Origin of the sequence: Chloracidobacterium sp. (assembly GCA_016711345.1) — a bacterium.
Lineage (GTDB): Bacteria > Acidobacteriota > Blastocatellia > Pyrinomonadales > Pyrinomonadaceae > OLB17.
In genome coordinates this window covers 1,038,086-1,153,428 of record JADJTD010000001.1, presented here as the reverse complement: position 1 = coordinate 1,153,428, position 115,343 = coordinate 1,038,086, and the positions used below count along the sequence as shown (strand labels likewise).

Annotated in this window: 106 protein-coding genes and 2 tRNA genes (2 of these 108 running past the window's edge); 65 read left to right on the top strand and 43 right to left on the bottom strand. The window is 49.0% G+C overall.

The genetic code is table 11. The features are described from left to right. Both IPL32_04735 and IPL32_04730 read left to right on the top strand, forming a co-directional pair. On the top strand, positions 1-330 hold the 3' end of the coding sequence (locus IPL32_04735) for a helix-turn-helix domain-containing protein (GenBank protein ID MBK8465116.1). Its footprint begins 489 nt before the window's first position; 330 of the gene's 819 nt are visible here — the last part of the coding sequence; its start codon lies off the left edge, out of view; it ends in the stop codon at positions 328-330. A 96-nt stretch (positions 331-426) separates the two neighbouring features. Continuing rightward, entirely contained in the window at positions 427-999 is a 573-nt protein-coding gene (locus IPL32_04730; protein MBK8465115.1) for a DUF4287 domain-containing protein, read from the top strand. Here IPL32_04730 and IPL32_04725 read toward each other — a convergent pair. Continuing rightward, entirely contained in the window at positions 996-1,655 is a 660-nt protein-coding gene (locus IPL32_04725) for a DUF2461 domain-containing protein (protein ID MBK8465114.1), read from the bottom strand. The genes IPL32_04730 and IPL32_04725 overlap by 4 nt on opposite strands. A gap of 38 nt (positions 1,656-1,693) precedes the next feature. On the opposite strand from IPL32_04725, the gene IPL32_04720 reads away from it, so the two are divergent. Beyond that, complete coding sequence (locus tag IPL32_04720) at positions 1,694-2,638, top strand: PD40 domain-containing protein (GenBank protein MBK8465113.1); 945 nt, start codon at positions 1,694-1,696, stop codon at positions 2,636-2,638. A 6-nt stretch (positions 2,639-2,644) separates the two neighbouring features. Here the strand turns inward: IPL32_04720 and IPL32_04715 are convergent, their stop codons facing one another. Then, positions 2,645-3,103, bottom strand: coding sequence for a VOC family protein (locus tag IPL32_04715; GenBank protein ID MBK8465112.1), 459 nt, complete (start codon positions 3,101-3,103; stop codon positions 2,645-2,647). A gap of 137 nt (positions 3,104-3,240) precedes the next feature. Here IPL32_04715 and IPL32_04710 point away from each other — a divergent pair, with 137 nt between their 5' ends. From IPL32_04710 to IPL32_04645, 14 genes are all read left to right on the top strand, one after another. Then, positions 3,241-3,546, top strand: coding sequence for a hypothetical protein (locus IPL32_04710; protein MBK8465111.1), 306 nt, complete (start codon positions 3,241-3,243; stop codon positions 3,544-3,546). Positions 3,547-3,586: 40 nt separating this feature from the next. Next, positions 3,587-4,501 (top strand): hypothetical protein, encoded by a 915-nt coding sequence (locus IPL32_04705; protein MBK8465110.1) that lies wholly within the window; start codon positions 3,587-3,589, stop codon positions 4,499-4,501. A gap of 34 nt (positions 4,502-4,535) precedes the next feature. Continuing rightward, positions 4,536-5,675 carry a nuclear transport factor 2 family protein gene (locus IPL32_04700; GenBank protein ID MBK8465109.1) on the top strand — a complete coding sequence of 380 codons (1,140 nt, stop codon included), beginning with the start codon at positions 4,536-4,538 and terminating at the stop codon, positions 5,673-5,675. Between the two features lie 5 nt (positions 5,676-5,680). After that, entirely contained in the window at positions 5,681-6,721 is a 1,041-nt protein-coding gene (locus IPL32_04695; protein ID MBK8465108.1) for a low specificity L-threonine aldolase, read from the top strand. Between the two features lie 67 nt (positions 6,722-6,788). After that, the gene (locus IPL32_04690; GenBank protein MBK8465107.1) at positions 6,789-7,205 is read left to right on the top strand and encodes a hypothetical protein; all 417 of its coding nucleotides are present in this window, start codon (positions 6,789-6,791) and stop codon (positions 7,203-7,205) included. Then, positions 7,202-7,546, top strand: coding sequence for an MmcQ/YjbR family DNA-binding protein (locus tag IPL32_04685; protein ID MBK8465106.1), 345 nt, complete (start codon positions 7,202-7,204; stop codon positions 7,544-7,546). Before IPL32_04690 ends, IPL32_04685 begins: the two co-directional genes overlap by 4 nt. Before the next feature lie 14 nt (positions 7,547-7,560). Beyond that, positions 7,561-8,238 carry a (d)CMP kinase gene (locus tag IPL32_04680; GenBank protein MBK8465105.1) on the top strand — a complete coding sequence of 226 codons (678 nt, stop codon included), beginning with the start codon at positions 7,561-7,563 and terminating at the stop codon, positions 8,236-8,238. A gap of 51 nt (positions 8,239-8,289) precedes the next feature. Then, positions 8,290-8,366 (top strand) — tRNA-Arg (locus tag IPL32_04675). Between the two features lie 45 nt (positions 8,367-8,411). Beyond that, a tRNA-His gene (locus tag IPL32_04670) sits at positions 8,412-8,487 on the top strand. 327 nt (positions 8,488-8,814) lie between these two features. Further along, on the top strand, positions 8,815-9,783 hold the full coding sequence (locus IPL32_04665) for a VCBS repeat-containing protein (GenBank protein ID MBK8465104.1): 969 nt from the start codon (positions 8,815-8,817) through the stop codon (positions 9,781-9,783). Between the two features lie 98 nt (positions 9,784-9,881). Next, entirely contained in the window at positions 9,882-10,889 is a 1,008-nt protein-coding gene (locus IPL32_04660; protein ID MBK8465103.1) for a hypothetical protein, read from the top strand. 6 nt (positions 10,890-10,895) lie between these two features. Further along, complete coding sequence (locus IPL32_04655) at positions 10,896-11,381, top strand: adenylyltransferase/cytidyltransferase family protein (GenBank protein ID MBK8465102.1); 486 nt, start codon at positions 10,896-10,898, stop codon at positions 11,379-11,381. Positions 11,382-11,383: 2 nt separating this feature from the next. Beyond that, on the top strand, positions 11,384-11,953 hold the full coding sequence (locus tag IPL32_04650; protein ID MBK8465101.1) for a hypothetical protein: 570 nt from the start codon (positions 11,384-11,386) through the stop codon (positions 11,951-11,953). A 1-nt stretch (position 11,954) separates the two neighbouring features. After that, positions 11,955-12,671, top strand: a complete 717-nt coding sequence (locus IPL32_04645; GenBank protein MBK8465100.1) for a 16S rRNA (uracil(1498)-N(3))-methyltransferase — start codon at positions 11,955-11,957, stop codon at positions 12,669-12,671. 7 nt (positions 12,672-12,678) lie between these two features. Here IPL32_04645 and IPL32_04640 read toward each other — a convergent pair whose 3' ends face one another. The 3 genes from IPL32_04640 to IPL32_04630 form a co-directional block, all read right to left on the bottom strand. Further along, positions 12,679-13,215: a hypothetical protein gene (locus tag IPL32_04640; protein MBK8465099.1), complete on the bottom strand. Its 537-nt coding sequence runs from the start codon at positions 13,213-13,215 to the stop codon at positions 12,679-12,681. Between the two features lie 65 nt (positions 13,216-13,280). Further along, a complete protein-coding gene (locus IPL32_04635; GenBank protein ID MBK8465098.1) occupies positions 13,281-14,090 on the bottom strand; it encodes a site-specific DNA-methyltransferase in 810 nt (269 codons plus the stop codon). A gap of 2 nt (positions 14,091-14,092) precedes the next feature. Beyond that, a complete protein-coding gene (locus IPL32_04630; protein MBK8465097.1) occupies positions 14,093-14,944 on the bottom strand; it encodes a ribonuclease H-like domain-containing protein in 852 nt (283 codons plus the stop codon). A 379-nt stretch (positions 14,945-15,323) separates the two neighbouring features. On the opposite strand from IPL32_04630, the gene IPL32_04625 reads away from it, so the two are divergent. Together IPL32_04625 and IPL32_04620 are read left to right on the top strand one after the other, a co-directional pair. Continuing rightward, a complete protein-coding gene (locus IPL32_04625; protein MBK8465096.1) occupies positions 15,324-15,692 on the top strand; it encodes a hypothetical protein in 369 nt (122 codons plus the stop codon). A 270-nt stretch (positions 15,693-15,962) separates the two neighbouring features. After that, positions 15,963-16,391 (top strand): hypothetical protein, encoded by a 429-nt coding sequence (locus tag IPL32_04620; protein ID MBK8465095.1) that lies wholly within the window; start codon positions 15,963-15,965, stop codon positions 16,389-16,391. Between the two features lie 82 nt (positions 16,392-16,473). Here the strand turns inward: IPL32_04620 and IPL32_04615 are convergent, their stop codons facing one another. The 7 genes from IPL32_04615 to IPL32_04585 all read right to left on the bottom strand — a co-directional run bounded on the left by IPL32_04615 (position 16,474) and on the right by IPL32_04585 (position 23,934). Further along, the gene (locus tag IPL32_04615) at positions 16,474-18,255 is read right to left on the bottom strand and encodes an acyl-CoA dehydrogenase family protein (protein MBK8465094.1); all 1,782 of its coding nucleotides are present in this window, start codon (positions 18,253-18,255) and stop codon (positions 16,474-16,476) included. An 80-nt stretch (positions 18,256-18,335) separates the two neighbouring features. Then, entirely contained in the window at positions 18,336-19,517 is a 1,182-nt protein-coding gene (locus tag IPL32_04610) for an acetyl-CoA C-acyltransferase (protein MBK8465093.1), read from the bottom strand. 10 nt (positions 19,518-19,527) lie between these two features. Further along, a complete protein-coding gene (locus IPL32_04605; GenBank protein ID MBK8465092.1) occupies positions 19,528-19,812 on the bottom strand; it encodes a hypothetical protein in 285 nt (94 codons plus the stop codon). Beyond that, positions 19,805-20,281: a Cys-tRNA(Pro) deacylase gene (gene ybaK, locus IPL32_04600; protein ID MBK8465091.1), complete on the bottom strand. Its 477-nt coding sequence runs from the start codon at positions 20,279-20,281 to the stop codon at positions 19,805-19,807. Before ybaK ends, IPL32_04605 begins: the two co-directional genes overlap by 8 nt. A 72-nt stretch (positions 20,282-20,353) precedes the next feature. Next, positions 20,354-20,923, bottom strand: a complete 570-nt coding sequence (locus tag IPL32_04595; GenBank protein MBK8465090.1) for a DNA-3-methyladenine glycosylase I — start codon at positions 20,921-20,923, stop codon at positions 20,354-20,356. Between the two features lie 18 nt (positions 20,924-20,941). Continuing rightward, a complete protein-coding gene (locus tag IPL32_04590) occupies positions 20,942-21,511 on the bottom strand; it encodes a DinB family protein (protein ID MBK8465089.1) in 570 nt (189 codons plus the stop codon). A gap of 17 nt (positions 21,512-21,528) precedes the next feature. Then, the gene (locus IPL32_04585; protein MBK8465088.1) at positions 21,529-23,934 is read right to left on the bottom strand and encodes an enoyl-CoA hydratase/isomerase family protein; all 2,406 of its coding nucleotides are present in this window, start codon (positions 23,932-23,934) and stop codon (positions 21,529-21,531) included. A 217-nt stretch (positions 23,935-24,151) separates the two neighbouring features. Here IPL32_04585 and IPL32_04580 point away from each other — a divergent pair, with 217 nt between their 5' ends. The 3 genes from IPL32_04580 (at position 24,152) to IPL32_04570 (ending at position 27,160) form a co-directional block, all read left to right on the top strand. After that, the gene (locus IPL32_04580) at positions 24,152-24,883 is read left to right on the top strand and encodes a peptidoglycan-binding protein (protein ID MBK8465087.1); all 732 of its coding nucleotides are present in this window, start codon (positions 24,152-24,154) and stop codon (positions 24,881-24,883) included. Between the two features lie 519 nt (positions 24,884-25,402). After that, the gene (locus IPL32_04575; protein MBK8465086.1) at positions 25,403-26,140 is read left to right on the top strand and encodes a Crp/Fnr family transcriptional regulator; all 738 of its coding nucleotides are present in this window, start codon (positions 25,403-25,405) and stop codon (positions 26,138-26,140) included. Between the two features lie 282 nt (positions 26,141-26,422). After that, positions 26,423-27,160 (top strand): Crp/Fnr family transcriptional regulator, encoded by a 738-nt coding sequence (locus IPL32_04570; protein ID MBK8465085.1) that lies wholly within the window; start codon positions 26,423-26,425, stop codon positions 27,158-27,160. Positions 27,161-27,561: 401 nt separating this feature from the next. On the opposite strand, the gene IPL32_04565 is transcribed toward IPL32_04570, so the two are convergent. Together IPL32_04565 and IPL32_04560 are read right to left on the bottom strand one after the other, a co-directional pair. Continuing rightward, a complete protein-coding gene (locus IPL32_04565) occupies positions 27,562-27,885 on the bottom strand; it encodes a DUF1003 domain-containing protein (protein MBK8465084.1) in 324 nt (107 codons plus the stop codon). A gap of 194 nt (positions 27,886-28,079) precedes the next feature. Then, positions 28,080-28,286 carry a hypothetical protein gene (locus tag IPL32_04560; protein MBK8465083.1) on the bottom strand — a complete coding sequence of 69 codons (207 nt, stop codon included), beginning with the start codon at positions 28,284-28,286 and terminating at the stop codon, positions 28,080-28,082. 445 nt (positions 28,287-28,731) lie between these two features. On the opposite strand from IPL32_04560, the gene IPL32_04555 reads away from it, so the two are divergent. Continuing rightward, positions 28,732-29,163, top strand: coding sequence for a DUF3225 domain-containing protein (locus tag IPL32_04555; protein MBK8465082.1), 432 nt, complete (start codon positions 28,732-28,734; stop codon positions 29,161-29,163). A 16-nt stretch (positions 29,164-29,179) separates the two neighbouring features. On the opposite strand, the gene IPL32_04550 is transcribed toward IPL32_04555, so the two are convergent. Together IPL32_04550 and IPL32_04545 are read right to left on the bottom strand one after the other, a co-directional pair. Further along, positions 29,180-31,753 carry an EAL domain-containing protein gene (locus IPL32_04550; GenBank protein MBK8465081.1) on the bottom strand — a complete coding sequence of 858 codons (2,574 nt, stop codon included), beginning with the start codon at positions 31,751-31,753 and terminating at the stop codon, positions 29,180-29,182. A gap of 184 nt (positions 31,754-31,937) precedes the next feature. After that, the gene (locus IPL32_04545; protein MBK8465080.1) at positions 31,938-33,797 is read right to left on the bottom strand and encodes a hypothetical protein; all 1,860 of its coding nucleotides are present in this window, start codon (positions 33,795-33,797) and stop codon (positions 31,938-31,940) included. 150 nt (positions 33,798-33,947) lie between these two features. Here IPL32_04545 and IPL32_04540 point away from each other — a divergent pair, with 150 nt between their 5' ends. Continuing rightward, positions 33,948-34,901, top strand: coding sequence for a hypothetical protein (locus tag IPL32_04540; protein MBK8465079.1), 954 nt, complete (start codon positions 33,948-33,950; stop codon positions 34,899-34,901). Here the strand turns inward: IPL32_04540 and IPL32_04535 are convergent. Continuing rightward, on the bottom strand, positions 34,898-35,596 hold the full coding sequence (locus IPL32_04535) for an LON peptidase substrate-binding domain-containing protein (GenBank protein MBK8465078.1): 699 nt from the start codon (positions 35,594-35,596) through the stop codon (positions 34,898-34,900). The genes IPL32_04540 and IPL32_04535 overlap by 4 nt on opposite strands. Then, positions 35,581-36,876, bottom strand: coding sequence for a DNA repair exonuclease (locus tag IPL32_04530; GenBank protein ID MBK8465077.1), 1,296 nt, complete (start codon positions 36,874-36,876; stop codon positions 35,581-35,583). Before IPL32_04530 ends, IPL32_04535 begins: the two co-directional genes overlap by 16 nt. A 114-nt stretch (positions 36,877-36,990) precedes the next feature. On the opposite strand from IPL32_04530, the gene IPL32_04525 reads away from it, so the two are divergent. Beyond that, positions 36,991-37,800: an SDR family oxidoreductase gene (locus IPL32_04525; GenBank protein ID MBK8465076.1), complete on the top strand. Its 810-nt coding sequence runs from the start codon at positions 36,991-36,993 to the stop codon at positions 37,798-37,800. A 130-nt stretch (positions 37,801-37,930) separates the two neighbouring features. Next, entirely contained in the window at positions 37,931-39,487 is a 1,557-nt protein-coding gene (locus tag IPL32_04520; protein MBK8465075.1) for a radical SAM protein, read from the top strand. Between the two features lie 71 nt (positions 39,488-39,558). Here the strand turns inward: IPL32_04520 and IPL32_04515 are convergent, their stop codons facing one another. Next, positions 39,559-42,216 (bottom strand): leucine--tRNA ligase, encoded by a 2,658-nt coding sequence (locus IPL32_04515; GenBank protein ID MBK8465074.1) that lies wholly within the window; start codon positions 42,214-42,216, stop codon positions 39,559-39,561. Between the two features lie 373 nt (positions 42,217-42,589). Here IPL32_04515 and IPL32_04510 point away from each other — a divergent pair, with 373 nt between their 5' ends. The 10 genes from IPL32_04510 to IPL32_04465 all read left to right on the top strand — a co-directional run bounded on the left by IPL32_04510 (position 42,590) and on the right by IPL32_04465 (position 50,486). Beyond that, entirely contained in the window at positions 42,590-42,814 is a 225-nt protein-coding gene (locus IPL32_04510) for a hypothetical protein (protein MBK8465073.1), read from the top strand. A gap of 6 nt (positions 42,815-42,820) precedes the next feature. Then, positions 42,821-43,756 (top strand): HEAT repeat domain-containing protein, encoded by a 936-nt coding sequence (locus IPL32_04505; GenBank protein MBK8465072.1) that lies wholly within the window; start codon positions 42,821-42,823, stop codon positions 43,754-43,756. Between the two features lie 364 nt (positions 43,757-44,120). Beyond that, complete coding sequence (locus IPL32_04500; protein MBK8465071.1) at positions 44,121-44,336, top strand: type II toxin-antitoxin system ParD family antitoxin; 216 nt, start codon at positions 44,121-44,123, stop codon at positions 44,334-44,336. A gap of 53 nt (positions 44,337-44,389) precedes the next feature. Further along, positions 44,390-45,556: an ergothioneine biosynthesis protein EgtB gene (locus IPL32_04495; protein MBK8465070.1), complete on the top strand. Its 1,167-nt coding sequence runs from the start codon at positions 44,390-44,392 to the stop codon at positions 45,554-45,556. Positions 45,557-45,588: 32 nt separating this feature from the next. Continuing rightward, positions 45,589-46,557, top strand: coding sequence for an L-histidine N(alpha)-methyltransferase (egtD, locus tag IPL32_04490; protein ID MBK8465069.1), 969 nt, complete (start codon positions 45,589-45,591; stop codon positions 46,555-46,557). Beyond that, the gene (locus tag IPL32_04485) at positions 46,557-47,306 is read left to right on the top strand and encodes a biotin--[acetyl-CoA-carboxylase] ligase (GenBank protein ID MBK8465068.1); all 750 of its coding nucleotides are present in this window, start codon (positions 46,557-46,559) and stop codon (positions 47,304-47,306) included. The genes egtD and IPL32_04485 overlap by 1 nt, the downstream gene beginning before the upstream one ends. Next, complete coding sequence (locus IPL32_04480; protein ID MBK8465067.1) at positions 47,303-48,121, top strand: VanW family protein; 819 nt, start codon at positions 47,303-47,305, stop codon at positions 48,119-48,121. Before IPL32_04485 ends, IPL32_04480 begins: the two co-directional genes overlap by 4 nt. A 10-nt stretch (positions 48,122-48,131) precedes the next feature. Continuing rightward, positions 48,132-48,461: a hypothetical protein gene (locus IPL32_04475; protein ID MBK8465066.1), complete on the top strand. Its 330-nt coding sequence runs from the start codon at positions 48,132-48,134 to the stop codon at positions 48,459-48,461. Between the two features lie 7 nt (positions 48,462-48,468). Further along, positions 48,469-49,212: a type III pantothenate kinase gene (locus IPL32_04470; protein ID MBK8465065.1), complete on the top strand. Its 744-nt coding sequence runs from the start codon at positions 48,469-48,471 to the stop codon at positions 49,210-49,212. Then, entirely contained in the window at positions 49,212-50,486 is a 1,275-nt protein-coding gene (locus IPL32_04465) for a hypothetical protein (protein MBK8465064.1), read from the top strand. Before IPL32_04470 ends, IPL32_04465 begins: the two co-directional genes overlap by 1 nt. Position 50,487: 1 nt before the next feature. Here IPL32_04465 and IPL32_04460 read toward each other — a convergent pair whose 3' ends face one another. Continuing rightward, positions 50,488-51,369: a GNAT family N-acetyltransferase gene (locus tag IPL32_04460; GenBank protein MBK8465063.1), complete on the bottom strand. Its 882-nt coding sequence runs from the start codon at positions 51,367-51,369 to the stop codon at positions 50,488-50,490. A 53-nt stretch (positions 51,370-51,422) separates the two neighbouring features. Here IPL32_04460 and ispH point away from each other — a divergent pair, with 53 nt between their 5' ends. Continuing rightward, entirely contained in the window at positions 51,423-52,286 is an 864-nt protein-coding gene (ispH, locus tag IPL32_04455) for a 4-hydroxy-3-methylbut-2-enyl diphosphate reductase (protein MBK8465062.1), read from the top strand. Further along, positions 52,283-52,744 (top strand): hypothetical protein, encoded by a 462-nt coding sequence (locus IPL32_04450; protein MBK8465061.1) that lies wholly within the window; start codon positions 52,283-52,285, stop codon positions 52,742-52,744. Before ispH ends, IPL32_04450 begins: the two co-directional genes overlap by 4 nt. 4 nt (positions 52,745-52,748) lie before the next feature. Here IPL32_04450 and sdhB read toward each other — a convergent pair whose 3' ends face one another. The 3 genes from sdhB to IPL32_04435 are packed head-to-tail and all read right to left on the bottom strand — an operon-like array spanning position 52,749 to position 56,045. Then, complete coding sequence (gene sdhB, locus IPL32_04445; GenBank protein ID MBK8465060.1) at positions 52,749-53,549, bottom strand: succinate dehydrogenase iron-sulfur subunit; 801 nt, start codon at positions 53,547-53,549, stop codon at positions 52,749-52,751. Continuing rightward, on the bottom strand, positions 53,546-55,327 hold the full coding sequence (sdhA, locus tag IPL32_04440) for a succinate dehydrogenase flavoprotein subunit (GenBank protein MBK8465059.1): 1,782 nt from the start codon (positions 55,325-55,327) through the stop codon (positions 53,546-53,548). The genes sdhB and sdhA overlap by 4 nt, the downstream gene beginning before the upstream one ends. Position 55,328: 1 nt before the next feature. Further along, positions 55,329-56,045: a succinate dehydrogenase gene (locus tag IPL32_04435; GenBank protein MBK8465058.1), complete on the bottom strand. Its 717-nt coding sequence runs from the start codon at positions 56,043-56,045 to the stop codon at positions 55,329-55,331. Positions 56,046-56,234: 189 nt separating this feature from the next. Here IPL32_04435 and IPL32_04430 point away from each other — a divergent pair, with 189 nt between their 5' ends. Beyond that, positions 56,235-57,116: a LysR family transcriptional regulator gene (locus tag IPL32_04430; GenBank protein ID MBK8465057.1), complete on the top strand. Its 882-nt coding sequence runs from the start codon at positions 56,235-56,237 to the stop codon at positions 57,114-57,116. Here the strand turns inward: IPL32_04430 and IPL32_04425 are convergent. The 6 genes from IPL32_04425 to IPL32_04400 form a co-directional block, all read right to left on the bottom strand. Continuing rightward, positions 57,106-58,389 carry an HD domain-containing protein gene (locus tag IPL32_04425; protein ID MBK8465056.1) on the bottom strand — a complete coding sequence of 428 codons (1,284 nt, stop codon included), beginning with the start codon at positions 58,387-58,389 and terminating at the stop codon, positions 57,106-57,108. The genes IPL32_04430 and IPL32_04425 overlap by 11 nt on opposite strands. A 16-nt stretch (positions 58,390-58,405) precedes the next feature. Next, entirely contained in the window at positions 58,406-58,726 is a 321-nt protein-coding gene (locus tag IPL32_04420; protein ID MBK8465055.1) for an STAS domain-containing protein, read from the bottom strand. A gap of 183 nt (positions 58,727-58,909) precedes the next feature. Then, positions 58,910-59,764, bottom strand: coding sequence for a 3'(2'),5'-bisphosphate nucleotidase CysQ (locus IPL32_04415; GenBank protein ID MBK8465054.1), 855 nt, complete (start codon positions 59,762-59,764; stop codon positions 58,910-58,912). A 422-nt stretch (positions 59,765-60,186) separates the two neighbouring features. Beyond that, complete coding sequence (locus IPL32_04410) at positions 60,187-60,426, bottom strand: hypothetical protein (GenBank protein MBK8465053.1); 240 nt, start codon at positions 60,424-60,426, stop codon at positions 60,187-60,189. A gap of 59 nt (positions 60,427-60,485) precedes the next feature. After that, positions 60,486-61,667 carry a trypsin-like peptidase domain-containing protein gene (locus IPL32_04405; GenBank protein MBK8465052.1) on the bottom strand — a complete coding sequence of 394 codons (1,182 nt, stop codon included), beginning with the start codon at positions 61,665-61,667 and terminating at the stop codon, positions 60,486-60,488. 143 nt (positions 61,668-61,810) lie between these two features. After that, the gene (locus tag IPL32_04400; GenBank protein ID MBK8465051.1) at positions 61,811-62,176 is read right to left on the bottom strand and encodes a hypothetical protein; all 366 of its coding nucleotides are present in this window, start codon (positions 62,174-62,176) and stop codon (positions 61,811-61,813) included. A 309-nt stretch (positions 62,177-62,485) separates the two neighbouring features. Between IPL32_04400 and IPL32_04395 the strand changes: the two genes are divergently transcribed. After that, positions 62,486-63,205, top strand: a complete 720-nt coding sequence (locus IPL32_04395) for a hypothetical protein (protein MBK8465050.1) — start codon at positions 62,486-62,488, stop codon at positions 63,203-63,205. 87 nt (positions 63,206-63,292) lie between these two features. On the opposite strand, the gene IPL32_04390 is transcribed toward IPL32_04395, so the two are convergent. The 4 genes from IPL32_04390 to IPL32_04375 form a co-directional block, all read right to left on the bottom strand. Then, positions 63,293-63,754, bottom strand: a complete 462-nt coding sequence (locus IPL32_04390) for a type II toxin-antitoxin system VapC family toxin (protein MBK8465049.1) — start codon at positions 63,752-63,754, stop codon at positions 63,293-63,295. A gap of 62 nt (positions 63,755-63,816) precedes the next feature. Then, positions 63,817-65,346 (bottom strand): aspartyl protease family protein, encoded by a 1,530-nt coding sequence (locus tag IPL32_04385; GenBank protein MBK8465048.1) that lies wholly within the window; start codon positions 65,344-65,346, stop codon positions 63,817-63,819. A gap of 80 nt (positions 65,347-65,426) precedes the next feature. Beyond that, the gene (locus tag IPL32_04380) at positions 65,427-66,095 is read right to left on the bottom strand and encodes an N-glycosylase/DNA lyase (GenBank protein MBK8465047.1); all 669 of its coding nucleotides are present in this window, start codon (positions 66,093-66,095) and stop codon (positions 65,427-65,429) included. 208 nt (positions 66,096-66,303) lie between these two features. Then, complete coding sequence (locus IPL32_04375; GenBank protein ID MBK8465046.1) at positions 66,304-71,058, bottom strand: hypothetical protein; 4,755 nt, start codon at positions 71,056-71,058, stop codon at positions 66,304-66,306. 851 nt (positions 71,059-71,909) lie between these two features. Between IPL32_04375 and IPL32_04370 the strand changes: the two genes are divergently transcribed. From IPL32_04370 to IPL32_04360, 3 genes are all read left to right on the top strand, one after another. Continuing rightward, entirely contained in the window at positions 71,910-74,162 is a 2,253-nt protein-coding gene (locus tag IPL32_04370) for an SUMF1/EgtB/PvdO family nonheme iron enzyme (protein MBK8465045.1), read from the top strand. A 22-nt stretch (positions 74,163-74,184) separates the two neighbouring features. Beyond that, a complete protein-coding gene (locus IPL32_04365; protein MBK8465044.1) occupies positions 74,185-75,573 on the top strand; it encodes a tetratricopeptide repeat protein in 1,389 nt (462 codons plus the stop codon). A 124-nt stretch (positions 75,574-75,697) separates the two neighbouring features. Continuing rightward, on the top strand, positions 75,698-77,929 hold the full coding sequence (locus tag IPL32_04360; GenBank protein MBK8465043.1) for a serine/threonine protein kinase: 2,232 nt from the start codon (positions 75,698-75,700) through the stop codon (positions 77,927-77,929). A 36-nt stretch (positions 77,930-77,965) separates the two neighbouring features. Here the strand turns inward: IPL32_04360 and IPL32_04355 are convergent, their stop codons facing one another. Next, the gene (locus IPL32_04355) at positions 77,966-78,166 is read right to left on the bottom strand and encodes a hypothetical protein (GenBank protein MBK8465042.1); all 201 of its coding nucleotides are present in this window, start codon (positions 78,164-78,166) and stop codon (positions 77,966-77,968) included. Positions 78,167-78,210: 44 nt separating this feature from the next. On the opposite strand from IPL32_04355, the gene IPL32_04350 reads away from it, so the two are divergent. The 9 genes from IPL32_04350 (at position 78,211) to IPL32_04310 (ending at position 96,369) form a co-directional block, all read left to right on the top strand. After that, complete coding sequence (locus IPL32_04350; protein MBK8465041.1) at positions 78,211-84,468, top strand: M36 family metallopeptidase; 6,258 nt, start codon at positions 78,211-78,213, stop codon at positions 84,466-84,468. 867 nt (positions 84,469-85,335) lie between these two features. Then, positions 85,336-90,129 (top strand): InlB B-repeat-containing protein, encoded by a 4,794-nt coding sequence (locus tag IPL32_04345; GenBank protein ID MBK8465040.1) that lies wholly within the window; start codon positions 85,336-85,338, stop codon positions 90,127-90,129. 199 nt (positions 90,130-90,328) lie between these two features. Then, on the top strand, positions 90,329-90,961 hold the full coding sequence (locus IPL32_04340; protein ID MBK8465039.1) for an RNA polymerase sigma factor: 633 nt from the start codon (positions 90,329-90,331) through the stop codon (positions 90,959-90,961). Positions 90,962-91,141: 180 nt separating this feature from the next. Further along, a complete protein-coding gene (locus IPL32_04335; GenBank protein ID MBK8465038.1) occupies positions 91,142-91,861 on the top strand; it encodes a zf-HC2 domain-containing protein in 720 nt (239 codons plus the stop codon). Positions 91,862-91,935: 74 nt separating this feature from the next. Further along, entirely contained in the window at positions 91,936-92,628 is a 693-nt protein-coding gene (locus IPL32_04330) for a hypothetical protein (GenBank protein ID MBK8465037.1), read from the top strand. A 70-nt stretch (positions 92,629-92,698) separates the two neighbouring features. Continuing rightward, positions 92,699-93,550: a hypothetical protein gene (locus IPL32_04325; protein ID MBK8465036.1), complete on the top strand. Its 852-nt coding sequence runs from the start codon at positions 92,699-92,701 to the stop codon at positions 93,548-93,550. A gap of 62 nt (positions 93,551-93,612) precedes the next feature. Continuing rightward, on the top strand, positions 93,613-94,206 hold the full coding sequence (locus IPL32_04320; protein ID MBK8465035.1) for a dCTP deaminase: 594 nt from the start codon (positions 93,613-93,615) through the stop codon (positions 94,204-94,206). Continuing rightward, complete coding sequence (locus tag IPL32_04315) at positions 94,207-95,667, top strand: aldehyde dehydrogenase (protein ID MBK8465034.1); 1,461 nt, start codon at positions 94,207-94,209, stop codon at positions 95,665-95,667. A gap of 9 nt (positions 95,668-95,676) precedes the next feature. Then, positions 95,677-96,369 (top strand): cupin domain-containing protein, encoded by a 693-nt coding sequence (locus IPL32_04310; protein ID MBK8465033.1) that lies wholly within the window; start codon positions 95,677-95,679, stop codon positions 96,367-96,369. Positions 96,370-96,377: 8 nt separating this feature from the next. Here the strand turns inward: IPL32_04310 and IPL32_04305 are convergent, their stop codons facing one another. Both IPL32_04305 and IPL32_04300 read right to left on the bottom strand, forming a co-directional pair. Beyond that, positions 96,378-96,761 (bottom strand): cupin, encoded by a 384-nt coding sequence (locus IPL32_04305; protein MBK8465032.1) that lies wholly within the window; start codon positions 96,759-96,761, stop codon positions 96,378-96,380. A 74-nt stretch (positions 96,762-96,835) separates the two neighbouring features. Beyond that, on the bottom strand, positions 96,836-97,141 hold the full coding sequence (locus IPL32_04300) for an MmcQ/YjbR family DNA-binding protein (GenBank protein MBK8465031.1): 306 nt from the start codon (positions 97,139-97,141) through the stop codon (positions 96,836-96,838). An 81-nt stretch (positions 97,142-97,222) separates the two neighbouring features. On the opposite strand from IPL32_04300, the gene pepT reads away from it, so the two are divergent. Further along, a complete protein-coding gene (gene pepT, locus IPL32_04295; GenBank protein ID MBK8465030.1) occupies positions 97,223-98,539 on the top strand; it encodes a peptidase T in 1,317 nt (438 codons plus the stop codon). Between the two features lie 80 nt (positions 98,540-98,619). Here the strand turns inward: pepT and msrA are convergent, their stop codons facing one another. Continuing rightward, positions 98,620-99,291, bottom strand: coding sequence for a peptide-methionine (S)-S-oxide reductase MsrA (msrA, locus tag IPL32_04290; GenBank protein MBK8465029.1), 672 nt, complete (start codon positions 99,289-99,291; stop codon positions 98,620-98,622). Positions 99,292-99,479: 188 nt separating this feature from the next. Between msrA and IPL32_04285 the strand changes: the two genes are divergently transcribed. The 3 genes from IPL32_04285 to IPL32_04275 are packed head-to-tail and all read left to right on the top strand — an operon-like array spanning position 99,480 to position 101,504. Then, the gene (locus tag IPL32_04285) at positions 99,480-99,899 is read left to right on the top strand and encodes a RidA family protein (GenBank protein ID MBK8465028.1); all 420 of its coding nucleotides are present in this window, start codon (positions 99,480-99,482) and stop codon (positions 99,897-99,899) included. Between the two features lie 21 nt (positions 99,900-99,920). Next, positions 99,921-100,973, top strand: coding sequence for an NAD(P)-dependent alcohol dehydrogenase (locus IPL32_04280; GenBank protein ID MBK8465027.1), 1,053 nt, complete (start codon positions 99,921-99,923; stop codon positions 100,971-100,973). Continuing rightward, complete coding sequence (locus IPL32_04275) at positions 100,974-101,504, top strand: DUF1697 domain-containing protein (GenBank protein ID MBK8465026.1); 531 nt, start codon at positions 100,974-100,976, stop codon at positions 101,502-101,504. A 7-nt stretch (positions 101,505-101,511) separates the two neighbouring features. Here IPL32_04275 and IPL32_04270 read toward each other — a convergent pair whose 3' ends face one another. Further along, positions 101,512-102,717: an FAD-binding oxidoreductase gene (locus tag IPL32_04270; protein MBK8465025.1), complete on the bottom strand. Its 1,206-nt coding sequence runs from the start codon at positions 102,715-102,717 to the stop codon at positions 101,512-101,514. 79 nt (positions 102,718-102,796) lie between these two features. On the opposite strand from IPL32_04270, the gene IPL32_04265 reads away from it, so the two are divergent. Next, complete coding sequence (locus tag IPL32_04265; GenBank protein MBK8465024.1) at positions 102,797-103,312, top strand: 3-hydroxyanthranilate 3,4-dioxygenase; 516 nt, start codon at positions 102,797-102,799, stop codon at positions 103,310-103,312. Positions 103,313-103,336: 24 nt separating this feature from the next. Here the strand turns inward: IPL32_04265 and IPL32_04260 are convergent, their stop codons facing one another. Beyond that, complete coding sequence (locus tag IPL32_04260; protein ID MBK8465023.1) at positions 103,337-103,921, bottom strand: hypothetical protein; 585 nt, start codon at positions 103,919-103,921, stop codon at positions 103,337-103,339. Next, positions 103,918-104,415, bottom strand: coding sequence for a sigma-70 family RNA polymerase sigma factor (locus tag IPL32_04255; protein MBK8465022.1), 498 nt, complete (start codon positions 104,413-104,415; stop codon positions 103,918-103,920). The genes IPL32_04260 and IPL32_04255 overlap by 4 nt, the downstream gene beginning before the upstream one ends. A 124-nt stretch (positions 104,416-104,539) precedes the next feature. On the opposite strand from IPL32_04255, the gene IPL32_04250 reads away from it, so the two are divergent. The 8 genes from IPL32_04250 to IPL32_04215 all read left to right on the top strand — a co-directional run bounded on the left by IPL32_04250 (position 104,540) and on the right by IPL32_04215 (position 113,441). After that, the gene (locus IPL32_04250; protein ID MBK8465021.1) at positions 104,540-105,427 is read left to right on the top strand and encodes a TraB/GumN family protein; all 888 of its coding nucleotides are present in this window, start codon (positions 104,540-104,542) and stop codon (positions 105,425-105,427) included. 114 nt (positions 105,428-105,541) lie between these two features. After that, the gene (locus tag IPL32_04245; protein MBK8465020.1) at positions 105,542-106,549 is read left to right on the top strand and encodes an amidohydrolase; all 1,008 of its coding nucleotides are present in this window, start codon (positions 105,542-105,544) and stop codon (positions 106,547-106,549) included. A 37-nt stretch (positions 106,550-106,586) separates the two neighbouring features. Continuing rightward, positions 106,587-106,805 carry a type II toxin-antitoxin system Phd/YefM family antitoxin gene (locus IPL32_04240; GenBank protein ID MBK8465019.1) on the top strand — a complete coding sequence of 73 codons (219 nt, stop codon included), beginning with the start codon at positions 106,587-106,589 and terminating at the stop codon, positions 106,803-106,805. Beyond that, the gene (locus IPL32_04235) at positions 106,802-107,212 is read left to right on the top strand and encodes a type II toxin-antitoxin system VapC family toxin (GenBank protein MBK8465018.1); all 411 of its coding nucleotides are present in this window, start codon (positions 106,802-106,804) and stop codon (positions 107,210-107,212) included. The genes IPL32_04240 and IPL32_04235 overlap by 4 nt, the downstream gene beginning before the upstream one ends. After that, on the top strand, positions 107,202-108,473 hold the full coding sequence (gene kynU, locus IPL32_04230; GenBank protein MBK8465017.1) for a kynureninase: 1,272 nt from the start codon (positions 107,202-107,204) through the stop codon (positions 108,471-108,473). The genes IPL32_04235 and kynU overlap by 11 nt, the downstream gene beginning before the upstream one ends. A 42-nt stretch (positions 108,474-108,515) precedes the next feature. Then, on the top strand, positions 108,516-111,191 hold the full coding sequence (fdhF, locus tag IPL32_04225) for a formate dehydrogenase subunit alpha (protein MBK8465016.1): 2,676 nt from the start codon (positions 108,516-108,518) through the stop codon (positions 111,189-111,191). An 11-nt stretch (positions 111,192-111,202) separates the two neighbouring features. Beyond that, positions 111,203-112,693 (top strand): FAD-dependent monooxygenase, encoded by a 1,491-nt coding sequence (locus IPL32_04220; protein MBK8465015.1) that lies wholly within the window; start codon positions 111,203-111,205, stop codon positions 112,691-112,693. After that, entirely contained in the window at positions 112,686-113,441 is a 756-nt protein-coding gene (locus IPL32_04215; GenBank protein ID MBK8465014.1) for a cyclase family protein, read from the top strand. The genes IPL32_04220 and IPL32_04215 overlap by 8 nt, the downstream gene beginning before the upstream one ends. A gap of 74 nt (positions 113,442-113,515) precedes the next feature. On the opposite strand, the gene IPL32_04210 is transcribed toward IPL32_04215, so the two are convergent. From IPL32_04210 to IPL32_04200, 3 genes are all read right to left on the bottom strand, one after another. After that, positions 113,516-114,409 carry a TIGR01777 family protein gene (locus IPL32_04210; protein ID MBK8465013.1) on the bottom strand — a complete coding sequence of 298 codons (894 nt, stop codon included), beginning with the start codon at positions 114,407-114,409 and terminating at the stop codon, positions 113,516-113,518. Between the two features lie 65 nt (positions 114,410-114,474). Next, positions 114,475-114,831, bottom strand: a complete 357-nt coding sequence (locus IPL32_04205) for a cytochrome c (protein MBK8465012.1) — start codon at positions 114,829-114,831, stop codon at positions 114,475-114,477. Positions 114,832-114,845: 14 nt separating this feature from the next. Beyond that, on the bottom strand, positions 114,846-115,343 hold the 3' portion of the coding sequence (locus tag IPL32_04200) for a long-chain fatty acid--CoA ligase (protein MBK8465011.1). 1,095 nt of this gene lie beyond the right edge of the window; 498 of the gene's 1,593 nt are visible here — the last part of the coding sequence; its start codon lies off the right edge, out of view; the stop codon is at positions 114,846-114,848.

The window sequence follows — 115,343 nt, the reverse complement described above, 5'->3', positions numbered from 1 at the left end:
TTTGCCATCGAAGAAATGACCAAGCGGCCCGACGGCCTTAATATTGCGCGAATGAACGAAAAGATCGGCTATTCACAGAAGCATTTTATCGATATGTTCCGCCGTCAGGTAGGCGTGACCCCGAAGTCATATTTGCGATTGATGCGATTTCAAAAAGCAGTTCAGATCATCGACGATGCTGACAGAGTAGATTGGGGCACGGTCGCTCTCGAATGCGGCTTTTACGATCAGGCGCATTTCATAAATGATTTCAAACATTTTTCGGGATTCACGCCGGAGCAATACGCAAAGATCCACACCAATTATCAGAACTACATTCCGGTAGGTTAGTCAAAGAACTAAGGGTTAATTTTTTCCAATACGCTACGCCGATCGTTGACATACGATTGATGTGATCGGATTTACACTTGGAATTTGGAGATGAAAATGGCACAGAAAACATCGGGCGAATTTGAGAAGGAATTTATGGACGGGCTGGAAGGCTCGACGGGCAGAGATTTGAATACGTGGATGAAGGTTATTGACGCGTTTAACAGCAAGAAACGTAACGAAATGATCGCTTGGCTCAAGGCCGAACATGGTTTCGGCCACATGAACGCCTCTTTGCTTGCCGGCATCCATGCAAACGGCGGCAAGGCTGTTTATGCCAGCACCGACGATCTGCTGGAAAGGCAATTTACAAAAGCCGCTGATATGCGGCCGCTGTTCGATGAATTCGTCGGGTTAATTGCAAAGAACTTTCCTGAGGCGTCAATACTGCCAAAGAAAACGTATGTTTCAGTACTCGCAAATCGCGAATTTGGTGCTGTAAATATTAAGCCGAAAGAACTTCGCATTGGACTGGATCTTGGTGACCGGCCTTTCGATTACAAAGTCGAAAAAGCAAAGCTCACAGGCCCGATGCCGCGGATATCACATATGGTCGTAGTGACCGATCCATGTCAGCTTGATAGTGGTCTGGTGGAATTGCTAAAGCAGTCACATTCGCGTTGTCACTAAGCGAGAGCCTTGCGCAAGAATGTAATGAGCGGGTACATTTCCTTCATCATTTTGACGAGGTTTTTAGGGAACAGGGCGTCGGTCAATGTCTTATCACTTTTGAACTCGGTGAATGCCATGAACTCTTTTAGTTTTAGATATTCAATGGCTTTGTGATCCGCGTCGAAGCCTTTTGGAGCAGACTTGAGGGCATCGCCATGTAGCTCGCCGAACGTATCAAGAAAACTCTTTTTTTTGACGATTTTCAGAAACTCTGCGGTGTTTTTTGCGATCGCATTACGAATCTTAAGCGTCTCGCTCCCGTCAGGAATATGCTTACCGCCAGCTACAAAACTTTTGCCTGGTTCAAGGTGAAAATAATATCCCGGCTGCATAGATTTGCGGCCGCCGGGACTGATGTAAGCTCCAAGGTTTGTTTTGTATGGGCTTTTGTCTTTTGAAAAACGCACATCGCGATAAATGCGAAAAACACAGGATTTTGGATCAATAGAGGCAACGGAGTTGTCGAGTTTGCCGATCTCGCCGATGAGAAATCCCGCAAACGCGGTCATATTATCCTGAGCGGCATCGAATGATCTTTTATTCGCCTGAAACCATTCGCGGTTGTTGTTCTTGCTGAGTTTTTTGAGAAAGTCGAGTGTTTCTTTTGCGATCATATTTTGCAGTATATTAGCACATCAATGGAGTCAATATTTTGAAGATTATCACATTAATATTAGTTTTATTTTGCGGCGGATTTACTGTCGTCAATTCTCAATCACCCCAATTTAAGATCGCATTCAATACGCTCCAAGATCAGAAGGCCGACGATTACGAAGTCTATTTGATGAATATTGACGGCACCTCACGTAGGAACGTTACTAACCATAAGGACGTTGCATGGACGTACTATTCGCTAAAGAACAAACTTCTTTTTGTCAGCGACCGCGATGCGTGCAGACGATGCTATTTTTTGCATATGTCTAATATTGACGGCTCAGATGTGCGGAAAGTCTCTAATTTACAGCTTGAAGATTCGTGGATGGGCAGCGGTTCAAAGCAAAAAGAACTGGTTGTTTCAGGCCGTATTGGAAGTGCTATTCGATATCAGTTATTCCTTGTAAATATCGAAAACGGGCATTTTCGCCAGCTTACAAATGAACCCAACGCCGTATTTCGCGATCCTACATTTTCACCGGACGACAAAAAGATCGCATATGTTTATAAAAAGAATCGCACTGACCGAAACGAGATCGAAGAACTATATGTGATGAATGCGGACGGCACAGACCGGAAGAAGCTCACGACATATCCGGCAAGCGATCCGCTCGCAAAAGATTTCAGTTACAAGGTCGGGCCGCCGCATTGGAACGCAAGATACAAATTCATCACGTATCAGTCCAATCAGGCAGGCAAGCAATCTATATACGCCGTGACACCCGATGGAAAGCGTCAGTGGAAATTAACTGACAGCAAATTGGACGAAGGCTGGCACGATTGGTCGCCGGACGGCGAGTGGCTTGTGTTTGACAGCCGCGATGAGGCAACAGGACGTTACGATCTGTATCTGATGAATTACAAAAATAAAGAGACAAAAAAGATCACGGGCGACAGTCCGATGAAATATCATCAGTCGCCCGTGTTTATTGATACTAAGTAAATTTATTTAGCCGCCATGGGCCGCTTTGGCACGTTCGTTCAGTTCTTCCGGCGAAAGGTCTTCTTTGTGTGTTCCAAAAGCCCAGAGATGTCCGAACGGATCTCTAAAGTGACCGGTGCGGTCGCCGTAGAATTGATCTGATACAGGCTTTAACACTTCCAGGCCTTCGGCGATTGCCTTTTCCGTAAAAGCGTCAACATCTTCGACGTAAATGTAGAGACTCACCGGCGAACCGCCGATCGTTTCCGGGCCAACTGCCATAGGCGGAAATTCATCCGCCATCATAAATACTGCATTGCCGATTTTCATCTCCGCGTGGCCGACAACGCCCGGCCCTCCGCCAATGCGAAAAAGTTCCTCCGCTCCAAAAGCACGCTTGTAAAATTCGATCGCGGCTTCGGCATTCTTGCAGATCAGATACGGCGTGATGCCTTCGTAGCCGTCAGGTATAGCTTTGACTGACATAAACAAATTTCTCCTTAGGTTAGAATTCCTCGAATCTATTGCGAATTACGCCTATTGTCAATGGTTTAATTTCAAAATTTGAGTGTTGCCAGGTTGTGGCGTAAGATTATCGGCAAGCAAATAAGGAGAAATACACAATGGCAACAAGTGCAGAATGGCATGAAGATTACGACAAAATGAGCGAAGCGTCGCGCAATTTTTCACGTGCGATCAAATCGGTTCAGGAGGAACTCGAGGCGGTCGATTGGTATAACCAGCGAGCCGAGCAAACTTCAGACAGGCAATTAAAGAAGATACTCGAACACAACCGCGACGAAGAGATCGAACATGCCGTAATGGCTCTCGAATGGCTTCGTCGGCACAATAAAAAGTTTGACGAGCACATGAAAACATACCTTTTCACCAAAGGCGACATTCTCAAGATCGAAGAGAAGGCAAAGTAGGTCAGAACCGGGAGCGATAGCGACTGGGTTTTTATAGTTTATGAATAGAGCCACACTATTTCCCGAAATGCCGCTCGACGCATGGCGGCCGACCAAGAACACGCTGCATTTATATTTGCAGATCGTCGGTAAGATACGGCTCTGCATTCATCCGCGGGTCAATCATTGGTGGCATGTGCCGTTGTATGTGACTCCGCGAGGGCTTTCGACGCGGACGATACCGTTTGACGGTGGTAATTTTGAGATCGAGTTCGATTTTTGCGAGCACGCGCTCAAGATCAAAATGAGCGATGGCCGTTATGAAGATTTTGCTTTGTACGACGGCCTTAGCGTTGCCGATTTTTACGCTAGCGTTTTTGCAAACCTGGTAAAGCTCGGCATTAAGCCTGAGATCAAGGCCTTACCCTACGAAGCGCCGTCAACAACGCCGTTTGCCGAAGATCACGAGAATAAATCCTACGACAAGGAATACGTCGAGCGTTTTCATAAGATTCTCGTCGCGGTTGATGATATTTTTCAGGAGTTTCGAGGCCGCTTCACAGGCAAATCGACACCTGTACATCTCTTCTGGCACAGCTTCGATCTTGCTCTGACTAGATTTTCAGGCAAGCCCGCTCCGCCGATGCCCGAAGCCAACATGGTGACTCGCGAAGCGTACTCGCACGAAGTAATAAGCTTCGGTTTCTGGTTCGGCGACGATAAAGAAAATAGCGTCGCCGCTCCTGCATTTTATTCATACACCGCTCCAAAACCCGACGGCCTCGAAAACGAGTCGCTGCAACCCGATACCGCATTCTGGACGCCAGATGGAGGCATGGCTTTGCTAATTTATGACGACATTCGAAATCTGAAAGATCCGCGATCGACTGTACTCGAATTTCTCGAGAGTTCTTATCAGGCTGGAGCAAAACAAGCCGGATGGGACGTATCAAGCTTTGTGCTTTCAAGGAGCTAAGAAACTTGCTTTACCATTTCTTCGTTTTAGCATCATGACTATCCAGTTGAAGCCGATATCGTTGATTCTGTTATTTGTCATTTGTTACGGACCTGCATTTGCACAATCGCCAGTCGCTACTCGAGATCTGGATTCGATCCTTAGATCGGCCATCGCTGCGATTGGTTCAGCAAAGGACATCGGAAACCTCCGGAGCATTGAGGCAAGGGCGGACTGCGACGGCCCAAAAGGAAAATACACAACCACAATTTCCTCCTTTCGTGAGAACAAAACCATTTTTGAACAAACGTATTCGTATCGAGACAAACCGTCAAGCACTATTATCAACGGTAGCGTAGCTTGGGAAAAGGCCTCTGACTCCGGACATTATTCTCTCGTGTCGCCATTTCAACGGATGGCAGCACGCTCGCACGAATATCAAAAGATGGCGTTTGATTTTCATAAATTCTTTCGGGATCCTGAGCTTATCGGCGACGAAATTTTTGAGGGACGGCCCAGCACAAAAGTAAAGTCAAAGAACGAGCTTGGTATGACGACGGTTCTCTATTTTGACAAGGAAACGAAACGCTTTTCCGGCTTTATTTTGCAAATACCGAATTCCAGCGAGACGATAGAAAATGTAATTTTAGAATGGCGAAAAGTTGGCAGCCTTACGTTGCCGTCAGTCGTTAAGGCGATCGACAGTCAAGGAGTGTGGACACTTAATTTTCATACGATCAAATTGAACACAGCTAGTGAAAAGCTGCTTGAGATTCCACCGCGGGTAGCGGACACTACAGAGTTGATGCGGCTCCATGAACAGCAAAAGACGGCTCACTTAACCTACAACGCAGAACTTTTCGTCGAGATGTTCGCTGACAATTTGACGCAGCTTCAGCGGGGAAACGCCGTGACTCGCACCAAAGCCGAAAATCTCGAACGTTTTAAGACTTATTTCAGCGGTTACAAATTTCTGGAATGGGAAGATATTGTTCCGCCGGTTATCAAGATCTCAAAAGACGGAACGTTGGCGACAATAATCGTCCAGAAACGCGTTCGCGGTACGTATAAAAACGACAAAGGTGAGGAGGAATCCGACCACACAATCTTTGCATGGCTTGAGGTATGGGAAAAGATCAAGGATAAATGGAAAGTTGTCACCGTTGCGTCCACCGAAAAATACGGTCCCAAATAGCTTTTATGATCGATCTCCGCAGCGATACAGTTACAAAACCGAGCCTAGCGATGCGAACCGCAATGGCCAACTCAGAAGTTGGCGATGACGTGTTTGGCGATGATCCGACAGTCAATCGTTTGCAGGAGCGTGCCTGCGTGGTCTTTGAGAAGCAAGCTGCGTTGTGGATGCCGACCGGCTGTATGGGGAACGAGGTCGCTGTTAAGGTGCATACAAAACCCGGACAGGAGATCATCACCGAAGATCGCGGGCATATTCTAAATTACGAGCTTGGAGCGGCTGCGGTAATTTCGGGTGTGACCATTCAGGCAGTGAAGAGTGTTGACGGTTCGGGGCATATTACTTGGGCCGAGATAAAGCCTGTCTTAAAGATCGATCCTCCCTATTTCCAAGCAGCTACCGGTCTTATTTGCCTCGAAAACACGCATAACTTCGCGGGAGGCAGTGTGATGAATGCGTCACAATGTGCCGACCTGTGCGAAAAGGCTCACGCAATGGATCTGCCTGTTCACATGGACGGAGCGAGAATTTTTAATGCATCTGTAGCATTAAGTGAGTCCGTTGCCGATCTGACGCGGCATTGCGATTCGGTGATGTTCACGCTTTCCAAAGGCCTCGGCGCTCCGGCTGGCTCGATCATTCTAGGCTCAAAAGATTTTATTCAAGAAGCTCGCGTCTGGCGGAAACGGCTCGGCGGCGGTATGCGTCAGATCGGTATTCTTGCCGCCGCCGGCCTGATTGCACTCGAAGAAGGCCCGCAGCGACTGCACGAGGATCACGAAAACGCAAAAGCTCTCGCGATCGGCTTGGCCAACATTTCGGGAATCCAGATCAATCCCGACAAAGTTGTCACGAACATTGTCATCTTTGACATTTCAGAAACGGGCAAGACGCAAGAAGAGATCGTTAACCTGCTTGCACAACGTGGTGTGCTTGCGGTTGGATTTGACGCACAGATACGAATGGTCACGCACCTCGATGTATCTGTAGCAGACGTTCAATTCGCTATAGACGCTATACAGAAGGTTTCGGGTCATGGAGCCTAAAATTGAAATTCGAACTTCGATCTGGAAAGCACTCGTGTCCACTTTGGGCTGCTTGATATTTTTATCGATGTTCATTTTCACTTGGTCAGAAAATTCGGACGCTCTAAGCATCACTGGCATCGTTTTTTTTGGTGGAGCGGCTTTACTATTTTTATGGCAGGCTATTGACCGAAGGTCTCGGATAACTATCGATCACCTAGGCATTTATTACAGAACTCTCCGAATCAAATATCGAATCGATTGGAGTGACATTATCGGTACTAAAATACTGTCCGTTTCAGGTCTTAAGATAATAAGAATAAAAGTCAAAAATCGTGACAAATATTTGAAAAGAATGAACGTAAAAACAAATAAGATACCGAGATCAAAAAAATTAAAGGGAATTGACGAACTTGATTTGAGTTTAGGTCTGGGTCTAATTGATGCTAAGCCGGAAGCGGTTTATGACATTGTTAAAAAGAACCTCGTGAATCACTCGAAGTGAACATCGAACAACTCCGTAAATACTGTTTGTCCTTTCCCGGGGCGACCGAGGACATCAAATGGGGAGCGGATCTTTGTTTTTGTGTTTGCGCGAAGATGTTCTGCGTGACCGGTGTCGATTCGATTGCAGGCGGAATGTCGATCAAATGTACGCCGGAGAAGTTTGATGAATTGATCGAACGCGAAGGCATCGATCCTGCGGCTTATGTCGGGCGATATAAGTGGGTGCGTATCGCCAATCTCAACGCAGTGACGCCGGACGAACTAAAATCACTTATCGGGAAGTCATACAAGCTTGTTTTTGATAAACTACCTCCCAAGGTTAAGAAAACGATCAAATAACACGCTAAAACGACATGATAATCGCCATTGACGGCCCGAGCGGAGCAGGTAAATCCACTTTGGGGAAGATGCTCGCCAAAAAACTAAATCTGCTCTATCTCGACACCGGTGCTATGTATCGTGCTGTCGCTCTTGCGGTTACACGTGCCGGAGTGCCTTTTCGCGACGTTGACCGCATCGCAGATATTGCCGAAAATGCTGAGATCAACCTCATCGGTGAGCCGGACGCGATGAAAGTGATGCTCGATGGCGAGGATGTTTCCGTAGATATCCGCACGCTTGAAGCCGCACAGTCTGCGTCGGTAGTTTCGACGATCTCAGAGGTTCGTCGGATCATGGTCGAACATCAGCGGGTGATAGGCGAATCGGCTCCGACCGGCTGCGTCCTCGAAGGCCGCGATATAGGCAGCGTTGTTTTTCCAAATGCCGACATAAAATTCTTTCTCACCGCAACGCCCGAGGCCCGAGCGCGCCGCCGCCACACCGAAGATCAGTCAAAAGGCCGCATCTCAACATACGAACAGACGCTTGCCGAGATCAACGAACGCGACGAACGCGATGTTTCGCGCGAAGATTCGCCGCTTACTATTGCCGATGACGCCATCGTGATCGACACCAGCGAACTTGATCTGACCGAGGTGTTTGAGCAAATGCTCGAAAAGATCAACGAAACACGCTCTTCGACCGCCTAAAAGTTGACTTAGAGGCGTCTAATAGATAACATCATAAGTTGCTCTTTGTATGCTCCCGTAGCTCAGTTGGATAGAGCGACGGCCTTCTAAGCCGTAGGTCGCACGTTCGAGCCGTGCCGGGGGTACCAAAAATTTGAAATTTCAGATCTCAGATTTGAGATCTGCGAGAAATGGCGGCTATAGTTCAGCGGTTAGAGCGCCTGATTGTGGTTCAGGATGTCGTGGGTTCGAATCCCACTAGCCGCCCCATTTTATTCTAGCGATCACTGTGTGAGGTGATCTGGCAATAGGTTTTCGTAAAGTTCAGATATTTACATAGAAATTTGTCTTTTCGAGATTTCTGTTGGCACTGTTTGTCGTAGAGATGAAAAAAAGGGAATTTGTATTCCAACTTTTTTACATCTAGTAACGTCAAACTTGATAGTTTTGAGCAAATATAAGGGTTTGAGGGGCATTTTGAAGCAGTACCTTTTTATTGCGCCATACCTCTAAAAGTGGTATATTAGTCATATATTAGATCTGCATCAGAGCAACGATCTTCCCTTTACAGCCAGTTTTTTAAAAAAGGAAATAGTGATGAGAAATTTTGTAGCCTATATCGGCCGAATCGGAGTATTCGCCGCATTTGCATTCATTCTGAGCGCCTCAGCTTTTTCGCAAATTAAATTGCGAAAGGCAATGGATTATGATGCCGACGGTAAGGCCGATTTTACGGTTTTTCGTCCTAGCAGTAATGTTTGGTACATTAACCAAAGCGGCGGCGGTTTCACAGGTACGCAGTTTGGACTTGCGGGTGAAGATTTTATGGCGCCGGGTGATTTTGACGGCGACGGCAAAGGCGATATCTCGGTTTGGCGTGATACGACGGGCATGTGGTACAGATTTAACAGCTCGGATGGCACATTTCACGCATTCAACTTCGGAATGGCCGATGATGAGCCGGTCGCCCGTGACTATGACGGCGATGGCAAGACCGATATGGCAGTCGTTCGCCGTACAGGCGGGTTGATGATCTGGTACATCCAGCATTCGGCTGATGTTAATTATTCAGCTATCCAGTGGGGCCTTTCGGGAGACTACACCGCACCTGGCGATTACGACGGCGATGGCAAATTTGACGTTTGTGTTCAGCGACCGGGATCTACACCTACTACTCCTGCTACATTCTATGCTCTGAAGAGCAGCAATAATACTGTTATCGCTCAGCCTTGGGGGCTGTATAACGATCTAGTTGTTCCCGGTGACTATGACGGCGACGGCAAGACGGATTTTGCGGTTGTTCGGGAAGGTTCCACGTCCACATCAAATTTGACTTGGTACATTCTCAGAAGCAGCGATAACGGAGTCATTGCGGAGGTGTTCGGCCTTACCGGCGCAGATGTAAACACACAAAACGATTATGACGGCGATGGCAAGACAGATATTGCCGTTTGGCGTGATACTAACGGAACATTTTATTACAACAGAAGTTCGGATCAGGGTTTTGCGGCCTTTCAATGGGGATCACCCAACGATTACCCAGTCGCTAGCTACGATACACACTAATTTCTTAGACGAGTTCTTAGACATCAGGGCCAGAGGCATAACGCCTTTGGCCATTTTTGTTTATGGAGGCTTTGTAGTAATTTTTCATTATTAGTGCGATGACCGATATTCTAAAAAAAATCCAAAGCGAATTTCCGCAAAAATGTGTTGTTATCGTTGGCGATCTCGTGGCGGACCAGTTTCTTAACGGAACTATCTCACGGGTTTCTCGCGAGGCTCCAGTTTTTATCCTTCGCCACGACCAGACAACTACGCTGCCGGGTGCCGCTGCAAACGCTGCGGCAAATGTCGCGTCGCTTGGCGCTCGGCCGATACTTATCGGCTTTGCGGGACGCGACATGAACGGGGAATTATTACTGAATAGATTGGCGGAAATAGGCGTCGAGGTTGGATCAGTAGTGGCGGATGGAACTCTAACTACTACGACAAAAGTGCGTGTTTTAGCGGGGCAACATTATGCAGCGAGGCAGCAGGTTATTCGCATCGACTACGAAAACTCAAATCCTATATCGGACGAGCTGAAAGAAAGACTTAAAGACATTCTGATCGCGGCCGGCAATGAGGCTGACGCTATTATTATTTCCGATTATAATTGCGGAACCGTTTCACCTGCGCTGTATGAGACGGCAAAAAACATATCGCATGAGCGCGGCATTCCTTTGATCGTCGATTCGCGATACCGTCTGTCTGAGTTTTCTGATGCCTCGACCGGAACACCTAACCGCGAAGAGGTTGAAAAGATACTTGGTGAAAATTTTTCGACCGAAGATTGTATGCGGCTTCGCGAAAAGCTCAATTATGAAGCACTTCTTGTGACAAACGGGAACGAAGGTATGCTTCTTGTCGAAAAAGGCAAACCGCCTGTTAGCAAGGACGCAATTGGGTCAAAAGAACCTGTGGATGTTACCGGAGCAGGAGATACCGTGATCGCTGCATATGCGCTCGGACTTGCGTCCGGCCTTAGTTACTCTGAAGCCGCAAAGGTTGCTAATCACGCCGGCGGTATAGTCGTCATGAAAAAAGGAACGGCTTCTGTAAGTATGAGCGAATTGTGTGACTCCTTGACCGCTGATGCTGACGCACTTGTTTCGCAGCATTCCAATTAACTCATTATGTCCGATAATCTAGCCTCGATACTTGACCGTGCGGGCGTTGTTCGCGAGGCGAATCGTGCACGCGTCGAAGGCTCGACGATAGTTCTGGCAAACGGCTGCTTTGACCTTCTTCATGTTGGACATATCAGATACCTTGCAGCAGCAAAGGCTCTCGGCGATCTGCTTGTCGTTGGTGTGAATTCAGATAAACAAGCGAATGCTCTAAAAGGCGATGGACGACCGTTTGTACCCGAAAATGAGCGTGCCGAGTTGGTTTCTGCACTTCGATGTGTGGATCTTGTAACGATCTTTGACGAGCGGACAGTCGAGGAATTGATTAGAGCTATACGGCCGGACTTTCACGCCAAAGGAACTGACTACACGGCCGAAACTGTACCGGAACGCGATATCGTCAAAGAGTACGGCGGCAAAGTTGCGATCGTCGGAGACCCAAAAGATCATTCGTCAACGGAGATGATCGAGATCGTTCGACGGAAAAATTAGCGATGTGGAAGTCCCGCACAAAGATTGACCTTATCATCGAGGTTTGGGAAAAACTGGACTGCGAAAACGTCGGTGCAGCCGAGATCAAGGCGATCCAAACCGTCGTTGCCGATCAATATGGTACGTCGGCGGTAGATTCGCCGATGGTGATCGCTAGATTGCTTGCTGATGAAGGTGCGCAGCTAAGACACTCTGAGATAATGAACCTTTATCTTGAGCGCGCGTCTGACCGGCCATACGATGCTGCGGTAAGAAATATCATCAAGATCGACGATCTGAAAAGTACTGCTGCCTCGATCCGCAACCTTGAAAATTTGCGGCAAAAATACGCAGGAGAAAATGACAAGGACGGGCTTAGGCTTGTGCGTGAAACCGCCCTTGGAGGAAAACAAGCCGCTGCTAAAAATGTTGAGAAGAAAGGTCTTGATGATGCCGCTCGGCAAATGAATGCCGAGATAGTTCAGTGGTTTACAGTTTGGCTGCAAACGCCCGAAGTTTTTGAAAGCTGGCACGTTCTCAGACAAAGATCGCCCGAATTTATAGACAAATTTGGCGATATTCGTGAATCCTGATATGCGTCGTTTTTATGCTCCAATAGAAAGTTTTATCGATGAAGGCGTTACGCTTGACGCGGATGAGACTCGGCATTTGCGTGATGTGCTGCGGCTTAATGTTGGCGAAGAAGTTTCGGTATTTGACGGGAAAGGACGAGAGTTTCGATGTGCGATCATCGAGATAACCAAAAAGAACTCGTCATTGAATGTGATAGAAGAGATACAGCCTGCGTCTCCTGAATCCGACCTGGAGATAACGATAGCGGCGACAGTTCTCAACGGTGAAAAATACGACCTGATCGTTCAAAAAGCAGTTGAGTTAGGAGTTGTTTCTCTTATTCCGCTACAAACTATTCGTTGTGATGTGAAAGTGAAAGATGCGGCAAAACGCCTCAGCCGATGGCGCCGAATTGCCTTAGAGGCGACGAAACAAACCGGGCGAGCAAAGATAATGCAGATAGCAGAGCCGATGGAGTTCGATTCGCTGATCGCACATTCAAACCAAAATGTTGTTATGTTCTCCGAACGCGACGGCGAGAATTTTTCAACGATAAAAGCTGGCAAAAAAATTACAGCTATCTACGGTCCGAAAGGCGGTTGGGATGACAGTGAATTGGATGCCGCTCGTTCGCGAGGTGTTGCGATAACTACACTTGGAGGCCGCATTTTGCGTGCAGAGACGGCTGCAATAGTAATAACGGCGATCCTACAGCATCGATTTGGTGACTTGAACTGATCACGGCTCAGAAGTCGGATTTTCTTGGCCGATAATAAGCCTGGCCGCGCTGTTTCAATTTCGCTCTTGTTCCCAGGGCATCAATGAACGTAAGCAGCAATTCCTTATCATTAAATTTGAAGTTTGCCGTTCCTTTTGCATCGACATCGGGGTCGTCGAAATTGATGACGAGGTATTTGCTCTCTGTCGATTTCAACCCGGCAAGTCCGGCGCCGGGAAGCGGTAGCCGGCTGATGACATTTCCCGTTTGAGACATATGCTCTTTAACATCTGGGTAAATAACGAGCAGCGAGGCGTAGGGAATTGTAAATAACTCACGATTGTCTTCACGATAAAAAACTACACGCTCATTCGCATCATCAAATTTGAAGTAGCCTTTCTCCTTTCCTGTCGAACCAAAAATGCCGCCGTCGTAACGAGCCTTAAACGATTCGGGCAAGGCTTTTGTTGACTTCGCAGCAGTTTTATCCACCGGCCGCGGCTGGGCATGCATTATCGCTGAAAAGCAAAATAGAGCGAAAATCGCAAAGAATAGTTTTTTCATAGACTATAAACCTACACTTTATGTCGGACGTTACCATTTAGACGTGAATTCGCATCCTAAGGTTGTTATTTTCCCGCTGAAAAGTTCTTTTTATCGGGAATATATTGTGACAATCTTGTTTGGGCGATCTTTACATATTCCTCTGAAATTTCCGACCCGATCCATTGGCGATCTAAGAGCTGTGCGACCTTTGCGGTTGTTCCGCTGCCCATAAAGCAGTCGTAAACAAGATCACCTTCGTTTGTCCATGTCCTGATCTGATCTTCGGCAAGCCGTTCAGGAAAAATAGCAGGATGCCCAAAAGCGATCTTGTCCTTTGATGATGAAGTTCCGACATTGTAAGTAAAGATGTTACTGAGTTTCCTCTCCGACTTGATCTCACGCCCAATGTCTTCGTCAGGAACATTTCCTCTCCCCTTGCCTGTTATGCGAAATGCAGCAATTTTTTGACCGGCTGATTTCGTCGGCTCAGTAATTGGATTGAAAGTTTTCGGCTGGCCCTTGCTGAAACAGAACATATACTCGAACGCTTGTCTGTAACGTTTTCCGCAGTCGCTTGGTATCGGATTGTTCTTAACATAGATCATCGTGTCATGAACTTTGAAACCCGCATCTTGAAATGTGATCGCATGGCGAAAACTCGTTAATGTTTCATTGCCGTTTACCGTCCTGTCGCCAACTACCCAAATTACTACACCGCCCGGTTTCGTCTTTTTGTAAAGAGACGCGGCAATTTCGTCGACAGGGAAGTGATAACCGTTATAATCGCGCAGATCGTCGTATGGCGGACTGGTGATCGTCATGTCAAGAAGATCGTCGGGCATACGACTTAGCGTTTCTATACAGTTTTCGTGATAGATCTTTTCGAATTCCATATTCAAATCGGCCACTTTTCTATGAAGGAGCTTAGAAATGCCTTCTCCGGTTTTTGCATTTCAGTTTCGAGGAACTCTCGAAACGTTTCCTGTTCGAGGATATAATCTTCTTCGCCGAGCAGCCCTGAAAAATATACCAGCCGCAGCCAAACCAAATATGTGTTCAGCGTATCGATCTGATTGTATTCGACGATCTTTGTTATGTTGCGTTCCAGCCAAAGATCAGTGACCTGATCGCCTTTTACATCGATCTTGCCGGGAAAGCCACAAACCTTTGCAAATTCGTCGAGCCTCGGCGTCATCTCGCCGGAGGAAAAAAGCCTGAGAAGATCAAGATGATTTTCGTTGTCCCAGCGGGTGAAGTAGTCGTTCGATTTATCCCATTTGTCTTGCGGCCGGCGGCAAAAGTCGGGAGCAGAAACTTCATTTATCATGCCGCGCTGTATCAAAACCTGTAGGTCGGAAGCAGCAGAGTTGTAGCCAACAAGCTGCGGCCTCCGTTTGCCGACAGCGGTGAGAAATCTCTCTATGATCTCCGCCTCGACCACGTCTTCGCTTTCAAACGGAAGTTCGGGATAAGAGTTGAGCCGAAATTCAAGCGTGGGTGCTCCGTCGCGATATACAAGACGACGTGATAGGAAAGCGATCGACACAACACGCGAGAACATATACTTCAAAAACGGACGCGGATTGTTTTCAGCGTTGTATTTTGGCGAATGTTCCCAAAGCCGCTGCATAGCCTCAAGCTCTGTAGACTCGTCGGGCAGATCAAACAGCCGCTTTGCCCCTGCGGCATCGGGGACCCACTCAAGGTCGAAAAATAGGGCAAGTTCTGGGATCGAATTTTTTAACATTATTATCGGAGAAAGCTGTTAATCGAGATTTTACCATAGCCGCGCATTCCTTAAAATTTCCACGACCTTCACACTAGCGCCATTCGCCGAAAATTGAAATACCAATTTTCCATATACGACGTAACTTTCCAGATATGACATGATTTTCCAGCCTTTAAACATTGATAAGAGCGGCGCGGCCAGAAACCCGTAATTTTTTGATTTGTAACGCACCATACGGTTGGATGATGGCCGATTTCGTATGATGTATTCAACGTGAATCTCTTATTGTGGAGCCGCAAGGCATTGATATTGTTACATTTAGCCTGTTGTGGCATAGTCATTGCACTTGAAAAGGGTGAAATAAAACATCTCTATTGAGATCTACGGGAGAAATAATATGATGAAGAAATACATTACGACATCTTTAATGGCATTAGTGATAGGTATCGGCGTTCCGTTCGTAGCTGAAACTTCGACAACGGCAGCGAGTGCTCAGGTTAGAACCCAGACTAAATACTACCGTGATAGGCGTGGACGCCTAGTAGCGGTCAGGAAACCGGGATTTTATCGACGTCATAGAAAGCTTGTCAACATCGGTGCCGGATCGGCTGCTGGTGCTTTGGTTGGCGGCTTGATCGGTGGTAAGAAAGGAGTGTTAATCGGCGGCCTTGCAGGTGCCGGCGGCGGAGCTTTAGTTACACACAAGCAAAAGTCTAAGAACTATACACGAAGGTGGGTTGTTCGACGTACACCGCGCAATTACTAATCGGTTAGATCGCATTAGATTAGAAGAAGGAGAAGGCCCCAAGCATTATTGAGCTCGGGGCTTTTTCTTTTAGCGAACGCTTTTCTCATTGAACAAGTGTCGCACGATTTACGTCAGGCCATGTCGGATATCGTTTCGCAAGATCTGATCCATTTTTGTTTTGGCAATAAACATTAGTAAATCACAGGAAAAATACCAATGGCACGCATGTTGCAAATTGAAATATTAGCGAGGGTCATCCCTCGAAATAAAAAGGGAGATCCAAACAAAATGAAAAAGATTATTTCCACGATTGTGATGAGTTTGATGGTGGCTGCTGCTATTCCCATGATGTCAATTTCTGCAGACGCACAGACACGTTCTTGCCAAACTAGAAGCCATTATAAAAGCAATGGACACGACAACGGGCTTCACAAGGGTTGGTACAAGAACAAAAAGCGGGGAAACCGTGAATATCGCAGTGCCAATTACTCGGACCGTTATAACGATAACGGCTATTACAACTACAATGACGGGCGTCCTAATGTCTATCAACGCCATCGAAAGGCAATGAATATAGGTATCGGCACAGGTGCCGGAGCTATTCTCGGTGCGTTGATCGGCGGCAAGAAAGGTGCATTGATCGGCGCAGCGGCCGGTGCAGGCGGCGGCTATATTGCCACAAAGATCCAGAAGCCGAAAAATTATCGCAGATACTGATCGGTTTTAGAATGCAGATCATTAGTCCGGAAACTGTCAGCAGTTTCCGGGCATTTTTTTTGGATTGTCAAAGATCAAAAAGCTAGAGAGCGTAAGTGTTGGCCGCGATCAAAACATCGGCGATACGCTGTCGAGCCGCAATAGTATTTATCGGCGAATTGTTTTTGGTAAACCGCTTTAGAGCGACGAGCATTGTGCGGCCTTCGTCGCCCTCGGCCATCGCGGCGATGGTGTTGCGGGCTTTCATATCGATACGTTGGATCGCGTCGTTACAAAATACGCCAGCCATATCAACATAACGTGCGGCAGCTTCTTCGCCGTTGGCTTCAGCGAATTTTTTAGCACGCAGAATTGCCGTTTCCATTTGATATGCGTCCATAATGATGTCGGCGCAGTTGAGCAAGATCTCTTGCTGGTCCGCGAGTGCCATCATGTATTTTTGTGCCGCTGTGCCGAGCACCATTAACGCAATTTTCTTTGCATTTTGAGCGAGTTTTGTTTCGGCTGCGAGGATTCCGGTATCTTCATCGAATGACATTTGAGGGTTAAGTATTTCGTCCTGCAATGCCATCGCCGCGGGAATGATGCCGAGTTTGCCTTTCATCGCCCGCTTCATCAACTGACCGGGAATCAGCATTCGATTGATCTCATTTGTTCCCTCGTAGATTCGATTGATACGAGAATCACGATATGCCTTTTCCGCAGGATAGTCAGCCGAATAACCGTAGCCGCCAAAGATCTGGACCAACTCATCAACCACATAATCGAGAGCTTCGCTGCACGCGACCTTGTTGATCGACGATTCGACCGCATACTCCTCGATCGACTGCATTTTTTTCGCGGTGTCTGCTCCGTCGCCTATAAGAGAATCGATCATGCCGACCGTGCGATAAGTGATCGATTCGGAAACCCAAGTGCGGACCGCCATCTCGGCGAGTTTGTGTTTGATCGCGCCGAATGACGAGATCTTTTTACCAAATTGTTCGCGCTCGTTGGCGTAGCGGACTGCTTCGTGAATTGCGAGCTTTGCTCCACCTGTTACTGATGCACCGAGTTTGAAACGGCCGACGTTCAGGATGTTGAAAGCGATCTTTGCTCCGTCGCCGACGTTGCCTATGAGATTGGTCGCCGGGATCTTGCAGTCAGACAGAATGAGCGCCGTCGTCGAGGATGATTTGATGCCCATTTTGTGCTCTTCATTACCGGGGCGGCAGTTTTCGCTGCGTTCTACGACGAATGCCGAGAACTTTTCCTTCTCGCCGTCCACCTTTGCAAAGACGACAAAGACGTCCGCGAAACTGCCGTTCGAGATCCACATTTTCTCGCCATTGAGAATGTAATGCTGTCCGTCGTCGGTGAGTTTTGCGATCGTCTTGGCACCGAGTGCATCGGAGCCTGAACCACTTTCGGTTAAGCAATATGCAGTAACTAATTCTCCGGAAACGATCTTAGGTATCCACGTGTGTTTTAATTCTTCGGAGCCAAAATATAGGATTGGCAGCACTCCAATAGATGTCTGAGCGCCAAACGTCGTTCCAAATCCGCCCCCACGTCCGATCATTTCAGCGATCACAACGCCCGTTGTTTGATCGAGCCCAAGGCCGCCGTATTCTTCGGGAATAGTTGCTCCGAGAAGGCCGAGTTCGCCAGCTTTTTTTAACAGTTCGCGGGCGATCTCCCATGCGTGCTGCTCCATCGCTGGAAGCTGGGGATGCACTTCGTTATCTACGAATTCTTTCGTTGTGTCGCCGATCATCCGCTGCTCATCGGTCAGATCCTCAGGCGTAAATATCTCGCCCGCCGTCGATTCGGCGATAAGAAATTCGCCGCCTTTCAGATATTCTCGTTCCATTTGTGTTTCCATAAAATCTTTTTGCCACGAATTACACGAATGTCACGAATAAAAATATTTGTGTGATTCGTGTCATTCGTGGCTAAACTCTCCTAATCCAATCTTTCAAAAATACCAGCGGCTCCCATGCCGCCGCCGACGCACATTGTGACCATTCCGTAGCGTGCATTGCGGCGTTTCAATTCCTGTAATAATGTCGCGGTCAATTTCGCACCGGTGCAGCCCAATGGATGTCCGAGAGCGACCGCCCCGCCGTTGACATTTACTTTTGACGGGTCCATTTCGAGAACCTTCATCACAGACAAACCTTGAGCGGCGAATGCTTCGTTCAACTCGATCACGTCTATCTGATCGAGCGTCAATCCAGCCATTTTCAAAGCTTTCGGTATCGCATAAACCGGGCCGATGCCCATTTCTTCGGGCAAGCATCCGGCTGTCGCGAACGAGACAAATCTCGCCAGCGGCTTGATGCCAAGCTCGTTGGCTTTATCCGCCGACATAACGACTACTGCCGCCGCACCGTCAGACATCTGCGAAGAGTTTCCTGCGGTTACTGTTCCATTAACGTGAAATACGGCTCTGAGTTTCGCCAGCCCTTCGATCGAAGTGTCGGCACGAGGTCCTTCGTCCTGGGCGAAGACGATCTCTTTGCGGCGAACACGGCCTTTTTCATCAATCTCATCGACGAAAACATTCATCGGAATGATCTCGTCTGCGAATTTACCTTCGCTGATTGCCGCGAGAGCCTTGCGATGTGAATTATATGAAAATTCGTCAGCCTGCTCGCGCGTGATCTCGTATTTGCGTGCAAGATTTTCGGCAGTCAATCCCATGTTGAGATAATAATCGGGATAACTGTCAGCGATCGATGGATTTGGCCGAAAGACGTTGCCGCCCATTGGTATCATCGACATTGTCTCAAGCCCGCCCGCGACGATCACATCTGCACCGCCGGTCGCAATGCGATCTGCCGCGAGCGCGATCGTCTGCAAACCCGACGAGCAATATCGATTGACGGTCATCGCACTGGTCTCCACAGGCAAACCCGCCGCGATCATCGCGGTTCGTGCGACATTCATCCCCTGCTCAGCCTCAGGAAAAGCGCAGCCCATTATCACGTCTTCGATCTGCATGGGATCGAGACCGGGAACGCGAGCGACCGCTTCCTTTATTGCTGCTGCTCCCAAATCATCAGGCCGCGTATTTTTTAAAGTGCCTTTCGGAGCCTTTCCCACAGCCGTCCGCACGGCTGATACAATTACTGCTTCTTTCATATCAATCTACCTACTTCAAACCAACATCCAACAATAAAAGCTTTTTCGCTACTCCTCGCAACATCTCCGGGTCTCCGCCTGAAAGGCCAATAGTTTCATGTGCGGTTGTGTGCAGAAAGTTGATCAGATCATTTTCCGACCTTGTGCCAATCAAAATTCTAAACACGGGTGCAATATACGAATCATATTCATCGTCGGGTAATTCTTCGTCTGCAATACCTATTGGATCCCAATCCCAAAAGAGTATTTGACGAATCGAATCTTGGATCTCTAATGCCTGTTTTTCTTTACTCAATTCCTACATCCACCTCTTCGGTTTTAACGGCCTCTTTTAGAACATCCGGATTGACCTCGACCAAAAACCCACGCTTGCCGCCGTTGATATAGATGCGTTCCAAATCAACGATCGTTTTCTCGACATAGATCGGCATTTGAGTTTTTAAACCAAACGGCGATGTGCCGCCGACCAGATAGCCGGTCCATTTGTTTGCACGTTCGGGCGTTGCCGGCTCGACGGATTTCACGCCTAAGTGACGTGCGAGATTCTTTGCTGAGACTTGCCGGTCGCCGTGCATCAGGACGATCAAAGGCTTTCGCTCGTTTGTTTCAAATACCAAAGTTTTCACTATCGCGTGTTCGTCAACGCCTAACTGTCTCGCCGATTCCGCTGTGCCGCCTTTTTCAACGTAATCGTATAAATGCGGCACAAAATCAACCTTCTTGTCCCGCAAACATCTGACGGCCGGTGTTATTGGATAGTCCATCTTCAAAGACGGAAACCCGAGTGGTAGCGAGTGTGCGCGATGTTAATTTATGCGTGACGTTGCGCACCCTCCCTACCGGTCGGGTTTCTGCCTAACCTCCTTGTATCGAAAACACGTCACCAAATGATCATTGACCATTCCGGTCGCCTGCATGAACGCATAGATAATGGTCGAGCCGACAAAATTGAATCCGCGTTTTTTCAGATCTTTGCTGATCGCGTCTGAGATCGGCGAAGTCGCCGGAACGTCGCCGCCTTTTAGTTTGTTGACGATCTGCTTATCGCCGACAAATCCCCAGATATATTTATCAAATGAGCCGAACTCTTTTTGCACTTTCAGAAAGGCATTGGCATTTGATACTGCGGAGGCGATCTTCAAACGGTTACGGATGATGCCTTCGTTTGTTAATAATTTTGCGCATTTTGCGTCTGAATATTTCGCAACTTTTGCCGGATCGAAATTGTCGAATGCTTTGCGATAGGCATCACGCTTTTTGAGGATCGTATCCCAACTCAAACCGGCCTGAGCTCCCTCAAGAATCAGAAACTCAAACAGGGTTCGATCATCGTGTACAGGCACACCCCATTCTGCATCGTGGTAAGCGACATTTAATTCGTTCGTTGCCCAACTGCATCGTTTCATAAAAGTTCTACCCAGTCGCTATCGTTCCGATTCTGAAATCGGAAAGCTTTCACTTTCCATTACCCGCTTTGCCTGGCGGATATGTCGTTTTGTATGTTCGACGAGTACGGTAAACGCATCGTCAAGCTTGTACGTAAAAACAAATAGAAACGGTGATGTTACGACCGTCTTTTCGCGGTCGACTCCGGCACAGGACTCGATCTGCTTATTAACCTCGGCCATATGTTCGACAAACTTCTCTACGATATCGCCCGAGACATCGCTCGGCGGCACGATTCGTTGTGAAGGTGCTTTTGCTTTTTTCGAATCTTCCGAAACGGCATTTATCAGAAACCGTCCGGCCCACGATGAGAAAGGCGAGTAATTTTCCCAGAACGAATTCTGCCGTTTTCCCGAAGCCAGCTTTTGAAACTCGGCGTCAAATTCGTGATTAGTCTTGATGACGTGATCCAGACACTGAGCCACGCTCCAGCCTTTTTCCGACGGTTTCCAGTTCAGTTGTTCAGCGGAAAGTCCGCCGAATGACACTCGCGCGTCATCTGCGATTTTTGACATTTCCGACGTAATGTACTGAATTCGTTCGTCCATCCCATTCCTCCAAGTGGCTAATTTCTAAGCGGTTTTCCGGTTTTCAACATCGCAGCAATTCTATCCTGCGTTTTTCGTTCACCACAGAGCGATACAAAAGCCTCGCGTTCGAGGTCGAGTAGGTAACGTTCGCTAACCTGCGTCTTATGATTGATCGTGCCGCCGCTCATAACGTGGGCGAGCTTTTTGCCTATGAGTTGATCGTGATCCGAGATAAAGCCGCCCTGTTTCATCATATGAAGAGCGAGTTTCATCGCAGACTCGCCGGCCTCACCAAGGACCGTGATGTCGGTACGTTCGACCGGCTGAACATAGCCAGAAGCATCGAGATTCAGCACTTCCTGCTTTGCGTCCTGTATCAAGCGGTCGCCGTTCATTGATATCGCGTCGGAATCACGAAGAAATCCGAATGAGCGTCCTTCCTGCGCAGAGGTTGCTACTTTGCCCATTCCGATGGTCTCGAAGGTCTTTTTCATGAACGCGAGCGGATCAGAATCCGGAGCCTTGGCCCAGGCGTCCATCGCACGCATTGTCATTTCTTTTGTTCCGCCGCCGGCCGGAATTACACCGACGCCGACCTCGACAAGGCCGATGTATGTTTCACCCGCCGCGCGAACTTTATCCCCGTGCATCGCGATCTCACAGCCGCCTCCGAGCGTTAAACCATACGGAGCGGTCACAACAGGTTTTGCCGAATAACGCAGCCGCATAATTGTCTTTTGAAGCGTGGCGACCATCATGTTGATGTCGTCCCATTCTTCTTCCTGCGCGGCGAGCAGGAGCATCATAATATTTGCGCCTGCTGAGAAATTGCCGCCTTGATTGCCGACGACGAGGCCTTTGAAATTTCGCTCCACTTCGTCGATAGCGAAGTTCATCATTTGAACAGTATCCCCGCCGATCGAGTTCATCTTTGAGTGAAATTCGAGACACGCAACGCCATCGCCAAGATCGATCAGCGAAGCGCCGGGATTGGTCTTGATCGTTGCGGTGCGTTCTTTGACATCTTTCAGAATGAGAACGCCGGAACGCGGCGGAACGGATTTATATTCGCCATTGACCAGATCGTAGGCTTCGTGCTCACCGCTTTTACTTTTATAAAAGCTCGTAGCTCCGGCCGCAAGCATTTTTTCGACGTTGGCAGGAATAGGCTGACCTTCTTTACGCATCCGTTCTACCGACTCGGGCAAACCAATGGCGTCCCACGTCTCGAAAACGCCGATCTCCCAACCAAAGCCCCACTTGATCGCGTTATCAATTTCGACAATTGTGTCGGCAATTTCAGGAATGCGATTGGCCGCATAACGAAACGTCCTCGACATTGTCTTCCACAAAAATAGACCGACTTTGTCGTCGCCCCAAACGAGCATCTTTATACGCTTTTCCAGATCGTCGGTTTGTTTGGCAGCGTCGAGAGAAGGGAATTTGGTCTTTGTCTGCGGTTTGTATTCAAAGGTTTCAAGATCAAGCTCGAGTATCTGCCGATTGCCTTCTGCGTCTTTGGACTTCTTGAAAAAACCGCCATTCGACTTATCGCCGAGCAACTTTTTCTCAAGCATTTTGTTGATCAGGTCCGGCACAAGAAAGGCATCGCGGTCTTCGTCATCGGGTACGGCAGGGTAGAGATTATTGTTGACGTGGGCGAGAACGTCTAGGCCGACTAGGTCGCTTGTGCGAAACGTTGCCGACTTTGCATGGCCGATCGCCTTGCCTGTGATCTGATCGATCTCGGTCGGCGTAAATCCCATTTCGAGCATTTCGTGGACAGTCGCCATCATCGCAAATGTCCCGATACGGTTGGCGATAAAGTTTGGTTTATCCTTCGCCGGAACGACGCCTTTGCCAAGGCGTTGATCGAGGAAGCCGGAAATTTTACAAGCGATCTCGCCGCTCGTCTGTGTGCCGGGAATCACCTCGACGAGCTTCATGTAGCGCGGCGGATTAAAGAAATGTATGCCGACGAAATGCTGTTTGAAATCGTCCGAAAACGGCTCGGCGATGGACTCGATCGGAATACCGCTTGTGTTCGAGGCGATCACCGAGCCGGGCTTGCGATGCTTTTCAACTTCGGCAAACAGCTTGTGTTTAATATCAAGATTTTCAACAACTGCCTCGATCACGAGATCACAATCCTTGAGCTTTATCAGATCGTCAGTGAAATTGCCCGTCGTAATGAGCTTTGCATTGTCTGCAAGCATGAACGGTGCAGGCTTGAGCTTTTTGGCGGCTTCAAACAGGGAATTGACGATGCGGTTTCGCACCGCAGAAGATTCGAGGGTAAAGCCTTTTTTCTCTTCGTCCGCCGTCAATTCCGCCGGAGCGATATCAAGCAGTAATGTTGGTATTCCTGCATTCGAAAGATGTGCGGCGATGGCCGCTCCCATTGTTCCCGCACCTAAAACGGCAGCTTTTGCAATATTCATAATCGGGTATTAGTCCTGTCGAAAGTATAACTGAATGAAGGCTCATTCAGCAAGTTTTTGTCACCTCCTTTGTGAAAATCTATGACAAAATCCTTGACATGTTATTCAAATAGAATAATACTTTTGAGGATATACAAATAATATTAGAGCGGTTGAGATGAGACAAATTGAGTCTTTTACTAGGTCTTTTCTAATGCCGTAACAATCAGGAGAAAGTATGATTAAGAAAATATTGCTCGTTGTGTCGGTTTGTCTGTTATTTTCGGCAGGAATTTATGCTCAGGACGATTCGGCAGCAGGTAAGGCCGATAAGACCGAAACAAAGGCGTCAACAAGCGACACTCCAAAGGCTACGGCGTTTCGCCCGACCAAAGAACAGATAAGAAAAGGCCAGGAAATTCTTATCGAAAAGAAGCTTTGGGACGGCGAGGCGACGGGAACTTATGGCGAATGCAGACCGGCGATCAAAGCCTATCAGAAAGCAAACGGCCTCGATCAAAATGGCAAATTCGATAAAGCGACGCTTACAAAAATGGGCATCGCTCTGACGGATAAACAGAAAGGCGTTGAACCGGCGTCAGATGCGAAAGCGACATCGACAACTACGAAGACAACGGCATCAACTTCGTCAACAACTTCAACGGCATCCACGTCCGAAGGCCCAAAACGGCCGGCTCCGTTTCAAGCTACTAAAGAACAGATCACCACTCTCCAAACCAAACTAAAAGAAGCGAAATTATTCTCCGGCGAGGCAGACGGTGAGCGTAGTGATGACCTGAAGGAAGCAGTAAAAAAATATCAGGAAGCCCATGACTTGAAAGCCACCGGCGGGATCAACGCAGCAACACTTGAGAAAATGGGCATTGCTTTAACTGACAAACAAAAAGCAAACGTAGCTGCCCAAAAGGCTTACGATGAAGGCAAGGGTAAAGGAAAAGACAAGGACTAGGAGGCCTTTCAATTTTTACTAGGCGGCCGGTGCTTGTTTTGAGCACCGGCTCTTTTTTTGCACTGCAAGCCTCCATATTACTATGTGCGATAGCGCACTGACCACTTATTTTGAAAGCGATATCTTACAAATGGTTTCGAGATATGATTAACTTTTGTTCATTCATTTCTCGGGCCAAGTACAAGGGGAAAACGGCTTAGGCCGTAACTTTAGCAGGTGATGCTGCTATTTGTAGGATGCCTGATGTTTTGGGGAAAACTTAGGCATCCTTATTTTTGCTTTCGGTTCGCGATATTTAGCTCCTGCCCTAGCGATTCTTCTCTATTGTCGTTTTAACTCAACCATATAAATCATCACATCGAGACCTTTTAACAAAAAACGCCATTTTTGCTTTTACTGTGTGTGCTACCGCACGGCGGAGATTATTTTTTTGTTTCATTCTTAGACATTGTTTGTAAATCGCGGTGATTGTTATTTCCATTGCGATTTTTTTTACTCGACAAAAGCAAGGAGATCTCAATGTCTAAAACAGGAAAATCCGTTAGCGGAAAATCAACTAACCGTCTACTCACCTCTTTGCCCGATAAGGACTATCAAAATCTACTCGGAAATTCTGAGCGGATAGAGTTGGTTTTTGGCACTACTCTTTACAAAACAGGAGGTGTCATTCGCCACGTCTATTTTCCTGAGAGCGGAATTGTGTCATTACTTTCCGCGGTCGATGGCGATCAAACGCTGGAAGTCGGCATCGTCGGCAATGAAGGGATGATCGGCATCCCGGCATTTCTTGGTGCAAAAACCTCGAACAACATCGCACTTGTGCAGGGTGCGGGCTTTGCTTTACGAATGACGGCGGCGGACTTTGTCAAAGAGTGCGAAACGAGCAACAAATTGCAGCAAGTTTTGAAACGCTTCGTGCAATCGCTAATGGCCCAAACGGCGCAGTCTGCGGCCTGCAACCGTTTTCACCCGGTCGAATCTCGTATGGCACGTTGGCTGCTCATGACAAACGACCGGATGAAAACAGGCATATTTCAGATCACACAGGAGTTTTTAGCGAATATGGTCGGTGTCCGACGTGAGGCCGTAAATAAAACAGCGAGAAGTTTTGACGAACGTGGTTTTATCAGTTACCACAGGGGTAAATTGTCGATCCTCGATGTAAAAGGCTTGAAGGCCGTGGCCTGTAATTGCTATAAGATCATTTCAAAAAGCGATCCAAATTACGAAGCGGTCGCAAATAAGGCGATCAACTAATTCCATAGTAGAAAGTGTGAACATGAAACGCTGGAGTTTGCCGGTAGTATATTGGCTAACGGCAAAATCATTGCCTAAAAGAGACATCGGACTTTGATCCTCCCCACCTGCCACGTAGTATTTTATTGCCTTGCCTTGCCTTGCCTTGCCTTGCCTTGGGCTTAGTGCGCTATCGCACTAAGGACATTTCTTTTCTCGTTGTTTTGATATATATTCTGTGTGAAGCAATCAATCCCCGTAGATCGCATTCATTCAATTATACTCAGAAAACGGAGAAATGTTATGCTTCCTGTCCCAAACACGAACGCCGCTTTAAAGAATCATTTGCTTGCCGCTCTGCCGGCAGATGAATTCAGCCGCATAACTCCACACCTTAAACCAATATCGCTCAAACTTGGGCAAGTGCTGCACGAAAGCGGCGACAGGATGGATTACGTCTATTTTCCGACGACGGCGATAATGTCGTTGCTCTACATTATGCAGAACGGAGCAACGGCTGAGATCGGCGTGGTTGGCAACGACGGAATACTTGGCATTGAGCTGTTTATGGGCGGTGAGACGACTACCAACCGTGCCATAATCCAAAGTGCAGGCGAGGCCTTTAAAATGGATACAAAGTCAATGAAAGAGGAGTTTACGCTTGGTGGGGTGTTTCAAAAAATACTGCTGCGATACACGCAGGCATTAATGGCTCAGATCTCACAGACGGCCGTTTGCAACCGGCTTCACTCGGTTGACCAACAGCTTTGCCGATGGCTGCTGCTCAGCCATGACCGCTTGGACACGGATAAGCTTGTAATGACGCACGACCTGATCTCAAACATGCTCGGTGTTCGCCGCGAAGGTGTGACACTTGCCGCCCAAAAGTTATCACAGCGAGGATTAATTAAAAATGTTCGCGGATCGATCACCGTACTGGACCGAAAAGGGTTAGAGAAAGCGGTCTGCGAATGTTACGCGGTCGTCAATACCGAATATATCCGACTGCTTGGTCGTGCGGGATCCCGAACAGCTGCATAGCGTACCGAATTGCCAGATAATTTTTTTTCCTAATGTACGATAGCGCACTGAGTGGGCCTTGCCGAACTGTTCTAATCATATTAAGCCCGAGTTGATTAGAACTAAATGAGTGCACTTTCCAAACTCGCATTCTGTAACCAACCAAATGTTATTCGATTCCAATTGACGAAGGCCGTTTTTATTTGACCTTTTATACTGATAGCGAACGCTATGTGGAAGGACGGCTTTTTTAGAACGAGGCCGTCCTTCGTTTTTTTTTGGATAATGTGAGGAATTTATATGAAAGTGTTTTTATTTTCGCTGTACTGGATAAAAGAGGGGTTGATGTCTCTAGTACGATAGAGGCGTGGACGCCATTCGATAGATCTGGTGTCGGACCTCGTGGGTTTATGCCACCCACCTTACGTCTTTTCGCCTAACATCAAGATGATCTTATCCAGTTTTTGAACGTCTATTTTGTGCAGGATGGCCATTAGCTCCTCGATCTCTTTTTTGGCTTCTGTATTGGTTAGATAGTCCGCCGCCGCATGCTCGCGGTCGCGTTCGGACGACCTGTTTTGGCTCATCATAATTATCGGCGCGGCGTAAGCGGCCTGAGTAGAGAAAACGAGATTGAGCAGAATAAATGGATACGCGTCCCAGTGATAGATCAATCCGAACACATTCAAGGCCATCCATATGATAACGATCAGTGATTGAAAGAGTATGAACTTCCAAGAACCCATTCCCAGCGCCACCGAGTCAGCCAGCCGCTCTCCAAAAGTCCTCGTACCCGCATGTTTCTCGTGCCAGTTAATTGTCGTATTGCGACATTCCTTCTTGTATGATCGCTGCCCGGTCAATAGTCGGTTTGATAGCGAACAGATGTATGAAAGTGTGGAGCTAAATGTGGAAAGTGAGGCAGGTTCCTCTTTGGCGATCAGTCCCGCAGCGTTGTGGAGATCCAGGCGGCAAGCAACGCAAAGACGACCAACACTCCGGTAGTCAGCCAACTAAAAGAAAAACTCATCAATGTGGCGGATGCGATCAGAAGTCCGCTTACCGTTCCAATCGCCACCTTGCATATCCATAAAAGGTGCTGCTGATGGAGAGCGTCTTCATTTTTACGGTCGATCTCATAACTCATAAGTTGAATTATTCTATATCGTTTTTATGACATCTGTGCGTAAACACACAGACGAGCTGTTTTCTTTTGCGTATCTTTAGGTTTGACTAGCATAATTTTTGAATCCCAAAAGAATAGACCCCTATGAACATCAAACAAAGGCAAGATACCGCCGCAGGATTAGAATGAAGAAATAGTCGTTATTAGGGCGGTCGAACGCAGAATAAGTGTTAATAAAGAAATGCTCGCTTGGTTTTGACGCCCAGCGAGCATTCTTCGTTGTTGCAGATTGGCGGCGGTGCAGCCCCGTCTCTAGATACTCAACACAAGGCTACTGTTCGCAGTAGTTGGATATTTTGTGAACGTGTGAAATAGCCAGAAAAGGCGGTAACAAAAGAATAAGTAGGAAATATACAACTTTTCTGAAGATGTTTTTCGCGTTATAGTTGTTGCGAACGGAGACTCTATGAAAAATTCTATTTGTTTGATCGTGCTTGTTGTTGCGGCGGCCATTTCGGTTACGGGCCAGGTCGGAAAGCAAGAGGCCGCTATTCGCAAGGTTATGGACGAACAGGCCGCGGCCTGGAATCGAGGTGATCTTGAGGCTTTTATGGAAGGCTACTGGCGTTCAGAAAAGCTGACCTTTATTTCGGGCACTGAGGTTACTCGCGGATGGCAGAAGACGCTTGATAACTACAAAAAGGGGTACGATTCGAAGGCAAAGATGGGAGTTTTGACGTTTTCCGACCTTGAGTTTACGATCCTTTCAAAAGATGCGGCGGTCGTTTTGGGCAGTTGGGCATTAAAACGCGAAAAAGATAATCCTAACGGCAAATTTACGCTCACCTTTCGAAAATTCAAAGAAGGTTGGCGGATCGTGATGGATCACACGAGTTGATGGACAATGCAAATGGCTACGCGTTCAACTCAAGATCGATCACGCGCTGATCTGGTATAACTAACAGTGAGCCGCTGTTTTCATTTATAAATGCCTTTGCCAATTCGGCGTCCATCGGACGAGCGAACAAATAGCCCTGACCAAAGCCGCAGTTTAGTTCGGTGAGCTGATCTAGTTGTTCGGCGGTTTCGATGCCTTCGGCTATGACGTCCATCTTTAAATTCTGAGCCAATCGAACGATCGTCCTGACGATCTCGCTGTGTTCTTCGCTCTCGGACATTTGGCTGACGAACGAACGGTCGATTTTTAGGCTGTTCACCGGCAGTCGATGCAGGTAACTCAAGCTGGAATAACCGGTGCCGAAATCATCGAGGCTTAGTTCGACGCCGATATCGCGAAGCTGATTCATTACTATTACAGCCTTCTCGCTATTTTCGATGAGATAGCTTTCCGTGATCTCGAGTTTTAGACAGCGCGATGGAAGGCCTGAAGATTCGAGAGCTTCAACGACCTGTTCCGCAAGGTCCGTTTGGAGGAATTGCTTGGCTGAGAGATTTACGCTGATCACGAGTGATTCTGCGTGTGGCATGGATTCTTGCCATGTTCGTAACTGACGACAGCTTTCTCGTAGAATCCAACGTCCAAGAGGCAATATCAGGCCGGATTCTTCAGCCGTAGGTATGAATTCCTCAGGAGATATGAAGCCTCGTTCGGGATGCTGCCATCGAACCAAAGCTTCGAAACCTTTGATCGCCTGTGTCTCCAGATTGAGGATCGGCTGGTAGTAGATCTCAAATTCCTTATGTTCGAGGGCGTGACGCAGTTCGGTCTCAAGCTGCAGTCGTGTAGTTGCTTGAATACGCATGGCCTCGGTGAAAACCTGATGTCTCGCACGGCCAGTTGACTTGGCTCGGTACATCGCGATGTCGGCATCTCGCAGCATGTCTTCGGCTGTTCTAAAACCATCGACGCTTAAAGCTATGCCGATGCTTGCCGTTATAAAAAGTTCTCTGCCATTTAGATCGAACGGCTCTTTCAAGTCTTCCTGAATTCGTTCTGCAATCTGCATTGCATCGTCCGGCTCGAGCATTTCGGTTAGCAGGATCACGAATTCATCGCCGCCAAGACGTGCAACCAGATCGCCTGTTCGCGTCCAAAGTTCCAGTCGGCGGGCGATCTGCTTTAACAGCTCATCGCCCTCCGCGTGTCCTAATGAGTCGTTGACGACCTTGAACCGGTCATAGTCAAGAAACAGGACAGCATAATGATTGCTGTGACGGCTCTTACACCTTTCGATCGTCATCCGAAGATGATCCATGAACAGAGCACGATTAGCGAGGCCGGTAAGGCCGTCATGAAAAGCGTCGTGCAACAGCTGTTCCTCCGCACGTTTGCGCTCGGATATGTCCATGAACATTCCAAGCGTACCGGTTACCTCGCCGGCTTCGTTCATCATTGGCGAACCGCTAATTAACACCCACATCATTTCGCCTGATTTTTTTCTGATGCGGGCCTCATATTGACCGGATACGCCCTTTTTTCTTTGTTCGTTCTCTCGTTCGATAATCCTACGGCCTTCGTCGTCAAAAAGCAGGTCAAAAGTGGTCCTGCCGACCATTTCCTCGCGTCTGTAACCGGTCATTTCGCAAAGCCTGGCATTGGCGAATTCGATAACTTCATCATTATCGACCTGAGTCAGGCCTTCGTTCATGCTCGCGATGAGCGTTCGTAGTTTGGCCTCGCTTTTGCGGTAGTTGGCTTCGCTTGCGCGCAATGTATCTTCCGACCACTTACGCTGAATTGCCAACGCAATCTGGCCGGCAGCGGATGAAAGTAATTCAATGTCGCGCTCGGTATAGGCGCCTGGATCCTCGTAATGCTGCACGACAAGCACACCGATTATGCCGGCAGGTGTCCTGAGCGGGATGCCGAGCCAGATTGCCGCAGAAGTTCCGATTGACTCGACTTCGCCCGACTCGCATAGCCTGTCAACGGCTGCCTCGGTCAAAAGTGTCGGAAGGCCGCGATTGAGTGTATATGAGGTCAAGCCTCTGCCCAATATCTGGAACGGAGCTATAGGGTCGTGTTTGTCAACGCAAAACGGAACCTGAAGCAGTTCCGTCTCAGTGTCATAAAGTGCAACATAAAAATTCTCGGCATAAATGGCCTGGCCGATCGACCGCTGCGCCAGTTTGAGTAATTCTTCCAGATTGGACGTAGTCGAAACGCCATGTATGATCTCGAAAATTACTTTCGCCTCGATTTCTGCTCGTTGAAGTTGGGAAATTATATCAGGCTCGTCCGCGATGATCTGATAGCTTTTTTCAAACTCAGGAGGCCTGTCCGTTTGTTCCGCAGGTTCGGCGGAAGTATTTTTCGCCAATAGATTTCTATTGAACGCACTCAAGGTGCCGATCTCAAAAAGGCATTCGACCAGCGCCGCCGCAAAAAGCACGATCAATACGATCGCCCAACTATTCATCGGGAGCTGCCAGATTGTTATGCCCGCGATCACTACCAACACCACGGCGGCGAGTGACGGCAGCAATTGCGGACCAGATTGTGCAGACGGATTAATTAGAGACTTCATAAGCGGGTGCTAATGAAAAGATAACCGGAGCAGATATAAGAACCTTGCCGGACTAAAGCAAATTTTCCGATTGATGACCCAATGAAATGACGCAAATTTAATAGGAAGAAACGAGCTTGGGAGTCGCGTTCCACCTTAAGTCTACATTCATTTAGCAATGTTAACAAGGTTTTTATTGCGTCCGCTATCGAATTATCTCGATGATAAGGGTTTGCGATCCTGATACGATGTATTCGCCTGATGGAAATTCATTTTCTGAGATCACGCTTTGGAGCGTTGGCTTGGTTCCGCCAGTCGTTCGATCATTATTTAAAGTCGCGAGCATCGATGGCGGAATGTTGGGCATTTCGCTCGAGCCAATGACTGCGCCGATAGTATTTCGCGTGATCACTGCGTAAAGGCGGTCAGGGCGTTTGAGGCGGTTGATGGTGGCGATCAGTTCAGCAGCGCTTTTGGGGATGAACTGCGTGATCGAGGAGTTTTGCTGCACGGCATTGCCGTCGCCTACTGTTATGGAGACTGTACCGGGTGCTGTGCCTTTAGGAATCGTTACGGGTAACTTTTGAACGACAACTTTACCCGCTGGCGATCGCTGGAAAACGCTTATCTCAAAAGTCTGACCTGCCTGGACTTGTATCCTATCCGTCGAAATACGATCGAGCAAAGCAGTCTTACTGCCGTCAGTTGCCGCCATATTGAGAGTGATACCGGTAACATTAAGGCCTTCAAACCCGGCGCGAAGCAGGGCGTTTAGAGGGATTGCCGCCGCAGAAGCAGTAAGAGCCGCCGCCTGCGGTCCGACCGAACGGCGGTTCAACTTGATAGACTCTTCGCCCTTCACCGTGATCTCGCCTGAAAGCTCGATCGTCAAATCACCGATGTTACGCTCGTTGGCTTGAAGAGCATTGATTACACCGACATTGACGATCAATGGCGTTAGCAATTGGTCGATAGCAGACTCAAAATTCACTTCTTCGCTGCGGCCTCGACTTGTTTTCAGCCTAATCTTTACAGGTAGCATTCTAGGCGTTACGCCGAGACTGCCGAAAATTCCAGTCGCTCGATCCTGCGTCATCGCACCGACCATGGAATCCGGCACAGCAAGTTTGAAGGAATTATTTGTGTTTGGAACGACGGTCACAACATGTGACTCAGACATCGGCAAGTCCGCAGCGCCGAGGCCAAAGAATGGATGTCCAAATGCGTAGATCTTATCTCCGTCACGAAGTGTCACTGTTCCGGCGGCGGCCAATGAAATATCACCTCGTGATAAATGTACAACAACCGAATCACCTCCGAGCAGTGTTTGTTCGTCTGCCTTTTTCAGGGGGGTAATGGCGGAATTACCGCTAGATGCGGCGACAGGAAGTATGCCTGCTGACAACAGTTGAGGAGCGAGACTATCGATTGTTTTCTGTGAAATCCCCGAAAATGTTACAGGTGTTGTAATTGGTTTGAACGCTTGTCCGGCGATAGCCATGAGCATCGAATCTGGTGAAAAGCCGGATGCGAACGGACTATTAGAAACAGTATGATTCTTAAGATCAGGCAGCCAAGTGTCTGAAAGAAATTCGGCGTATGAAAAGGTTCTTGGCGATGACGACACTGCCGCTGACATCGGCGAAGTTTCGACCAGCGAGAGCATTTGTTCTATCGGTGTTATTCCGCATATCGGTTCTTTTGCAAAAGGGAAACTATAGGAGATCGCTCCGACAAGTTTTCCATCGATATAGACGGGCGAACCGGACATTCCGGCAAATACAAAAGTACGTTCGGCATTTGCCCCGCTGAGACGACCTACGATCATGTCCTGTCTTGGGCCGATCCAGTTCGGCATTACGCCGAGTATCTCAACGTTAAATTCCTCAGATCTATTGCCGCGAAAAACGGTTCGAGCGGTGCCGCGCATGCCTTCGCGAATATCAGAAACCGGGAATATTTGTATTCGCGAATCGTGCTCCGAGGTTGGCTTTGATTGAGCGAGAATATTGAAGGATGAAACAAAAATGGCGAGAAAACAGGTAAAAATCTTTGCTTTTGTCATTTGAAAAACTTCTTCCGTAACAACAGGCGTTTATGGTAACATTTTAAAGGACTAATCCGAAAGCCTAATTTTGTTGGCTTTCATCCTCACCGGTCCGACAATCCGGCATTCCGCCTAATCCTCGTTTTATCTTCTTTAGTTATGACTAAAATGACACGCCTTTTAAAGAGTTTGACACGATTGCTCCTGCCAGCAGTTCTTTTGATAGTGATAGCCGTGATCGGTGGATCCGTATGGCTGATCTATATGACCGCCCGCCCGCTCAACTCCGTTTATCTTCTTGCTCCAGACAAATACGGGCAGCTTAGTTCGCGTGCGGCACAAGTTACCGACGAAACTTGGACCAATCGCGACGGTAGTCAGGCACGCGGATGGCTTCTTCGCGGAGCAGAAAATGCTCCGGCCGTGATCCTGTTTCACAAATTCGGAGCTGACCGCTCTTATGTTCTGAATCTCGGGGTTAAACTCAACGAATCTACCAATTTCACGATTCTCATGCCTGATCAACGGGCACATGGCGAAAATCCGCCCGTGAAAAATGCTTCATTTGGCGGTTGTGAAACAGAAGATTCTCTTTCGGCGATCGAGTTTCTTCGCAATTTGAAAACCCCTAATCAGATCGCTCTTGTAGGCAAGAATCTCGGTGTTTTTGGTGTTGAAATGGGTGCAATAGTAGCCGTCTCAACTGCCGCAACAGACCCAAGTGTCAAAGCCATCGCCATCGATTCGGTTCCGTTTGATTCTGATGGCGTGCTTGAAACATCGGTCGGAAAACGGTTCCCGTTTGCGAGTTTTGTGACTACGAGACTCGCTCAGATCGGCACGCATCTATATTACTTCGACGGCTGCTACAGGCATGACTCTATATGTGAGACGGTCAAAAAGATCGATAACCGAAATATTTTAGTTCTCGCGGGCGTTGACGCGCAGGATTTTCAGGAGTCGAGTTCCAAATTGAGCAAGTGCTTTCCGGTAGGAAACAAGATCGAGACCAAACTCGACCTCAGCCCTTCAGGTTTCGGCATCATAAACGCCTCAATGGAACAATCCGAGGCATATGATCAGAGATTGATCGATTTCTTTAGAAATGCTCTAAGTAATTAAAGGGGAATTTTCTTCTTGCTGTGGCCGTTCGTTCTTGAAACTGTTTGTATATCCGCGCTTTCCTCGATACGGAAGACCGCTTTGTCCAGCACTTCTTTAAGTTTCTTTAGTCTTTCAATCGTCGAAGTCATTTCGAGCATCTGATATTTTTTTTCACTGTCAAAGTTGAAGGCAGCAGTGACAAGAAACGACAAAGCCTCCGGATCGGCTCGCTGAATGTCCGGCAATTGACCGCGATTACCGCTCATTTTAAAAGCCGCCTTTGCCATCCGCTCAAACAGGCCAAAAACTTGATCGGATAATGGGTCAAGCTCTTTTGGATCTTCTTTTTCATCTTCAAAAAACTCAACCTCGGCGATAAGATAAGGTTCACCCGCATCAACATAATCTATTAGTCGGTAACGTATCAGCCCAAATGTCAGGATATTTGAACGGCCGTCAGGCAGCGTCTCGGATTCTCTGATCTCGGCGACACAGCCGACGGATCCCATTGCAGGTCTTTCGTCAAAAGAATCTTGAGGTTCAAATAACGTGACGCCGAAAAGTTTACCTTCGGTCTCAATATCCGTGAGCATTTTCTGATATCGGTCTTCGAAGATATGGAGAGGCAGCAGCTCGTTCGGGAGCAACACGAGCGGCAGCGGAAAGATCGGCAAATGATGAATACCGGCAACTTTGTTTAGGGCGTCTGACATGCTTTTAGTCCGATAAATTCGGCGATCTTTTGCGGCTCATCATCGCTTAGAGCCATTCGTTTAGCGCCGATGACAGCATCTGAAATATCGTGGGCTCGGGCTTTGTAGCGATTGTCACGAATTATGAGATCTTCGATAACGCGCCGTTCGAGCCGTTCGCGGCCTTCATCTTGGGAATCTTCGTTTGCTTCTAGGTAATCCGCAGGAACCGTGTGGTTTTTTATCCGGATGTGAAGGGCGTTTGTGAGTGCCTTTGTTTCGTCACGCATCTTCTGCATCTCAAGCAGGGAATTTGGAAAGCCGAGCTGCCCGCGAAGGGCAATCTCGATGATCGGCTGCGGCTTGTCGGACTCGGCTACGCGGGCTTCCTTGCTTACCTTCTTGAGAACGCCATCAGTTACCGACTTCGCATCCTGAACATCGGTTACGTCAAAAGCCAGTTGCTGAAAGGGACGGTAACGATAGTCCTCGATGTGATGCGCTAAGACAGTATTCTGTTTATTGATCTCGACAACAAAAGCACCGCGCGTCTCGCGAAATTCGCTGATGTTAGTGATCTCGATCGAGCCAGGATTAAATGCCCAATTATCGATCTCATAGTGCTTATGTGTGTGGCCGAGTCCGACGTACTCGACCGCTGTTTTTAGTTCTTTAAGCGCGTCCATCGACAGAGCAGGGATCGGGTGCATTTGGTGGCCTTCGACATCGGTGTGGAGCATTAGGATATGAAATGCTCCGTCGCGGCGCGTTTGTTTTATTGCTTCGGTAAGCATTGGTATAGCCCAATTGCCGGAAGCACCATACCAATCCGAGCCAAAGATCCGCGCCCGACCAATATCGATGTAGCCGCCTTTTTTCGAGGTCTCATTCCAAGGCTCGTATGTAAGAGCTACGCCTTTATGAGTGAGGTCTTTGTTCCGCGTAAACGCGTCACTTTTACTTTCAGGTTCGAGCAGTTTTACAAGGCCCCAACTGGAAAGCGACCGCAGCCAGCTAAAGTCGCTGTCCGTGTGTTTTTGATCGTGATTTCCTTCGATAGTTACAACCGGAATTCCGGCATCACGCATCATCGTCAGACCTTCGACGGCGTAATTCATCGTTTCGGGCGGCACTGAGCGTTTATGAAAAAAATCGCCGCACATAATGACAAAATCTACCTTCTCACCGATCGCATATCGCTTGAGCACATCGACCCACGCGTCAAAAAAATCACGCGGGCTCTCTGCCAACTGATAACGCGTACACCCCAGATGTACGTCGGCGATATGAAGGAACTTCATGAGGAGATTTTACCACAGAGAGCACAGAGAACACTGAGAGAGCAAATCAGAACGATCTGCATTACCTTGCTCTTTTTCTCTGTGCCTCTGTGTGCTCTGTGGTAAATTCTTTCCATGAACAAAGTCGTCCTTATCACCGGAGCTTCGAGCGGCATCGGGCTGCACACAGCGAAACTTTTTCAATCAAAAGATTGGAAAGTGGCTGCGACTATGCGCACACCTGAAAGTGCAACGGAATTACAGAACATTGTCGATGTCGAGTGCTTTCGGCTGGATGTTACAGATGTGGATTCAATAAAGTCTGCGATAGCGGCGACTCTGGAACAATTTGGCCGCATAGATGCCGTTGTGAATAATGCAGGTTTCGCAGTGGTCGGTCCATTTGAAGGCGCGACACAAGAGCAGATCGAACGCCAAATGCAGACGAACGTATATGGAGTAATGAACGTCTGTCGCGAGATCTTACCCTATTTTCGCGAACAAAAACGCGGCATCATCGTGAACGTCGCGTCTATGGGCGGTCGCATTACGTTCCCGCTTTACAGTCTTTACCACGCCTCTAAATGGGCGCTCGAGGGCTTTAGCGAAGGCTTGCAGTACGAAGTGAAAGAGTTTGGAATAAAGATCAAGATCATCGAGCCGGGGCCGATAAAGACCGATTTCTATGACCGGTCACAGAGTATTACCAAGAAAGAAGGCCTAACGGCATACGACAATATTGTCGCACGGGCGATGCCTAATCTGCAAAAGGCAGGCGAGACCGGCCCTGACGGTTCGGTGGTTGCCGAGGTCATTTACACGTCGGTCACGGACGACTCGTGGAAGATGAGATATCCGGTTAATTCTAGGTTGATCTTAACAGCCAGACGGTTGTTGCCTGATTCTCTGTTTTTGCCGATAATAAAAAAAGCTGTTTTAAGATAGCCAAAGTACGGGGAAAGTGAGAAGATGAAACTACGTTTTTTAATAGGCGGCCAATTAAACCTTACATTTTCCCCATTTTTTTGATAAACGAAGTTTAGGTATTCGCTTCAGTTTCAGCTTGTTTTAATCAATGAAAATATTGCTCTACAACCCGGACAACGGCATTACACGGAATTTTATGCCGCACCTCTGGATGTTCCTTTTGCAGTCATTGACGCCAAAGGAGCATGAGGTGATCCTTATCGACGGGAATGCGAAAGCAATGACCCGCTCTGAGCTTGTTCAGTTTTGCAAGGACGAGAACATCGGCCTTATCGGTATCGGATCGATGACGCGAATGGTCGCTCGAGCATATCTGGTCGCTGATGCACTGCGCGAGGCCGGGTTTAAGGTTGTGATGGGCGGGCCGCATGTAACGGAATGTCCATTGGAAGCACTAGGAAAAGACGGTGGACCGCGTCACGCTGATGCGGTAGCGCTCGGCGAAGCTGACGATTATTGGGCACAGATCGTCGAAGACGCTGCAAACGGCGAACTCAAAGAAACATACCAACCCAAAGTTGATGAGAAAGGCAACGATTTTAAGCCGAGTCTCCAGCCCTATCCGCATATCCCTTGGGAAACACTCGATCTCGAACAATTCTCGCTCGTGCCTAAATTTCTTCAGCCTGTGATGTCAAAATTTGGCGAAGGCTGGGGCAAATTCTTCGTCGTTCCTATCGAAACCGGACGAGGCTGTCCGTATGGCTGCGAATTTTGTACGGTGACAGGTTTCTTTGGTGATTCTATTCGCTTTCGTACAAACGAAAGCGTTGTAGAAGAACTCTTAAGATTAAAAGAGCGAGCCAAAAAAGAAAAAGGCCAGATCGCGGTGTTTTTCATTGATGACAATCTGGCGATCAATAAAAAGCGGCTCAAATCTCTTCTCCGCGACATGATCGCGGCCGGTGCGACGCTACCATGGGTCGCCCAGATCAGCGCCAATCTTTTGGGTGACGAAGAATTGGTCGATCTCATCGCCGACGCTGGTGCTCGTTGGATATTCATCGGGATGGAATCAATTGATCCTGCGAATATGGCTGACGTGAACAAGACATTTTCGAAGCCGGCAGATTACAAGGGTGTTCTTGACGGACTCGCCCGCCGAAATATTTACGCGATCACTTCGTTCATCGTCGGGATGGACAATGATACCGTTGGCGTCGCTAACCGAACGGTTGATGAGATAGAGAGTTGGGCTCCCGGACTGCCGGTTTTTGGGCAACTAACCCCGTTTCCCGCTACGCCTCTTTATGACAGGCTCGAAAAGGCAGGCCGTCTCGACAGACCTAAGCACTGGCTTGATTTTGCTCCTTTCGTCATGGCTCATAACCCGCTGAAAATGACCATCGAGGACGCCAAAAAAGAGACCTTCGACGCTTGGTCGCGCTCGTACAGCCCTGAGCGCAATTGGGAGGCGATAAATGCCATCCGCAATGCTCCTATCGACACGCGCATCGGACATCTTGTCGCACGCCTATTTTTCCGCGGCATCTATTTTCCGCAGATGAGCAAGCGAGCTTGGCTCAAGCTTCTTTTCGACAATCGCAAACCCATCCTCAGCCTCACAGGCGAAGGAATACGCACCTGGCGCCAATTCCGCAAACGCCAACGCACCGAAACCCGAGCTATTCAAGCAGCACAGTGAATAACTAAGATTTGACCGGTATATTTTTGTTGAGTGTATCGCCATTACTGGCGTACGGGCTCTTGTTCCGCTCAGCCTTTTACGACTATGTTCACAAGGCGTTTTGGAACGACAACGACCTTGACGATCTCTTTGCCGTCGGTGTGTTCGCGGACCTTTTCGTCGGCGAATGCCATCGCTTCAAGCTGTTCGTTTGAGGCATCGGGCGAAGCCATAACTCGCGAACGCAGCTTGCCGTTGACTTGCACCGGTATCTCGATCTCGTCGGTTTTTGCAAGCTCCTCATTAAATTCGGGAAACCGCGCGTCGTTTGCAACGATGCCGTTCTCATTGCCGATCAGCACCGAGAAAAATTCCTCAGCGGTGTGAGGACAGAACGGCGTCAACATCAGAACTAAACTCGTCAAAGCCTCGCGCACGGCGAAAATTTCTTCGTCGCTAGCATCTTGTGGTTCGACAGAAAAGTCACCGATGGCGTTCGACAATTCCATTAAAGCCGCGACCGGCGTGTTGAATTGCAGGCTTTCAAAATTGTCGGAAACTCGCTTGATAGTCTGATGCGTTTTTTGGCGGAGCTTCTTACCGTTCAGAGTGACGGCTTCAGCCGTTTCTTTGCCTGCATCTTTCACGCCTAAAGGCGTAACTCTTAACGCTTCCCGCCACTTGTAAACCAGCCGCCAAACACGCTGCAAAAATCTGACCGAGCCTTCGATGCCTGCTTCGTTCCAAACTAGTTCATTCTCGATCGGAGCGGCGAACATAACGAACAATCTCGCGGCATCGGCACCGTAGATCTCGACCATTTCGTCTGGATCGACGCCGTTGCCTTTTGACTTGGACATACGCTCGATGCCGTATTTCAATGATCTGCCGTCAGAGGATGTCGCACCTGTGATCTTGCCTTTCGCGTCGCGTGTTACGGTGACAGTATTCGGCATGTGATAGATCTTCTTGCCGGATTCGTCGTCAAAAAACGTCTCGCCAACAACCATTCCCTGCGTTAAAAGTCTTTTGAAAGGCTCGTTGAATTTGACCAGACCGAGATCACGCATCACCTTCGTCCAAAACCGAGCATAGATCAGGTGCATCACCGCATGGTCGTCGCCGCCGATGTATTGATCGACTGGCGTCCAATATGCTGCTGTTTCCGGATCGAATGGCAACACCTCATTTGTCGGATCAGTGTAGCGGAAAAAATACCACGACGAATCGACAAATGTATCCATCGTGTCCGTATCGCGTTTTGCCGGCCCGTCGCAGTTTGGACAGGTCGTCTCGTAAAACTCAGGCACCTTCGCCAGCGGTGATTCACCTGTGCCTGTAAATGGCGCCGTTTCGGGCAACCGCACCGGTAAATTCTCAAATTTTTCGGGCACGACGGCGCACTTATCACAATAAATGATCGGTATCGGCGAACCCCAAAATCTCTGTCGCGAAATACCCCAATCACGCAGACGATACGTCGTAGCAGCTTCGCCAAAGCCGTGTTTGACCGCATATTCTGCCATTTCCTTCTTGGCTTGATCGCTCGTTTTTCCGTTCCAATAGTCGGAATGAACAAGGACGCCATATTCACCCATCGCCTGCTCGAGCGCCAGTGCCTGCATCGTACTGTGCTCGTGAACAAGATGCGGCTCCGAGATAACCTGCCTGATCGGCAAGTCAAATTTCTTCGCAAATTCAAAATCACGCTCATCGTGCGCCGGAACCGACATAACTGCGCCTGTCCCGTATTCCATCATCACGTAGTTGCCAACCCACACAGGCAATTCCTCACCGCTGAAGGGATTGATCGCCTTCAAACCGGTGTCAATGCCGTCTTTTTCGATCTCAACTTCGTGGTCGGTCGGTTTTGCGTTCTCGGCCCTGATCGCGGCTATCTTGGCGACGACGTTTGCGGACATCATCTCGATTTTCGCTTCAACGATCGGATGTTCTGCGGCAACGACCACCGAGTTCGCTCCGTAGATCGTGTCTATTCGCGTCGTAAAGACCTCGATCTTCTCGTCCGATCCCTTTACATTAAATTTGACGAACGCTCCTTCCGAACGCCCGATCCAATCTCTCTGACGTTTCAGCACATTCGAAGGCCAGCCAGCCTCGATCTCGGCCATATCGTCAAGCAGTTGATCGGTGTAAGCAGTCGTTTTCAGGAACCACTGCTCCAGATCTTTCTTCGTCACAGGATTGCCGCAACGCCAGCAAATGCCGCCGCTTGCCTGTTCGTTCGAGAGCGTCGCCTGATCGTGCTCGCACCAATTGACCTGCGTCTTCTTTTTGTACGCGAGGCCTATCTCGTGCATTTTCAGGAAGAACCACTGGTCAAATTTGTAATACTCAGGCGTGTGGGCATACATCTGCCGCCGCCAATCGCAGCTCACCCCGATCCGCTGGAGTTGGCCGCGCATTATTTCAATGTTTGCCTCGGTCCACTCTCTAGGATTCACACCGCGTTTGACCGCTGCGTCCTCCGCAGGCTGCCCAAACGAATCCCAGCCGATCGGATGCAGAACATTAAAGCCTTTCAGGCGCTTATACCATGCAAGTGCATCGCCCGCTGAGTAATTCCGCACATGGCCCATATGCAAATTGCCAGACGGATAAGGCAGCATTTCAAGCTGATAAAATTTGGGCTTTTCCTCGTCGATCTCGGCGTTAAAAGCTCCGCTCTCTGCCCAGATACGCTGCCATTTCTGTTCTATCTTTTTTGCGAAATATTTATCGTCCATGATTGAATTAGTCCAATGCCTTAAGTCTGGAGTCTTAAGTTAAAAGCTGTTCTTAAAGACCTAAGACTCCAGACTTAAGACTCAAGACTCTAAATGTTGAACTTGTGAGTTTACGCCGCGTCGTCAAGGAATTGACGAGCGGCTATCTAAGGGCGAGGCTGGTTTGCCGGAATGTCATACCCAGATTGTAGATAAACGCCCGGCAAATGTCTAATTTTCCTTTGAAAAAATCCTAAATAGTGATATTCTGGCAAAACCCATTAAAGGGAGAGATTTAACACGAACTTAATGATCACTACACAAGTTTTACAGGCGGTCGCGACTTGATGCTTTAGTGCGGTTCGACCGTCTGCCCAAAAAAGGAGGCAAGACAATGGTCAACCGAATCAACGAGAATACGGGGCGCAATCGCGACGAACTAACACGGCAGGATGCAGCTGCGATCAATTATATTTCCGACAATCTTACCTCTTCACGCTCTCAACCAAAACATATCGACGACCTGATCCTATCGTTAGCAAATGCTCACGAAAACCGCCGCGCCTGCCAAGTGACCGAATGGGAACATATGCGAAGGCATAATGTTCAGTCTGCATAGTAGATAATGCGAACCATTCATCATCGATCTTTCTCGGTTCTTCCTTGCGGCCTCTGCGACTTTGCGGGACACCGTCTCCCCCCAAACTGCAAAGGCCGCAGAGTTCTTTTAACAATTGCAGCCATCTTTCTCGCTGCCGCTCACGCCTTTGCCCAATCCAACTTAGACGACCTTAGAAACAAGATCGCCAACGGCTCAGTCGAAGATAAACGCAATGCTCTTCTCGAGGTCCGAAACCTTAGTGCCGAAGATGCCTCGCGGATAGCCATTCCGGCATTGAATGACCGTGACGAACTTGTCCGCGCAGCCGCACCTTCAGCCGTCGCGTTCCTTCCAAAACCGGAAGCGGCACGTCTAATATTGCCGCTTTTGAATGACAAGGCTGAATTTGTTCGAAGCGAGGCCGCATTTGCACTCGGCGAGGTCGGTGACAGTTCGGCTGTGCAGCCTCTTCTTCAAAGGCTACAAAAAGACAGCGGCGCGGTTAGGTCGGTCGCTGCGGCGGCTCTCGGCAAGATCGGTGATGTCTCGGCGGTTGGTGCACTCAACGCCCTACTCAAAAGAAAACCGAATGAAGATGACGAGAACCTCCGCCGCTCAGCGGCACGTTCGATAGGCCAGATCGCACGGTTCGTTCGCACAGGAAAGAGGCGTGTCGAGACGCCGCAGAATTTTTTGCCCACAAAATACAAAGATAGTTACTCTGCAACAGAATCAGTGGTTCACTCGTTTCCTGTTTTTCGTAGTTCGGTAACGATACTCACGATTGTCCTATCGAACAAAAAAGAGGCGGATGATGTCCGCCGCGAAGCCGCTTTTGCTCTTGGAGCAATAGGCGATATTTCGGTAAGACAAATCCTATCAGACCATCTAAATTCCTCTGACATTTATCTCGCCGAGATCTGCACGGAAGCCCTGCTCAATTTGTCTCAATTTGAATAAATAGTGGGTGAAGATCTACTTATTGCTTAAATTTGCAATCAGTAATGTTTCATGCATAAAAATCTTGACAACCAATGCAAATATTGCTAGGATTTGGTCATTCGAAATGGAAAGTAGAAATGTGGCAATTTTTTTTGTAAAAATGACCGGACACGCTAAAAATATAACTGTAACATCAACAATATCAACAATTATGGTGTCCGCACACAGCTCCGGACACCAGCCGGACAGACCGGACAACGCTTTGGTCTGCGTGAAACGCATAAACACAATGTTTGTAGATATTTACAGATGCAAATAAGCTAAATTGATATGACATTTTGCCGCATTTTGTGACACAGGCTAATTTTTGAGGAGGATATTTATGGCTAGATCAACGATACACATTTCAGTGCCAGAGAAGTGGCTGGATTTTGTAGAAATTAGGGTTTCCGAAGAGGGCTTTGGCTCGGTGAGCGAATATTTTCGAGAGCTTTTGCGTCAGGACCGACAACGGCGGATCAACCGTATCAATAACGCGAACCGTCCACATCCGGCCTCGTTACTGCCTAGCCCGATAAGGAACGTATTTAAACCTTAACCTTAGGAGCAGAATTTGTTTTAATGAAGTAAATGAAAGCAGGACTTCAAACAATGGGCCAAAAAGGCCTCGCAGAGCTTTATCTCGAAGTGCGTTCTCAAACGGAACGGCTATGTGAACCGCTTGAGATCGAAGATTATATTCCGCAGCCTGTGGTTGATGTATCGCCGCCAAAATGGAACATCGCTCACACAACGTGGTTCTTTGAGGAAATGATCCTCAAAAAGTATGCAGCCGATTACAAAATTTTTGACGAAAGTTTTGGCTTTCTCTTTAACAGTTATTACAACTCTATCGGAAAACGTACCGCACGCGATCATCGCGGAGCGTTGAGCCGTCCGACTGTGAAGCAGGTCTTTGCATATCGCAAATATGTAGATGAACAAATGGGTGATCTTTTATCGGGCGATGTTTCCGATGATTTACGAGAGTTGGTAATCCTTGGCCTAAACCACGAACAGCAGCATCAGGAACTATTCCTGACTGATCTTAAATACACCTTCAGCGTCAACCCGCTTTTCCCCGTCTATCGCGAAGACTATGCACCGGAGGAACAGTCAGAACCACCTGCTGTAGCGGGTGGTTGGTTCGACATCGCAGGCGGCATCTATGAGATCGGCCACGATGGCCAGGAATTTTGCTTTGACAACGAGCTTAACCGACACAAAGTTTATCTCGACGATTTTGCCATCAGCGACCGGCTCATAACCAACGCCGAATTTAACGAGTTTATCGAAGCCGGCGGCTATTCCGATTTCAGGCTGTGGTATTCCGAAGGCTGGGATTGGGTCAATCAAAACGAGATCGGATCACCGCTCTATTGGCATAAGCACGCGGGTGGATGGCAGCACTACACGTTTGCCGGTTTGAGAGATCTGCCGCCCGACGCTCCGGTCTGCCACGTTTCATATTACGAAGCCGCCGCTTTCGCCGAGTGGAAAGGTATGAGGCTCCCGACCGAATTCGAATGGGAAGCAGCAAACTCAAAATTCGACTGGGGCAAGCGTTGGGAATGGACAAACAGCGCATATCTGCCGTATCCCGGTTTCAAAAAAGCCGCCGGTGCGGTTGGAGAATACAATGGCAAATTTATGATCAATCAGATGGTCTTACGAGGTGCTTCGGCTGTAACACCGGACGGCCACAGTCGTCCATCATACAGAAACTTTTTTCATCCGCATTTAAGATGGCAGTTTACAGGAATAAGACTGGTAAAGTGAGGTATTCTGCGTTCATCTGCGGTTAATTTATTATGCAAAGCTCGACCACACCCGAACTAACGACATTCGCCGAAGATGTCCTTCACGGCTTATCTTCGACACCAAAATCACTCTCATCAAAGTATTTTTACGACGACGAAGGCTCGCGGCTGTTTCAGGAGATAATGAAGCTGCCCGAATATTACCTGACGGGCTGTGAGCACGAAATATTTTCGACACAGACCGATGCGATCTTTCGCGCATTCGCGCACGGCGGCGGCGGATTTGACCTGATCGAACTCGGCGCCGGTGACGGCACAAAAACGGCAGTGCTGGTCGATCATTTTCTCAAGCATAATGCCGACATTTCCTATGCGCCGATCGATATTTCTCAGGAAGCCCTAGATGCACTTTCAACCAAATTCTCCATTGCATTCCCATCGCTTAAGATCGAAACGCGAACCGGCGACTACTTCCGCATACTCGAGTCGCTCAAACAGGGATCGGACAAGCGAAAGATATTGCTTTTCTTAGGCTCCAATATTGGCAATTTCAGCCCGGATCAGGCACTCGGATTTTTCCGCGATCTCCGTAAAGTAATGAATCCGGACGATCTGCTGTTTATCGGTTTTGACATCCAAAAAGATCCGCGTGTGATCGTCAGAGCGTATGACGACACCGCGGGCGTTACCGCTGCGTTCAATCTTAATTTGCTCAAGCGCATCAACCGCGAACTCGGCGCCGATTTCGACCTCGACAAATTTTCGCATTACGCCGTCTATCGCCCGGTCGAATGTGCCGCACGTTCGTTTCTGATCAGCCGTGAAAAACAGAGCGTGCAGATCGGAGCACTAGGCCGCACATTCGAGTTCGACCAGTGGGAAGCGATCTTTATGGAGATCTCACAGAAATATAGTCTTAAAATGATCGACGAAATAGCTCATGAAAGCGGCTTTGAGGTAAAGCAGAATTTCTTTGACAGTCGCAACTATTATTGTGACTCGCTGTGGCGGCCGATCTAATGAACTTCACCATTCTCCGATTCGACACAATTGATTCAACCAACACCGAGGCCGCCAAACAAGCCAAGCTCGGTGCCGACGAAGGGTTGTGCGTCATTGCCCAACAGCAAACCAGCGGACGCGGTCGGCACGGACGCACGTGGATCTCTGAAAAGGATTCGGGATTGTATTTTAGTATTGTACTGCGCCCGAAAATTGATATGCGTTTTCTGCCGCTCATCACATTGATGACGGGAGTTGCAGTATATGACGCTCTGGCGGAATTTGGCTTGAAGCCGGATATTAAGTGGGTCAATGACATTCTAATTGGCGACAAAAAGGTCTGCGGCATTCTAGCAGAAACGGTCGAAACACCTATAGGCTTGGCAGTGATCGTCGGTATAGGCATAAACGTTACATCGCAAAATTTCCCGGACGAGATTGCTGACACCGCAACTTCCATCGAAGCAGAGTCTCTTTCGGGAGTAATAGCTGTTGCGGAAATTGAAACTACGCTGACCAAGTACCTAAGCTACTGGTACGCGATCCTTTACGGCGAGAATGGACACATCAATATCATCGGTGAGTGGCAGCGGCGCTCGTCATATTTCAGCGGAAAGAGCGTCCGTGTAACACTCGAAAACGAGGTTTTCCATGGCATTACCGACGGTCTCGAAGAAAATGGGGCACTAAGAGTGAAGACCAGCGGCGGCTCGGTTATGATAGTCCAGGCCGGCGACGTTGAACGCCTACGACCCAACAACGAATGAAACGACGTTTGTCAGAAATTCACCCGATCTTTTATCACACGCGCATCTGGCAGAAACGCGCTTTCCGCCGCGTTGCCGACCTGCCTCTCGCCGGCCGCTTTGCGTTTGAGATCGAGACCGAGAATTTGCCTTTCACCTGCAATAAACACCAATCGCTGCTCCGTCGGCGTATGGGAAACTCGGATCCGCAATTGCAGGAAAACAAGATCAAGAATCTCAATATCGCGTGCCCGACGATCGATAGAATATTGATAAAACCCGGACAAATATTCTCATTTTGGCGGCAGGTCGGCGAAGCGACCACCGAAAAGGGATATGTCGAAGGCATGCAGTTGTCGCAAGGCGAAGTGGTCCGCGGCGTCGGCGGTGGATTGTGCCAGCTTTCAAATTTGCTCTATTGGATGACTCTCCACACACCGCTAAAGATCGTCGAGCGACACCATCACAGCTTTGATCCATTTCCCGATGACAATCGCGTTCTGCCATTCGGCAGCGGTTGTGGAGTTTTTTACAACTACATTGATCTGCGATTTTTTAATCCGACCGATCTCACTTTTCAGATCAGGCTGTGGTTGACTAGCGAACATTTGAAAGGGGCGATCTATTCTGATCGCGAAACACCGCATTCGTATCACGTATTTGAGAAAAACCATCGTTTCCTTCACGAAAACGGGAAGAATTTTCGTGAGAACGAGATCTGGCGGGACATCGTCGACCGGAGAACAGGAAATCGCGTCGCGGAAGAGATGATCGTTAAAAATTTTGCGGAGGTGAAGTACGAATTGAACTTTATAGCTGGAAAGTGTAGTTTGTAGATACGCCATTATGAGCAATGAATTTGATTTTGACGCCGATTTTGACCTCGGAGACGAGTTTGACGAGGATCTTGCCGAATTTGACGAGTTTGACGACGAACTCGGCGAGATCGAAATGCGCACGGCAGTAATGCAGAAAAACGATATGATCGCGCTGCTCTGTATCAAGACCGCTTCCGAGGGCGCCGCCATTTGCCGCGTCGATCCGCGTGAAGATCGTCCGGCTGTCCAGATCTACGACGACGCCGATGCCGCGATCGAGTGGTTTACAAAAAGTCTGAGAACCAGCCGCCGCAATGGATGGAATGTCATTTATGACGGCCTGCCTTTGCAAGGTTAAACCCCTCATGTTTCTCGCCGTTGACATCGGAAACACTTCAACCAAGTTTGGCATTTTCAACGGCGAACATCTTACATCAAAATTCTCGATCCCGACCGACAAAGAATGTACTGCGAGCGATCTGAGGTCGCTGATCGGTAGTGAACAAGCGATCTCAAATGCTGCTGTTTGCTCTGTAGTGCCTGAAAGAGGGACATTGCTCACCAATGCAATACGCGACGCTTTCGGTATCCGCACACTTTCTATCACAAACGATCTCGCCTTTGGTTTGAAGATCAACTATCAACCGCTCTCAACTCTTGGCACAGATCGTTTGGTGAATTCGTTTGCCGCTGCAGAGAAATATGGAATGCCGTGCATTGTGTGCAGCATTGGCACGGCAACAACGTTTGATGTCGTTAGTGAGATGCGTGAACTACTAGGCGGTATGATCGCTCCCGGAATGAAGACAATGGCAAAAGCTCTGCATCTGTACACTGCAAAGCTGCCGGAGGTCGAGATCAAGAGGCCGGAAAGCGTCCTCGGCAACACCACTGTCGAATCAATTCGATCCGGTGTTTACTATGGCCACGTTGCGATGATCGAAGGAGTGATACAAAAAATAAAAAACGAAATAAACGGCGTTCCAAAAGTCGTCGCCACCGGTGGATTCGCATCAATGGTTGCCGAAAACACATCGCTTATCGATATTGTCGATGAAAATCTGCTGCTCGATGGCCTGCGATTATTTCACGAACGCTTTAATAAGTAATGGATCAGGTTAGAGCCGAAATTTCACCGTCAAAATTGATCACCGCTCTGCGCGGCTTTAACCTGCTGCCCGCGATCGTTTTTTTGCCGACGCGGCGACGCTGCGACGAGGCTGCGTCAGAAGTTGCAGCAGACAAATCGCAGCGGAGCGATCCGGAACGGCAAAAAATACGGCAGGATATATTCGACAATTTTGCGGCCGAGTTTCCCGAGGTTCTTGATCACAAACACGCCAGGGTTATCGTCCACGCAGGTGTCGCGGCCCACCATGCAGGCCATATTCCTTCATGGAAACTGTTGATCGAAAGGATGATGTCGGCAGGACTTTTGAACGCTCTCTTTGCGACATCGACAGTTGCGGCAGGGGTCGATTTTCCCGCAAGAACCGTCGTCATCAGCAATGCAGACACACGCGGCAACGACGGATGGCGTCCGCTTACCGCGAGTGAACTGCAGCAAATGACAGGCCGCGCAGGACGACGCGGCCGTGACAATGTGGGCTTCGTTGTACTTGCTCCCGGACAGTTTCAAAATCCAAAAAAGATCGCCGAACTTCTAAAGGCTCCGCCCGACGCTCTCGTCAGCCGCTTTCGCTCGACATATACGAGCCTGCTAAATCTGCTCGACGCCTTCGGCAATTTTGAGCAAATACAAGAGATCGCTGAAAAGAGCTTTTCCACGTTTCGCTCTCAGAATTCCGAGCGTCTCAGTCAAGAGATATGGGCGCCGTTTGATCGCCGCGCAAAAGTGCTCGATCATTTTGGCTATCTCGATTACAAAAATGAAATAGTCACCGAAAGCGGCAAGTGGTTAGCCGATCTTCGCATTGACCGGCCGCTGCTGGTCGGCGAGGGACTTCGCCAGGGTATATTCGATGACCTAAAAATTTCGGAAGCCGCGGGATTGATGGCCTCAGTCGCATCCGACGCCGACCGCAGCTACGGAGAAATGCGAGCAACGCGACGGATGACCGATATTCTCGCAGACTTTGAAGATATTGTGGTGACGGTTTCAAATGTCGAATGGAAAATCGGCGTCGAACCATCTGAGGAAATAAATTACTCAGCCGCCGCTGCCGCCGAAAGATGGACCGCCGGAATGGAGTGGGATGAACTCGTCGACCGCACACGAGCCGAAGAAGGCGATCTTGTACGATTGCTCTCACGTACCGGCGAAGCCCTTCGTCAGCTTTCAAATCTTCGCACTTCAAATCCAGCCGCTGCCGCGATCGCACAAACCGCTGCCGATGCGATCCTGCGCGAGCCTGTGCGATAGATCACATCTCCATTTTCATTTCGTATTGGCCGACATTCTCGTAAAAACCTCGATTTTTGAAGTAATCCATGGCGGTGCTAAGCGATTTGTCGATATTAATGATCTGCAATGGAAAGCCTTCCGCCGTCGCGGCCTGCATCGCCAGCATAAGAGCCGTTCCGATACCGCGATTGCGATGATCTTTCTCAACAGCGATCTGTGCGACGCGCCCGAATACAGAAGAAAAAATTATATAGCCAACACATTTACCTCCTGAAAATGCGCCGATAATGCGCTTCATTTTACGGCTACGCTCGATAGCAGCAACCGAATTCTGCCAGGACGTTCTGCCATCCCAAAAGGTTGTCCGCAGGCTCCAATCGGGATCATCTATATCGCGTATTTCGATATTTTGAGGCATCTCCGATAATGCGGCCATGTGCCCGTCAAATTGAAGAACAGCGAGTTCGCGGACCGAATTAAAACCTAGTTTTCCATAGAGACTAAGGGCCGCATTGTTCGTCGTAATTACCTCAAGCAGCCACTGCTGAATACCTTCCGCCTTAAATTTCGGGATCATCATTTCGAACATAGCCTCGCTGATGCCCCGACGCCTAAAGCCGGGATTCACACCGGTTCCAGCGTCATATACGGTTTGCCTTCCTTCCCACTCGCCAAAGCCGTTTAACGAAAACCCAATAAGCCGATCGTCCTCAAAACATCCGACCGTTCGCTCAAGTTCGACGCCATTCAGATTAATATGATTGCGAAACTGCGTGTCGGTTAGGGCAAAAGGTATAACATAATCGGAAAATGCTTCGATAAAAGCCTCGTAAAGCTTTTGGAAATAGTCTTCGTTCAAAAACTTGTAGGATCGTGAAAGAGTTTCGTTTCTGTTCGCCATTTGTTAGAATTATATCGGAATTTACGCAATTTAATGCGTAATGGTTACAAAAAATGAAGGTACTGCTGGCAGATGAATACGGTTTTTGTTTTGGCGTCGAACGCGCCGTCGAGATGGTCGAAGACGCTCTCGCCGATGGCGAAACGGTTCGAAGCCTAGGCCCGCTGATCCACAACAAACAGGAAATGCAGCGGCTCGCCCACGAAGGCGTAACCGCCATCAGCGAGCCTGTCCAGATCGGACGAGGCGAAACTGCAGTCATTCGTGCTCACGGCGTTACTCCGCAAATCCAAAAGGAGCTGGAAGAAAAAGCGACAAAGGTCGTGGATGCGACTTGCCCTTTTGTCACACGAGTTCAAAAGCTAGCTGCCCGCGCCGCCGAACAGGATCGCCACGTTATCATCGTCGGCAGTCCCGATCATCCCGAAATGATCGGCGTCAAAGGTTACGCACCCGATCATGCTTTTGTAATTCGAGATGAGACCGAAGTTGCCGGCCTGCCGTGGCTGCGTAATCCGTTGGTGGTCTCGCAAACAACGATCAAGGCCAAAACATTCTTCGACACCGCCGAAGCGATCAAGCAAAAGACCGACGACGAAGTGCAGATCGTCAACACCATCTGCTCTGCCACTAAGGACCGACAGGAAGCCGCTCGAGCACTCGCCGGAATGGTTGACGTTTTCTACATCATCGGTGGCCGCCACTCGTCAAACAGCGTCAAACTACTCGCCGTCTGCAAGGAGCAATGCGAAAAGAGCTACTTAATAGAAACTGAAGAAGAGATCAATGATGCTGATCTTGTGGGAGCAGAAAAGGTTGGCGTCACCGCCGGAGCTTCAACCCCAAACTGGCTTATCGAAAAGATCGTCAAGCACCTCGAAGCGATCGGACATGAACAACTAGCTTTGCAAGCATGATTGGAAGAATCATCTTTTTCACGACATCACTAGTCCTCTTTCATGTCTGCATTGTTTCTGCTCAAACAAAGGCTCAGACCGTCATACTAGCAGACATCATAGGAGCGAATGACAGCGGCGAACTGACTTCCGCGCTTCTTGATCGTCTCGCTTTGACGGCGAAAGAAACAGGAGCTCGAATCTTCGTGATTTCTCGGGGAGGTCTTAATGATAAAGATAGCGTCGTTCAGGCGAGACTGGCATTTGTAAAATCATATCGTGCGGGAGGGCTTGCTCAGCCACAAAATCTCTTCGCTGTTGGAGAACGTGTCGCTGGCGAAGGACGAATAGAGTTTTACGTAGGCAGCGACCTTCGCCTAGTTGTGCTCGCCAAACCCAATCGAATACCGAATCTAACGTGTTGCGACGACTTTGTGCCTCCAACGAAAAAATCGACAAAGAAGCGCTCAAAGGGCTAACAAACTATTTCTTCAACCAACCAAAGATAGCGTTCACAGTAATATCGCGATTAGTTTCGTAGATAGCTTTTGTTAGCGGAAGGTTCATTGGGCAAACCTTTATACAATTCTGCGCGTTGCCACAGTTGGTAATTCCGTCCTCGCCCATCAGACCGTTTAGGCGTTCGTCCATCTCGATCTTGCCGACAGGATGCATATTGAAGAGCCGCGCCTGTGCGATGGCTTGCGGGCCGATGTAATTGTCATCGCCATATTGCGGACAGGCTTCGAGACAGCAACCGCAAGTCATGCATCGCGATAAAGAGTACCGCTCCTGTGCGACCTCATTTGGAATATGCGGCCCTGGACCGAGATCGTATGTGCCATCAAGCTCGATCCAAGCGTTGACCTGTTTGAGATGATCGAACATCTTCGAGCGGTCAACCTTAAGGTCGCGTACATTCGGAAATTTTGACATCGGCTCAAGCGTAACCGTATCCGAATTTGATGCAAGCAACAAGTCATCGATCAACGCCGAGCACGACTGCCGAACCTTGCCGTCGATCACCATAGTGCAAATGCCGCAGACCTGTTCCAGACAACTCATATCCCAAACCGGCGGCGTTGTCTGCTTGCCTTCAACAGTGACGGGATTTTTACGTATCTCCATCAATGCCGAGATGACATTCAAATTGCGGCGGTATTGAAGTTCAAAAGTCTCAAAATGCGCCGTCGCACCTTCTTTCTCTCGCCGCTGTATCTTGAACTTGATCCTGGCTGGCGGATTTTCGAGACGCTTTTTTTCTATATGTGCAGTCGTCGTCATTTCTTTCCTTTCGAATAATCACGCTTTCTCGGTTCTACCAGCGAAACATCAACGGGCTCGTAAGACAAAACCGGCGCCTCGGCTGAATATTCCGCGATGGTCGTTTTCATAAAATTCTCATCGTCGCGTTCGGGAAAATCAGGCTTGTAATGTGCTCCGCGTGATTCGTTGCGATTAAGGGCACCGAGCGTGATGACGCGTGCCAATTCGAGCATGTTAGTTAACTGACGTGCGTGCGGAATTGCCTGCGTTGCCCACAGGTTCGAGTCATTGATCGATATCTTGCCAAATCTTTCTTGCAGTTCACGTATCTTGTCATCAGTGGCTTGCAAGCGGTCGTTGTAGCGAACGACGGTGACGTTATCGGTCATCACTTTGCCGAGTTCTTCGTGCAGTTTGTATTGATTTTCGCCGCCTTCGCTTTTGACTATAGCGTTGTTCAAATCTTGCTGGTGTTTGAGTTCGGCAGCGTGGATGCCGTTTGACTCGGTGTTCCCACGTTCGATATTTTTTGCGTATTCGATCGCTGACGGAGCCGCCGTAAAACCGCCATAGACACATGAAACAAGAGAATTTGCTCCGAGACGATTTGCACCGTGGATCGAATAATCACATTCGCCTGCGGCAAACAATCCGGGAATATTTGTCCGCTGTTCAAAATCGACCCAAAGGCCGCCCATTGAATAATGCACGCCCGGGAAAATTCGCATCGGAACAAATCGCGGATCGTCACCGACGAACATCTCATAGATCTCAAGGATCGCACCCAAACGCTCCGTCAAAACATCTGCAGGAATATGCGTCAGGTCGAGATAGACCTGATTCTCACCGCCGACACCGTGGCCTTCGAGACATACTTGAAAGATCTCGCGCGTTGCGATGTCACGCGGGACAAGATTTCCGTATGCGGGATATTTTTCTTCTAGAAAATACCAACGCTCGCTTTCGGGGATATCACGCGGCGAACGGGCATCGCCGTCGGCTTTCGGCACCCAAACGCGACCGCCTTCGCCGCGAGCCGATTCGCTCATCAATCTCAATTTGTCTTCGCCCGGAATCGAGGTCGGATGCACCTGGATAAATTCACCGTTCGCATATCGAGCACCTTGCTGATAACAAATGGACGTCGCGCTGCCGGTACAGGTCATTGAGTTCGTCGATTTGCCAAAGATCAATCCCGGCCCGCCGGTCGCCATTATCACGGCATCAGCCGCAAATGATTTTAGTTCAAGCGTTTGAAGGTTCATCGCGATCAACCCGCGGCAAACCTGATGATCGTCAAGCACGAGCGAAAGCATTTCCCAGCCTTCGTATTTGGTGACCTTCCCTGCGGTTTCCCAACGGCGAACCTGTTCATCGAGAGCATACAAAAGCTGTTGACCGGTCGAAGCTCCCGAAAAAGCAGTACGATGATGCAGCGTTCCACCAAACCGCCGAAAATCCATCAGGCCTTCCTTCGTTCGCGAAAAAGGAACACCCATGCGATCAAATAAATTGATGATCGCCGGGGCCATGTCGCACATTCGTTTGACGGGCGGTTGATTGGCAAGAAAATCGCCTCCGTAAACCGTGTCGTCGAGGTGCTTAGCCGGTGAATCGCCTTCACCTTTTGTATTGACCGCGCCGTTGATGCCGCCCTGCGCACAAACTGAGTGCGAACGCTTTACCGGCACAACTGAGATCAGATCGACTTCGTGTCCTGCCTCAGCGATCTTCATCGCCGCCGCAAGGCCTGCAAGGCCGCCGCCAACTATTGCGATTTTTAGACCATTTGCCATATCAAAATTTTGTCGGCCCTTCCTGTATCGTCATCTTTGGTTGTTCACAAAGTGCCATTGGCAAAAGCCCGCAAGGGCGAACAAAAGCGAACGCGGCATTTATGCCAACTGCCCCTAAAAATAAAGCCAACCCGAGACAACCATAAAGCACGACTTTCTGCGCCTTTTCGCCGATCACGATGCCCCAATCGACCGCAAACAAAAAGAATCCGTACGCCAGATGCCACGCCGTCGCCAAAATACCGATGATGTAGATCGCCATCACCCACGGAATCTGAAATTCGCCGGCAACGATCGAAAATGCCTTATCCGCATTGCCCGCAACAGGCACCATATTTAATCCGGGAACGACACCAAAGCGAAAATTCAAAATGTGAAAGAGGATAAAGAAGAACAGAAATATGCCGGTCGTCCGTTGAAGAACGTAAAACCAGTTGCGGCCATAGCCGTAATTGAGCACGTTCGGCTTGGCCTCCGCTGAGATCATGATGCCGTAAACGGAGTGAAAGATCAGCGGTAGAAAAATGCCGAATATCTCGATAAACAAGAGATAAGGGATATCGTGTATTTCTTTTACGGCTTTATTAAAGCTTGCGTCGCCGTTCATCGCTTTTGAGTTCGTGAACATATGCACGAAGAAAAACATTCCCAGCGGCACTATGCCCGTGATCTGGTGCAATTTCCTCAAAAGAAAAGTGTTGGGGAATTTTATCGCCATCTAAAAAGGCCAATTCACGCTAACGTTGTTTGCTTCGTTGATTATCTGAATTCTAATTGTAAACGAAAAATTCGGCAATGTTTAACCTATGCTATTTATTTTAACCTATGCTATTTATATTATGCCTATTTTCAGATAAGATAAAATGAAATATACAGTTGTGATTAAATAGAATTACTTATAAATCAAATGCACATCGAAACACTAAAAGTATTCTGCGACCTCGTTGACCTCGAAAGTTTTTCACTCGCTGCCGAGCGTAATTTTATTACGCAATCAGCCGTCAGCCAGCAAATACGGGCGCTTGAGGAAAAATTCAAACGCCGTCTTCTCGAACGCATACGCGGCCGACGCGAAGTAAAGCTCACGCCTGCAGGCGAAGTGTTTTATCGCGAATCCAAGAATGTTCTCACTGCCTTTGATCAACTCGAAGAAAACCTTCGCGGCGTGGTCGGCAAGATCGGCGGCACTGTCAAGGTCGCGACTGTTTACAGTGTCGGCCTGCACGAGCTGCCGTCAAAGGTGCGCGAATTTATGACTAAGTTCCCAGCGGCAAAGATCGACCTCGAATATTCGCGCACAACGCGCGTTGTGCGCGATGTGCTAAACGGGACGGTCGAACTCGGCGTTCTAGCCTTTCCCGAACCCCGACGCGGCATCACGATTACACCTATGGCTGAAAATCGCTTAGTGCTGATCGCACCGCCAGATCACAAATTCGCGACAAAGAAGAAGGTGAAAGTAACCGAACTGAACGGCCAGGATTTCGTTTTGTTCGAACGCGACATCCCGACGCGAAAGGCAATGGACAAGATATTTAAGGCAAATGGCATCGAAGTAAAAAAAGTCGCCGAGTTCGACAATATCGAAACCATCAAACGCGCGGTTGAGGTCGGCTTCGGTCTTGCCATCGTGCCCGAACCGGCAGTAAGCGAAGCAAAAAAAGCCGGCACTCTTGCCGTAATCCAATTAGCAGAAAAATACTGGGTACGCTCCGTCGGCGTCATCCACCGCACCGACAAAAGCCTTTCACTCGCCGCAAAGAAGTTTGTTCAGTTGCTTAGTGAATAGGCCGTTCACCGATCGACGCAGCCGCGATATAAGTCATCGGTGTTGTGGGTGCCATTTCGTTGAGTGCGAATTTTAATTTATCGGCGATGCCTTCGGCTTCCATGTACTCGCGTCCTAAGAGACGGCGGAAACGCTTGTTCTTATCTTCACCTGTTACCTCTTTGAGCATTCCGCCCAGAAATGCCGTTACCAATTCAGGAGCAAACTGCTTGCCCGCGTTTTTGTGCAGATCCTCGACAACTTCGCTCGCGGGTCGGCGTGCTTTATAGGGCCGGTCGGTGGTCATCGCGTCGAAGGAATCTGCAAGATTAACGATCTTTGCGATGTATGGAATTTCGCGGTCATACAACCCATCGGGATAACCGCGTCCGTCGAGCCTTTCGTGATGATATTTTGCGGCGAGCGGTACATCGGTGAACGGATGATGTATAGGCAGCAAAATTTCGTAACCGACTGCCGGATGTTTATTCAGCTCGGCAGATTCCTTGGCGTTAATGCGATACGGAGCGTTGATGATCTTGCGTTCAACTGTTAGCTTGCCCACATCGTGAAGATATCCGGCGACGGCAACGCCTTCGACCTCGTCGCTGCCCCAGCCAAGCTCGGCGGCGATGATCTCAGAGAATTTGCCTACGCGGACCGAGTGGCCTTCGGTATATTTGTCTTTGCAGTCAATAGCCGCCGCAAACGCCTTGACCGTGTCGTGATAGGTCGAACGCATTTCATCGAAAAGTTTGCGGTTCTCGATCGCATGACGCTCGATCTCTGCCATCAGATTTCTTTGTGCGATCGCAACTCCGATGTGACGGCCCATCGCGCAGATGATCTCGTTCTCATATTTAGTGTAGGGGTCGCCGGTCGCTTTTTCGCCTAAAAAGATCGCACCGACGATCTCGTCACGCACAACAAGCGGCACAAACAGCTCAAGATTTCGGCGTTCAAAACTAACGTTGTAAACCTGAAAGAACGGCAAAGCATGAGCCTCATTTACCTGGATCGGCGCTAGGCCGTTTGTCAGAAATTGACGTTCGTCTTCGTCACACAACGTAAGGCTCAGCGGAAAATCGTCACCAAGCCCGCGAACCGCCATCATGCTAAATTCATGCGCAAACTTTGAATACCGAGCAACGCCGCCGCGCATTATCCCAATTGCACCTGACAACAAATGCAGCGATGTGCGGATCGTCTCCTGAAAATTGTTCTTGTTGGTAATCTCATGACCAAGCTCGGCCAAGGCACCAAACGCATGAATTAGTTTTGAGTTTTGTTCCATGATCTCTTAGTGCACTTCAGGCAATCGTGACGTGTTTGGTTAGGCCAAGCATGTCAAATAATTCGACGGTTTCCTCTTTTACATCAGAGAAAACTACTGCCGCACCATTATTGGATGCGATATCGATCACGCCGAGCAGTATGGAAATTCCGATGCTGTTGACGATCTCGGTCTTTGAGAAATTAACAACGAGCTGAGTAGCGCCCGCGTCGATACGGCGTCGGCATTCGTATTCAAGCTGTTCGCCGCTCAATTTGTTTAGATAATCGCCCGCAAAGATCACCGATCTTTCCTCAGTAGGCTCGGTCGAGCCGACAATTCCGGTTGCTGAATTCACTTAGTTATTATCCTTGTATAAGTTAGCGTATATATCCGAAAGAACCACTTGAAGAGTAGTTCTACCATATGCAGGTGCATAATAACAACACAAAAATTATGTTTAAGGTTTGAATTTTGCTGATATTTGAATGATTTTAGGTAGTTGTTTAATAAGTAAGTGCATTTCCGTAGAAAACTGCGCTTATTTGCCGGAAGCGTAAGGCACTCTGCCAAATTCGGCAAGAAGTGGTTTTAGACGTTCGACAATGGAATTGTGAGTGGCCCCATTTGTCGCGAGAATGCCGTTGTGGTTTTGCAGTTCGGCGCGGTCGTAGCGAATATCGTGACCAAAAATATCTGTAAAACGTCCGCCGGCCTCTTCCAGAATTATCTGCGGAGCACACGTATCCCACAACTTTGTTCTCGGCCCGGGATGTAGATATATGTCGCACGTTCTATCAGCTATCAAACCGATCTTCAACCCGACTGAGCCGCGTCTAACAGTATCGCGAAATGCGAGATATTCGATGATGCGTGCCATCTTCGAACTAGGATGATTACGTGACATCGCTAATTTCATTTCTGGCAATGTTTGGATATCAGACGTTGTCATGCGAACAGGCTCGCCGCCGTTTACAGTAAACGAACCTTCGCCTTTTACCGCATAACTAAGAATGTCGTGAAAAGGTAAATATACAACACCAAGCACCGGAACGCCTTCTTCAGCAAGTCCGATCTGAACGCCAAAATCGCCGTCCTTTTTTACAAAGCCGGCAGTGCCGTCGATAGGATCTATGATCCAAACGCGCCGCTTTGAGATGCGTAATTCCGTGTCATCAATTTCTTCTTCTGACAAAATGCCGTCATCTGGAAAAGCCGCAGCGAGACGATCAACAATAATGCGGCTAGCTTCACGATCGGCGATCGTTACCGGCTCACTGTAATTATCGGCACCGATCTTCTCTTCGGTCTCAAAATCGCTCGCATAATGTTTGAGGATCGCTTTTCCCGCAATAAGCGCAGTTTCTACAGCAGTTTGGAGTTCGAAGTTCAGCATTGGACACAATTCTAACAGATGCACAATTGGTGCAAAAAAGACATTCCATTATCGACCGTATGCCGACGTCAATGTTTGGTGTGATAGATGCGGTTATGGATGGCATAACCTCATTCGTTATCGGGTTGAGCAGACGAGGTGCCTTTTGTGTCCCTGCAAAGCGTTAATGGACGCGATCACTCTTTTCGCGGCCGTGTTTTTTTGATGGCTTTTTAGGGGGTCTCCGATGGCTTTTTGCCCCTCAAAAGTGGCTTTTTGGGGTCACGAAATGGCGTTTTTGGACATGGTTTCTGATAAACCCTTACAGTTCATACATTTAGCCTGTCATCATGGCTGCGCGACGCTCGACGGATGGTTCTCGTCGTCGATTCACCGCCTCGTCGATGACATTCGGCATCTTTGGCTTCTTCAGAATAGTTTTTTCAGGATTTATCGACCGCCTCGACGATTCCGCATCGAGGACAAATTAGGTTCATTTGTGTCTTATCCAACCACCTTGCTAGAGCGCGGTTTGCGAGTTCAGGTGTCTTGCTTTCGGCTTCGCCCTCACGAAATATTCTGGAGTGCGTCTGCGATGGGTCTTGTTCCCGCGTTAGTTCGTGTTCGCAATTGCGACAGGCCCAGCCGGTTCCATCGTTATAAAAATCGTTTAGTTCTTGCATAAATAAAACGCAGCGCGGCATTTAAATACCACGCTGCGTAATTTGCCTAAGTATCACATTTACTGGACTCGGCGAACCGGCCGGGCCAAAGATTGTGTGGGCATCAACTTAACCGGCTTAACAGTATTGGCGCCGTTGCGGTAGATCGTAACTTGTATCGTATCGCCGATCTGCTTTTTGTCGAGATATCGATACAGGTCGTCAAGATCATTCATTTTTTCGCCGTCGATAGAAATGATGATGTCACCCAATTTAACGTTACCTGCCGCATCTTGCGACAGGCCAAGCAGACCTGCACTAGAGGCCGATGCTGAAGGTGCGACATTCCATACGACCAGCCCAGAATCAACCGGCAGCCGCCCGTTAAAGTCGGATACGGGCCTAAGATTGGCACCAAGCTTCGGACGCCGAACTTCACCAAATTGGATGAGTTGCGGCACGACACGTTTTGCTGTACTTATCGGAATTGCAAAACCTACGCCCACCGAACCGCCTGCCGGCGAAAGAATTTGTGAATTGATTCCAATCATCCGGCCATATTTATCAAGCAGCGGACCACCTGAATTGCCCGGATTGATCGACGCATCGGTTTGGATCGCTGCATCGATCGGCCTGCCGTTTCGTGCTCTGATCGGTCGTTGGAGTCCCGAGATCACACCGGTTGTCAGCGTACGGTCAAGACCGAACGGATTTCCGATCGCCAAAACCTTTTGTCCCACGGTCAATTTATCTGAGTCGCCAAGCGGTACCACAGTCAATCCTGGCGGCGGATTATCGAGCTTGATCACTGCAAGATCAGTATCGGGGTCACCGCCCACGACGCTTGCCGGATAGGTCTTGTCACCGCCAAAACTCACGGTCAGTTTTTGTGCTCCTTCGATGACGTGATAATTCGTCACAATGTTGCCATTCGTATCGATCACTGAACCGGAGCCGTTGCCTTTGCCTTCTTGTTCATTGCCGAACCAGTCCTGCGAGATCGATGTAGTATTGATAAAAGCCACGCCGGGCGAGATGGCCTTGTAAACATCGATGTTGTTCTGCTCGTCCGAGACCGTTGATGGATCAGCGATCTTGACCGGAGCTTCTTCTGCCAAGGTTATTGAACCAGAGCTTTCCGAGTTCCAAAATCTGCCGAGATTATAAAGCAAAGCCGTCGCCCCGACCGCGATCAGCGCCGATGCAAATGCCAGCAGTAGTATCTGCCGTGCCGATAATTGATAGATCGAATTCTTTTTCATAATGACAACCTCACCAACTTATAAAATATCAAGAATTTTGATGCTGTTAAAGAGCATCGACGTTGTGTATCTAATTACGAAAAAAACGGCCCGATGTTCTAATTAAACATCGGGCCAACAGCATAAAGCTCAGCAAGAAGAGTCTATGTTATGAGAGCAAATAATTGATTTGGCCATTCCATCATCTCGCGCAGCTCGGAATTTGAAACATACCCGAATGCCGAAAGGCCTGTAAAAAAGTGAATTCCCATCAGTCCGATGTAAACAGCAAGTGCAACAACGAGGCCGTATCTCGCAAGCGGCCTATTGCCCCATCGCCAAAGCACAACCGCCGCAAACGTACCTATCGCGATCTTGACACCGAGAAAAGGCCCGTTGCCGATATCAAGCAATGTTGCCATTAGCTGGTTTCCCTCGGTCGCAACGCCCGAGCGAACCCAGACAATTGTTAATAATGCATCGAGTAAATTGAGCGCAAAGAGAAGAAAGGTCGGGGCAAATAGGTGCATTGTATATGTGTTCTCCCGCAAAAACTTGTTAAACTGCTCTCTGAAACGACTAACCCCCGGCTTTTGGCCGGGGGCTAATTGGAGAAAGAGAGATTGTCAATTCTGAATTATGTTCGAGTGGAATATACGACTAATCGATATCTATTTCAGAAAAATAACAGCATTTTTATTCTATAGTTCAACGGTGATATTCTAGTTGTACATATTCCGCCTGTTGCAGAATTCTTGCAACGATTTTTGCTGCATCAGACTCAAAATCTGCGGTGTTGAAGATCGCTTTTTATGCGGTCATTTTCAGGAGAACAAATTATGAAACAAGTTTTAAGGATCAGAAATTTAACAGCATTTCTAGCGTTGTTTATCGCAATAACAGCTCTTCCGGCTTTCTCGCAAACTAAAAAGCCCGTATTGAAGAGCAAGCCTGCGGCTAAGAAGAAAGTCACTTATCCGGTTTACACGGTTGCGACCGGAACGACGATTCGCTCGCGTATAAATGAGACATTAACTTCAAAAACAGCGAAAGTTGGAAATACCTTTACAGTGACAGTGACCGAGCCGGTCTATTCAACAAACGGAGTAGTGGTCGTTCCTGTCGGCAGCACCGTTACGGGACGAGTCAATAACGTAAAACCAGCATCGAAAGGCGGAAACCCGGGCGAGATCGATGTGAGTTTTACGCAGGTTCGTCTGCCAAACGGAAAAGTACGCGCCATCAACGGCTCCCTAACCGACCTCGAAGGTAAAACGTCGAGTGATAACGAAGGCACAGCCTCCGGCAAGAAAATGGACAATCGAAAGCTGATTTTCATTGGCGGCGGTGGTGCCGGTGGTGCCGTCCTGGGAGCTGCGGTTGGCGGCGGTAAAGGAGCTCTGATAGGCGGACTCCTCGGTGCCGGAGGCGGATTTCTTGGTGATAAACTTACCAAAGGCCCCGAAGCTGAAGTGAAATCCGGCACAGAATTTGGCGTCTATCTCAATCAGGCCATTTCATTGCCCAAATTCGTCGAGACCAATCCGGTCAATCCCTAGAATTGGTTTCCAAAATAAACTAAAATGGCTGCCTGAAATGGCAGCTTTTTTATTTTCTGGTTATGAAAATGAGAAATATCGATAACGCTAAATAGCGTGAACGAGAAATTCAGGCGTTACTATGACGGGCGAGAAAAAACCTGCTGTGGTATTAAAGAGCCGCAGGCGTGCCTGTTTGCGAACGTTGGCAATGTGGCCAAAATTCCAGGTAACCAGATAGTCGATCTTGTGAAACGAAGCAAGGGCTACATGAACAGCATCCGCGAGGTATTTTCGGTGAAAGATGCCGCGTTCGATGTAGCCTTCGGCGAGTATAGCGACCTCTTCGGCTATTTCAAGCTTTTCGAGTGGACGGACAAGATTGAGGTAGCCGCTGCGGTGCGGTTCAGCAAAACGTTCGATCTCGCGCTCGACGAGCAATGAGCTGAACACGCGATACTCCGAAAGTTCGTGTTCCCACCAGCGGATCGTGATGTCACGTCGAAATGGATCTCCATTGTCAAGGTATGCACCAACGACCGAAGTTTCCAAATAGAGTCCGAGTTTCATGAATAGGCGGTATTTCCTGTTGATCGTTAGAAATCCTAACCGAAAATGTCACCTTAAGGATATCAGTTTTCTGATCTGATAGGTTCGAAAACTACTTTTGAGTTTATGAAATCGAATGTGAGGCGGTAGTTCTTGAGAAAATTGCCGCCCAAGATTCCGGCCTGTTCAAAGCCCGTAGATTCGTTGATAAGATCGAGATCGAGCGCTACTGCCTTGATGCTGGTCCGCGAATGTTTCCCGAATGTGACTCTCGGCAGCAAGAAGGAAGATACGTCGTCCCTGATCCCGGCCGAACCGATCACACGCATTTTTTCGTCATTGGCAAACGGCAAAATGCCGTCGTGATTTGCAACTCTTTCGGATATCACAGATAAGCTGGCACCGGTATCGACAATAAAATTCAATAGTGAGTCAATGCCCTGCAATTGGACTTCGCCGCTTAAAAATCCGCTGGACGTAAGTCTGAGCGGCAGCGAAACCTCTTCGCTCTTTTGAAATTCCTGTTTGTCGTCAGGCCTTTTTGTAAGCGCGAACGTGTTGTTACCGTAATCGATCGTAGTCAGGAACTTGGAGATCAAGGCCAGCCCTATATAACCATCAACCCTTTGGGTCTGATCCTGAAATTTGCGCAGATAAACTGGCACATTCTTGATGCTTATGTCGCCTATCGAAACCTTTCGCACTAGCCCGTAAACTATTTCAAATTTACCATCGCCGCCAATCCCTTTTGCATAACCGCCCTTTGTGATCGGGCTGATTCCAAGCCGTTTTGCCGTTGTGTCCGATACAACCGAAATTCCTGAACCCGTGTCCAAAACAAATCTTAACGGCTCAGACTTGTCATTGATGCGGAGATTAATGATAGGACGGTCGTTTTCCATTTCAAAAGGCACGCTGGTTTGGTCCCGGCCTTCGGTGGTGTAAAGTTTGCCTTTTAAGCCAAGGATGCGGAGAAAATTGATCAGCCCTCTAATACGGTCACGTCGATCTTTGTCCACATCGTTGCTGACCAGTAGAAAACGCGCGTAATGATCTGCCGCTTCTTTGAACCGTTCGCCCCGGCCCGCTGTTTGTGCACATGCGAATAAATAATCCGGCTCGTCCGGTTTCAGATCTAGGGCCTTTAAGAGATGATTCCGGCTGTCATCAATGTTGTTTTCATAAAAATTGAGCATGCCGAGACCTGCCCAGGCGAGATGCTCTTTTTTATTGATACGAATTGCGTTAGTAAAAAACCCTCGAGAATCGAGAAACCGTCCGGCATAAAGTAATGTTGCTCCCATAACTGCGAACGCGCGCGAATTATTAGGCTCTCGCTCAACGACTGGAAGACAGGTATTGTAGGCATCGAGTAGCTTTCGGCGTTTAACTAGAACGTAAGCAAGCTCAACTTTGGCGTCATTGTCCTCGGGATCAAGGCTAACAGCACGCCTCAGAAGCGATTCGGCGTCGATCAGTTGGCCGTTACGCGTAAGTTTTGCTGCCTTTTTGATAAGGCCGCGAACTTCGTCAGAATTATTGGTTGAAACGGTTGAGGCCTCAGTGATAACAGGGGCAAGTAAGAGCGCAAAGAATATCAGGAGAAGAAACACTCTAAGCCCTCGATAAAAGCAAAAAGATCTGAAATAAAATCCTCTGCGCTTCATACTCAAAGCCCCACTGCTAAATATCACTATTTAAGTATCTTACCGGTTTTGATCGACCAGAGAACAAGGTCCAATTCGTCAAAATCGATTCCCACCTTGCTCGTCAACTTTTTTAGCTTGTCCTCGATCGTTAGATACTTCGAACGCGTATTTGGTGGCTTTGGGTCGTCAATTATTTTCAGTTCTGCAAGACAATTCAAAACGTGCTTGTCGAGTATCGCATAGCCCTTAAAACCTATGTTCCTCAGATAGTGACTCGCTTCCTTATAGCCAAGCCCTTTGATACCTTCTTCATTAACCAGCCAATCGCGTCGCGCCAATGCGCAATCGAAGCCGTTAAGTTTGCTACGCAAACGAAGTCCGCAATGTTCATTAAGGAAATTCCTTGACGCGACAATATAGCGAGATCTGGCGTTAGGATAGCGATGAACGCTGCTCAAAGCAGCAGCAAGTTCCGCCTGATCGCCGGTAAGAATGATCGGTTTCACTGCCTCAAGCGCATTTAGCCCCATCCGCGCCGAACATCCGCCCGTAAAGAAACAAAAAACCATCTCCTCCCACAGGTTTAGATCTGTTCCGCGTTCGCCGATCTCGGCAAACTCTGCAAGCCGTCGCCGGATCTCGTCCTTACGCTCGGCGTGAGCTTTCTTTATTTTTTTGATCGTTATTGGTTCTTTTTCACGCTTCACGGCCATGCAGAAAATTATTGCACATCACATTGTAGAACCCCGCATGCGTCAGAACCGCGAGCAATAGCGACTGGGTTCTTTGCAAAAGCCCGCACATAAGTTAGGGCGTAACACTCAACATCGGCAGCGATCAATGCAAAAGCCCGCACGTAAGTAAGGGCGATACACTCAACACCGCGTGCATCGCCCCTACACATTTGCGACTCCACGAACTCTAAAACAGTTCGACCTTTCCGTCAGTGACTAAAACTCGCGACTCGCCCTCATTAAACATTATCCGCCCGAACGAGATCGGCGACATCGAACCCACAGCACCAACAGAAGTAAATCTGAGATTCAACAAAACACCATCGCCATCTATCGGATAAGCTCCATAAACAACAACCCTCAAAAGCCCCGGCTCCATCGCATTCGTCACCACCGAAAGCCCGTGACTAACAGTCCCCGAAACATCAACTGCCTCAACCAAAGGCTGCATCACCGAAGGATCATACCGAAGATCGAACTCAAAAGAGATAACGCCTTTGTCAGCAATACCTTCGACTGTCACCGGAACAACGATCTCCTTCTCCGCCGCCGTCAAAACTTGCTGAGCCGTGATCGTGATCGGTTCCGCCTCTCCGCAGTTGTCATCACTGTCCACTATCGACTGTCCGCTGTTCACGGTTCCCGCAGGCCTCGCCCCTGTGTTGTTCCAGTTCCCCGAAACCTCGCCCATCAGCAATGCTGAGAAGTCTTCTCCTGAAATGCTGCTCGTGACTGAAGCGTAGTTCCTGTTTGTGGGTGTAAATCTCCAGGTCGATGTCGAACCGATTCCGGGAGCAACATAAGGCGGCCCGGCTACGAATTTCGCGATCATCGCAGCGTCAAATGACGAAACCACGCTGTTGCCGCTCACATCCGCCACCACCAATTGATTTCCCGTCAGCGGAGTATTAGGCGGGCCTGCAACATGCTGTGAGATCCTCGCTGCATCAAATGAAGTAATACTGTTCGAGCCGCTGGTCTTGGTCGGCGTGACGGTATAAGAACCTGCACCAAATCCCGTCAGCGTATATTGTCCCGCACTTGCACCCGGAGCAGCCGTAGTCGTCACAACATTCGGCGAGCCGGTTCCCGTGATCGTCACATTTGAAACAAACCTCGGCGTCGGCGCTCCGATCGCATTCCCGTATGTAACTGTTCCGCTGATCGACGGCGTTACCGCAGCAGTCGGCGTACTGGTTGGTGTTGACGTATTCGTCGATGTTGCCGTCGGTGTATTGGTCGGCGTTCCACCTGCTGAACAGTCGCCGTATCGAACGAGGGCAAAGTCACTGTTAGCTCCATCGAAACGGTAGCCCGCTGCGACAATCTTGCCATCGGGTTGTATCGCAACCGCCAAGGCCTCGTCCGTATTGGTTCCAAAGGCTGTCGTTACCTTGCCGTCACCGTCGAAGGTCGAGTCGAGCGACCCGTTGGTGTTGTGTCTAACCGCGCCAAAGTCCCAATCTCCACCCGGATCGATGACGACTGAGCCTACTGTAACTATCTTTCCGTCCGACTGCAGCACAACGGAATTGGCGTAGTCGGCGGTGGTTCCGACTGGCGTTATTACCTTACCGTCGCCGTCAAAGGTTGTATCCAGCGAGCCGTTCGTATTGTAGCGAATCGCGGCAAAATCTACGGATTCGAATGATCCGTCCCCGGCATTACCGACTGCGACTATCTTTCCGTCAGTTTGGATCTTAACGGAAGTAGCACCACCTGTGCCCGCTCCGGTTGGCGTAGTGACTTTGCCGTCACCGTCAAATGACGTGTCAAGCGAGCCGTTTGTGTTGTAACGAACCAACGCAAAATCCGAATTAGTGCCTCCGGTGCTCGTGCTACCAGCCACGACTATTTTCCCATCTGTTTGCAACGCAGCAGAGCGGCCAATGTCGTCACTGGTGCCGATGGCAGTCGTTACCTTGCCATCGCCGTCGAATGTCGTATCGAGCGAACCGTTCGTGTTGTACCGTGCCACCGCGAAATCACTGCCGCCATCACTATAACCTGCGGCTACTATTTTGCCGTCAGATTGGATGAGGATGTGCTCAACGACGTCTGCAAATGAAATTCCGAACTCTGTCGTGACTATGCCGTCGCCGTCAAATGTCGTGTCGAGCGAGCCATTCGTATTGTAACGAACCACGGCAAAACCATTGGAGCTGTATCCCGCGGCAACTATTTTACCGTCAGCCTGGATCGCAACCGCGTAAGCCTCATCTGAACCGGCCCCAACAGCCGTCGTTACCTTGCCGTCGCCGTCAAAAGTTGTGTCCAAAGAGCCGTTCGGGTTGTAACGAGCCACGGCAAAGTCATTATTCGCACCAAAGGCCGAACCCGCCGCAACTATTTTTCCATCCGGCTGGATCGCAAGAGCTTTGGCGTTATCTGAGGCACTCAAAATTGGTGTCGTGACCTTGCCGTCGCCGTCAAAAGTCGGATCAAGAGCGCTGTTGATGGTTGGACAAGGTGTCGGTGTCGGCGACGGGGTTTGTGTTCCCGTGGGCGTGTTAGTCGGTGTGCTGGTTGCAGTTGGCGTGTTCGTCGCCGTTGGTGTCGAACCTCCGTCAGGCTGAAAAACCGTTACTATATTATCTTGTTGCCTGCCTACGATATATTGATTATTTACAACGTCAAATTGAACATTGATGGTACTGCCGCCGCCCGTGGACGTGCCGAGAACACTATTTGTGTTGTTTATGGTACCCGCCAAGGGGCTGATTCCGTCTCCGAAACTTGCCGCACCGGCATCGGTAAAGGCGCCGTTGTCCCAAGCGGAACTTTGAACAACAAAATTACCCTGCGGGAAAACAGTTACGCCGAGAGTCGTAAATCCCGTGAACACACTGCCGATCACGTCTCCCGTTGTGGAACCAACGAGCGAATTTGCTGCCGAAACAGCACCCACGCAGCCGGTGGTGCCACTACAGAACGTGACCGCGCCTGCTGCATCTGCCGGGCCATTGTCCCATTCGGTGCTGATGGCAATATAGTCTCCATTTGGAAGTGCCGTGAACGGAATGATATTCATCGAAGATCCGCCTACGGAGTCATTAGCGGTCGAGCCGACAAGCGAATTTGCGAGCGAAATTGTTCCGATACATCCTGTGCTTCCGCTGCAAAAGGTAACTGCCCCTGCATTTAAGATCGCCGCACGATCCCACTGCGAGGTTCTAACCACATAATTTCCATTCGCGAGAGCATGAATACCGCCGCCGCCGCCGACACCGTCGGATGCCGTTGAACCGAAAAGGGAGTTAGCCGCCGATGGCGAGATCCCGGTACAGCCGGTTGTGCCGCTGCACAACGTTACTGCACCGATGTTGTTTGCGGCCCACAGGGGGCTTCCAACAATGTACTTACCATTGGTCAAGGCTTGAACGCCGCCGCTGCCCACCTGATCGCTTGCCACGGTTCCAATTAACGAATTTGCGGCCGAAACTTGCTGTCCGGCGCAACCCGTCACTGCATCGCAAAACGTAACGGCACCAACGTCCGCAGTCGCACCGTTATTCCACAAACGCGTTGGAACAACAAAATTGCTGTTCGATAAAGCAACTATTGGCGAGGCACCCACCGTGTCCACGGCAGTCGTGCCAACAAGAGAATTTGTCGTAGTAACCGGGCCGCTGCAGCCCGTGGTACCGTTGCAAAGCGTCGTGGCGCCCGCGTTCATTACTGCTCCGTTATCCCAAGCGCCGCTGCCAACCACGTAATTGCCGTTTGGCAATGCGACCGGAATAGCGGAAGTAGAAATGTTGCCTACCTGATCGTTGGCCGTTGAGCCAATCAAAGAATTTGAAGCCGAAACAGCACCTGTACAGGGAACCGTTCCGTTGCAAAATGAAACAGCGCCGACATCTGCCGTTGCCCCATTATTCCAATCAGGAATTCGTATGACGAAGTTGCCATTTGTTAAGGGTATTATCGAAGCCAGGGTCCCTACACTGTCTGAGGCGGTCGAACCGACTCGTGATGTTGCAGGAGACACAACTCCCGCACATCCTGTCGTTCCGTTGCATAAAGTTACCGCACCGGCATTTGAGACAGCACCGTTATCCCAAACCGGGCTTCTAATAACAAAATTTCCGTTTGTGAGAATGGTCGTGTTCACGCTGCCGCCGATAGCATCGCCTGTGGTGGAACCAACCAGTGAATTTGCGGGCGAAACAGCCATTCCTGCACATCCTGTAATGGAATCACAAAGTGTTACAGCACCTGCATTGTCTGCTCCGGCATTCTGCCAACCGTCGCTGTGTACCACGTAACTGCCGTTAGGCAGGATCGTGACTTGTTCGCCGACCTCATCGTTAGCCGTGCTGCCGACAAGCGCGTTTGCGGGCAGTATCTCACCGGTGCATCCAACGGTTCCGTCGCAAAGCATAGCCATTCCTGCATTAGCTATCGCGCCGTTGTTCCAAAATTGAGCGACCACAATGTACTTTCCATTTGGCAAAGTATAAATACGGCTGCTAAAGAGATCGTCTGTCACAGCCCCGACAAGTGAATTTGTTGTCGTCACATTTCCCTGGCATCCTGTTACACCACTGCAAAAAGTTATGGCTCCGCCATTTGAAACACCGGTGCGGTCCCATTCCGGACTGAGCACTAAAAAATTGCCATTGGCTAGACCCACGACTCCTCCCAGCCCTACGCGGTTACCTGCAAGATTTCCTGTCAAAGTGCTTATTAGTTCCTTTGTCGCTCCGTTATAGAGATACACGGCACCGACATTCGAAAGCGCTCCGGAATCGTAAAAATAGTCCGTGACGACAAAGTTGCCGTTGGCGAGCGTTAGAACTTGAGTCCCGAACAGCTCACTTCCCGCCGGGCCGATAATATTAGTCTGGGTCTGTGCGAGCGTATCTGTGATCGACACAAAACCGAACGCTAAGACCACGAGCAACACTATCATTGAGCAATATGCTTTTTTTGATTTCATAAGGTACACTTTCGGTTTTTAAGAGCCTATTGTAATAAGCGTATTTCCACACGAAAGTATGCCAATAAATCTTCATGTCAGGGTCGCCGGCTGCCTCTCGCAGACAGCGTTCGATGATTGCTAAGAGATGTTCATACAAAGCCCGGACGTAAGAGCGATAAACTCATCATCGAAAGTACCGCCCCGTACTCATGACAAGGCGATTTCGGATTTACCGATTGGAACGAAGGGAATGAAGATACTGAATGGAAAAGGTTAATGAAGAGAACGACAGAAACTGAATGGAGACTTTTTTAAAAAAGCCAAAAAATCGCCTTTCACCCGATGGCTTTTTGGTGGTCTCCGATGGCTTTTTGGCACTCAAAGATGGCTTTTGCGCGAAAAATAAATGTGCAATTCTCACAAGTACAATATATTCAACAGCTTAACACTGACAGCATAACCCCCATTTTAACTCATTCAGAAAAGCCGCTTTCAAAAAACAGCGATTTTGCTAACAAATCGCAACAATGTGGCACGTGCCACATTTAAAATCAGCCATTTTGGCACAATTTTTTAAAATCACTTTTTGGCAAAATCTCGGGCCGGCATTTAGATGGGAAAACGAGAATGAAGACTACAATTTTCACCGTCAACTTTGACTCGATCTAAGACGTCGATCTTGCATCTAGCGACGAGCCGTGACTGACTTGAATCAGTGCTCACTTGCTGACGGAAGAATCTAATGATTTATTTTCTATCTTGCTTGTAAAATTTAAAAAAACTAAAATTAGGTTGCTAGTAGCTGCCTGTCCGGCAACGTTCTTTTTTCGGTGCAGGTGGCAGTTGTCTGCGGTAGATTTGAGCCTCCAATGAAAGAATGCCAGCTATGTAAAAACTGTTTCGCGGACGACGTCATTGCCTGTCCTCACGACGGTATGCCTACGGTGCATACTATCGCCGGTGCTCCGGTTTTGGAAGGGAAGTATCACATCGAATGCCGCCTCGGACAAGGCGGTATGGGCGTGGTATATAAGGCTCGTCATGCCTACCTGAAAACCCAGCTTGCGATCAAGGTTATTTTGCCAGATCTCGTCGGCAACGATCCGCAGCTTGTAACCCGATTTAGACAGGAGGCATTGGCGGCCGCAGCTATTCGACATCAGAATGTCGTAGCGGTTACTGACTACGGCGTTATTGACGGCTCAGTTCCTTTTTTGGTAATGGAATTCGTCGAGGGCGAATCGCTTCACGATCTGCTCGCACGTGAAAAAGCGCTTGCTCCCGAAAGGGCTTTTGAATTGATCGCCGCAGTCTGTGCCGGCGTCGGAGCTGCTCATCATCAAGGCATTGTCCATCGCGATCTAAAGCCGCTCAACGTCATGATCTGCAGCGATAAGCCTAATCTTTCACAGGCAGTGAAGATACTCGATTTTGGCCTTGCAAAGATAAAATCCGGCGAGCTTTTGGGTTCATTTATACAAGCACAGACGACCGGCCTCATGGGGTCGCCATACTACATGGCCCCTGAGCAATGGGCTGATGAAGAGCCGGATTCGCGGGCTGATATTTACTCGCTGGGCGTGATGTTGTTTCAAATGCTTGCCGGTGATGTGCCTTTCAAGGGTTCGTCAATTCCGGCGATCATGAAGAAGCACATTTCGGATCCGCTTCCAACCTTTGCTTCGGCAGGCGTAAGCATATCGCCGGCACTCGAACAGGCTGTTCTCCATACGCTGCAAAAAGATCCGCTCAAGCGGACATCTTCGGTCGAGGTTTTTGTTAATGAATTGCGACAAGCTATCTATCCGGGATCACCGTCGATGCATGCTTCGGCAACCTCGTTGCCGGTCTCTTCATTAAGGATCGTCACTAAACCTCCAAAATCGGCGGTATTTATCGACAATGTTTCCGTAGGACAATCGAGAGATGATGGAGCCCTTTTGCTTGAGGGCATTCAAAGCGGTAACCATCATCTGCGCGTCAGTCATACCGGTTTTTATGATTGGCAAGGTGATGTCATCTGCGACGGCAAGCCGCAGGAAGTTGTAGCCGAACTTCGGGCAGGTGTGACCGACAGCAATCTTGGAATGCCGATTCCTAAACCCGGAACCGAAGTTGCCGCAGGTGAGGCCGGTGCCATGACCATGCCGAATCGAGCTGGAATGGATCGGCCCGACGGTATGGCGAATACGGTCCAGCAGAATTGGGGTGACAATAAGGCCGGAGTTTCAGTCACTGCTCCGGCTGCGAAAAAGTCGGGTTCGAAGCCTCTTGTTTTCGGAATGATCGGCTTATTCGCACTTCTAGTCATTGGAATTGCCGGCAGCGGCCTTGCATATAAGCTTGGATTTCTTGGCGGTGGCGGAACAGTAGCGAATAACACTGTTAGCAATAATGCGACTCCTGCACCGGGAGCCACGCCGATCGAATCAAGCAAGCCGGAGATGATAAAAATTCCGGGCGGTACTTTCAAAATGGGTCGAGATAATGGCCCCGAACAGGAACGGCCGGAACACCCGGTGACTGTAAAGGCGTTTTCAATGGAAAAAACGGAGATCACGAATGGCGAGTATTATCAGTTCGTGAGCCAAACGGGTTACCAGAATATCCCTGCACATTGGATAAATAACAAGCCGATCAAGGGACAGGAAAATATGCCTGTGCGATATGTTAACGTAGCCGACATCACTGCTTTTATAGCATGGCGATTGAATCGCGATGGTGTTGCATATCGGCTTCCGACCGAAGAAGAGTGGGAATACGCGGCGCGAAACGGCGCCAAAGGGAATCTGTATCCTTGGGGAGATGCGTATAAAGCCAATTGCGCGGTACTCGATAAAACTGTTAACGAACCGGAAATAGTGGCAACTAAATCGTGTCAAAACGAATGGGGCGTTATGGACCTGATCGGCAATGTGTATGAGTGGACCAGCTCCAAAGCCGAGCCTTATCCCGGAGGTGAAAGGACGAAAAAAGCTACGGAACCCGAAAACATGGTGCGTGGCGGTTGTGCACAGAATGCATCGACGGGTCCAACGGCAGTCACATCGACAACCAGACTAGTTGTGCCGGCAAGCAAACGCGATCTTCAGTTGGGTTTTCGGCTAGTCACCGATAATTAGGAGATCGAATCTTGAGTTTTTTATGAGCGGTACGGTAAAGGTATTAATTGTTCTTGTTTTGACCGCATTTTTGTCCTGCGTCGTCAGCGGCCAAGATCTCGGCAGTAGCAATGCCCTCTTTGGCGGAAAGGCTGCGAAGAGCGGCTCTACAACAAAAAAAGCCACGCCAAAACGAAAGGCCGCTTCGACAGCTTCCAAGTCACCTTCGAAATCATCCAGAGTTTCTAATAAAGCGGCAAAGCCTGTAAAGCGTCCTGCCACGTCCGTTCGCAAATCAAACGACGGGAACGTCGCTGTAAAAAAAGACAAAATCGAAACCACACCGGTTACGCCAACTACGGAAAATATCAAGCCGCCGACTATTGTTAGTAAACCAACCGTTATCAATAAGCCAAACGCTGCGTCGGATGAGCTTTTTGAAAAACTGATCGTTGAAGGCAATGCGGCCAGAGATGAAAGGAGCTATTCGTCGGCCGAGGCCTCTTACAGGCGTGCAAACGGTGTTAAGCCGACCGATTCGCGTGCAGTTTACGGACTTGGCAATCTTTACAGCGACCAGCAGCGTTGGGAAGAAGCAGAAAATGCTTACCGAGCGGCCCTCAAGATCGAGCCGTCGAACGCGATCATCAATGTTGCTCTAAGCTACGTCCTTTCTCAGCCGGTCATGGTGCCGAATCTTTCGGAACGTTACGCGGAGGCTGAAAAACTTGCACGAAAGGCTATCGAACTTGCACCGTCGAATGCTCTGGCTTTTGACCAGTTAGGCGTCGCGATGGAGCTTGCCGGCAATATTTCCGTCGAGACCGAAAATGCATATCGTAACGCGATCAGGCTGGATCAAGGTTTTGCTCCTGCTTATGCACATCTTGGTCGGCTTCTAAGACGGCGAGGAATGTCGAAAGAGTCGGCCAAAGCATATGAAAGTGCGATCCAGCGTGCTACTGATGTTCCGACTATGATCGTCATTGCCGATGTTATGCAGTCCGAACTGCGTTTTGCTGAATCGGAGACATTGTTACGGCGAGCGGTCGAAAATGATCCGAAAAATCCTACCGGCCTGTTGCTTTTAGGAAAGGCATTGACGACGCTGGGCAATTTTGACGATGCAGAAATGTTATTGCGCCGTAGCCTTGTCGTCAGTTCTAACGGATTTATGCCAAATTCGTTGTTGGGGTTGCTATATACGCGGCAGGGTAAACACGATATGGCTGAGGGTGCTTTAATGCAGGCACTTCGGTTCGTTTCACCTAACGAAAAGAGAAATTTGGCCCTTCGGTTCGAGGCCGTTGGTGACGGATTTATGAAAGCCGGAAAGGCCAAAGATGCCGAACGAAACTACAGACAAGCGATAGTTCTAGACCCCGAAAAGCAGTCTCTCGCCGGAAAACTCGCAAAATCACAGCGCAGCTAATATGACTATTTTGTGCGGCCGTTTTGTTTTTGGCGGGCGATTTTTATCCGTATTTGAAATTCACCCGTTATTAAACGTCTCTGGTGCGTAGAAATATACGTTGTGAAAAGGTTCATAAAAATTGATGTATTGTCCTAAGTGCAAAGAAAGTTTTGAAGAAGGTTCCAGAAGGTTTTGTCCGACAGACGGTGCCCGTTTGATATCGGATACGCCTTTCGCGGCCGGCCGCCGAGCGGGTAGCGGCATTTTTTCAAATCTCATTTCAAAAACAGAAGTTAGTCGCGACTTGGACGAATCGTTTTCCAACGTACCTCAGTTTGTAATTACCGAAGAAGAGCCGTCCATGCCGTTCGCAGATACCGGTGATATCTCAGGAGATTTCTTTGAATTTAAGGAATTCGAGCCCGATCCGATCCTTGAAACTGTGATCGAGGATCCAGTGGTCGAATTGCCGACTGCGGTTGTTGAGCAATCGATCGAACAACCAATTGCTGAACAGCCAAAGGAAGAGATCAAGCCCGCAGAGATCAGGCCGGCAGCCAGAAAGATCAAGCCATACGAAATACCCGCAGGGCACGTCGAATTGGGAAAAAAGCATCAGCCAACTATCAGACAGATGGATTTTGACGCAGAAGAGCCGCAGAAATTTGTCGGCAAAACGGTCAAAGGGCGATATATTGTCACGGAATTTTTGGGCGGCGAAGAAGAAAGCTTTGCTTTTTTGGCAGATGATAAGCTCAGCGCCGATAAACTTGTTTTGGTTCGTTTACTGCTTGGCGAGGATGCCGATGAGGTTTCAGGCAATATTTTGGATGACGAAATAGTCGCTCTTTCTCACATAAGCCATCCAAATATTGCAAGATTGATCGATTCCGGACGGTTTACCGATGGAACGAGGTTCTTGATCAGTGAGTATATCGACGCTCTGTCTGTAAATGACGTGCTTAGTATTCACGGGCATATGGATGGCCTGAGAACCGCCCGCATTATTCGTCAGGTCGCAAATGCGCTGAGTGAAGCTCATCAGGAAGGCGTAATACATCGCGACCTGCGCCCCGAGAATATTATAGTTACGCCTGGCGATAACGAAAGCGAGCAGGCCATTTTGGTCAATTTTGAAGCGTCAAGCGGCGAGCCGAATGACTTCAATCTTGGATATAAGGCACCCGAGGTTTTTGGCGGCAGGGCCGACACTATCTCAAGCGACATTTACTCGTTGGGCGTCGTTGCTTTTGAGATGCTGACCGGAATAATGCCCTTTGAGGCAAAGACCGCTAGAGCGATGGTCAGGGCGCAGTATGCAGGTTTGGAGCGAAATGCAACCGAGGTGAGGCCTGAATTGCCGCTTGATGTGGATCGAGTGTTTGAAAAGGCTCTGGCGTTCGATGTCGCGGATAGATTTGTAAAGGCGAGGGACTTTGGCGAAGCTTTATACGCGGCTTTTGCCGAGACTGAGAAGAACAATGTCGGCGTCCCACTTGAAGCAACAACAAATGCAGACGCTCCAGCATTACCGGCTTCTGAAGAACCTGCCTGGAAGAATCGTTCGCCTGAACCTCCGCAAGTTGGGAACACGCGTTCCAAGTTGATCGCGGGAGTTGGAATATTACTTTTATTGATACTGCTCCCGATCGGCTGGTATTACTTGGTCAAGAATCCGGTAGAACCTAACTTTGGGTCGAAGGTCCCGAGCAACAACCTGTCTGAGAATCAATCGCCGATCTCTGCGGTTTCCGAGACTGAGATGCCGCCGCTGCCACGTAATATTCCGCAGCCGCCCAACACGAATTTTTACCAGAACAGCAAACAGAATCTAAAGGGCGATCTTATTCGAAATTTTGTCGGATTTACGATGTACTATCCGAAAGAATGGAAGGTCAACGGCCCGCAGGAAAGCTCAACTGCCAGCGGACGCGGAAAATTTCTCGATATATCGCGGCTGACGCCGGAAGGGAAATTAAAAGAACAGATGCTGGTGAGCTATTACCCCAGCAAAGGCACTTTTAAGGAAGATGCTGATAAATACCCGCAAATGGTCAAGGAAACGAGCGAAACCCTTAAAAAGCTCTTACCTGGCTATCAGGTAGTTTCCGAAGGCGAGATCAAACTCAATGGCGACTGGCGTGCCTATGAGGTTAAATTCCAGGGCGGCGGCACGTCGGAAAATGGTGAAAAGCTCATCGTTTGGGGAAGGCGCCTGTTTATACCTGCCGCCCGGCCAGGCGTTCGAAGCGGTTTTGAGATCACAATGCTGGCCACGTCACTCGCCGATGAAGTGAAAAGTGTTGATGATGTCGGTGTCCGCGGCGAACTGGCTTCCGTCCTTTACAGCTTTGAGCCAAGCCAGAATTTCTGAATCTTTCGATGGGGAAATACGGTCGCTAGTCAATTTTCATGCCCTTTTGTCATTGATTTCTCTTTGACAAAATGGGTATTTGCTATATAATGAATCGGCTCTATTAGCTTTCATCGTCCGACCTAATAAAAGTGAAAAGCGCGACTTTTCGCTGCCGCATTTTAAATATTTGCTGCTTTTGCCTTTTGCCGGCTTTATTTTGCAGCCGGCAAAAGGCACTGGGCTATTTTTATTCATTTTTCAGGTTCAAGGTCAGTAATTTTTTGGAGGGTTTTCAGGTAATGTTAAAAAGAACTAAGGCAGACGCTCGCAGGAGCCTACTTATTTGTTTGGTGATTTTGGGTATTCTAACTGCGATCATTGTAGTTCCTTATCAGTACAGCTCGAAAGCGGCCGCCGGCAAAGGCCAGGGCAGCAGCGAGCGAACGGTGAGTCACGACGATAATCTTCCAAACTACGACATTCGCGAGCAGCAAGGCGACGATACCGCACGCTTCATCGCGGCGTATCGGCAAGCGTCCGGCAAAGATCAATCAAATGTAGAGGCCATACGCAGTGGTTTTGTCACCGGCGAAGAGGCTTTGAGATCGCGCATCCCGACCCTCGCGATCGAATACAACTCCGATATTCGCATTCCCGAAGTGATCGGGCCTGATCCTGTAAAAGGAAGAGCCTTCTTGACCGGAACTACACGTCCCGCAGGAAAAAAACATGCCGATGTCCTGATCAACTTCCTGAAAGAAAACAACTCCCTCGTCGGAGCATCAAATCAACAGATCGATGCTCTCAAGATCTTTGCAGACTACACAAATCCTGACGGCAACCTTTCGTGGGTCGAACTCGAACAGTATATCCACGGCATTCCCGTATTTCGCGGCACTGTAAAGGCTGGTTTCACGAAACAGGGCGAAATGATCCGTGTGGTCAACAATCTCGCTCCCGGCTTGGACTATGACAGACTTTCAACCAATTTTGGCGACCCTGTCGATGCGGTCCGCTATGCTGCTCCGCATGCAGATTACCGGTTAAAGACAAATGATGCTCTTCCCAACAGAGCAGCATCCTCGGACATTAAGGTAAGATTTGGCGCGGGCGGCGACTGGGATATCACGGCAGAGAAAATGTACTTTCCGACCGAACCAGGCGTAGCCATTCCGGCATGGAGAGTGTTGATATGGAAGCCGGTAAATGCATTTTATGTGATCGTTGACGCAAAGACTGGTACGATGCTCTGGCGCAGGAATCTTGCGAATGACCAGACCCAGTCGGCTACATATAATGTTTACGGAAACTCAAATGCGTGGATAGACGCCGCGGATAGCCCAGCTCCGCTTTCGCCAGGACCGGTCAGTCCGACGCTTGGTACACAAGGTGCTCCGATCGCTCGAGTAAATCGAACGTTGATAGGTAATGAAGGAGCTCTTTCATTCAACAATTTGGGCTGGATCACAGATGGTGCAAACGGTGCGAATGGCTGGACGGACGGAAACGCCCTTCAGGCAGGTCTCGACATTGACGGAACAAATGGAGTTGATGCCGCTCAGGCCGGAGCGACCCGTGTTTTCAATTTTGCTTACAACCCACCTCCCGGAAATCCTGCACCGCCCGATGCAGTGACGACAGCGAATTCGCGCAGCGGTGCTACTACCCAACTGTTCTATGTTGGAAACCGTTACCACGACATTATGTATCAGTTGGGTTTTACCGAACCTGCAAGAAATTTTCAAAATGATAATTTTGGCCGCGGCGGAAACCAGGCGGATCGTGTCTCAGCGGAGGTTCAGGATTCGAGCGGAACAAATAACGCCAACTTTGCCTCGGGATCTGATGGTACTCGCGGTAGATGCCAGATGTATCGTTTCACTAACACGACGAATAACCGTGATGGCGACCTTGATACTGAAATTGTAATCCATGAGTTCACGCATGGACTTTCAAACCGATTGATTGGTAACAACGCAGGACTGTTAAACACTCGCGGCGGCCAGATGGGCGAAGGGTGGAGCGATTTTTATGCTCTTTGTCTTTTAGCGGAACCAACTGATCCTTTAAATGGTGTTTATTCGACTGGTGGATACGCAACCTACCAAGTTACCGCATTTCCGATTGGCACTGACAATACTTATTACGGCATTCGGCGATACCCCTATGCGATCATGTCGTCCGTGGGCGGCCCGAGCAACCTGCCGCACAATCCTCTTACCGCGATTGATGCGACTACGGCCTGCACCATCTCCGGAGGTGCTTTTGCACCGTCGGCGTGGTTAGGCACAGGCAGTTGTGCGACCGGACCACATCGAGGCGGCGAGGTTTGGGTTTCTATGCTGTGGGAAGTCCGAGCACAGTTCATCAATAGGCTGGGTGCTACAGCGGGCAACCAGAGATTCTTGCAGATCGTAACGGATGCAATGAAGCTTTCGGCCAATAACCCGAACTTCCAGACGATGCGGGATTCAATTCTTGCCGCGGCCCAAGCACTTTCTTTGGCACCAGAGGCAGCGGTTGATGTCGCTGATGTCTGGAAGGGCATGGCCATTCGAGGGATGGGCATCACCGCAGGGACTGGCGTCACGTCAACAGATAACGGAACAACAATCGTGGAGGGTTTTGCAACACCGACCGCCGCCGGAACGGCGACCAACACAGCAACCGCATCGCCTACGCCGACGAACACCTTTACGCCGACGAATACGGCGACGGCAACTAATACGGCAACGGCAACATCCACGGCTACAGCGACCTCAACTGGAACGCCGTCTCCGTCCTGCACGGCTAACTTTTCGAACACGGCCGCGATCACGATCAACGACAATGCGGCGGGAGCACCGTATCCTTCGAACATAGTGGCTTCGGGAATGACGGGTACCATCACAAAAGTGACGGTCGATCTTACCGGAATGACGCATACGTTCCCGGATGACATTGATATTCTGCTGGTCGGGCCTGCGGGTCAAACGGCGGTATTCATGTCGGATGCGGGCGGCAGCGGTGACGTTTCAAATATCAACCTCACGTTTGACGATGCAGCGGCAGCGACCATAGTTAATGCTGGACCGTTGACGGCCGGCACTTACATTCCAACGAATATTAACGATGGGGCCGACACATTCCCCGCACCGGCACCGGCAGCAGGCACCAATGCTTTACTGTCCGTATTTAACGGAACTGCGCCGAACGGCACTTGGGCACTTTATGTCCGCGACGACGCCGGAACAGACATCGGAAGCATCAGCGGCGGATGGACTTTGCGCATTACGACGAGTGGCTGCGCGGCAGGGACGCCAACCAATACAGCGACAGCGACTTCGACATCTACATTCACTCCAACAAACACCCCAACGGCCGGAGCGACTGCGACCTCAACGGCTACTGCGACTGCCACCGCGACTGGAACTCCGGCATGCGGCGGCACCTTTAGTTACACGGGCCCGGAAGTGGCGATAACTGACAATGTACCTGCCGGAATTAATTTAGTTATTCCTGTTAGCGGTGTAGGAACTATTTCGGACGTTAATTTTAGGGTTGACGGAACGCAATCGACTGACCCGGTTTCGACAACGCCAGGCATCAATCACTCGTGGGTGGGAGACCTTGTAATTAAGATCACTTCACCACTCGGTACGACGGTGACTGCGTTTGACCAGCCCGGAGTTCCTGCGTCAACCTTCGGATGTGCGAGCAATAACCTTGCACAACTAATATTGGATGACGACGGCGGCTTTCCCGCTCTCGAGGGCCAGTGCGGAGCTGATACGAATGCGGCCTTCCCAACTGGATCATTTTCGCCGAACAATGTCCTGAGTGCTTTTGACGGACAAAATGCCGATGGCAACTGGACGATAAATGTTAGTGACGTTGCTGGCGGCGATGTAGGTTCGGCAAGAGCCGTATCGCTGATATTTGGAGGTGCCTGCGGAACACCGACGGCGACCAATACACCGACAGCAACCTTTACCGGAACTCCGGTAGCAACATCAACCTCCACGGCTACGAATACGAGTACGCCGACGTTTACGCCGACGAGTACCTCGACGAACACTTCGACGCCGACCAATACTCCGACTGCAACATCCACCGGCACGCCTACTTGCTTTACTGTTCTCTATGACCAGTCGAACAACATGGCTCTGAACGGAACTAACTCGCAGGATTTCGAGACCGCTAATGATTCGTTTGACAATCGCTCGGCAGATGACTTTGTCGTGCCTTCGGGGCAGACCTGGACAATTCAGCAGGTCGTGGCAAACGGTCAGTTCTTCAACGGACTCGGGCCGGCGGATTCATTTAATGTGACGTTCTACACGAATGTCGCAAATGCTCCGGGATCGGTTGTTGCGGGCGGTTCGTTCACAGGTGCTTCGTACACCAATGTCGGCGATGCATTTACGATCGCGTTGCCGTCGAGCATGGTGCTGACCACCGGAACCTATTGGGTATCTGTTCAGGTAAGAATGGACTATACGCCGGGCGGCCAGTGGGGTTGGAACAATCGAACAACTCAATCGAATTCAGCCGCGGTATGGCAGAATCCGGGCGGCGGATTTGCAATTCCAGCCTGCACAGGTTGGGCAGCAAGAGGTGCGACGTGCGGTATCGATTCGGCAGCACCTGATCAGTCGTTCCAGATCATAGGCACGAGTGGTGCCGGATGTTCGACGGCAACGCCTACAAATACGGCAACACCGACGAATACGGCCACAAATACTCCTAACAACACGCCGACAAACACTGCGACCAATACGTCAACGCCGACGGCTACTGCGACGTTTACACCGACAGCAACATCGACGAATACTTCGACAAGTACGCCGACAAATACGCCAACGGCAGGTCCTACGAATACGTCGACAAATACACCTTCGGCGACGTCAACTTCGACCAGCACTCCGACGAACACAGCAACGGCAACGGCAACTTCCACAGCTACGCCATCGGGTTCATGTGTGGCGGTCTCTATTCCGAGCACACAATCCTTAACCGGCATAACAGCCACGATGTCGGTCAATACGACCAACATGACCGGTTTGGGTGCGATATCGGCCGATGCAACTGTGACCTATGACCCTGCGGTGCTGACACCATTGGCCAACGCTACTTTTGGAGTTACTTTGGGCACCGTCGGTAATTCAAACGGCGGCGGACGAACGTTGTCGGTCAGCAACCCGAGTGCGGGGACGCTGATCATATCGCTCTTTGGCGTAACCGAATTACAGGGAAGCGGCGACCTAGTCAATCTAAACTTTAACGTGGTCGGTTTGCCGGGAACATCGAGTGCGTTGACCTTCGAGACGTTCTTTTACAACGAGGAAACGCCTTGCAGCACGACTACAAATGGCAGCCTTTCGGTTATCTCGGGAACTATTTCAGGCGTCGTGACATACGGAAACGCGATCGGGGCACCGACACCGCGATTTGTTTCTAATGTATTGATCAGCGGTGCCGGTTCACCTGCAGTTTCGACAACATCGAGCTTCCCGACCGGTGCTTACTCGCTTGGCGGATTTGGGCCGGGAGCGTACACGATCACGCCATCAAAGACCGGCTCTCAGAACGGCGCGATTTCATCCTTTGATTCAGGAAGAGTAGCTCAGTATGTTGCGGGAGTGGTCAGCTTGAACCCAACACAGCAGGCTGTTGCGGACGTCAGCAACAATGGTGGAATTTCGTCATTTGACGCAGCAATGATCGCAGCTTACACAGTTTCCGTTCCGGGATCGGGCCAGACCGGTCTTTGGAAGTTCAACCCGCTAGACTATTCACATCCGAACGTCAACGCAAACATCACAGGCGAAAATTTTGCCGCTCTGTTGATGGGTGAGGTTTCAGGCAACTGGACCGACTCCGGTGCACGCTCGACAGAAGGCAACGGCCCGGAAAGAAGTACAGCGGTTACCGCACCTAGGTTGGTGACGCCTGCGGATAACGAGGTTATCGTTCCGGTATCGGTTCAGGGAGTCGCGAATAAGGGAATTATCTCTTATGAATTCGATCTCAGGTACGATCCGTCGGTTATCCAGCCGCAGGAAAACCCTGTTGAGGTTGCCGGAACAGTGAGCCGTGGACTTTCGACAGCCGTCAATACTCTGGAGCCTGGACTTTTGAGAGTTGCACTTTACGGGCCGATGGCTTTGAATGGCGATGGCGTTCTCTTAAATCTCAAATTCACGGCGGTCGGAGCGGCAGGTTCCGTTTCGCCTCTGACTTGGGAGAAGATGGTCTTTAACGAAGGCGATCCTGGAACGATCATCACGGACGGACAGGTTGAACTTTCCGCCGCTGCACCAAATCAGGCAGAGATCAGCGGAAGGCTTTTGACGACGCTTGGAGCGGGCATCCCCAATGCCCGCGTCACCCTGACCGACTCAACCGGCCAGACACGTTCGGCTGTTTCCAACGGATTCGGAGTCTATCGTTTCGCCGGCCTGCAAGTCGGCCAGACATACACGATCACGGTTACCTCGCGAAACTACAATTTCGCGCCGTTAACCGTCAGCGTCACCGATCAGGTAGTCAACACAGACATGATCGCCGGACAGTAAAAGTCAGTTGATCGAGTATAAAAAGGCCGCCTGAAAAGGCGGCCTTTTTTGTTTTTGCGGAGGAAAATAAAGGAGATAATGGTGAATATTAAAGACGACAAAGCGGATGAACGACAAGAGACAGGCAGCCTACTCAAAACCACACTGACGCACATCTAAATCATTGACCCACAATGGTTTATCGGTACAGGGCATTCAAAATGCCGTTTGAGATGTCCAAAAAGCCATCGGAGACACCCCAAAAAGCCATATTTCGACCCCCAAAAGCCATCGAAAAAACGAAACCCGCGTAAATTTGCATGCGTCGATTACTGACTCCTACGGACAGCAAAGGCACCTTGCTTGCTCGCTGCTTTCAATGCTCCGCTCACAGCACTTCATTACGGCCTCTATTATGGTGCCATTTCCGGTATCAATTGATGACTGGGATCTTGAACACGGATCTTACTGATCAAACGGGCTCAAGACAGATCAGAACTCAATCCGGCTCGGACCAGCAAATCTTGCGTTCAGTATTCAAGCCAATGGAGAACAATAGATGAACTAATCAGTTCACAATAAGCACGGCATGCTTGCTCACGATCATTTCTCTGGTTTGAACCGGCAATATTAGCAACGCGAAGCTCATTGAACTCTTCAATAAAAATATCGAAGAGATCATTCGTGAATTAAAGGAACGTGATGTGGTAGAGATCGATCAACATTATTTAATCGCCCTTTACTAGCAAAGAATCGCGGTGTCTGACACCGTCTCGATCACACAGATGCTTCCACTACTATTACCATATCTCATTGACTTGCAAACCGAAATACCTATAATACTGAGCAAGGAATAAATAACAATTTGTTGTAGCAGTCTCTCCTTTTATGTCCCATTCTGTGATATTCCGTGCAAGCGTGTGCGTTTTGGTCATCGGACTGGCGTATTCAGTTATCTCAGGCGGTACTTTTGGGTATGATTATTTCTTCTTTAGTCCCAATACTACTGTAACGTTCACATTTGTTTATGATGGCAACGGTAGCACAAGCGGAATAGTTCCAATTGACCCTAATAGTCCGTATAACAAGGCTTCAGTTGTAGGCGTTCTTGGGCCGGGAACATTGGTCAAGACGGGGCATCAGTTCGGAGGTTGGAATACGGCCGCTGACGGTGGCGGAACTCGATACACGCCGGCACAATCCTTCATAATAAACTCCAACACTACTCTCTATGCACAATGGGTCACGCCTCCATGTTTCACATTCGGGAGTCTTGATCCTACCTTCGACAGTGACGGCAAGGTCACGACGGACTTTATTAACGATACGGACAGTGCCAACTCGGGATCTCTGCAAAGTGATGGAAAGATTGTCTTGGCGGGTCTTAGTTACGTTGGTTCCGAATTTGATTTTGCCCTGACCCGCTACAATACAGATGGTTCGCTCGATACGACTTTCAGCGGTGACGGCAGGGTCACTACGCCTGTTCAGTCGAATTCGGATGACCAGGCGGAAGCGGTCGCTCTCCAACCAGACGGAAAGATCGTAACTGTGGGATATAGCAATCAGTTTAACACTGATTTTGGGGCTGCTCGCTATCATCCGGACGGTGCTATAGACACGACATTTAGCGGCGATGGTAAGGTTACTACTGATATAGACAGCTCATTCGATGTGGCTTATTCGGTAGCCATCCAACCAGACGGGAAGATCGTTGCTGCAGGTACCTCAGGTGATTCCTTTGCAGTCGTTAGATATAACACTGATGGATCGCTGGACACGACTTTTGACGGTGACGGCAAAGTTGTAACGGCATTTGGAACCGACGATGAAGGACGATCTGTCGCCATCCAACCTGACGGGAAGATAGTCGTGGCAGGGTCGAGCTGGACCGGTTTCGGCTATGATTTTGCGTTCGTCCGGTACAATGCTGACGGCTCGCTCGACACTACATTTAGCGGCGATGGAAAAGTGACAATTGGAACAGGGTTTACGGAAATGGCTTACTCCGTCGCCATTCAGGCTGATGGTAAGATTGTGGCCGCTGGTTATACCTTTAACGGGACACGTGTTTTTGGCCTTTACCGATTAACGTCAAACGGTGCGCCCGATTTTACATTCGACGGCGACGGCAGAGTAGCCACATCTGTGCTCGGCGAGCACGATGAGGCGCGCGCAGTTGCGATACAGCCGGACGGAAAGATCGTAGCCGGCGGAATCAGTCAAAACGGCACAAGCAATAATTTTGCAGTTGTTCGTTACAATTCGAATGGCTCCCTCGACACTACTTTCGACAACGACGGAAAAGTGACGACTTCCGTTCGGGGATGGCAGGATGTCCTTCAATCTGTTGCAATACAGTCTGATGGCAAGATAGTCACTGCAGGACACAGTTCGAATAGCAATGGAGTAGGTCAGGATTTTGCCTCTGTTCGGTATGGCACCGACTGCACTTCGCCAACTCCTACGAGCACCCCAACCAATACGGCAACAACTACAGCCACAAGCACACAGACAAATACCGCGACGCCGACCTCAACATCAACACCTGTGACAGCTTGTCCGTTGGCGGTTCTGCCGCACAATGGTTCTTCTTCGGCCAATGCTCGTGCCCCTTCAACGCGCTATGCCAATTCGCGGGCAGTATATTTGATAAGGGCGTCGGAATTGGCTGCAGCCGGTTATCTTTCGGGCTCATCTCCGACGGCTCTCTCATGGAATTACGAATCCGTGCCAGGAGTATCGGGGGCGGCATCGTTAAGGATATACCTTCAAAACACGACTGATACTGCATATAACAAAGGTACTACGTTTTCGACCGCTATTTCCGGAATGACGCCGGTTCACAATTTTCTGACGACGTTGCCCGCAACGGCCGGTGTATTTAACATAGATTTCGCTGGAGGAGATACATTTACATATACGGGTGGTGGTCTATATGTAGCATATGATTGGGGGCCTTATGCGGGGCCATTTTCAACGACGGCTACAGTCTATTGCAGCACTAGTCTTGGGAATGGAGCCGCCGGAGGCAATTCCAACTCCAACACGTTGACGGCTAATAGTTTTAGGCCCGAGACACGTTTGAACGGGTCGCCTTCTCCTCAGAACGACGTCGCGGTTTCGACCGTTTATTCGATGGGCGAAATACCAGTTGGCCGGACGCCGCCGCTCGCTATTCAGGCGCGAGTCACGAACAACGGACCGCAGACTTTGATGAACGTGCCGGTTACCCTCAATATCACTGGTTCGCACACTTTCACGGATACGCAGACCATACCGGTTATGGCTCCTTGTGGCTCCCAGCAGATGGTTACGTTTGCAGGGTTTCAACCATCTACCATTGGCAACGACACAGTTAACGTTTCTGTGCCGCCGGACAACGATCCGACAAACAATAGCCAGAACAAGGCCTTAAACATTACCGCAAATGAGTTCTCCTACAAACATCCCGGATCACCCCCGACCAGCGGAGTTGGATTTGCCGCTCCGGGCATATTTGCCGCTAAATTCAACTCTTCTTCGGTTGCATCAGTTGAGCAAGTAAAGCTGGAGTTTTTTAGCGTGACTAGCGCAACCTATAAAGTCGCAATATATAGGGATCAAGGAGGAGTGCCGTCACCTAATCCCTTTTACCTTGATTTTTCTGAAAGGACGATCTCTGCGGCGGGGCCGACAACGATCACGCTTGACTATCCGGTCACGGTCGGAGCGGGTTCCTTTTATGTTGGTGTGCAGCAAACAAGTGATACGGCTTATTACTACAGCTACGATAGTGAAATGCCGCTTCGAGTGGGATCATTTTTCCAGTCCTTTTCCATCTTTGAGCCTGCTTGGCAAGACCTCGCTCCGTCGCGGTTCAAACTTAATATTGGCGTGGTTTTGAATGCCGTACAGTCGCCTACACCATCGCCATCGCCCGGCAGTACACCGCCAGGATATTTCGATCCCACGTTTGGAAACGGCGGCAGAGTTACTACACAGATCGGAACTGGAGATTTTTTTGCCGATGGCACGTCTATAGCAATTCAAGCCGACGGAAAAATCATCTTGGCCGGGTTCGAAAGATCTTCAGGATTCGCTCTGGTTCGGTACAACACCGATGGTTCGCTCGATTCGTCATTCGGATCCGGCGGAATAGTGACAACTCCAGGTGGTTATGCCTATTCAGTCGTTTTTCAAACTGACGGCAAAATCATAGTGGGCGGCTACGGCAACATTGGAAACGGCGAATTTTTCGCTTTGGTCCGTTACAACGCAAATGGGTCGCTGGATAGTTCGTTCGGCAACGGTGGTAAGGTAACGACAAGCATTCTCGGCTCGGCAATTTGTCTGTCTCTCGCTCTTCAAGCTGACGGAAAGATCGTGGCTGCCGGTTTTGCTACGGATACGCTTTCCGGTAACTTTTCTAGCGTGTTCGCTCTCACTCGTTACAATAGTAATGGTTCATTAGACACTACTTTTGGAAGCGGCGGAAAAGTTACGACCCCTATAGGAAATACCGATGATCTTGCTTTCTCGGTTTCAATTCAACAGGACGGCAAGATCGTCGTCGGGGGACACAGTAACAACGGAACAGATGCTGATTTTGCGGTGGTACGTTATCTTTCAAATGGCTCGCTCGACCCGGCATTTGGAAATAGCGGAAAAGTAATAACACCGATTGGAGTGTCACACGATCGTGGGTCATCATTAGCAATCCAAAATGACGGCAAGATCGTGCTTACTGGCGGCAGCATGGAAAGCTTGGCCAGCAACAATATGGATTTCTCTGCAGTCCGCTATAACACCGACGGCACGCTTGATACAGCTTTCGGTGACGCCGGCAAGGTAGTCCAACCCGTGGGAGTCGGAAGTGATTATGGTGCCGGTGCCGTAATCCAGCCTAACGGTAAAATCGTAATTGCCGGACAAGTTTACGGTTCACCAACAATGGACTTCGGGCTTATCAGACTTGATCCTGACGGCTCGATCGACACGACTTTTGGCAATAACGGCAAAATGATTTCGCCGATCGGTAATTATGACGATTACTGCAACGCCGTCGCTCTTCAACCTGATGGCAAGATCGTCGCGGGCGGTTTTAGTTCCACCGGTCAAGGGACATCGTTGCAGACAGCGGTGTTTGCGATCGTTCGATATTCGGGCGATGGTGTTGCACCGACACCAGCGATTGGCGGAACCGTGACGTATGGTAATGCAATCGGCGCGCCGACGCCGAGGTTTGTTTCGAATGTGCTGCTGAGCGGTGCGGGTTCAGTGCCGGTTTCGACATTAACGAATTTTCCGAATGGAACTTATTCCTTGAGCGGTTTCGGGTCAGGAGCCTATACTGTTACACCGAGCAAGACCGGTGGTGTTAATGGCATTTCCTCTTTTGACGCGGCGAGGATCGCACAGCATGCGGCTGGTGTGAACCCTTTGACAGGCAATCAATTGGTTGTGGCTGATGTCAGCGGGAACGGGACGATCTCATCTTTTGATGCCGGGCAGGTAGCTCGTTATGCTGCGGGCGTTTCCGGATTTGGATCTACCGGAAACTGGATATTCACGCCTGCAAACAGAAACTATGCTTCGATCACCGGAAACATCTCAGGCGAGGATTTTATAGCTCTGTTAATGGGCGAAGTTTCAGGCAACTGGACAAACACCGGAGCGAGGCCTGTTGCCGGCGAGAGGTAGCATGTCGGCGGAAGTATCTATAAGCGGATTCGATAGAGGGTTCCTGTTAAAAAGTGCTTTACCTTTTTGGGTTTTAGGGATAAAATCTTGGGGTAGTTAAGCAACCAACGGTTGGAGGTCGGTCATCATAGCCAGCGACGAAGTTATAAAATCAGGCAGTGATCTTTTCGGAGCGAAGATGGATACAAACTTGGCACTGATGGAACAGGATGCTGTATTTGGCCTTGACGCCGCGAGGGCGGGTCAGGAAAGCGGCCTTTTGCAGCCCGTCGAGAGTTTTGACGAAACGGCGCCGGATATCGTTCTTTGCCGTCTGGCGGCATCGGGCAATATTGCGGCGTTCGAGTTGATCTATGAGCGGTATCATCGCCGCACGTACAGCCTGTGCCTGCGAATGACGAGCAGTCAGGCCGAGGCGGAAGATCTGACTCAGGAAGTGTTCATTCAGCTTTTTCGCAAGATCGGAAGTTTTCGCGGCGATTCGGCGTTCTCGACCTGGCTTCACAGGCTGACGGTCAATCAGGTGTTGATGCACTTTCGCCGCCGCAGTGTGAAGAACGAGCGGACTTCGGAAGACGGTGAGATGCCGGAACAGACGGTTCGCGGCACGGCCAATCCTGGCAAAATGCAGGTCGTTGACCGCATCGCTCTGAAAGATGCCATTGCGGAATTGCCGAACGGCTATCGGAATGTTTTTGTCCTGCACGATGTCGAAGGTTTTGAGCACGAAGAGGTCGCCCGCATTATGGGCATCTCGGTAGGGACTTCGAAATCGCAGCTCCACAAAGCCAGATTGAAGCTGCGCGGATTGCTGATCAAGAAACAGGATTAGATTCTAAAAATTTAGGCCAAAAATCACGAACACCTACATCGATGTTCGTGTTTTTTGTGTCGATATTTGTTGAGAATTATCAAAAAATTGCCTTTCATTAGGCAACGTTTGCGGGCCGTATTTAATCTATCATTGTGAACGGGCAAAGAGTGAAAAAGTGTCCTACGTTTTCAGCGAAAAATGAATTGCGATGAATGTAAAAATTTGATCAGCGTCTTTATGGACGATGACCTCGACGAGGAGCGGTCGGCGCATGTCAGGGAGCACCTTGGGATGTGCAATGCCTGTGCTCATGTCTGCGAAGATCTTGCATCGATCATTGACGTTTGTGCCACAGAATCGCCGTCCGAACTTCTTCCGCCCAATTCAAAAGCCCTTTGGTGCCGTATCAGTAACACCATCGAAAACGAGAAAAAGCCGGACATCGTGCCGCCGGCGGAAGAGCCGCAGCGACGCCTTTGGCGCTTTTCGTTTGTTCAGGGCGCGACAGCCGTTCTTTGTATCGCAGTTGTGAGTTCGTTAGTTACGATAGTTGCTTTACAAGCATATCTGCCGCCCACGACAGATGCTCCAATGCGTTCGGCAGCGTCGCAAACTACATTTGAAAAATTCTTAGGCCAGATCGGCCTTATGGAAACGCCGCATCAGGCCCGCGAGCGACGTATCAAGGAACAGCAGGCAGCCATCGATTATTGGAATGAACGTGTGCAGACGCGCCGCGTCCAATGGGACCGAACAACACGAGATGCTTTTGACCGAAACTTGCAGGTGATCGATGAATCAGTCAACGATTACACGATGATCCTCTCTCAGGACCCTGAAGATGAGCTTTCAGGCGAGATGCTTGATTCGGTGCTGGACGATAAAATGAATTTGCTTCGTGATTTCTCTGACCTTTAATGCAGATCTGTAGATCAATAAAGCTATTTGTGCCCGCCGCAAAAACTACGATCTTTTTAAGCGTAGTTTTTTTATTGGCAATTTTTGTCGCTGAAGCGGTAGCGCAAAAGAAATACTCGCGAAATTTCTCGGCGGGGCAGAACGTTCGTTTGCAGCTTTTGAATCGAACCGGAACCGTCGTCGTCGAAGGCTGGAACCGGCCCGAGATAAATATTTCCGCATCTCTCGAGGCTCCCGCCGCCAACATTGTTCCGCAAACTCTGAGCGGTACGATCGTCGTCAATCTCGTCCGCGATAATCAGGGACGTGATGTTGGGAACGTGAATTTTACTATTCGTGTTCCTTACAGCACGATGGTCGATATCGAGACCATGGTCGGCAATCTCAGCGTCACCAACATTCAAAGCGGCCTTGTGAGGGCACACATTACAAGCGACGGCGACATCACGCTGATGAACATCGTTTCCTCGGCTGTCTCGGCTGAAAACGGGATCGGCGATATTGTTTTCGATGGCGAGATATTGAACAGCGGCAATTATCGGTTCTCATCGCGCCTGGGTACGATAAATCTCAGGATCCCTTTTAATGCATCATTCAGCCTTGTAGCAACTGCTCCATCGACCCGCAATATCTCGCTCGGGCCGTTTGCCAACCCGAATATGAACTACCTCGGCACCGGACGCCGTATCGTCGGACGATTTGGCGAAGGCAGTGCAACACTCACGGTAATCAATCAACGCGGCAATATTTCACTACTTCGCCGATAGTATTTTATTGACCCGCATCATCTAAAGGCAGTAAGATAAGAGCGTCCGCTCGATCTGCACACCTAATCAAATGAAAAAATATCAAACATTGCTTTTTGCCGCATGCGTAGCTCTATTCTCATTTTCAACATTTGCTCAGTCGCCGCAATTGATCAAAAGAACCATCACAAAAACGGACATTTTTGAGTTTGGCTCCGGAGGCACTTTAGCGATCACCGGAGCACCGAACGGCTCTATTCGTATTGCCGGAACGAATAAAAATGAGATCGAGATCACTGCCGAGATCGAACTGCAGGCTGCGAACGAGGCGGACATCGCGAAACTTGCGGCAGTAACCAGCTATGTGACCGATGAGATGAGGGGACGGACCGGCATTATTAGCTATGGAACCTATAACAAGATCGGCGACAAAAAGCTCTGGAAAAAGTTTCCGAAAAATCTCTTGAACCTGCCGATGCGGATCGATTATGTAATAAAGGTCCCGCGTTACTGCGATCTGGAGATAGACGGCGGCAAAGGCGATCTGTCGATCTCAGGTGTCGAAGGTTCGATGCGCATAAATTTTTTGGAGACCGATGCAAACATTGCAGTTATCGGAGGAGCAACGAATATCACGGTTGGCAGCGGTAAGGTTAACGTTGCCCTTGGAACAAAAGGCTGGCGCGGGCGTTCTGCTGACATTAATCTTGGTACAGGAGACCTGAAAGTAAAATTGCCTTCGAATATCAGTGCCGAGATAGATGCTGCTATTCTTAAGACCGGAGCTATTGAGAACACAGTACCTGATCTGAAACCTCGTAGTCGCAAGGTGCCGTTTACCGATAAGTCCATCGAGGCAAAAGCCGGAGTGGGCGGAGCACCGCTAAAATTTACCGTTGGTGACGGAACCTTGAAAATGGAAACGCTTGAATCTCCGCTTTGATCTGTGACATTCGGAATTTCTCTTTAGAAGGTGATAAACTGTGGTTGTTTATCACCTTTTTTATGACTATAAAATCAGATATTTGGCTGCGCAAAATGGCCGAAGAAGAGGGAATGATCGAGCCTTTTCTAGCGTCGCTTGTCCGTGAGGTTGAGGGCAAGCGAATTATCTCGGCGGGCTGTTCAAGTTATGGCTACGACATGCGTTTGGCAGATGACGGGTTTCGCATTTTTTCATCCGTTCACGGCAAAGAGATCGATCCTAAGCATTTTGACGATCATTATTCGCTTATTGAGCCGGAGCTTAACACTGCCGAGGACGGTTCGAAATATTACCTGTTGCCGCCGCATCACTACGGCCTTGGCGTTACGGTTGAGACGTTCAAAATGCCGCGAAATGTGACAGGGGTCGCGCTTGGTAAATCGACATACGCTCGTGCGGGTTTGCTTGTAAATACCACGCCGCTTGAAGCTGGCTGGACGGGCCGGCTTGTCGTTGAGATCGCAAATCTCGCAAATCTGCCATTGCGTGTCTATGTCAACGAAGGCATTGGACAAATATTGTTCTTCGAATCAGACGAAGACTGCGGCGTCTCGTATGCGGATAGAGGCGGCAAGTATCAGGGCCAGTCAGGATTGACGTTTGCAAAAATGTAAATGATAAGTATCGACAACTACATCAACGGCGAGATCACACCTCCTATTTCGGGCGAGTATCTGGAGAATTTTGACCCGTCGATCGGCGCGGTCTATTCGCATATTGCAGATTCAGATGAACGTGATGTGCAGCGTGCGGTCGAGGCGGCTAAGTCTGCCTTTCCAACTTGGTCGCAGACGTCGGCGGAAGCGAGACACGATATTTTGATGCGGTTGGTTTCGCTGATCGAGCGAGATCTTGAGCCGTTGGCTATGGCTGAGTCGATAGATCAGGGCAAGCCTGTTTCGCTTGCCAGAACAGTCGATATTCCACGTGCGAGTGCGAATTTTAAGTTTTACGCGACGGCGGCTATGCACACCGCGAATGAATCTCACGATTCCTATGCGATCGGTGCTCTTAACTACACACTTCGTCAACCGCTAGGCGTCGTAGGCTGCATATCGCCGTGGAATCTGCCGCTTTATCTGTTCACGTGGAAAATTGCACCTGCTATTGCTGCAGGCTGCACAGTTGTCGCAAAGCCGAGTGAGGTAACTCCCATGACGGCTTACATGCTTTCAAAACTTTGTATTGAAGCCGGACTGCCTGCGGGAGTTTTGAATATCGTCCACGGAACTGGCCCGAATGTTGGCTCTGCACTTGTTTCGCATAAAGACGTAAAAGCCATCTCATTCACTGGCGGCACTAAGACCGGCGAAGAGATCGCTCGTGTCGCCGCTCCGATGTTCAAGAAACTGTCGCTCGAACTTGGCGGTAAGAATCCGAACATCATATTTGCCGACTGCAATTACGAAGAAATGCTGACGACCACGATTCGCTCTTCGTTTTCTAATCAAGGTGAGATTTGTTTATGTGGTTCGCGGATTTTTATTGAACGGCCGATATATGAGCAGTTCAAGGGTGATTTTCTTTCGCGTGTTTCGGCATTAAAAGTCGGCGATCCGCTCGAAGCCGATACTAATGTCGGTGCCATCGTCTCAAAGCCGCATTTTGACAAAATAATGTCGTACATCAACCTCGCAAAATCCGAAGGCGGTACGATCCTTGTGGGCGGAAAGCAGGCAAATCTCGATGGCAGATGTTCCGACGGATGGTTTATTGAGCCGACCGTTGTCGAGGGGCTGCCTTTTGATTGCCGGACGAATCAGGAAGAAGTATTCGGTCCGTTTGTGACGATCATGCCGTTTGATACGGAAGATGAAGTTCTAAGTTATGCTAACAGCGTTCGCTACGGCCTATCGTCGTCGGTTTGGACCGAAAACCTTTCGCGAGCGCACCGCGTAGCATCAAAGATCGAGGCTGGTTTCGTCTGGGTAAATAGCTGGATGCTCCGAGATCTTCGGACACTGTTCGGCGGTTTCAAAGACAGCGGCGTCGGTCGAGAAGGCGGCTTTGAGACTTTAAGATTTTTCACTGAAGAAAAAAATGTTTGTGTAAAAGTGTCAGAACGGCCTGCGTGAGCAGGAAGAATGGATGAACGGAAAATGCGGACGGTAAAGATATTGTTAAGAAGCGTTGCGGGATTGATAGGAGTAAGTGGACTCTACCTGATCTTCGGTATCGTCATAGACACTTACGTTTTTCCTGCGCCGAAACCTGATTACGCTAACTATTTTCGTCCCGGCGACAAACTTGTAAGCAGGTTCGAAGGTTTCGACCAGACGGTATTAGGCGTCAAGGACGGATGGCTGCACACGCGTTTGGTGGTCGTTCCAAATGCTGCCGGGCCGCCTGAGCATTTACACGAAGCTTTTGCGGAAACATTTACGGTTAAAAGCGGCACTCTCAGTATTTTGGTCAATGGTGAAAAAAGAACATTGCGGGCGGGCGAAACGATCTCGATCCCGCCGATGACAAAGCACAAGCCTTTCAATGAGACGAGCGAGCCAGTTATTGTTGAAAGCGAAAACGAGAAAACGCTGCCGGTCGAATTTGGCTATCATCTTTCGCAGCTTTATGGATTTATGGACAGTCAGCAAAATGGCCCGACTATGATGCAGATGTTGATGCAGCTTTCGGTTTACGGGACCGAAGCTGATTCTTACATTGCTGACGGCCCTTCACTCGGTCTTCAAAAATCAATGCGAGTTATTATGGCACCGACTGCCCGGCTTTTGGGTTACAAGAACTACTACGAGGAATACAGACCTCGACATAACTAAAAGAAATCTTACCTCGCCCGAATCTCAGTTCCTTCGCCGGGCGTGACAAATAGCATTTTGGCCGACTTCCTTACATTTGCCGTGTGCCACGTATCCTTCGGAACAATAACAAAAGAACAAGCGGCGTCCATAACAACTTCACTTAGACGTCCGTTTGATTCAAGCAAGAGGGTTATATCGCCTTCAATTAGAAATACAAACTCTTCGCCATTTGGGTGTTTTTCCCAAGTTTGCCAGTCGTCATCAAATGAAAAAAAAGAAATTAGGCGAGAAAAATCACCAAAGTCGCCTTTTTCCAGTGATTCCCAAAACTTGGAATCTACATTCAGTGGCCGAGCTCCGTTTATGTCATCGAGTGCAACAAAATTGTCGGCAATATTTAAGGGTTTCATGGTATCCGCTAAATCTATATCTATTCGTTTTGGTTATCAAATCTCTGAACAACTCGTTTCGCTGCTGTCATTCTCTAAGCCATCTCAACTAAAGATCTTAGATCATCAATGCTTATTTTATCTAGATGAATCAGTATAAGCGGGTGGTCTAAATAATGGTCTTCAATAAAATAAATGTCAGGAGCTCCATCCAACAAACTTGAGCGCATCATCTTATCGACCTTAACAACAATAGACTTACCATCTTCGCGGAGTCTGGCGATCATTTTCCCCTTGATCTTAAAAATTGGCGAGCCGTACGCGATACCTTCTTCTACCTCCGGAAAACTCAGAGCTATGCGTCTCAGGTCATTAAAATGGGCGACGTTAAAGTTAGACATTTTTTATGCTACATAATATCAGATCAATAAAAGAGACCGAACGACTAGTCAAGAATTGTGAAAAGATTGCATAATTTAGTTATGAAATTATTACTCTTGATAATCTTATTACTAGTCAACTTTGGCGTTTCACAAGGTCAGACAAAGCCGCCAACAGAATCGGCGATGTCACGTTTTCTTCGCTATATAAAGATCGATACGCAGTCGGCGGAAGACCAGCCGACGAATCCGAGCACAAAGAAACAGTTCGATCTGGCGCGGCTTTTAGAAAGGGAACTTAAAGATCTTGGCGTGGAAAATGTTCGCGTTAGTGAGTTCGCCGTTGTGTATGGAATGATCCCTGGCAATCTGGCTGATAATTCCAAGGTGCCGACGATCGGTTTCATAGCCCATATGGACACTTCACCGGCGGTTTCGGGGGCGAACGTTAACGCGATCATACATAAGAACTACCAAGGCGGCGATATTGTTTTACCAAACGACAAAACACAGGTCATCACGGTCGCACAAAATCCTAACCTTAAGAATCTTATCGGAGATGACATCATCACGGCAGACGGCACGACGCTTCTTGGATCGGATGACAAAGCGGGCTGTGCCGAGATACTGACAATGATCGACATCCTCAAACAAAATCCGCAGATCAAGCACGGCAATATTGCGATCGCATTTACGCCTGACGAAGAAGTCGGAGCAGGCGTTGACAAGTTTGATATTAAAGGCTTTGGGGCAAAATATGCCTATACGGTTGACGGCAAGGAATTAGGGGATATTGCAAACGAAACGTGGTCGGCTAGAGCGGCGACGATAACATTTCGGGGCAGAAGCACTCATCCAGGCACGGCAAAGGGAATAATGATCAACTCGATGTATGCTGCGGGTGATTTTCTTGGCAACTTTCCGGTCAACGCTCCGAATCGCCCGGAAACTACGGAAGGTCGAAGTGGTTTTGTGCATCCATATTCGTCGGCGATGAATGAGGAGACCTCGACGGTCAAAATAATCATTAGAGACTTTGACCTGTCTGGCGTAGCTGCAAAGGAAAAGCAGTTGAAGGCTATGGTCACCCGCACTCAACGCAAGTATCCTAATGTCAAGATCGAATATGAATCGAAACTCAGTTACCTAAATATGAAGGAAGTGCTCAAGGATTATCCTCAGATAACCGACTACGCAATTGAGGCTACAAAACGTACTGGCCTTCGTCCTGTGATAAGGCCGATCCGCGGCGGTACCGATGGCTCACGTTTGACCGCTATGGGACTGCCGACACCTAATCTTTTTACCGGTGGTCATAATTTTCACGGCAAGCTCGAGTTCAATTCTCGTAAGGGTTTGGAAAAATCCACCGAGATGCTCGTAAATCTCGTTCAGGTCTGGGCGGAAAAATCGCAATAAGGATCAGCCGCCGATCACACATATAAAAACGGATAAGAAGTGATTTCTTATCCGTTTATTTGTGACTATTGGTGTTATAGCTATTTATAAAGATCTGGAAACTTAGTCTTTAACTCTTCGAGTTTCGGTAGATCGTGATAGACGATATAAGGGTCTTTAGGGTGAAGTTTTAGGTAATCTTGGTGATAACCTTCAGCTTCATAAAATTCTTTCAGGGAAACAACTTGCGTAACGACAGGCTTTGGAAAAGCCTTCGACTTGTCAATTGCTGCAATATGGTCATTCGCTAATTTTTTCTGCTCTTCACTTGAATAAAAGATTGCTGAACGGTATTGCGTGCCTGTATCAGGGCCTTGACGATTCAGTTGCGTAGGGTCATGGGCCACTGAAAAGAATACAGGCAATAGCTGCTCATAAGTGACCTTTGCAGGGTCGAAAGTAACCTTTACGGATTCCGCATGTTCCGTCCTGCCTCCACTCACGGATTCATAATCCGCGTTCTTAGAGTCGCCGCCCGAATAACCCGACCTCACATCCGTGACTCCTTTGACATGCTCAAAAACCGCTTCGACGCCCCAAAAACATCCGCCCGCAAATACCGCAGTTTGCGTTTGAGATGTGGAAGGCTTTTCACTCGCAGGCGTTGGTGCTAAGTTTGCGAAGTCAGTGGTTGTTGTCGAACTGTTTACGACGCTGCAGCCAATGCCTGCCGCGAACGTCAGAATTATTAATAACTTGGTAAAAATTGACATATTAAAATCTCTCAACAGTTATATCCGCATCTTATCCCACTTAATACTTCGCATTTTAGGCACAATTAGATTCCCGCGGTCTGACGGCCAGCCTTGCTCTGGGACGGGCATATTAGGCCTCTTAAGTCATTTAGGGTCTAAGCAAATTATCTGTTTCAGCCGGATTCCTGATAAAATCTAATTAATCGATGAGGGAAAGCATAATTAACAGTTCTAAAGCTCCGGAACCGGTTGGTCTGTATCCTCACGCGCGACGTGTGGGCAATTTGCTGTTTCTTTCCGGCGTTGGGCCGCGTGAAAGAGGAACAAAGAAAATTCCAGGTGTGGAATTAGACGAGATGGGACAAATTGTAAGCTACGACATCGAAACGCAGTGTCGCTCGGTATTTCAAAATGTACGAAACATTCTGGAAGATGCAGGATCAACGTGGGACGACGTCGTCGATGTGACGGTCTTTCTGACCAATATGAAGGATGATTTTGCGATCTATAATCGCGTTTATGCCGAGTATTTTGCCGATAATCAGCCATGCCGGACGACGGTTGAGATCAGCAAACTGCCGACGCCGATCGCGATCGAACTAAAGGTTATAGCAACGATAGAATAAGCAATAAATTAGGAGAAATACGTGATAGAAACAAAAGGTTACGCAACACATGATGAAAATGCAAAATTCGCGCCGTTCGAGTTCGAGCGTCGCGATTTAGGACCAAATGACATCTTGATAAACATCGAATACGCGGGAATTTGTCATTCGGACATCCATCAGGCGAAAAATGAATGGAAAGATTCGATGCCGACAAATTATCCTCTGGTTCCGGGACACGAAATTGTCGGAAAGGTTAGTCAAGTCGGTGATGCCGTGACGAAGTTCAAGGTTGGAGATGTAGCAGGTATTGGATGTTTTGTGGATTCGTGCCGCGAATGTGTTAATTGCAAAAAGGGCCATGAGCAGTTTTGCGTAAAACAAGCGGCATTTACATACAACGGTACAGAAATGGATCGCGTAACTAAAACTTATGGCGGATATTCGGACAAGTATGTGATCGACGAGAAATACGCGCTTAAGGTTAATGCCGATGGCGATCTTTCAGGCATCGCTCCTTTGCTGTGTGCCGGAATCACAACCTATTCGCCGTTGAAAAGATTTAACGTCGGGCCAGGCCAAAAGGTCGGCATCGTGGGACTGGGTGGTCTGGGCCATATGGGAGTTAAGATCGCGGTTGCGATGGGCGCTGAAGTGACTATCTTCAGTACATCACCGTCAAAAGAAGCGGACGCGAAAGCTCTCGGAGCACATCATTTTGTAGTGACTCGCGACCCGGCAAACATGGCACCGCTTGCGGGCACTTTCAACTTTATTCTCGATACCGTTTCGGCTGATCACGATGTGAACCAGTATCTGAATTTGCTTGGTGTCGGCGGAGCGATGGTAGTTGTTGGTGTGCCGCCAAGCCCGAATATGATACACGCTTTGTCACTTATATTCGGCAATAAAACGCTTTCTGGTTCGCTAATCGGCGGCATCCCGGAAACACAGGAAATGCTCGACTTTTGCGCCGAGCACAACCTTGTATCAGATGTGGAAGTGATCTCGCCCGACAAGATCGAAGAGGCGTATGACCGCACTGTAAAAGCCGACGTTCGCTATCGATTTGTCATCGATATGAAGAGTTCCTAGATGAGATACGTCGCCTTGCTCCGCGGCATTAATGTCAGTGGCAAGAACATGATCAAGATGGAAGCGCTCCGGGCGACTTTTGAGTCGCTCGGATTTAAGAATGTCGTTAGTTATATTAACAGCGGCAATCTTGCTTTTGATTGTGTTAAGAGTGCGGAAGCGAAAATTGTAAATAAGTTGGAAGACGTCATCCAAAAGGATTTCGGCATCAACATTTCTGTTATGGTTCGCGAACAAAACGCTATCGCAAGTGTGTTGGCAAATAACCCGTTCGACGGACAATACGAAACGCACAAGCAAATGCATGTCCTCTTCATGCGCGACCAAATGCCTATCGAAAAGCAGGCCGCGCTTGTCGAATTTCAGACGGATCGAGAAAAGTTCGCGGTCAAGGGACTCGAGATCTATGCAATGCTGCTCGACGGCGTAGCCGAAAGCGTTGTGTTCAAGAAGAACTTTATCGAAGGAAAACTAAAGACCCCAATAACCGGACGCAATTGGCGGACAGTAGAGACGATAGCGAGTCTGTGAAAATGCGTTAGCGCCGAAATCGAAAATATTCGTCGAGAGGATGTTTTTCACCTTTTAGCATTGCGGCTGTCATGTCCATACCTATTACGGAAAATGTGATCCCGTTGCCGCCGAATCCGAGGACGAAATATGCGGAAGGGAAATTTGGGTGCTTGCCGATATAGGGTAAACCGTCTTTCGTTTCACCAAACGTTCCTGCCCAGGCAAAGTCGGTTCGGAATTTTACAGACGGTAGCAGCTTTTTAAGCTTTTTCTCAAGCCGTGCGGCCTTTTTATTAAGCAGAGCAGCGCGTTTCTTTGTGTCGAGAAAATCTTCGTCCTCGCCGCCGATCAGGATGCGATTATCGTCGGTCGTTCGCATGTAATTATACGGGTCGGCGGTGTTCCAGAACACGGTTTCGCTGAGATGAGAATGATCGTCCTCCGAAACCTCGCCGACGATGGCGTATGTAGAGATCAGATCGACGAACTTGTCCTTGATCATTTCGGTGCTTTCGAAGCCGGTGCAGTAGATCACTTTCCGAGCCTTGATCACATTGCCGTATTCGGTCGTTATACGAACTCCGTTCCGTTTATGCTCGATCTTGACGAGGTCAGTTTTGTCGTAAACCTGTAAGCCCCGTTTTTTGTTGAATTTGAGGATCTCATGAGCCAGACAAAAGGCATCGATGCTGCCGCCTTGAAGCGATAAAATGCCGCCGAAAGTGCCTTCGATGCCATATCTCTTCTCAATTCCCGCGCTTTCAAGCCAACTTACCGGAAAACCATGCTTTTCACGTGCGGCAAATTCTTTTCGCAGCGACTCGACATCTTTTTTCATGGACGCAAAATACAGCGAGTCTTTTTTCTTGAAACCGCACGTCGAGCGAATCTCTCGCGACACTTTCCAAAGATCGTCTATCGAATTAAAACAGGCCCAATAGCTTTCCACAGCACCGCGTTCGCCGATCATTTCTATGAGTTCGTGCAGCGGCGTATCGATCTCGTATTGAAGCATCGATGTCGTAGCCGACGAACTTCCATGGGCTATTTCGCGACGGTCGATCAACGTGGTCGCGTAGCCCTCGGCAATGCATCGGTGAGCGATAAGGCTTCCCGTAATTCCGCTGCCGACAATGAGGATATCGGTTTCGATATTCTCCGCCAGCGACGGATATGTGTTGATCAAGCCATTTTTTACCAGCCAAAAAGGCTCATTAGATCGTAGTTTCATAGGTTTAGCGGTGCGCTTGTTGCCGGTTTGATTGTATACTGTTGAAAAACAAATTGGGCTATTGAGGATTTTGTTTGTCATGCCTATACGACGACCTTTTAACTTCAAACAATGGATAGACGAGCATCGGCATTTGTTGAAACCGCCGGTGGGGAATCAGTGTGTTTATAATGACGACGATTTTATTGTGATGGTCGTCGGCGGGCCGAATTCGCGCAAGGACTATCATTGGGACGAAGGCGAGGAGCTGTTTTATCAGCTCGAAGGCGATCTCACGGTGCAGATTCAAGAAGACGGGAAGCCGGTCGAGATTACGATCCGCGAAGGAGAGATGTTTCTCTTGCCGCCCCGCATTCCGCACAATCCGGTTCGCGGAGCAAACACAGTCGGCCTCGTCATCGAACGGAAACGCCGCGAGGGCGAACTCGACGGGCTGCTTTGGTTCTGCGAGAATTGCAACGCGAAACTTTACGAAGAGTACTTCCAGCTCGGAGACATAACAACGCAGTTTCAGGGCGTGTTTGCAAGGTTTTATGCGTCGGAAGAACTGCGGACTTGTAAATCCTGCGGAGTGGTGATGGAACCGCCAAAATAAACCTGGAACTTTAAATTTGCGAGTCTAAGAATCGATAGAATTCAGTTGACGTAATACTTCTGTTAATTTTTTGACGGCGGGTTTGTAGGCCATCCAGAAGTAGATCTCGCAGCATATTACACTTGAGATTTCTGCGATTAAAATTAGTTTGGCAAGGCTAACAGCCCGGCGTTCAATCGAAACTGTAGGGTTATCAAAAGACCCGATACCATAATATGTTGCGGTAAGCATCAACGGAACAAAAATATAGACTGCGATGCGAGTTTGCCAAAAAAAGCTTTTTAGATTCTTAACTTCCGCATTTATAGACTCGCTGACCGTGGCTCTGTCCGGTTCGAGGAAATGCCCGTCTTTATAAAGTCCGCGTATCTTGCGGACATACCAAATGCCGAGAATCAGTGCGAGCATAGCGGCAAAAATCAGTCGCGGGTAAAAGAACACTGGAATAAAGCACGCGGCCGTTGTAATGGCTTGAACCCAAAAGTCAATCCTCGCATTCCGCCGCAGCTTTATCTGGAGTTGGTCCGCGAGTGTTTTGAGTTCTGCTGAACTGATCGTTGTTGAGAGTTTATCGTTTTGCCAAATGGCTTTTAGGTCGTCATCGTTCATTTTGATAATTTCTCCATTAGAGTTCTTTTCAACCGCATCAGCCGCGTTGCGACGTTAGTTTTGGTCATGCCAAGAATCTCGGCTGTTTCCTCGTAAGATTTGTCGTCGAGAAATAAACTAACGATGGCTCGGTCAACGGGTATTAATTCGCGGATAGCTGCATAGAGGCTTTCGCGGCGATCGTCATAAGCCGTGTCATTGATTGGCATAGGAAAATTCTTTCCGTCGAGAGTCTCAAAGAGTTTTTTGTGCCGAACTGCTTTTGCTCTGAAACTCAATGCGCAGTTGATGCAAATGCGGTAAATCCATGTGGACAGCTTTGCCTCGCCGCGAAAATTTCCGAGCGACCGCCAAATCTGTATCAGCATTTCCTGAAACAGTTCTTCATATTCGTCCCGGTTGAATGTATAAACGCGACACAATTTATGTATCGTGCCTGCATTCTCTGTGATAACCCGTTCAAATTCCGGCTGCATCGTAGAATTAGTCAGCATTGGAAAGCTAAAAATCACAAACGGCCAATCTTTTTGCAAATGTGATTTTTGAGCCTATGATTAATACTAATACGACAGATTCGGACGACATCCGAATCAGATCAAATTAGTTTTGGAGAATAATATGAAAAAAATAATATCGCTGGTATTCATCTTTACATTTCTGGCTGCTTCAAGCATTCATGCGCAGACGCCGAAACGGCCTGCGACATCAGGCATTCTCTATAAGATAACCGGCAAAAATCTAAAAAAGCCATCCTATCTTTTTGGAACGATCCACCTGGTATGTGAAAAGGATATGTTCTCGTCCGAGAAATTAAAATCCATTATCGATCAAACGGGACAAGTTATGTTTGAGACCGACTTTCTTGATCCGGCGGCATTGCAGAGAGCCGCTGTAGCGTCAAAACTTCTTGACGGAAAGACAATGAAGGACTATCTGACCACAGAGGAATACGCGAAGATCGACGCGTACTTTAAGACCTATATGGGAATTTCGTTTGACCTTCTAAATACCTACAAGCCGATATTTGCGACCACAGCCTCTATAAGCAGCCCCAAAATCCTCGGCTGTCAGCCACCCGTAATCTATGACAAGTTTCTTGCCGAGACCGCAGTCGCAAAAAAGCTGCCGATCATCGGACTTGAAAGCATGGAGGCACAGATGGCTGCGGTTGATTCGATTCCGATTGAGCAACAAATTCAAGAAATGAAAGAGGCCGCCGCCGATCCGGCGAAGACTATTGCCCAATTTAAGAAACTATCCGCAGCCTATCTATCACAAAACTCCGATCAACTTTATGTCGTGGTTGAGAGCGAGTTTAAGGAGACGGGGTATTCGCAGGCTATAATGCTCGATAATCGAAATATAAGCTGGATACCGGTCATCGAGAAAAATATTGCCCTAAAGTCGTCGTTCATAGCCGTCGGCGGCGGACATCTGGGCGGCAAGAACGGCGTGGTCAATCTGCTTCGCAAAAAGGGATATATTTTGACGCCGATCAGACTATGAAACCCATTCTCGCGTAAAGTTACCGCGAAAATATTCGTTTTCCGTTAGACATTGATTTGAATCGTAGAAGGTGTGAACGCCGCTCGTCTGTTCTACAATATTTGAAAGACGCTTATGCTAAAGATCGACGTTCACACCCATATCCTGCCTCGCGATATTCCGCGTTGGAAGGAAAAATTTGGCTACGGCGGGTTTATTACCCTTGACCATTACCAGCCTTGTTGCGCACGGATGGTTCGTGATGACGGTGTATCGTTTCGTGACGTTGAAGAAAACTGCTGGAGTGCGGAAAAAAGGATTGAAGAATGTGATGCGACCGATGTAAATGTTCAGGTGCTTTCGACTGTGCCGGTAATGTTCAGCTACTGGGCAAAGCCGCAAAATGGAGCCGAGATCGCCCGTTTTCTTAATGAACACATAGCCGAGATCGTCAGTGAATTTCCACTACGTTTTATCGGCCTTGGGACAGTGCCGATGCAGGACGCTGATCTTGCGATCGAGGAGCTTGAACGCTGCAAAGAAATAGGCCTCGCGGGTTTGCAGATCGGGACAAATGTAAATCAGTTAAATCTCGGCGAACCACAATTTTTCGAGTTTTTTGAGGCTTGCGAAGAGCTTGGAATGGCGATCTTTGTACATCCGTGGGATATGATGGGCGAAAAGGATATGCAGAAATACTGGCTTCCGTGGCTCGTCGGTATGCCTGCCGAAGTTTCGCGTGCTATTTGTTCGCTGATCTTTTCAGGTGTCCTTGAGCGATTGCCAAATTTGCGGATCTGCTTTGCTCACGGCGGCGGCGCGTTTCCGGCGACCATTGGCCGCGTAGATCACGGCTTTAATGTCAGGCCCGACCTTTTTACGGACAATCGGTATAGCCCGCGCAAATATTTGGACAGAATGTATTTTGATTCGCTTGTTCACGACCCCGCCCAACTCGACTATCTGTTGGATCTTGTCGGTTCTGGTCAGGTTATGCTTGGCAGCGACTATCCTTTTCCATTGGGCGAGCTTGAACCCGGTAAAATGATCGAATCAAGCAATTATGACGAGGAAATAAAGGCAACGTTGCTGCACGGAGCGGCTTTAGACTGGCTAAATCTTGATAAATCAAAATTTATATGACTTGACTAGCTAGTCTGACTAGCATTATGATAAAAGTATGAAAGTCAGTGTTTACGAAGCAAAATCCAAGCTCAGCCAGATGATAAACAAAGCTCTTGAAGGCGAAGAGGTCGTGATTACTCGAAATGGAGTGGAAGTTGTTAAGCTTTCTCCTGTGCAGAAGAAAAAACGGGAGTGGATCGGAATGTGGAAGGGCCAGATCAAGATCCATGATGACTTCGATGATCCTCTTCCAGAGTTTGAGGAATACATGTGAGCATTTTGATAGATACTCATGTGTTCCTTTGGGCGGCTGGAGTCGATGGACAACTTGGGCGCGGAGCTCGTGAGTTGTTAGAAGATCCAGAAATTCCCATTTTCTTTTCGGCAGCAAGTGCTTGGGAAATCGCCATCAAATGGTCCAAGGGGCGACTTGATTTGCCCTTGGCCCCATATGAATTAGTGCGAGAAACTGTTGCGGCCGCCGGTTTAACTCAACTCGCGATCTCCATTCGGGACGCGTGCTCTGTTGGCGATTTGCCGCTTCATCATAGGGATCCATTTGATAGATTGCTTGTGGCACAGGCCCGGGCAAACGGTTTGCGACTGATGACTGCTGATCCGATCCTAGAGAAATATGATGTTGATGTGATAGCACTGTGGTTGGACGAAGATGATGAATGAGCAAGCCTTAATATTTGATAATGCCGAGGCATTGGATGAAAGCGATCCGCTTTGCAGTTATCGCGAACGCTTTCATTTTCCGGAGGTAAAAGATGGTGCCGAGCCGATCTATTTTACGGGCAATTCGCTCGGGTTGATGCCGAAAAAAGTTAGGGAATACGTCGATCAGGAGCTTGATGACTGGGCCCGGCTCGCTGTTGATGGCCATTTGGAGGCGAAACATCCGTGGCTTCCGTATCACGAGTTCTTGACGGAGCAAATGGCGGCAATCGTCGGGGCAAAGCCGCTTGAGACCGTGGTGATGAATTCGCTGACGGTAAATCTGCATCTGTTAATGGTCTCGTTTTACAGGCCGACGGCTGAATGGTGTAAGATCGTCATTGAGAAAGGTGCGTTTCCATCCGATCAGTATGCCGTAGAATCTCAAATTCTCTTTCACGGATTTGATCCATCAAATGTATTGATCGAGTTAGAGCCGCGCGAGGGTGAATCGATTCTTCGCACAGAAGACATCATCGAAACGATCAACCGCGAAGGTTCGTCGATCGCACTCGTAATGCTCGGCGGTGTAAATTACTACACTGGCCAGGCGTTTGATATGAAGGCGATCACACAGGCTGGACACAAAGTTGGTGCGATTGTCGGGTTTGATCTGGCGCACGCGGCTGGAAATCTCGAACTGAAATTGCATGATTGGAATGTAGATTTTGCGTGCTGGTGCTCGTACAAATATCTGAACGGAGGCCCAGGCTCTGTCGGAGGAGCTTTTGTTCACGAACGGCACGCGACATCATTTGACCTTCCAAGATTTGCCGGCTGGTGGGGACATCATAAGGAATCGCGCTTTCTTATGGGGCCGGAATTTAACCCGCTTGCCGGTGCGGAAGGCTGGCAGTTATCAAATCCACCAATTTTGCAAATGACGGCGCTTCGTGCGTCGTTGGAGATTTTTGAAGAAGCAGGCATGTCCGCATTGACCGAAAAGTCACGCAAATTGACGGGCTATCTCGAATCGCTAATAGATAACATCGGTGACGAGCGAATTTCAGTTATTACGCCTCGCGATCCGAACCAACGCGGTTGTCAGTTATCGATCCGTGTTCGCGGCGGCGAAAGATCTTTGCACGCCCGGCTGACATCAAAAGGTGTATTTGCCGACTGGCGCGAGCCTGATGTTATACGCGTTGCTCCCGTGCCGCTGTATAATAGTTTTGAGGATGTCGTTCGGTTTGCTGAAATTTTGAGGGACGTATTGCGATAACATTGTGACACGACATTTAGGGCGGGCGAAGATGGAGTTAACATGATCCGTGCAAAGATAAATGAGATTGAACAAGAGTTTGCCGATGGGATTTCGGTTCTGGAGGCGGCCCGCACCTTAGGGGTCAAGGTTCCGACGCTTTGTAATGATGACCGGCTTGACCCAGTTGGTGCATGTCGAATGTGCATGGTCGAGATAAAAGGCCGGGCTCACGAGGCAGTTTCTTGTACGACGGCCCTTGCCGACGGGATGGAAATTACGACCCACGGTGAGCGGACAGAATCTGCTCGACAGTGGAACTTGCGAATGCTTGCCCGCAGTTATCCTGCTGACTCATTCCTGAAATATCCCGACAAACCTTTTCACAAACTTGCGACTGACTACGGCCTGACCGCGAGCGACTTCTCTGATACCCACAGTATCACTGCCGACGACTCGCATACATATATTCACGTTGATATGTCACGGTGCATCAACTGCTATGCGTGCGTGCGGATATGCGCCGATGTGCAGGGGCAGTTTGTCTGGCATGTGATCGGCCGTGGTGAAGAGTCGCAGATCATGCCAGACTCGTTCGGGACGTTCGCCGACAGCACATGCGTTTCCTGCGGAGCGTGTTCAGATGCTTGTCCGACCGGTGCGTTGGAAGATAAGACGGTAATTGAACGCGGGATCGCAACCGAGTGGACGCGAACGACGTGCCCTTATTGCGGCACGGGCTGTGAGATGAATGTCGGCACCCGCGAGGATCGCATTGTCCAGGTAAAACCAGTGATGGACGCTCCCGTAAATTACGGCCACCTTTGCGTCAAAGGTCGTTACGCCTTTGATTTTGTAGATGCGGAAGACCGGGTGACGGAGCCTATGATCCGTGAGGGCAGTGTTTGGCGGGTAGTTTCGTGGGAAGAAGCAATTCAATATACAGCCGATAAACTGAAAGCGATCGATAACGAATTTGGGAAAGAGAGCATAGCGGTCCTCGGTTCGGCGCGGGCGACGAACGAAGAAAATTATCTTGCTCAAAAGTTCACTCGCGTCGTTCTTGGCACAAATAACGTCGATTGTTGCGCCCGCGTTTGTCACACACCTTCGGCAGCGGCGATGAAGATGATGATCGGCACCGGCGCGATGACAAATTCATTTCATGACATCGAAAAGGCGAAGACGATAATCCTATGCGGCGCCAACCCAAGCGAAAATCACCCGATTCCCGGAGCCCGCATCAAACAGGCCGTGATCAAGAACGGTACAAAGCTGATAGTCATTGATCCGCGAAAAACCGAGCTTACAAAATACGCCGACGTCCATCTGCAATTGCGGCCGGGCACGAACATTTTGATGTTTAACGCATTGGCCCAGGCGATCATTGACGAGGGGCTGACGGATGCTGAATTTATCCGTACGCGGGTTGACGAGTTCGAAGAGTTTAAGGCATTTGTTGCCGAATATTCACCTGAAGCCGTTTCAGAAAAATGCGGCGTCGATGCCGAATTGATCCGAAAAGCTGCGCGTATTTACGCCGGCGACAAACCATCGATGGCGATGCACGGTTTGGGTATGACCGAGCATCTGCAGGGAACAGAGGGCGTGATGACGATCGTTAATCTTGCTCTCCTGACCGGCAATATCGGCAAACCGGGTGCGGGCGTCAATCCGCTCCGCGGGCAGAACAATGTGCAGGGCTCTGCCCATATGGGCTGTGATCCAGGTATCTTGACGGGCTCCGTCACGGTCGAAGCAGGCCGGGAATTGTTCGAAAGTGTTTGGAAAACCGCGATTCCCACAGCTGCGGGCCTAAACCAGCTTCAGATGATAGATGCCGCCCGCGACGGCAAACTTAAGGCTCTGTGGACGATCGGATACGACGTATTCCTTTCAAACGCTAACGCTCACGAGACCGCAAAGGCATTTGCAAATATGGACCTCGTCATCATTCAGGATTTCTTTATGAATGAAACGGCGAAACGATTTGGACATGTATTTTTCCCGGCGACCACGTCGTTCGAAAAAGACGGGACGTTTATGAACGGCGAACGCAGGGTGCAACGTATTCGAGCGGCGGTTGAGCCGCGTGGAAATGCGCGTTCGGACCTGCGGATCATTTGCGACTTGGCGGCGGCGATGGGGTACGAAAAAGATTTTGAATTTGTCACAGCCGAAGATGTTTGGAATGAGGTGCGAGCGGTGTGGCCGCCGGGATTTGGCATAACCTATGACCGCATCGAGCATGGCGGAATCCAATGGCCTTGTCCAGACGTTGATCATTCCGGAACAGAAATTTTGCACGAAACATCTTTTTCAAACGGCGTAACCGCTGGTTTGAGACGGATCAAATATCGGCCTACGAAGGAAACCGTTACACACGAATTTCCGTTCCTGCTGACCACGGGACGGGTGCTTGAGCAATTTAATGCAGGTACGATGACGATGCGGACGCCGAACCGTGAATTGCGGCCGACCGATCTTCTTATGGTCTCAAAGTCCGATTCTACGAGGCTGTCGATTGCAGACGGCGAGATTGTGCGGCTCAGGAGTAATTACGGCGAGGCGGTTTTACCTGTCGAGATTACGGACAAGGTCAAATCCGGGGAGCTTTTTGCTTCGTTTCACGACCCGGCGGTGTTTCTGAATTACGCGACGGGGCCGACGCGAGATCGCTTCACACAAGCTCCGGAGTTTAAGGTTACGGCGGTTTCCATCGAAAAATTGGAAGCTTAGATCTCGAATATCTGATGTCAAAACAAAGCGTAGTTATTATCGGCGCCGGACTTGCCGGCTCGCTGCTCGCGATCTATCTTGCAAAGCGCGGCATCGTGGTCGATGTTTATGAGGCGCGAGGGGATATGCGGCTCGAAGAGGTCGCGGCTGGACGTTCGATCAATCTTGCTTTGTCTGATCGCGGTATAGTGGCTCTGCGCGAGGTTGGAATGGACGAATACATGCTCGCCGAGGCTGTGCCGATGTACGGACGGATGATCCATTCCGTCGCGGGTGAAACGAAGCTGTTGCCGTATTCGGGAAGGCAGGGTGAATACATCAATTCAGTGTCGCGCGCCGGCCTGAACATCGCTCTTATTAATGAAGCCGACAAATATGACGAAGTGACTTTTTATTTTAACGAGCGGACTGTTGGTTTTGATTACAATAGCGGGGAAGTTCGCTTATCAAGCGGAAAGGTAGTCAGAGGCGATACGGCGATCGCAACTGACGGAGCAGGTTCGGCAATTCGGACTGCGATGCTGCAAGGCGGTGTCGAGCGATTTGATTTTGAGCAGAGATGGCTTGCGCATGGGTACAAGGAATTGCATATACCGTCTGCGGTTGAATTTGGAGTTCAACCACCCGCTATCGCAGGTGGTTCTGACACGCGGTTCCTACTTGAAAAAAATGCTTTGCATATCTGGCCGCGGCATCAGTTCATGATGATCGCATTGCCAAATTTTGACGGCAGCTTTACTTGCACTTTGTTTTTGGCACATACGGGCAGAAACGCGAGTGTAAACGAGCGTGCCGCCGGTAAAAACAAACGCGTTGATGAGGGCACGCTTCCTAACGGTCACGTTTCCGCCCTAATGCTGGACAATTCATTTTCACAACTTACGGATGTTAATGCCGTAACAGATTTTTTCCGTCGCGAATTTCCCGATGCGTTGAAATTGATGCCGACTCTGGTTGAAGATTTTTTTCACAATCCGACAGGCAATCTGGGAACGATCAAATGTTTTCCGTGGAACGTTGGCGGCAAGGCTTTGTTGCTGGGCGATTCTGCCCACGCGGTTGTGCCGTTTTACGGACAAGGAATGAATTGCGCTTTTGAAGACGTCCGCGTGCTCGATTCTCTTCTGTCAGAACAAGGAGCGATAGCGACTGGGTCCCAGATCGATTGGGAGCGAATCTTTGTTGAATACGGCGAACTTCGCAAGGTCAACACCGATGCCATCGCCGACATGGCCGAAGAGAATTTCTACGAGATGCGCGACGCAACCGCCAACCCTGTTTTCCAGCGAAAGCGCGAACTGGAAACAAAACTCGAACAAACCTTTCCTGATTATTTTTCTAAGTATTCGATGGTCACATTCCGCGAAGATCTGCCGTATTCTGTTGCAAAGGAAAAAGGAAATGCTCAGGATAAATTGCTAATGGATTTGTGCTCAAACATTTCCGACGTGAACGAACTTGATCTAAGATCGGTTCGGGAGAACCTGTTGACTAATGGCTGATCTCGATCTTAAAAACCCGATCGATATTTCGATACCGCTTCGTTTTGACGGCCAGCAGCCGAACGCGTATGGCGTTGAGAATGCGTCTGCAAGTGCTTGTGAATACGGCGAGCTTATTGGAGACACGCGTCGCGGTGGAAGCTGTAATTTTGAACGCATAACATTTATTCCGCATTGCAACGGAACGCATACCGAGTGTGTCGGGCACATCACGAATGAGCGTATATCGGTGCGCGTTTGTTTGGTAGATGTGATGATGCCCGCTTTGCTCGTTTCGGTCGAGCCTGAGATGTCTAACGGCGATCTATTGCTTACACGAAGCAGACTTGAAAATGCGGGCGTTCAATCCCCCGCTGCCGCAGTTGGTGCTGACGCTTTGATAATTCGCACATTGCCTAATGAAGACAGTAAATTGTCGCGAGTGTATGATGAGAACAACATCCCGCCATATTTCACGCCCGAGGCGATGCAGTTTATCGTCGAATGTGGCTTCAAGCATTTGCTCGTCGATCTGCCTTCCATTGACAGGCTGTTTGACGAAGGCAAACTCCTAAATCACCGCATTTTCTGGAACGTCGAGCCGGGAAGTTTAGAAGTAAATCCTGAGACACGCATAAACAGCACTATCACTGAAATGATCTATGTGCCAAACGATGTCGCAGACGGTGAGTATTTATTAAACCTACAAATAGCGCCGTTCGAAACCGATGCCAGCCCCAGCCGACCAATTTTGTTAAGAAAAAATTAAGATTTAGCCACAAATGACACGAATTTCACTAATTTTTATTTGTGAGATTCGTGCTATTCGTGGCTAAAAAGATGTCAGATTACAGCGTGTTCGATCGCTGATTTTAGTTCTGGATATTTAAACTCAAACCCGGCTTCTTCGAGACGTTTTGGCAATACTTTTGTGCTTGCGAGCAATAATGCATCGCCCATTTCGCCAAAGATCATTGAGACGGCAAATTCAGGCAGCGGAAGAAATGTCGGGCGATAGAGAACTTCACCAAGCGTCCTTGTAAACTCCTCGTTTGTAACCGGATTTGGCGAAACAGCGTTGATGGCTCCGCGCAGATTTTCGTTTTCGATCGCGAAATTTATCACGTCCACTTCGTCGTCGAGCGAGATCCAACTCATCCATTGCTTGCCGCTTCCGACCACGCCGCCGACACCGAGTTTGAAAGGTGTTAGCATTGTAGCTAAAGCACCGCCGTCTTTGGATAAGACAATTCCTGTTCTGAGAAGTACTGTTCGAATTCCGGCGTCTTCGGCGCGACGCGATTCGGTTTCCCAGGCTTTACCGACCTCAGCAAGAAAATTGTCGCCACCAACGCTTGATTCCGTAACTTCCTCGTCGCCTCTTTCCCCGTAGAAACCGATCGCAGACGCCGCGATCAGTACCTTTGGTTTGTTAGCGAGTTTAGAGATCGCATCAACCACATTGCGAGTGCCAAGAATGCGACTGTCGCGAATGGCCTTTTTCTTTTCGTCGGTCCAACGAAATCCGCTAACGGTTTCTCCGGCAAGATGTACCACGACGTCGACGCCCTCAAGCTTTTCCGGATCGGTAAAACCATCTTCGACACTCCATTGGACATGTTGTTCGTCGGATGATTCCTTACGCGTGGCAAGCAGCATTTCATAGCCCTTTGCGGAAAATGATCTCTGCAGTGCTTTACCGATCAATCCACTCGCACCGGTGATTAGAATCTTCATAAAGTTAATTTAACCACAGATGAACACAGATAGACACAGACAAGAGAGAACAAAGACCGGTTATTTTAATTCGGCCGTCTCAAATCTTTTTTAACAAAATCGACCAAAAGTTTTATCTCACGGTCGGTCAAAATGTCACGAAACGGAACCATTCCATTGCCGCCATTGGCGATGTGGTTGTATATCTCAGCGTCGGCATTGTATTTGTGTTCGCCATCTCGGATATTTGGTGTCACGCGTCCATCGTCGAGCATTTTTCCTTCGCCCTCAGGCCCGTGACAGATCGCGCAATTTTGCCTGAAAAGTGTCGCTTCATAACTTTTACTTTGCGCAATAGCGTAGCGTTTTGTGGCGGAATTGGAACAGGCAACAACGATCACAATTGCGAAAAGCAATATTATCAATAGCTTGAAACGACTCATTTAGGATGCGATGTCTATGGTGCCTCAGTACGCAGAGCGCGTTTGATAATTTTGCCGGTTCCGCCTACGGGTAATTCGGATAGGAATTCGACGTGACGCGGATATTTATTTGCGGCAATTTGTTCACGGCACCATTCGATAAATTCTTCGGAGGTCAGTTCTTGATTATGGTTCAACACAACAAACGCCTTAACCTCTTCACCGAGCCGCTCGCATGGAACGCCGATAACTGCACACAGCGAAACTGACGGATGAGTGATGATGATCTCCTCAAGCTCGCGCGGATAAATATTGTAACCGCCGCGAAGGATCATATCTTTTTTGCGATCAACGATCGCCAGATAGCCTTCGTCGTCGATCACACCAATATCACCGGTGTGAAACCAGCCGCTGCGAAACGCTTCGGCGGTGGCTTCGGGGCGTTTGTAATATCCCTTCATCACATTTGAGCCGCGAATGACGACCTCGCCGCGCGTCCCTCGCGGCACTTCGTTGTCATCATCGTCAAAACA

Coding starts and splice junctions, on each gene's coding strand:
- IPL32_04730 (MBK8465115.1), top strand. CDS start 427: ATGGCACAGAAAACATCGGGCGAATTTGAGAAGGAATTTATGGACGGG.
- IPL32_04725 (MBK8465114.1), bottom strand. CDS start 1,655: ATGATCGCAAAAGAAACACTCGACTTTCTCAAAAAACTCAGCAAGAAC.
- IPL32_04715 (MBK8465112.1), bottom strand. CDS start 3,103: ATGTCAGTCAAAGCTATACCTGACGGCTACGAAGGCATCACGCCGTAT.
- IPL32_04710 (MBK8465111.1), top strand. CDS start 3,241: ATGGCAACAAGTGCAGAATGGCATGAAGATTACGACAAAATGAGCGAA.
- IPL32_04705 (MBK8465110.1), top strand. CDS start 3,587: ATGAATAGAGCCACACTATTTCCCGAAATGCCGCTCGACGCATGGCGG.
- IPL32_04700 (MBK8465109.1), top strand. CDS start 4,536: ATGACTATCCAGTTGAAGCCGATATCGTTGATTCTGTTATTTGTCATT.
- IPL32_04695 (MBK8465108.1), top strand. CDS start 5,681: ATGATCGATCTCCGCAGCGATACAGTTACAAAACCGAGCCTAGCGATG.
- IPL32_04690 (MBK8465107.1), top strand. CDS start 6,789: ATGTTCATTTTCACTTGGTCAGAAAATTCGGACGCTCTAAGCATCACT.
- IPL32_04680 (MBK8465105.1), top strand. CDS start 7,561: ATGATAATCGCCATTGACGGCCCGAGCGGAGCAGGTAAATCCACTTTG.
- IPL32_04665 (MBK8465104.1), top strand. CDS start 8,815: ATGAGAAATTTTGTAGCCTATATCGGCCGAATCGGAGTATTCGCCGCA.
- IPL32_04660 (MBK8465103.1), top strand. CDS start 9,882: ATGACCGATATTCTAAAAAAAATCCAAAGCGAATTTCCGCAAAAATGT.
- IPL32_04655 (MBK8465102.1), top strand. CDS start 10,896: ATGTCCGATAATCTAGCCTCGATACTTGACCGTGCGGGCGTTGTTCGC.
- IPL32_04650 (MBK8465101.1), top strand. CDS start 11,384: ATGTGGAAGTCCCGCACAAAGATTGACCTTATCATCGAGGTTTGGGAA.
- IPL32_04645 (MBK8465100.1), top strand. CDS start 11,955: ATGCGTCGTTTTTATGCTCCAATAGAAAGTTTTATCGATGAAGGCGTT.
- IPL32_04640 (MBK8465099.1), bottom strand. CDS start 13,215: ATGAAAAAACTATTCTTTGCGATTTTCGCTCTATTTTGCTTTTCAGCG.
- IPL32_04635 (MBK8465098.1), bottom strand. CDS start 14,090: ATGGAATTCGAAAAGATCTATCACGAAAACTGTATAGAAACGCTAAGT.
- IPL32_04630 (MBK8465097.1), bottom strand. CDS start 14,944: ATGTTAAAAAATTCGATCCCAGAACTTGCCCTATTTTTCGACCTTGAG.
- IPL32_04625 (MBK8465096.1), top strand. CDS start 15,324: ATGATGAAGAAATACATTACGACATCTTTAATGGCATTAGTGATAGGT.
- IPL32_04620 (MBK8465095.1), top strand. CDS start 15,963: ATGAAAAAGATTATTTCCACGATTGTGATGAGTTTGATGGTGGCTGCT.
- IPL32_04615 (MBK8465094.1), bottom strand. CDS start 18,255: ATGGAAACACAAATGGAACGAGAATATCTGAAAGGCGGCGAATTTCTT.
- IPL32_04610 (MBK8465093.1), bottom strand. CDS start 19,517: ATGAAAGAAGCAGTAATTGTATCAGCCGTGCGGACGGCTGTGGGAAAG.
- ybaK (MBK8465091.1), bottom strand. CDS start 20,281: ATGGACTATCCAATAACACCGGCCGTCAGATGTTTGCGGGACAAGAAG.
- IPL32_04595 (MBK8465090.1), bottom strand. CDS start 20,923: ATGAAACGATGCAGTTGGGCAACGAACGAATTAAATGTCGCTTACCAC.
- IPL32_04590 (MBK8465089.1), bottom strand. CDS start 21,511: ATGGACGAACGAATTCAGTACATTACGTCGGAAATGTCAAAAATCGCA.
- IPL32_04585 (MBK8465088.1), bottom strand. CDS start 23,934: ATGAATATTGCAAAAGCTGCCGTTTTAGGTGCGGGAACAATGGGAGCG.
- IPL32_04580 (MBK8465087.1), top strand. CDS start 24,152: ATGATTAAGAAAATATTGCTCGTTGTGTCGGTTTGTCTGTTATTTTCG.
- IPL32_04575 (MBK8465086.1), top strand. CDS start 25,403: ATGTCTAAAACAGGAAAATCCGTTAGCGGAAAATCAACTAACCGTCTA.
- IPL32_04570 (MBK8465085.1), top strand. CDS start 26,423: ATGCTTCCTGTCCCAAACACGAACGCCGCTTTAAAGAATCATTTGCTT.
- IPL32_04565 (MBK8465084.1), bottom strand. CDS start 27,885: ATGGGTTCTTGGAAGTTCATACTCTTTCAATCACTGATCGTTATCATA.
- IPL32_04560 (MBK8465083.1), bottom strand. CDS start 28,286: ATGAGTTATGAGATCGACCGTAAAAATGAAGACGCTCTCCATCAGCAG.
- IPL32_04555 (MBK8465082.1), top strand. CDS start 28,732: ATGAAAAATTCTATTTGTTTGATCGTGCTTGTTGTTGCGGCGGCCATT.
- IPL32_04550 (MBK8465081.1), bottom strand. CDS start 31,753: ATGAAGTCTCTAATTAATCCGTCTGCACAATCTGGTCCGCAATTGCTG.
- IPL32_04545 (MBK8465080.1), bottom strand. CDS start 33,797: ATGACAAAAGCAAAGATTTTTACCTGTTTTCTCGCCATTTTTGTTTCA.
- IPL32_04540 (MBK8465079.1), top strand. CDS start 33,948: ATGACACGCCTTTTAAAGAGTTTGACACGATTGCTCCTGCCAGCAGTT.
- IPL32_04535 (MBK8465078.1), bottom strand. CDS start 35,596: ATGTCAGACGCCCTAAACAAAGTTGCCGGTATTCATCATTTGCCGATC.
- IPL32_04530 (MBK8465077.1), bottom strand. CDS start 36,876: ATGAAGTTCCTTCATATCGCCGACGTACATCTGGGGTGTACGCGTTAT.
- IPL32_04525 (MBK8465076.1), top strand. CDS start 36,991: ATGAACAAAGTCGTCCTTATCACCGGAGCTTCGAGCGGCATCGGGCTG.
- IPL32_04520 (MBK8465075.1), top strand. CDS start 37,931: ATGAAAATATTGCTCTACAACCCGGACAACGGCATTACACGGAATTTT.
- IPL32_04515 (MBK8465074.1), bottom strand. CDS start 42,216: ATGGACGATAAATATTTCGCAAAAAAGATAGAACAGAAATGGCAGCGT.
- IPL32_04510 (MBK8465073.1), top strand. CDS start 42,590: ATGGTCAACCGAATCAACGAGAATACGGGGCGCAATCGCGACGAACTA.
- IPL32_04505 (MBK8465072.1), top strand. CDS start 42,821: ATGCGAACCATTCATCATCGATCTTTCTCGGTTCTTCCTTGCGGCCTC.
- IPL32_04500 (MBK8465071.1), top strand. CDS start 44,121: ATGGCTAGATCAACGATACACATTTCAGTGCCAGAGAAGTGGCTGGAT.
- IPL32_04495 (MBK8465070.1), top strand. CDS start 44,390: ATGGGCCAAAAAGGCCTCGCAGAGCTTTATCTCGAAGTGCGTTCTCAA.
- egtD (MBK8465069.1), top strand. CDS start 45,589: ATGCAAAGCTCGACCACACCCGAACTAACGACATTCGCCGAAGATGTC.
- IPL32_04485 (MBK8465068.1), top strand. CDS start 46,557: ATGAACTTCACCATTCTCCGATTCGACACAATTGATTCAACCAACACC.
- IPL32_04480 (MBK8465067.1), top strand. CDS start 47,303: ATGAAACGACGTTTGTCAGAAATTCACCCGATCTTTTATCACACGCGC.
- IPL32_04475 (MBK8465066.1), top strand. CDS start 48,132: ATGAGCAATGAATTTGATTTTGACGCCGATTTTGACCTCGGAGACGAG.
- IPL32_04470 (MBK8465065.1), top strand. CDS start 48,469: ATGTTTCTCGCCGTTGACATCGGAAACACTTCAACCAAGTTTGGCATT.
- IPL32_04465 (MBK8465064.1), top strand. CDS start 49,212: ATGGATCAGGTTAGAGCCGAAATTTCACCGTCAAAATTGATCACCGCT.
- IPL32_04460 (MBK8465063.1), bottom strand. CDS start 51,369: ATGGCGAACAGAAACGAAACTCTTTCACGATCCTACAAGTTTTTGAAC.
- ispH (MBK8465062.1), top strand. CDS start 51,423: ATGAAGGTACTGCTGGCAGATGAATACGGTTTTTGTTTTGGCGTCGAA.
- IPL32_04450 (MBK8465061.1), top strand. CDS start 52,283: ATGATTGGAAGAATCATCTTTTTCACGACATCACTAGTCCTCTTTCAT.
- sdhB (MBK8465060.1), bottom strand. CDS start 53,549: ATGACGACGACTGCACATATAGAAAAAAAGCGTCTCGAAAATCCGCCA.
- sdhA (MBK8465059.1), bottom strand. CDS start 55,327: ATGGCAAATGGTCTAAAAATCGCAATAGTTGGCGGCGGCCTTGCAGGC.
- IPL32_04435 (MBK8465058.1), bottom strand. CDS start 56,045: ATGGCGATAAAATTCCCCAACACTTTTCTTTTGAGGAAATTGCACCAG.
- IPL32_04430 (MBK8465057.1), top strand. CDS start 56,235: ATGCACATCGAAACACTAAAAGTATTCTGCGACCTCGTTGACCTCGAA.
- IPL32_04425 (MBK8465056.1), bottom strand. CDS start 58,389: ATGGAACAAAACTCAAAACTAATTCATGCGTTTGGTGCCTTGGCCGAG.
- IPL32_04415 (MBK8465054.1), bottom strand. CDS start 59,764: ATGCTGAACTTCGAACTCCAAACTGCTGTAGAAACTGCGCTTATTGCG.
- IPL32_04410 (MBK8465053.1), bottom strand. CDS start 60,426: ATGCAAGAACTAAACGATTTTTATAACGATGGAACCGGCTGGGCCTGT.
- IPL32_04405 (MBK8465052.1), bottom strand. CDS start 61,667: ATGAAAAAGAATTCGATCTATCAATTATCGGCACGGCAGATACTACTG.
- IPL32_04400 (MBK8465051.1), bottom strand. CDS start 62,176: ATGCACCTATTTGCCCCGACCTTTCTTCTCTTTGCGCTCAATTTACTC.
- IPL32_04395 (MBK8465050.1), top strand. CDS start 62,486: ATGAAACAAGTTTTAAGGATCAGAAATTTAACAGCATTTCTAGCGTTG.
- IPL32_04390 (MBK8465049.1), bottom strand. CDS start 63,754: ATGAAACTCGGACTCTATTTGGAAACTTCGGTCGTTGGTGCATACCTT.
- IPL32_04380 (MBK8465047.1), bottom strand. CDS start 66,095: ATGGCCGTGAAGCGTGAAAAAGAACCAATAACGATCAAAAAAATAAAG.
- IPL32_04375 (MBK8465046.1), bottom strand. CDS start 71,058: ATGAAATCAAAAAAAGCATATTGCTCAATGATAGTGTTGCTCGTGGTC.
- IPL32_04370 (MBK8465045.1), top strand. CDS start 71,910: ATGAAAGAATGCCAGCTATGTAAAAACTGTTTCGCGGACGACGTCATT.
- IPL32_04365 (MBK8465044.1), top strand. CDS start 74,185: ATGAGCGGTACGGTAAAGGTATTAATTGTTCTTGTTTTGACCGCATTT.
- IPL32_04360 (MBK8465043.1), top strand. CDS start 75,698: ATGTATTGTCCTAAGTGCAAAGAAAGTTTTGAAGAAGGTTCCAGAAGG.
- IPL32_04355 (MBK8465042.1), bottom strand. CDS start 78,166: ATGAATAAAAATAGCCCAGTGCCTTTTGCCGGCTGCAAAATAAAGCCG.
- IPL32_04350 (MBK8465041.1), top strand. CDS start 78,211: ATGTTAAAAAGAACTAAGGCAGACGCTCGCAGGAGCCTACTTATTTGT.
- IPL32_04345 (MBK8465040.1), top strand. CDS start 85,336: ATGTCCCATTCTGTGATATTCCGTGCAAGCGTGTGCGTTTTGGTCATC.
- IPL32_04340 (MBK8465039.1), top strand. CDS start 90,329: ATGGAACAGGATGCTGTATTTGGCCTTGACGCCGCGAGGGCGGGTCAG.
- IPL32_04335 (MBK8465038.1), top strand. CDS start 91,142: ATGAATTGCGATGAATGTAAAAATTTGATCAGCGTCTTTATGGACGAT.
- IPL32_04325 (MBK8465036.1), top strand. CDS start 92,699: ATGAAAAAATATCAAACATTGCTTTTTGCCGCATGCGTAGCTCTATTC.
- IPL32_04320 (MBK8465035.1), top strand. CDS start 93,613: ATGACTATAAAATCAGATATTTGGCTGCGCAAAATGGCCGAAGAAGAG.
- IPL32_04315 (MBK8465034.1), top strand. CDS start 94,207: ATGATAAGTATCGACAACTACATCAACGGCGAGATCACACCTCCTATT.
- IPL32_04310 (MBK8465033.1), top strand. CDS start 95,677: ATGGATGAACGGAAAATGCGGACGGTAAAGATATTGTTAAGAAGCGTT.
- IPL32_04305 (MBK8465032.1), bottom strand. CDS start 96,761: ATGAAACCCTTAAATATTGCCGACAATTTTGTTGCACTCGATGACATA.
- IPL32_04300 (MBK8465031.1), bottom strand. CDS start 97,141: ATGTCTAACTTTAACGTCGCCCATTTTAATGACCTGAGACGCATAGCT.
- pepT (MBK8465030.1), top strand. CDS start 97,223: ATGAAATTATTACTCTTGATAATCTTATTACTAGTCAACTTTGGCGTT.
- msrA (MBK8465029.1), bottom strand. CDS start 99,291: ATGTCAATTTTTACCAAGTTATTAATAATTCTGACGTTCGCGGCAGGC.
- IPL32_04285 (MBK8465028.1), top strand. CDS start 99,480: ATGAGGGAAAGCATAATTAACAGTTCTAAAGCTCCGGAACCGGTTGGT.
- IPL32_04275 (MBK8465026.1), top strand. CDS start 100,974: ATGAGATACGTCGCCTTGCTCCGCGGCATTAATGTCAGTGGCAAGAAC.
- IPL32_04270 (MBK8465025.1), bottom strand. CDS start 102,717: ATGAAACTACGATCTAATGAGCCTTTTTGGCTGGTAAAAAATGGCTTG.
- IPL32_04265 (MBK8465024.1), top strand. CDS start 102,797: ATGCCTATACGACGACCTTTTAACTTCAAACAATGGATAGACGAGCAT.
- IPL32_04260 (MBK8465023.1), bottom strand. CDS start 103,921: ATGAACGATGACGACCTAAAAGCCATTTGGCAAAACGATAAACTCTCA.
- IPL32_04255 (MBK8465022.1), bottom strand. CDS start 104,415: ATGCTGACTAATTCTACGATGCAGCCGGAATTTGAACGGGTTATCACA.
- IPL32_04250 (MBK8465021.1), top strand. CDS start 104,540: ATGAAAAAAATAATATCGCTGGTATTCATCTTTACATTTCTGGCTGCT.
- IPL32_04245 (MBK8465020.1), top strand. CDS start 105,542: ATGCTAAAGATCGACGTTCACACCCATATCCTGCCTCGCGATATTCCG.
- IPL32_04240 (MBK8465019.1), top strand. CDS start 106,587: ATGAAAGTCAGTGTTTACGAAGCAAAATCCAAGCTCAGCCAGATGATA.
- kynU (MBK8465017.1), top strand. CDS start 107,202: ATGATGAATGAGCAAGCCTTAATATTTGATAATGCCGAGGCATTGGAT.
- fdhF (MBK8465016.1), top strand. CDS start 108,516: ATGATCCGTGCAAAGATAAATGAGATTGAACAAGAGTTTGCCGATGGG.
- IPL32_04215 (MBK8465014.1), top strand. CDS start 112,686: ATGGCTGATCTCGATCTTAAAAACCCGATCGATATTTCGATACCGCTT.
- IPL32_04210 (MBK8465013.1), bottom strand. CDS start 114,409: ATGAAGATTCTAATCACCGGTGCGAGTGGATTGATCGGTAAAGCACTG.
- IPL32_04205 (MBK8465012.1), bottom strand. CDS start 114,831: ATGAGTCGTTTCAAGCTATTGATAATATTGCTTTTCGCAATTGTGATC.